Here is a 112898-nt window from a genome sequence, read left to right as displayed (position 1 = left end):
GTGGTGCACGTCTCGGCGAGCATGTTCGCCGAGACCGGGGTGCGCGAGTGGCGCTACCCGACGGAGGAGGTCGCGAAGCTGGAGGACCCGGCGATCAAGCTGGCCTGCATCGTCAACCCCTCCAACCCGCCCTCGCTGGCGATGAGTCAGCGCGTGATCGACCAGATCAAGGACATCGTCGCGACGAAGAACCCGAACCTGCTGTTCGTCACCGACGACGTCTACGGCACCTTCGTCGAGGGCTTCCGCTCCATCGCGGCGGACCTCGCCCGCAACACGCTGCTCGTGTACTCGTACTCGAAGCACTACGGCTGCACCGGCTGGCGGCTCGGCGTGATCGGGCTGCACGACGACAACGTGATCGACGAGATGATCGCGCAGCTGCCGGCGGAGGAGAAGACGCGGCTGGCGAAGCGGTACGGGACGCTCACGCTGGAACCCGAGAAGATCAAGTTCATCGACCGGCTGGTGGCGGACTCGCGTCAGGTGGCCCTCAACCACACCGCGGGCCTGTCGCTTCCGCAGCAGGTGCAGATGGTGCTGTTCTCGCTCTTCGACATGCTGGAGGAGGGACAGGCGTACAAGCACAAGGTCCGCTCCATCGTGCAGCAGCGCCTGGACCTGCTGCTCGAGGGCGCCCAGATGAAGATCAGCGACGACCCGCAGCGCGCCGGCTACTACATCGAACTCGACCTGCTCGCGGAGGCGGAGCGCACGCACGGCAAGGAGTTCGCGGACTTCCTGGAGAAGAACTACGAGCCGGTGGATCCCCTGTTCCGGCTGGCCGAGCAGACGCATGTCGTGCTGCTCAACGGGGGCGGGTTCGACGGGCCGCAGTGGTCGGTGCGGGTTTCGCTCGCGAATCTGGATGACCTGGACTACCTGAAGATCGGGCATCATCTTCGGGCGATTTTTGATGATTATGTGGGGGAGTGGCGGGGGGGTTCTGGGGTTTAGGGGTGGGGGGCTCTCTTTGGAGGGGCCTCTCTGTGGGGGCAGTCCCTTTCCTTCCTGGGGACAGTCCCCTCCCTCCCGGGGGCCGAGCCCTTCTCCAACCTATCGACCCCGACTGACAATTCCGCCCGGCCTGTGGATAACCTGCCGCGCCCGTCGACGAGGCCGTGCCGTCCGTGCCGGCCTCGTCGACGTCAGCGGTCAGCGGTCAGCTCTCTGCCGTCTGCCGTCTGCCGTCTGCGGTCTGCGGTCTGCGGTCCGCAGACGGCGGTCCGCGGAGTTATCCACAGGCTCTGACGGGCTCCGGCGCGAGGGCGTACGGTCTGTGCAGTCGGAGTCCGCGCGGGGCGGACCCAGGGGCTCGCGTACGGCGGGCCCGGTCGTCCGCGTCCGGCGGACCGGGGAGAGCGGGGAGGCGGTCCGTCATGGCCGAGACCAAGACGATCGTGCAGCAGCGGGGGACGAGGGTTCCGGCGCAGGATGGTCCTGTGGATCAGCGGATTCCGAGAGTGCCGGGCTTCGCGCAGTGGCCGGCCGAGGAGTCGCCCAAGCGCCGGGGCAAGGCGCTGCGCGAGCAGATAGCCCGCTCCGCGCATGCCGATTTCACCGCGGACCCGGCGCGGCCGGACGCAGTCACGGCGGTCGCGGAGTCCAGCAGGGGCCGGATCCCCGAGCTCACACCCCTGCGGGTGGGCCGCATGTCCGCGAACCCCTTCGCGTTCCTGCGCGGCTCCGCCGGACTCATGGCGTACGACCTGGCGCGCACCCCGGTGACCGGAATCGGCGCGCAGATCTGCGGAGACGCCCACGCGGGGAACTTCGGGTTGTACGGGGACGCGCGCGGCGGACTCGTCATCGACCTCAACGACTTCGACGAGACGGTCGTGGGCCCCTGGGAGTGGGATCTCAAGCGGCTGGTCACCTCGCTCGTGGTGGCCGGGCGCGTGGCGGGCGTGAGTGAGGCGACCTGCCGGGAGGCGGCCGCCGACGCGGCGGGGGCGTACCGGCGCACGATGCGGCTGATGGCCCGGATGCCGGCCCTGGAGGCCTGGCACGCGATCGCGAACGAGGAGCTCGTCTCGCACTCGGACGCCCACGACCTGATCGGCACGCTGGAGCGGGTGGCGGAGAAGGCCCGGCGCAACACGAGCGGTCGGTTCGCGGCCAAGTCCACCGAGACCCTGGAGGACGGCAGCCTGCGCTTCGTGGACGCGCCGCCGGTGCTGCGCCGGGTGTCGGACGCGGAGGCCGTGGCGGTGGCGGCCTCGCTGGAGGAGTACGTGTCCACGCTCGGCGAGGACCGGCTGCCGCTGCTCGCCCGGCACGCGATCCAGGATGTGGCCTTCCGCGTGGTCGGCACGGGCTCGGTCGGGACGCGGTCGTACGTCGTGCTGCTCCAGGACCACCGGGGCGCACCGTTCGTCCTGCAAGTGAAGGAGGCCAGGCCTTCGGCGCTCGCCCCGCATCTGCCGGTGGCCGGCTTCAAGGCGCCCGAAACGGAGCACGAGGGCCGCCGTGTGGTCCTCGGACAGAAGCGGATGCAGGTCGTCAGCGACATCCTGCTGGGCTGGACGACGGTCGAGGGACGCCCGTTCCAGGTAAGGCAGTTCAGGAACCGCAAGGGCAGCGTGGACCCGGCCGAGCTCACCGCCGACCAGCTGGACGACTACGGCCGCATGACGGGTGCGCTCCTGGCCCGTGCCCACGCGCACGGCGCCGACCCCCGTCTCATATCGGGTTACTGCGGGAAGACGGAGGAGCTGGACGAGGCGATGGCCGCCTTCGCGGTGGCCTACGCGGACCGTACGGAGGCGGACCACGCGGTGCTGGAGGCTGCGGTGCGCGAAGGGCGGATCGAGGCCGAGGTCGGGGTGTAAGGGGTGCAGTGGGTGTAGGGGGTCGGCGGAGGGCGTGAGGTGGGTGCGGGCGGGGCTGGTTGCCGGGTGAGGCTGCTGTGGGCGGGGTCGCTTGCCGGGTGAGGCCGCTGTGGTCGGTGTCGGCGGCTGCGGGGTGAGGCCGGCTGCAGGCTGAGGTCGTAGCGGGTGCTGGAGCAGGTGCCGGGGCGGTGGGCCGGAACGGGGGAGGTGCGGAAAGGGTGGCCTAGGCTGGACGGGTGACGACCCCGGAAGCTGCCGAGCCCATCCCGCCGCAAGAGCCCCAGCCGGCCGAGGCCCCGTCGGCCGAGGCCGAGCAGGCCGAGGCCCAGCAGGCCGAGGCCGAGCGGCCCGAGGCGCGGCTCGAGCGGGCCGTGCGGGCGGCTGAGCAGGCCCTGATCGAGTACGAGATCGCCGTCGAGACCTTCCGGGTCGAGGTGGAGAACTTCTCGCGGCTTCACCACCAGAAGCTCGGCCCGATGTACGCGCGGCTCGAAGAGCTCGACGCCCTGATCGCGGAGGCCAAGGCCGCGCGCACCGGCGACCCCGAGGACCTGCGGCTCGCACAGGAGCTGCGGGCCAGGGTGCTGCCGATGCCGGATGTGTCCGAGCTGTTCAACGAGTGGATCGACTCCGACGGCCTCTCCCCCGAGGCCGCCGCGATGCTCAACGAGCAGCCGGTCCGTGCGCCCGAGCGCGTGCGGCCCAGCGACGAGGCCCGCAAGCTCTACCGCGACCTCGTACGGCAGGCGCATCCGGATCTCGCTCAGGACGACAAGGAGCGGACCCGGCGCGACGAGTTCATCGTGCGGGTCAACGCCGCCTACGCGCGCGGTGACGAGACGCTGCTTCGCGAGCTCGCCGAGGAGTGGGCGGCCGGTCCCGTGCCGGCGGAGCAGCGGCCGAGCGAGAGCGAGGAGCTGTACGCACGCCTGGAGTGGCTCGCGCGGCGCAAGGAGCTGCTGTCGGTGGTCGCCCGGGACCTCGAGGAGGGGCCGATCGGCTCCATGCTGCGGATGGCGCCGGACGATCCGGACCGGCTGCTGGAGCAGATCGCCGAGCAGTTGCTCGCGCAGGTCGGCGAGCGCGAGGCGGAGCTGGCCTCGCTCACGCAGTAGCGGGCTCCCGAGTGCGTTCGGGCGGGCGCCGGGGCGGGCCGGGGTGCGGGGTCGGGTAGCGTCGGGGCATGGTTTTCGGTTCTGGTGTGCCCACGGTCGGCGTCGACGCGCTCTCTGACAGCGACTTCCTTCTGGACGTCCGTGAGGACGACGAGTGGCAGGCGGGTCATGCCGAGCATGCGCTGCACATTCCGATCAGTGATTTCGTCGCCCGTTACGGGGAGTTGACCGAGGCGGCGCCGCAGGACGGCAGGGTCAACGTCATCTGCCGTTCCGGCGGTCGCTCCGCCCAGGTCACGATGTACCTCGTGCAGCAGGGCATCGACGCGGTGAACGTGGCGGGCGGCATGGAGGCCTGGCACGCGGCCGGCCGCCCCGTCGTGGACGACAAGGGGCAGCCGGGCTTCGTGCTCTGACGCGAGCGGCGGGTCGGTCAGGGAGCGACCCGCGCGTCCGGGCTCAGGGCCGGGTCCCCCGGCTCGGAGCCGAGCCCCGCCCGAGCTCAGGCCAGCGTGTGGGTGGCGAGGAGTTCGCCGAGTGCCTCCTCGTGTGCGGCCGCCGGGCCGAGCGACAGCTCCAACTGCTTGGCCCAGGCGTGGTAGCGGTGCAGCGGGTAGTCCGTGTCCGCGCCGAAGCCGCCGTGCAGGTGCTGGGCGGTCTGTACGACCCTGCGGACGCCCTCCGAGGCCCAGATCTTCGCCACCGCGATGTCGCCCGCGGCCGGCAGCGCACCGCTAGCCCCCGAGGAGATGCGCCAAGCCGCCTGCCACAGCGTGACCTCCATGGCGCGCAGGTCGATGTAGCGGTCCGCGGCCTGTACGGCCACGGCCTGGAACGTGGCCACCGGGTACCCGAACTGCTCGCGCTTGCTGGTGTATTCGCTGGTCATGCCGAGCACGCCCTCGCCGAGGCCGAGCGCGAGCGCACACGTGCCGGTGGCGAGCAGGTGGTGCAGGGACTCCCAGGCGCCGTCGGCGTCGATCAGGTCGGAGGCGGCAATGCGGACGGATTCCAGGCGGAGTTCGGCATAGCGCTCGCCCGAGGTGGAGTACTGGTCGGCGTACGTGAGGCCGTCCCGTACCCGAGGCACGAGCGCCAGCACGGCGGCGCCCGCGGCGGTGTGCGCGGGGACGACCGTGTAGTCCGCGGTCTGCGCCCACGGCACCCCGGTCTGCACCCCGTCGAGCACCCAGTCCTCGCCGTCGCGGCGTGCGGTGACGGCGAGTTCGGCCCCGTCGTGGCCCGTGCGGCCGTTGCTGGCGACCGTCAGGACCGTGGTGCCGCGGGCGATGCCCGGCAGGATCCTGGCCTTCGCCTCGGAACTGCCGTACGTCTGGAGGGTCTTGGCGGCCGCGCTGTTCTCCAGGAGCGGGACGCGGGCGAGCACCTTCGCGGACTCGCGCAGCACGAGGCAGAGGGCGATGGCGTCCAAGCCGGCCCCGTCGTACTCCTCGGAGAGCAGCAGACTCAGCAGGTCCGCGTCCGCCAGCCTGGCCCACAGCGCACGGTCGAAGTCGTCGGACACGGCCTGGGGGCTGAGGGCCGGGCTCGGCACCGCGTCCGGTTCCACCCCGGCGAAGACCGCCTTGGCCGCCTCGACGGCCGCCTGCTGCTCTTCGGTGAAGTCGAAGTCCACTGCCTGTCCTCCCGTGCGCGCCGGCTGTGTCCGGCGGCGCCCGGTCACGCGGGCACCGCCATCTGACGGAGCGTCAAGATAGAACAGGTTCTAGAGGATTGGAATGGCGGCGCCGGAGTGCGTTGCCGTGCCCGGCGCCGCGCCGCTCAGCGGTCGAAGTCCAACTCCACCCGTTCCGTGGCCGGATGGGACTGGCAGGCGAGCACATAGCCGGCCTCCGTCTCCTCGGGCTCCAGCGCATAGTTGCGGTCCATGCGCACCTCGCCGTCGACGAGGAAGGCCCGGCAGGTGCCGCACACCCCGCCCTTGCAGGCGTACGGGGCATCCGGACGGTTGCGCAGCACGGTCTCCAGGAGCGACTCGCCCTCCCGCACCGGCCAGCTCCCCGAGCGTCCGTCGAGCTGGGCGGTCACGGTGCTGTGCGTGGGGGCGGAGGCCGGAGCCGGGGCCGCCGGTGCGGCGTCCACGTAGAAGATCTCCTCGTGGATCCGGGCCCGCCGCACGCCGAGGCCGCGCAGCGCGCGCTCGGCGCCCTGCACCAGACCGAGCGGCCCGCACAGGAACCATCCGTCGATCTCCCCGACCGGCAGCAGCGCGGGCAGCAGCCCGCTGAGCCGCTCCTCGTCGAGCCGCCCCGAGGGCAGACCCGCCTGCTGCTCCTCGCGGGACAGCACGGTGACCAGCTGGAATCGCTGCGGATAACGGTCCTTGAGGTCGGCCACCTCCTCCAGGAACATCGTCGAGGCCGCGGTGCGGTCGCTGCGTATGAGGCAGAAACGGGCCTCGGGCTGCCGCGCGAGCAGCGTCGAGACGATGGAGAGCACCGGTGTGATCCCGCTGCCGCCGACGATCGCCGCGAAGTGCCCGGGGCGCGGCTCCAGCGTGAAGCGGCCCGCGGGAGTCATCACGTCGAGCAGGTCGCCGACGGCGATCTCCTTGTTGGCATACGTGGAGAACTCGCCGCCCTCGACCAGGCGCACCCCCACCCGCACTTCGGCGGGACCGTCCGCCCCGAGCACGGGCGAGCACACCGAGTACGTGCGCCGGATCTCACCGCCGCCTGCCGCGCCTGCCGGGGTTGCTCCGGCCGCCGCGCCTTCCGCACCTTCCGCGCCCGATGCGCGGCGCCGTATCGCCAAGTGCTGGCCCGGCGCATAGCGGTACTCCGCGCGCAGCTCCGGCGGCACGGCGAAGGTCAGGGCCACGGAGTCGTCGGTGAGCCGGTCGACCGCGGACACCCGGAGCCCGTGGAAACGGGACTTGCCGGCCGTCATCACAACTCCTTGAAGTGGTCGAAGGGTTCACGGCAGCTCACGCACCGCCGCAGCGCCTTGCAGGCGGTGGACGAGAAGCGGCTGAGCAGCTCCGTCTCGGTGGAGCCGCAGTGCGGGCAGCGCACGGCGAGGGTCAGGGGTATCGGGCCGTCGGCCGGCTGCGGCCGGGGCGGGGCGATCCCGGACTCGGCCAGCTTGCGCCGGCCCTCCGCGGTGATGTCGTCGGTGGACCAGGCCGGGGCGAGCACCGTGCGCACGGTCACCTCGGCCACGCCCTCGGCGTGCAGCAGCTCCTCTATGTCCGAGGACATCGCCTCCACGGCCGGGCAGCCCGTGTACGTGGGGGTGATCTCGACCTGGACACGGCCGGGTGCGGACATCCGTACATCGCGCACGATGCCCAGCTCGCGCAACGTGACCATGGGCAGCTCCGGGTCGGGCACGGTGCCCGCGAGCTCGAGCAGCCGCTCCTCCAGCGGGGTGCGCGCGGCGGTCACCACGACGCCCCCGGGTGGCTGCGGTGCAGGTGCTGCATCTCGGCGAGCATCCGCCCGAACGGCTCGGTGTGCAGGCCCTGGCGCCCCGCGCCCGCGGCCCAGGCGCCATGGCGCGGGCCTTCGGGGACGGTGAGGGTGGCGCGCTCGATCACGGCGTTGACCGAGGCCAGCCAACGGGCTTCCAGCTCCTGCCAGTTGACCGCCTCCAGGCCGGCCACCGGCCGGAACATCTCGCCGCTGTAGCGCCACAGCGCGTCGAGCCCGCGCTGCATCCGGCGGTGGCTCTCGTCCGTGCCGTCGCCCAGGCGCAGCGTCCACTGCTCGGCGTGGTCCTGGTGGTACGCCACCTCCTTGACCGCCTTGGCCGCGAGCGGACCGAAGACCGGGTCGCCGGCCAACGCCTCGTACAGGAAGCGCTGATAGGTGGAGAAGAGGAGCTGGCGGGCGATGGTGTGGGCGAAGTCGCCGTTGGGCTGTTCGACCAGCTGGAGGTTGGTGAAGGCGCGCTCCTCGCGGAGGTACGCCAGCTCGTCCTCGTCGCGCGCCATCGAGAGCAGCACGCGGGCCTGGCCGAGCAGGTCGAGGGCGATGTTGGCGAGGGCCACCTCCTCCTCGAGCACCGGCGCGTGGCCGGCCCACTCGGCGAGGCGGTGCGAGAGCACCAGGGCGTCGTCGCCGAGGGCCAGGGCGGCGGTGGTTGCGGTGGCCGGTGCTCCGGCGGCGGCGGCGGTGGCGGTGGCCGGTGCGCCGGTGGTGGTCTCGGGGGTCGGGGTCACAGGTGCTTCACCCCGTCCGGGATCTCGTAGAACGTCGGGTGCCGGTACGGCTTGTCGGCGGCCGGCTCGAAGAACGGGTCCTTCTCGTCCGGCGACGAAGCGGTGATCGCGCTGGACGGGACCACCCAGATCGAGACGCCCTCGCTGCGCCGCGTGTACAGATCACGCGCATTGCGCAGGGCCAGCTCCGCGTCCGGTGCGTGCAGGCTGCCGGCGTGGGTGTGCGAGAGCCCGCGGCGCGAGCGCACGAACACCTCCCACAAGGGCCAGTCGCCGCTCATGCCGTTGCCTCCGTCGTCGTCTTCGTGCGAGTGGTGTGCTTCGCGGCGTGGGCGGCCGCCGCCTCCCGTACCCAGGCGCCCTCGTCGTGGGCCCGGCGGCGCTGGGTGATCCGCTGCTCGTTGCACGGCCCATTGCCCTTGAGGACGTCCCAGAACTCGGTCCAGTCGATGGCGCCGAAGTCGTGCTGCCCCCGCTCCTCGTTCCACCTCAGGTCCGGGTCGGGGAGGGTGAGGCCGAGCGCCTCGGCCTGCGGGACGCAGATGTCCACGAAGCGCTGGCGCAGCTCGTCGTTGGAGTGCCGCTTGATCTTCCAGGCCATGGACTGCGCCGAGTGCGAGGACTCGTCGTCCGGCGGGCCGAACATCATCAGCGAGGGCCACCACCAGCGGTTCACCGCGTCCTGCGCCATCGCGTGCTGCGCCTCGGTGCCGCGGCTGAGGGTGAGCAGCAGCTCGTACCCCTGGCGCTGGTGGAAGGACTCCTCCTTGCAGATCCGCACCATCGCGCGGGCATACGGCCCGTACGAACAGCGGCACAGCGGCACCTGGTTGGTGATCGCGGCCCCGTCCACGAGCCAGCCGATCGCGCCGACGTCGGCCCAGGTCAAGGTGGGGTAGTTGAAGATCGAGGAGTACTTCTGGCGGCCCGCGTGCAGCTTGTCGAGGAGCTCCTCGCGGCTGGTGCCGAGGGTCTCGGCCGCGCTGTAGAGGTACAGCCCGTGCCCCGCCTCGTCCTGCACCTTGGCCATGAGGATCGCCTTGCGGCGCAGCGAGGGCGCGCGCGTGATCCAGTTGGCCTCCGGCTGCATGCCGATGATCTCCGAGTGCGCGTGCTGCGCGATCTGGCGCACCAGCGTCGCGCGGTACGCCTCGGGCATCCAGTCCCGCGGCTCGATGCGCTCGTCGGCGGCCACGGCGGCGTCGAACGCCTCCGCATGGACGGCGTCCACTGCCGCCCGGTCCGCGTCTGTCACCGTCGCCATGCCCGGCCCCCTTGCCTCGGCGCTCGATCCTGCGTCGTCCGCTTCGGTGCGGCCGCCTGATCAATCTACCGACCGATCGTTCGGTCCGCTCGGTTTCCATGGTGGGACCGGCGGCCGTAGGGTGTCAAGCCTGTGGATAACGTCACGAGAGCTGTCCGTGGCGAGCGTCGCTGAGTACCGTTCCGGTCCGTAGCGGCAGCAGGCGGATGGGGATCGGGGCGGAATGGACGCGTACGACAAGGGCACGGGTGCGGGCCCGGGCACCTCACCTGCACCTGGCGCGGGGGAACCCGGCGCGGCCCCCGCCCCCGACGCCGACGGCACTTCCGAAGCCCCCGGCACCCCCCGCACCCCGGGCGACCTGACCGCCCTCACCCTCCCCTACCAGCTGGCCGCCGCCCTGGTCCTCGCCCTCATCGTGGTCGTCGGAGCGGTGCACATCGGGATGGTGTTCCTGCACGTGGCCCCGTCCAACACCGCCTCCAAGCAGTACGACAAGGCGGTGGACGGCTGGATCTACCCGGAGTTCGAGCAGAACTGGAAGCTGTTCGCCCCCAACCCGCTCCAGCAGAACATCGCCGTCCACGCCCGCGCCCAGGTGCGCACCGAGGACGGGCAGCGGCGCGAGACGGGCTGGATCAACCTCTCGGCACAGGACGGCGCCGCGATCGACGCCAACCTCGTGCCCAGCCACACCCAGCAGAACGAACTGCGCCGGGCCTGGGACTTCTACGTCGGCTCCCACACCAGCGACAACGTCTCCAACGGCCTGCGCGGCGACCTCTCCGAGCGCTACCTGCGCCGGATCGCCCTGCTCCGCTTCGACCGCGAGCCCCTCGGCGGCACCGTGGAGCGCATCCAGCTGCGCTCGACCACGACCAATGTGCAGCCGCCGGAGTGGAGCGGCGAGAAGCTCGACACGCGGCCTTCCGTCCGTGAACTGCCCTGGTGGACGGTCACGTCCCGCGACCGTGAGGTGAGCGACCGATGAGCGGCAACCAGCAGTCCGTGGCGGCCGGGCGCGGCCTCGGCCGGTCCGTCGCCGACGGCGTTCTCCGCGTGACGGGTGCGGCCCTCGGCCCGTACCAGAGCGCGATCATCCGGATCGGTTTCTCGCTGACCTGGCTGCTCTTCCTGCTGCGCGAGTTCCCGCACCGCCATGAGCTCTACGGCCCCGACGGGCCCTGGAGCTGGGACATGGCGCAGCAGCTGATCGCGGACAACCGCGCCTTCACCGTGCTGATGTGGGACGACGGGCGCGGCTGGTTCGAGCTCGTCTATCTGCTCGCCGTGCTCTCCAGCGCGCTGCTGCTGCTCGGCTGGCGGACCCGGACGATGTCCGTGCTCTTCATGGTCGGCGTGCTCTCGCTGCAGAACCGCAGCGTGTTCATGGGGGACGGCGGCGACAACGTCATCCACCTGATGTCGATCTACCTGATCTTCACCCAGTGCGGCCGGGTCTGGTCCCTCGACGCCCGCCGCGCGGCCCGCCGGCCGGACGCCGCCGACCGCGTGGGCCCCGTCCTGTGGTGCGTGCTCGGCGCGGTGCTGCTCTTCGCCACGCTCACGGGCAAGTTCGACTGGGAGACGGAGCTCCCCTGGAACCTGCCGGTCGTCCCGTATCTGCTCTGGGGCGTGTGGCTGGGGACGGCGCTGAGCGCGTGCATCCGCCGGTACGGAGGCGAGCAGCCGCGGATCCTCGCCGACGTCACCCGCAACCTGCTGCACAACACCGCACTCGTCGTGATCATGGCCGAGGCCTGCCTCATCTACGCGACGGCGGGCTGGTACAAGATCCAGGGCAGCCGATGGCAGGACGGCACCGCCGTGCACTACCCGCTGCACCTCGACTACTTCTCGCCCTGGCCGGCCCTGTCCGAGCTGCTCTCCTCGTACGGCCTGCCGCTGATGCTGATCACCTACGGCACGGTCGCGGTCCAGGTCGCCTTCCCCTTCACGCTGTTCAACCGGCGTGTGAAGAACGTGCTGCTCGCCGCGATGATCACCGAGCACGCGGTGATCGCGGTCATCCTCGGTCTGCCGTTCTTCTCGCTCGCGATGATCGCGGCGGACGCGGTCTTCCTGCCGACGGGCTTCCTGCGCCGCCTCGGCCGCTTCTCCTCCCGAGTCCTGTACGAAGGTCTGCTGCCGCGCCGCTTCGCGAAGCTGCCGGAGCAGCGCGACGGCGGCGCGGACGGCGAGGATCGCGACGGAAGGACGGAGCGGGAACCGGACAGCCGGGGCAGCGCGGGCAGCCCGGACAGCGTGGAGCACGCGCGCGCGTAGGCTCCTCGGTATGAGCGAGAGCACGGCGGAAGGCAGCACGCACGGCCCATCCGAAGAAGCCGTCACCGATGCCGTCACCGATGCCGTACGGACCTGGCGCACCCGCGCCGACGCGTGCGTCCTCCTCGACGGCTTCCACGCCCTCAAGCACGCCCTGCGCTTCGGCGCCGAGATCCCGCTCGTCCTCACCTCGGACCGGCAGGGCGCATTCGACCTCGCGGCCGAGCTCGCCCCTGACGTGACCGGGGAGCTGGCCGCACGGGCCGTCGCCGTCCCCGACGAGGTGCTGCGCACGCTCGTGCCCCGCCTGCACCCGACGCGGATCGCGGCCCTCGCGGTACGGCCCTCGCGTAGCGCCCAACTCGCCGCCTTGGCGGCCCCGTCCCGCACCGCACCGGTCGTCGTCCTCGACCAGCCGCGCAACCTCGGCAACGCGGGCGCGGTGATCCGCCTCGCGGCCGGCTTCGGTGCGACCGGAGTGGTCACCACGGGCACGCTCGACCCCTGGCACTCCACCGTCGTACGAGGGGCGGCGGGCCTGCACTTCGCCACGGCCGTGGAGCACCTGGACGTGGCCGAGCTGCCCGCCGGACCGCTGTTCGCCCTCGACCCGGAGGGCAAGGACATCCGCTCGTACGAGATCCCCGACGACGCGCTGCTCGCCTTCGGCTCGGAGCGCAGCGGGATCTCACCCGAACTCCGCGCCCGCGCCGACCACTTGGTGTCCCTGCCGATGCGGTCCCAGGTCTCCAGCTACAACCTGGCGACCAGCGTCGGCATGGCCCTGTTCCACTGGTCGGCGGGGCACGAGTTCAGCTGACACCAACCGGGCGGCTCACGCCTCCCGGCGCACCTCCACCACACGGAACCGGTTCGAGACGAACGCCCCGTCGCACAGCGCCGCATTGGCCGCCGGGTTGCCGCCCGAGCCGTGGAAGTCCGAGAAGGCCGCGGTCTGATTGACATAGACCCCGCCCGTCAGGTTCAGCGAGAGCTGGGCGCACTCCTCCAGGCAGGCCTCCTCCACGGCACGCTCCACCTCCTCCGAGGTGGTGTACGCGCCCACCGTCATCGCGCCCTTGTCGCGCACCGTGCGCCGAAGGAGTTCCACCGCGTCCGCCGAGGAGTCGACGGCGACGGCGAACGAGACCGGGCCGAAGCATTCGCTGAGGTACGCGGCCTCGGCGTCGGGCTTGGCGCCGTCCAGCTTGACGATGACGGGCGTACGCACGACCGCGTCCGGGAAGTCCGGGTTCGCCACTTCCCTTGTGGGCAGGGCGACTTCACCCAGGCCGGGAGCGGCCTCCAGGCGGGCCTTCACGTCCGGGTTGACCAGGGCGCCAAGGAGCGCATTGGCCCGGGCGTCGTCGCCGAGCAGGCCGGAGACCGCGCCCGCGAGGTCGGTGACGACCTCGTCGTAGGACTTCGGGCCCGCGTCGGTGGTGATGCCGTCGCGGGGGATCAGCAGGTTCTGCGGGGTGGTGCACATCTGGCCGCTGTAGAGCGAGAGCGAGAAGGCCAGGTTGGACAGCATGCCCTTGTAGTCGGCGGTGGAGTCGATCACCACCGTGTTGACGCCGGCCTTCTCCGTGTAGACCTGTGCCTGGCGCGCGTTGGCCTCCAGCCAGTCGCCGAAGGAGGTCGAGCCCGTGTAGTCGATGATCCGGATCTCGGGGCGCAGAGCGAGGGTCTTCGCGACGCCCTCGCCGGGCCGCTCGGCCGCCAGGCACACGAGGTCGGGGTCGAACCCGGCCTCGGCGAGCACCTCGCGCGCCACCTGCACGGTGAGCGCGAGCGGCAGCACCGCGCGCGGGTGCGGCTTGACCACCACGGGGTTGCCGGTGGCGAGGGAGGCGAAGAGGCCCGGATACCCGTTCCACGTCGGGAAGGTGTTGCAGCCGATCATCAGCGCGATGCCGCGCGGCACGGCCGTGAACTGCTTGCGCAGGTTCAGCGGATCGCGCTTGCCCTGGGGCTTGCTCCAGTCCGCCGCGCCGGGCGTGCGGGTCTGCTCGGCGTACGCGTACGCCACCGCCTCCATACCGCGGTCCTGCGCGTGCGGGCCGCCGGCCTGGAACGCCATCATGAACGCCTGGCCGCTGGTGTGCATGACCGCGTGCGCGAACTCATGGGTGCGGGCGCTGATCCGCGCCAGGATCTCCAGGCACACATGGGCGCGCGCCTCCGGTCCGGCGTCGCGCCAGGCCGGGATCGCGGCGCGCATCGCGGGCAGCAGCACGTCGAGATCGGCGTGCGGATACGAGACGCCCAACTCGATCCCGTACGGCGAGACTTCACCGCCGTCGGCCGCGGAACCGCCCACCCAGCCGTCGGTGCCGGGCTGGCCCAGGTCCATCCGCGTGCCGAGCAGCGCGTCGAAGGCCGCCTTGCCCTCGGCGGCGCCCAGGCTGCCGTCGACGGCGGAGCCCTCGCCGTACGCCTTCGGGTGCTCGGGGTGGGGCGACCAGTACGCACGCGTGGCGATCGCTTCGAGCGCCTTGAAGAGCGTGGGGCTGTGCTTCTCGGTCAGCTGGTGTGCGGTGAGCTGGGCGGCCATGGAGACCAACTCCTCCTCCTGCCGGTTCGACGCTGAACCGGTGAGCTGGGCGGGGACATACGGGCTGGGCTGCGACTTACAGGCTGCCGCTGGGCAGAGAGGTGCGACGAGAGCTAGAGTAACCGAACGATCGGTCGGGACAAGGGGGTCCGGGCAACCTGTGGAAAACCCGTACGGGAGGATCGCGGACATGACATCGAGCGACCGCGCAGCCTCGGAGCCGCAGGACCGCATCCCCTCGGGAGCCGCGGCCACCCAGGGGCCGGCGACCCCCTCGGAATCCGCGCAGCCGCAGGACCGCACACCCGGGCCCGCGTTCTCCGTGGCCGTCGTCGGCACCGGCACCATGGGCCAGGGCATCGCCCAGGTCGCCCTGCTCGCCGGTCATCACGTGTACCTGCACGACGTGGCCGAGGGCCGGGCCAAGGCGGCCGTCGGCGAGATCACCGCGCGCCTGGACCGCTTGGTGGAGAAGGGCCGCATCACCTCGGGCGCCCGGCATCAGGCGCGTGCGCGGCTCGTTCCCGTGACGACACCCGGCGCCCTGTTCGGCTGCGGTCTGGTCATCGAGGCGGTGACCGAACAACTGGCCGTGAAGCAGGAGCTGTTCAAGGAGCTCGAGAAGATCGTCGAGGACGACTGCATCCTCGCCACGAACACCTCCTCCCTCTCCGTCACGGCCATCGCCGGCGCCCTGCGCGTCCCCGGCCGCTTCGTGGGCCTGCACTTCTTCAACCCCGCGCCGCTGCTCCCCCTCGTCGAGGTGGTCAGCGGCTCCGCGACCGACGAGGCCGTCACCACGCGTGCGTACGAACTCATGAAGAGCTGGGGCAAGACCCCCGTGCGCAGCGCCGACACCCCGGGCTTCATCGTCAACCGGATCGCCCGCCCCTTCTACGCGGAAGCGTTCCGCCTGTACGAGGAGCGGGCCGCCGACCCTGCCACGATCGACGCGGTCCTGCGCGAGTGCGGCGGCTTCAAGATGGGCCCCTTCGAACTCACCGACCTGATCGGCCAGGACGTCAACGAGGCCGTGACACGCTCGGTCTGGGAGTCCTTCTTCCAGGACCCCAAGTTCACGCCCTCGCTCGCCCAGCAGCGCCTGGTCCAGTCGGGACGGCTCGGCCGCAAGTCAGGCCAGGGCTGGTTCTCGTACGAGGAAGGCGCCTCGAAGCCCGAGCCGCCCGCCGAGCCGCCCGCCGACGCGCCCCGCACCGTCACCGTGCACGGCGACCTGGGCCAGGCGAAGACCCTGGTGCGGCTCGCCCAGGAGGCAGGGCTCCAGGTCGAGTTCGAGGACGACCCTGAGCCGTACATCGAACTGCCCGGCGGCGGGCTGCTGTTCGCGACCGACGGCCTGCCCGCGGGTGCCTATCCGGGCGAGGACGTTGTCGTCTTCGACTGGTCCTTCGACTACGCGAAGGCCACCCGCATCGCCCTGGCCGCGGGACCGCGCACCGGGGAGCGGGCCCGCAGCGAAGCGGCCGGGTTCTTCCAGGCGCTGGGCAAGAAGGTCACGCATATCCGCGACGTCCCCGGCATGATCGTGGCGCGCACCGTCGCGATGCTCGTGGACCTGGCCGCCGACGCCGTCGCGCGCGAGGTCACGAGCGAGCAGGACGCCGACACCGCGATGCGCCTGGGCGTCAACTACCCGGTCGGGCTGCTCGAATGGGCCGCCGGGACGGGCGAGCTCGCCGTCGCGCTCGTCCTGCGCAACCTGCACGAGTACCACCCCACCGGCCGCTACGGACCCACCCCGGGCCTGCTCGGCCGCATCGATCCACTGGAGTACGGGGACCTGCGATGACCACCGCCAAACGCGACACCTACACCCCCGAGTCCCTCCTCGCCGTGGCCGTCCAGGTCTTCAACGAGCGCGGCTACGACGGCACTTCCATGGAGCACCTCTCCAAGGCGGCGGGCATCTCGAAGTCCTCGATCTACCACCACGTGGCCGGCAAGGAGGAGCTGCTGCGCCGCGCCGTGAGCCGCGCCCTCGACGGGCTCTTCGCGATCCTCGACGAGGAGCAGGCACGCGAGGGACGGGCCGTGGACCGCCTCGAACACGTCACGCGCCGCATGGTGGGCGTCCTGACGAGCGAACTCCCTTACGTGACCCTCCTCCTGCGCGTCCGCGGCAACACCGAGACCGAGCGCTGGGCGATGGACCGCCGCCGCGACTTCGACCACCGCGTCGCCGACCTCCTGAAGGCGGCGATCGCGGAGGGCGACCTGCGCGAGGACGTGGAGGCCCGCCTCGCCACGCGCCTCCTCTTCGGCATGATCAACTCCCTGGTGGAGTGGTTCCGCCCGGACGCCCGCGGCGCGGACGGCGCGGAGATCGCGGATGCGGTGGTGCAGTTGGCGTTCCGAGGGCTCCGTATCGAGGACTGATCGGCCGGCCCCGACACCGGCCGGAGGCACGACCGACCCGCCCCGGACACCGACCGGCGTCCCGACCGACCGAAAGCCGCAATCCGACGTGAGGGGACGGGGTGGGGGTGTGATGTCACACGGGCACTCCCCACCCGGACGTACACGCTCGCAGACCTGCGGCGCCATTGCCCGTGTGAGCAGAACACCCCCACCCCGGCCCCGCCCCACGACGAAACCGCATGCGCGGAAGCCGCATGCGCGGAAGCCGCATGCGCGGAAGCCGCATGCGCGGAAGCCGCACGCGCGGAACCCGCACGCGCCGTACGACAGCCGCCGAACCAGGACCCCTCGCCGGGCCGTCGCCGCGTCGCTAGCATCCGGGGCATGACCGAGATCGACCCCGTCACCCACAACCGCCAGGCCTGGGACCGCGAGGTCGAGCGGGAGAACGAGTGGTCACGGCCCGTTTCGCCCGAGGTCGTCGCCAAGGCGCGGGACGGCCAGTGGTCGATCGTGCTCATCGGGTACGAGACCGTGGACCCCGCCTGGTTCCCGCCGGACCTCACCGACTGCGACGTCCTCTGCCTCGCCTCCGGCGGCGGACAGCAGGGCCCGGTGCTCGCCGCGGCCGGAGCCCGCGTGACCGTGTTCGACAACTCGCCGCGCCAGCTGGCGCAGGACGAGATGGTCGCCGAACGCGAGGGGCTCGATCTGCGCACGGTGCTCGGCGACGCCCGCGACCTCAGCGCGTTCCCGGACGCCTCGTTCGACCTGGTGGTGCACCCGGTCTCCAACCTCTTCATCCCCGAACTGGCCCCGGTGTGGCGGGAATGCCACCGCGTGCTGCGCCCCGGCGGCACGCTGCTGTCCGGCTTCGTCAACCCGGACGTCTACCTCTTCGACGCGGAGGCACTCGACACACGCGGAGAGCTCGTCGTGCGCCACCGGCTGCCGTACAGCGATCTCACGCACCTGGAGCCCGGCGAGCGGGAGCGGCTGTGGGGCGCACAGGCGCCGCTGGAGTACAGCCACACGCTCACCGAGCAGATCGGCGGCCAGATCGCCGCCGGTTTCGCCATCACCGGCTGGGCGGAGGCACCCCACCACTCGGACGCGACGGCCGGCTGGCTGCCGGGCTACTTCGCCACGAAGGCGGTCAAACCCTCTGCCTAGAAAGGAAATTCGACCAGGGCGCCGCCGCCTTCCCCCTCAAGCCTCCGGATCCAGATCCGTCTCCTCGAACACCAGCAGCGTCCGCGTACTCAGAATCTCCGGCATCGACTGCAACCGCGTAAGGACCAGCTCCCGCAGCGTGCGGTTGTCCGGCGTGTGCACCAGGAGCAGAACGTCGAAGTCGCCGCTCACCAGGGCGATATGGGCCGCCCCCGGGAGCGCGCGCAACTGTTCGCGGACCGTGCGCCACGAGTTCTGCACGATCTTCAGGGTGATGTACGCGGACGCCCCCTGCCCCGCCCGCTCGTGATTCACCCGCGCCCCGAAGCCGCGGATCACCCCGTCCTCGATCAACCGGTTGATGCGTGCGTACGCATTCGCGCGCGAGACATGGACGTGCTCGGCCACGGAGCGTATCGAGGCGCGACCGTCCGTCTGCAGCATCCGCAGGATCGAGCGGTCGATGGAGTCGAGCGGGCGCGGCGGCATCTCGGCGGCCTCCGGCACCGGGGCGCCGGACTCGGGCGCCCGCTCGGAACCGTCCTCGGCCATTCGTTCAGATGCCATGTCCCCCCGCCTCCCTACCATGGACGTAATGCATCTATCCCAGGCTGTGGAGAACCGTTTGTCCACAGCCTGGAGGGGCCTGTAGCCAAAATGTGCCGGCGACCGAACAATCGGTTGGTGAGGCGCGTCACAGCCGCGCCGCCGAGGCACTCCTGCGAAGGAGCCGCCGAGCCGCTCCCACAAGGAGGTGCAAGTGGTGTCTACGCGCACAGGACGCAGCACACCGGTGATGGAGCAGCGGGGGACCCACCAGCCCACCCCGCCGCCCGCCTGGAAGCCCCGCACGGATCCCGCCCCGCTGTTGCCGGACCCCGAGCCCTACCGGGTCCTGGGCACGAGCCGGGCGGCCGAGGCCGACTCCACGCTGCTGCTCAAGCTGTACGGGGAGCTGGTGCGCGGGCGCCGGTACAACGCGCAGGCGACCGCCCTCACCAAGCAGGGCCGCCTCGCGGTCTACCCGTCGACCACCGGCCAGGAGGCCGCCGAGGTCGCCGCGGCGATGGTCCTCCAGGAGCAGGACTGGCTCTTCCCCAGCTACCGGGACACCCTCGCCGCCGTCGCCCGCGGGCTCGACCCCGTGCAGGCCCTCGGACTGCTTCGCGGCGACTGGCACACCGGCTACGACCCGTACGAGCACCGCATAGCCCCGCTCAGCACCCCCCTCGCCACCCAGCTGCCGCACGCCGTGGGCCTCGCGCACGCCGCCCGCCTCAAGGGCGACGACGTCGTGGCGCTCGCCATGGTCGGCGACGGCGGCACCAGCGAGGGCGACTTCCACGAGGCGCTGAACTTCGCGGCCGTGTGGCAGGCCCCCGTGGTCTTCCTCGTGCAGAACAACGGCTTCGCGATCTCCGTGCCGCTCGCCAAGCAGACCGCCGCCCCGTCGCTGGCCCACAAGGCCGTCGGCTACGGGATGCCGGGCCGCCTGGTCGACGGCAACGACGCGGCGGCGATGCACGAGGTCCTGAGCGAGGCCGTACGCAACGCACGGGCGGGGCGCGGCCCGACGCTGGTCGAGGCCGTCACGTACCGGATGGACGCGCACACCAACGCCGACGACGCCACGCGCTACCGCAGCGACGCCGAGGTCGAGACCTGGCGCGCGCACGACCCGGTCGCGCTGATGGAGCGCGAGCTGACCGGCCGCGGGCTGCTCGACGAGCAGCGGATCGAGGCCGTACGGCAGGACGCGGAGGAGTTCGCGGCCCGCCTGCGCCAGGGGATGAACGCGGATCCGGTGCTCGACCCCATGGACCTGTTCACCCATGTCTACGCGGAGCAGACCAGCCAACTGCGCGAGCAGGCCGCCCAGTTGCGGGCCGAGCTCGACGCCGAGGCCGAGGCCGAGGCCGCGTCCGGAGCGGAGCAGGAGCGATGAGCACCGCCACCAGCACAGCCGCCGGCCGTACGGGCACCAAGCCGGCCACCATGGCGCAGGCCCTCCAGCGGGCCCTGCGCGACTCCCTGGCCGAGGACCCGGCGGTCCATGTGATGGGTGAGGACGTCGGCACGCTCGGCGGCGTCTTCCGCATCACCGACGGGCTCGCCAAGGAGTTCGGCGAGGACCGCGTCACCGACACCCCGCTCGCCGAGGCGGGCATCCTCGGCACCGCGGTCGGCATGGCCATGTACGGGCTGCGGCCCGTCGTGGAGATGCAGTTCGACGCCTTCGCCTACCCGGCGTTCGAGCAGCTGATCTCGCACGTGGCGAAGATGCGCAACCGCACCAAGGGCGCCATGCCCCTGCCCCTGACCATCCGTGTGCCGTACGGTGGCGGCATCGGCGGAGTCGAGCACCACTGCGACTCCAGCGAGGCGTACTACATAGCGACCCCCGGACTGCACGTCGTCACGCCGGCCACCGTCGAGGACGCGTACGGACTCCTGCGTGCCTCGATCGCCTCCGACGACCCGGTGATCTTCCTGGAGCCCAAGCGGCTCTACTGGTCGAAGGGCTCCTGGAACCCCGAGGCGCCCACGGCCGTGGAGCCGATCGGCAAGGCGGTGGTCCGCCGGACCGGCCGCAGCGCCACCCTCATCACGTACGGGCCCTCGGTCCCGGTCTGCATGGAGGCCGCCGAGGCCGCGCAGGCCGAGGGCTGGGACCTCGAAGTGGTCGATCTGCGCTCGCTGGTGCCCTTCGACGACGAGACGGTCTGCGCATCCGTGCGGCGCACGGGCCGTGCGGTGGTCGTGCACGAGTCGGGCGGCTTCGGCGGCCCCGGCGGCGAGATCGCCGCGCGCGTCACCGAGCGCTGCTTCCACCACCTGGAGGCGCCGGTGCTGCGCGTCGCCGGGTTCGACATCCCGTATCCGCCGCCGATGCTGGAGCGCCACCACCTGCCCGGGGTCGACCGGATCCTGGACGCGGTGGCCCGGTTGCAGTGGGAGTCCGAGGGCGGGCTCGAAGGGGGGAGCGTCTGATGGCGCAGGTCCTCGAGTTCAAGCTGCCCGACCTCGGTGAGGGCCTGACGGAGGCGGAGGTCGTCCGCTGGCTGGTCTCCGTGGGCGACGTGGTCGCCGTGGACCAGCCGGTGGTCGAGGTGGAGACGGCCAAGGCGATGGTCGAGGTCCCCTGCCCCTACGCGGGCGTGGTGACGGCCCGCTTCGGCGAGGAGGGCACCGAACTCCCGGTCGGTGCACCACTGTTGACGGTGGCGGTGGGCGCCTCGCCCGACGCCGTCCATGAAGGCGCCGCGAAGAGCACCGAATCCGAGGGTTCGGGCAATGTCCTTGTCGGCTACGGCACCGGCGCCGCGCCCGCGCGGCGGCGCAGGGTGCGGGCCGGACTGACGGGCGCGCCCGGTTCCACGGCCGGGGCTGCTGCCGCGCCCTCGCCTTCTCCGCAGGCTGCGCCTGCTTCGCGTGACGGCGCCCCGGAGTTCGCCCAGGCGCCGGTGTCGGGGCACGTGGCGGCACCGGCCCCCGCCGCTCCCCCCGCCGAGGGCCCCGTCCCGGTGATCTCCCCGCTCGTGCGCCGACTGGCCCGCGAACACGGTCTCAATCTGCGGGAGTTGACGGGCTCGGGTCCGGACGGGCTCATCCTGCGCGCCGATGTCGAGTACGCCATACGGGCAGGGGCGGTCGAGCAGGCCCCCGGCGCGACTCCCGCTCCCAAGGCACCCGCCGGGCCGACCGCGGCATCCGTGCCGTCCGGCGAGGGCACCCGTATCCCGCTGCGCGGGGTCCGCGGCGCCGTGGCCGACAAGCTCTCCCGCAGCCGGCGCGAGATCCCCGAGGTCACCGTCTGGGTGGACGCGGACGCCACGGAACTGATGCACGCACGCACGGCGATGAACGCCTCGGGCGGACCGAAGATCTCGCTGCTCGCGCTCTTCGCCCGGATCTGCACGGCCGCGCTCACGCGCTACCCGGAGCTCAACTCCACGGTGGACACGGCCGCCCGCGAGATCGTCCAGCTGGACCGCGTCCATCTGGGCTTCGCCGCGCAGACCGAGCGCGGACTGGTGGTCCCGGTGGTGAAGGACGCGCACGCCAAGGGCGCGGAGGCGCTCACGGCCGAGTTCGCGCGGCTCACCGAAGTGGCGCGCGAAGGGCGGCTGACCCCGGCCGAGCTGACGGGCGGCACGTTCACGCTGAACAACTACGGGGTGTTCGGCGTGGACGGCTCGACGCCGATCATCAACCACCCCGAGGCGGCGATGCTCGGCATCGGCCGGATCGTGGCCAAGCCCTGGGTGCACCAGGGCGAGTTGGCGGTACGCCAGGTGGTGCAGCTCTCGCTCACCTTCGACCACCGTGTGTGCGACGGCGGCACGGCGGGCGGGTTCCTGCGCTACGTCGCTGACTGCGTGGAACAGCCCGCGGTGCTGCTGCGCACGGTGTGAGCCCACGGGGCGCGGCCGGACGACGACCGCCCGCGCCCCGGCCGCGTCCGCCACTCCGCCGGGCCCCGCGTACGGGAGGTGTGACGGAAGTCCCCCCGCACCCGGGCCGTTCGAAGGGGTAGCAAAGATCCAACGCGCGGCCATACTCGTCGGGTGACCACGTATGACGCCGTAGTGCTCGCCGGGGGCGCGGCCAAGCGCCTGGGGGGAGTGGACAAGCCCGCCGTGCAGGTGGGCGGGCGTGCGCTGCTCGACCGGGTGCTCGGCGCGTGTGCGGCGGCGGGCACCACGGTGGTCGTCGCACCGCCGCGGCCGACGGTGCGTCCCGTCGTATGGGCCCGTGAAGAGCCCGCGGGCGGCGGCCCGCTCGCCGCGCTGGCGGCGGGAGTCGACGCGCTGGAGCGCGCCCGCGAGCACCGGGAGCCGGAGCCTGCCGACGCAGACCAGGCCCCCGCAGACCGGCCCCTGGAGCGCGCCGACGCAGACCGGGCCCCCACATATCGGCCCCCGGAGCACAACTCCGCAGACTCGTCCTCCGAGCCCGCCCCCGACCTCCTCCTCGTCCTCTCCGCGGACCTCCCCTTCCTCGCCGACGAGACCGTCGGCCTGTTGCTCGGCGCCCTCGACGCGGCGGAGCAGGCGGCCGAGGCGCCGCTCGACGGGGCGCTGTTCACCGATTCCGGCGGCCGCGACCAGCCCCTCGTCGCCGTGTACCGCCGCTCCGCGCTGCGCCACGGACTCGACCGGCTGCGCGCCGAACACGGCGGCCTGACCGGGCTGCCCCTCAGACTGCTCACCACCGGACTCGCGCTCACCCGGGTGACCGAGCCGGAAGGCTCCCGTGCCGCGTTCGACTGCGACACCTGGGAGGACATCGCCGAAGCCCGGGCACGTATCAGGGAGCATGAACGCGTGCTGGATGAATGGATCACCGCAGTCAAGGACGAACTGGGTCTCGACCTGGACGTCGACACCGCCCTGCTCCTCGACCTCGCCCGCGACGCCGCCCACGGGGTGGCGCGGCCCGCGGCGCCGCTGACGACCTTCCTCGTCGGCTATGCGGCGGCGCGCGCGGGCGGCGGGCCTGAAGCGGTAGCCGAGGCCACCCGCAAGGCCGTGGCGCTCGCGGCCCGCTGGGCCGACGAGGACCGCCCCGACACGAAGCCCGACGCCGAGTGACCGCGCACCCCGCGCCCCGCCCGGGCCGCCGCGCGCCGCAGGCCGCACCGGCCCGGCGCTACTCCGCGCAGACCGGCCCCGGTCACCTCGCGTCCGACGACGGCGATCTCGACGTCGACGAGGCGCTCGCCCTCGTCAACGAGGCCGCGGGCAGGCCCGGTTCGGCGCCGGGTGGCCCGCACCCCCACGCGGGCGGCCCGAACCCGGGACGGCCCGACTCCCACCCGGGCGCAGCCGCCGGTGCGGACCAGGTCCCCGGCGGCCGCGCCCCCGAGCACCCGCACCCTTCGGTTCCCTCCGCCGCCGGCGGAACGGCGGCGCAGACCGGACACAAGAAGCACGACCACCCCCGTGCGACCCCGTGGCCGGAGGCCCGTGCCCGCGCGGCCCAGGCGGCCCGCCGCGCCCCCCGGCGCGAAGCGGTCGCCGTTCCGCTCGACGCAGCGCTCGGCCGGATCCTCGCCACTCCGCTCACCGCCCTCACCGACCTGCCCTCCTTCGACACCTCCGCCATGGACGGCTGGGCGGTCGCGGGCCCCGGCCCCTGGGACGTACGGCCGGACGCGATCCTGGCCGGGCACGCCCGGCCGGCTTCGCTCGCGGACGGCGAGGCGGTACGGATCGCCACCGGCGCCCGCGTGCCGCAGGAGGCCACCGCCGTGCTGCGCAGCGAGCACGGGGCGCTCGACGACCACGGCGGGCTGCACCCGCAGCGCGAGGTGGTGCACGGCCAGGACATCCGGCCGCGCGGCCAGGAGTGCCGCAGCGGCGACCAGTTGCTGCCCGCCGGCTCCGAGGTCACGCCCGCCGTGCTCGGACTCGCCGCGGCCGCGGGCTACGACGAACTGCGGGTGATCGCCCGGCCCCGGGCCGAAGTGCTGATCCTGGGCGACGAGTTGCTCACCGAAGGGCTCCCGCAGGAGGGCCTGATCCGGGACGCGCTCGGCCCGATGCTGCCGCCCTGGCTGCGCAGCCTCGGCGCCGAGGTCATCGCCGTACGCAGGATCGGTGACGACGCGCAGGACCTGCTCAAGGCGGTCGGGGAGTCCCCCGCGGACGTCGTCGTGACCACCGGCGGCACCGCCTTCGGACCGGTCGACCACGTCCACCCCACGCTGCGCGCCCTCGGCGCCGACCTGCTCGTGGACGGGGTGCAGGTGCGGCCCGGCCACCCGATGCTGCTTGCCCAACTGCCCGGCGGGCGCCACCTCGTGGGCCTGCCCGGCAATCCGCTGGCCACCGTCTCCGGCCTGCTCACGCTCGCCGAGCCGCTGCTCCGCAGGCTCGCGGGACGCCCGGCCGTGGAGCCGTATCACGCCCCCACGCGCGAGGAGATCCACGGCCACCCGTACGACACCCGTCTCGTGCCCGTGGTGCTGCGCGGCGAGCGGTCCGAGGAGGCCGTGCCGCTGCACTACAACGGGCCCGCGATGCTGCGCGGGATCGCCGCGTCCGACGGGCTCGCGGTGGTGCCGCCGGGCGGTGCCAAGCCGGGACAAGAGCTGGAGATCCTCGATCTGCCGTGGGCGTTGTCGACGCTCTCGTCGCCCGCGGCATATTCGGCAGGGGGATGTTTCACGTGAAACAGCACGGCAGCGATGTGATGGCGCGCAAGGCCGATGAGCGCTTCACCAACGGCCGGATCCATCTGCCCCGGCGGGTCGTGGAACGCCCGATGCGCCAGGTCGCCAAGCGCCTCATCATGGCGCTGACCGTCCTGGTCGCCACCGGCCTGATCGTCTACTTCGACCGCGACGGCTACCACGACAACACCGACAACGGCGTCGACTTCCTCGACTCCTTCTACTACGCGACCGTCACGCTCTCGACCACCGGCTACGGCGACATCGTCCCGGCCAGCGACGCGGCGCGGCTCGTCAACATCTTCGTCATCACACCCCTGCGTGTGCTCTTCCTGATCATCCTGGTCGGCACCACTCTCGAGGTCCTCACCGAACGCACCCGGGAGGAGTGGCGGCTGAACCGCTGGAGGTCTGCCTTGCGTGACCACACCGTCGTCGTCGGCTTCGGCACCAAGGGCCGTTCGGCGATCCAGACCCTGTGCGCCACTGGTCTGAAGAAGATGCAGATCGTGGTGGTCGACCCCAGCAACAAGGTGATCGAGGCCGCCACGGCCGAGGGCTTCGTGGGCGTGGTCGGCGACGCCACCCGCAGCGATGTGCTGCTCCGCGCCGAGCTGCAGAAGGCCCGCCAGGTCGTCATCGCCACCCAGCGCGACGACACCGCGGTCCTGGTGGCCCTCACCGCACGGCAGTTGAACCGCTCGGCGAAGATCGTGGCTGCCGTACGCGAGGAGGAGAACGCCCCCCTTCTGCGGCAGTCGGGCGCCGACGCCGTCATCACCAGCGCCAGCGCGGCCGGCCGGCTGCTCGGCCTCTCGGTGCTCAGCCCCAGCGCGGGCACCGTCATGGAGGACCTGATCCAGCAGGGCTCCGGGCTCGATCTCGTGGAGCGGCCGGTGATAAAGGCCGAGGTGGGCAAGAGCGTGCGCGAGACCGAGGACCTCGTGGTCAGTGTGCTCCGTGGTCACCGGCTGCTCGCGTACGACGACCCGGCGGCCTCTCCGCTCCAGCTCACGGACCGGCTGATCACCATCGTGCGGGCCACGCCGTCCGCCCCGCCGCCCCCGGACACGCGCCCGCTGCCGCAGCAGTGAGGCGTCGGGCCCAACCGCCCTGCGGGCCGGGCGAGTAGCCTCGCCCGCATGTATGCGATCACGATCCCCGAACCCGGCGGACCCGAGGCGCTCCAGTGGGCCGAGGTCCCCGATCCCGTACCCGGCGACGGCGAGGTGCTCGTCGAGGTGGCCGCGAGCGCGGTCAACCGCGCCGACCTGTTGCAGCGCCAGGGCTTCTACAACCCGCCGCCCGGGGCGTCCCCGTATCCGGGTCTGGAGTGTTCCGGGCGGATCACGGCGCTCGGTCCCGGTGTGAGCGGCTGGGCCGTGGGCGACGAGGTGTGCGCGCTGCTCGCCGGCGGCGGCTACGCCGAGCAAGTGGCCGTACCGGCCGGGCAGTTGCTGCCGGTGCCCGAGGGCGTGGACCTGGTGGCCGCGGCCGCGCTGCCGGAGGTCGTCTGCACGGTCTGGTCCAACGTGTTCATGGTCGCCCACCTGCGCCCGGGCGAGACGCTGCTCGTGCACGGCGGCGCCAGCGGCATCGGCACGATGGCGGTCCAGCTGGCCAAGGCGATCGGCGCCAAGGTCGCGGTCACGGCCGGCGGCAAGGAGAAGCTGGAGCGCTGTGCCGAACTCGGCGCGGACATCCTGATCGACTACCGCGAGCAGGACTTCGTCGAGGAGATCAAGGCCGCCACCGACGGCGCGGGTGCGGACGTGATCCTGGACATCATGGGCGCCAAGTACCTGGACCGGAACGTCAACGCCCTGGCCGTCAACGGCCGGCTCGCGATCATCGGCCTCCAAGGCGGGGTCAAGGGCGAGCTGAATCTCAACACGCTCCTGGGCAAGCGGGCCGCCATCACCGCGACCTCGCTGCGGGCCCGCCCGCTCGGCGAGAAGGCGGCGATCGTCGCGGCCGTACGCGAACACGTCTGGCCGCTGATCGGCGCGGGCCGCATCAAGCCGGTGGTCGACCGCACCCTGCCGATGAGCGAGGCGGCGGCGGCCCACCGGGTCCTGGAGGAGAGCGGGCACGTGGGGAAGGTGCTCCTCACGCGCTAGCCCCGCCCGCACGTCGGCCACCACCCGTTCCGGGTAGCCGGGAATCGGCCGGGATGCCGGATCTGTCACCCCGTGTGACGCTGGCAGCACGGCTTCTTGGCGACTCTTGGCGACTCGGACGGGGAGGGGCCGATCCCATGGCTCCACGGTTTCCACGGCGACGGCCCTCATCGGCGAGGGCCCGCGGCAGGATCGTTCGCGGGCTCGTTCAGGCCGGCTCCCGGTGGCTCGCTCAGGGCGGCTCCCGGTCCGGCCTCCTGACCGCGGTGCTCGTGGCGGCCCTGACCTGCGTACCGCTGACTCCCGCGTACGCATACGGGACGCCGCCCTCCGCACCGGCTGTGTCCGCGGGACCGCGGGCCGAGCCCGACCCGGCACCCTCCCGCGCGGGCAGCCGCCCGGGCGAGGGCCGCGAGCGCCCGGGCCGCGCGGAGCCGGACCCCACCCCCACCGCACCGGCCGCCCCGGACCCTTCCGCAGTCGCGTCGCGCCCCGACGAGGGGACACCGTCGGCCCCCGACAGCCCTGCCGACTCCCCTGACACGGGAGCCGGCACAGGCACTGCCACCGCCCCCGGCACCGGGACCACCACCCCTTCACCCCCCGCCCAGGACTCGTCCCGCCCGCCGTCCCCCGCCGAGCCCTCGGCCTCCTCCCCCTCCGAGTCCTCGGCCTCCTCGCCCCCCGAGGCCGCGTCCCGACCCCCGGCCCCGCCGACGGCCACCGCCTCCCCCCACCAATCCGAGTCCCGCTCCCACACCGCAGCCGACCCGCAGCAGCACTCCGCGGGCCAGGCCCCCCGGGACACGGCGGCCCGCGAGGTCGCCGCGGACGCCGAGGGGAGCGCGCAGGCCGCACCGGGCGTTGTGCCCACGGACCCCGCCCTGGTCGTGCTGCCGCTGGGCATGGGGCTGCTCTTCATCGGCCTGGGGCTGGCCTTCTTCGCCCTGCGGCTGCGCCGGGGCTGAGCCGGAACCCGAAGCCGGACCTCCCGCAGCTCCCTGCTGCTCCCCGCGGCTCGACACGGACCAGCCCGCCGTACACGGTGGATCACCGCGGAACGGGGGCACCACCGTGATGTGAGTCGTGTGTGCGAGAGAATGGCGGCATGGAGATGCCGAGGAACGACAGGTCACCGGAGAACCCCCAGATCCTGGTCGTGGGCCAGGACGGAATGGCTCTCGGCGGAGGCGACGGCGACGACGAGTCCCGGGAGGTCCCGGTGACGGAAATGGTCGAGCAGCCCGCCAAGGTCATGCGCATCGGCAGCATGATCAAGCAGCTTCTCGAAGAAGTACGGGCGGCACCTCTGGACGAGGCGAGCCGGGCCCGCCTCAAGGAGATCCACACCAGCTCGGTCAAGGAGCTGGAGGACGGGCTCGCCCCGGAGCTGGTCGAGGAACTGGAGCGCCTGAGTCTCCCGTTCACCGACGAGGCCACCCCGACGGATGCCGAACTGCGCATCGCGCAGGCCCAGTTGGTGGGCTGGCTGGAGGGCCTGTTCCACGGCATCCAGACCACGCTCTTCGCCCAGCAGATGGCGGCCCGCGCCCAGCTGGAACAGATGCGTCGCGCACTCCCCCCGGGAGCGGGCGGCCACGACGACGAGGACGGCCCGGCCGCGGGCCGCTCGGGGGGCCCGTACCTCTAGGCCCGACCGGTACGCGGCACCGCACCCGGCACGACGAAGCCCCGGCCCGCCGAAACGGCGGCCGGGGCTTTCGGCTTGCAGCGTCCGGGACGGGGCCGCGCGAGGCCCGCGTCCGTACCGGCTACTGCGCCGGGTTGCCCGTCGAGACCTCCAGCTTGAGGTCGAGCTCGTCCTCACGGACTTCGGTGTCCGGCTCGGGCCACTGCTCCATCACCGTGTCCTTGCCGTAGGTGTTCTCGTCGACGTTCTGCTGGTTGTACGTCCAGCCGGCCGCCTGGAGGCAGGCCTTCACCGAGTCGAGGTTCTTGTACCGGAAGTTCGGGACGCGGATCTTCTCCGGGTCGCTGCTGCCCTCCCGCGGCTCCTTGCACTCTTCCTCGTCGATCTTCTTCGTCGTGTCCGGGCCCTTGTGCCCCGTACCCACCGACTCCGTCGGCTTGGTCTCCGGGTCCTTGTCGCCGCCGTTCATCGACAGCGCCGTGATGAGGCCGCCGATCGCGAGCAGGGCGACCACGATCGCGCCGATGATCACCGACTTGTTGTTCCGGCCGCCGCCCGAGCCGTTCGCGCCCGCGGACATCGAGGAGGTCTGCTGCGGCGTGAGGTTGTACGGCGGCGGGGTCGAGGACGCCTGCTGCGGGCTGTACGCCGCCGGGGCCGGGGTCTGGTAACCGGCCTGCTGCGGGTAGCCGTAGCCCGGGGTGGGCGCGGGGGTGGCCGGGCCGTACGGGTTCGGCGTGTAGGGCTGCTGGACGCTGCCCGGGCCCGGGGCAGGGGTGCCCGTGCCGACCGGCGGGAAGACCGCCGAGCCGACGCCCGCGCCGGAGGCGGTCTGCGCGCCGGGCACGATCGAGGGCGCCGCGGCCTGGAAGGACTGGGCCACGCGCAGGCACTCGTCGCGCATCGCCTCGGCGGTGGGGAAGCGCTCGTTCGGGTTCTTCTTCAGGGCGCGGGCCACCAGCGCGTCCACGGCCGGCGGCAGCGAGCGGTTGATCGAGGACGGAGCGACCGGCTCCTCTTGGACGTGTGCATACGCTATGGCCAGCGGCGAGTCCGCCTCGAACGGCAGACGGCCCGTGACCAGCTGGAACAGCATGATGCCGACCGAGTAGAGGTCGGAGCGGGCGTCCACACCGCGGCCGAGCGCCTGCTCCGGCGAGAGGTACTGCGGGGTGCCGACGACCATGCCGGTCTGGGTCATGGAGGTCACGCCGGACTGCATGGCCCGCGCGATGCCGAAGTCCATGACCTTGACCACATTGCGCTTGGTCATCATCACGTTGCCGGGCTTGATGTCGCGGTGGACCAGACCCATCTCGTGGCTGATCTCGAGCGCGGCCAGCACATCGGCGGTGATCTTCAGCGCCTTGTCGGTGGGCATCGCGCCGAACTGCGCGACGTCCTGGTCGAGCACCGAGCCCAGCGGGCGGCCCTCGATGTACTCCATGACGATGTACGGCATGGTCGCGCCGTCGATGTCGTCCTCGCCCGTGTCGAAGACCGAGACGATGTTCGTGTGGGTGAGCTTGGCCACGGCCTGGGCCTCGCGGCGGAAGCGCTCGCGGAAGGACTGCTCACGGCCGAGCTCGGTGTGCAGGGTCTTGATCGCCACCTGCCGGTCGAGCGTCGCGTCGTACGCCAGGTGCACGGAGGCCATGCCGCCCTCGCCGAGGAGGTCCCTCAGCTGGTAGCGGCCGCCCGCCAGGGAGCGCCCCGTGTACCGGCCGCCGTGTGCGCCGTCCTGGCTCATGTCCGTCCGTCCCCCATCGGCGCCGACAGCGGCACCAAGTGCGCGAAGATCCCTTGTATTTCCGGGCCAAGTCTGCCGTAGGCCCCTGACACGTCAAGCCGGGTGCCCGTTCCGTGACCGTACGCGCAAGAACCGTCCTGTAAGCGTTACGGAGTCCGCACAGGATTTGCCCAGCGGCCCCTGCTGCGGGTTTGATGTCCGGTCCATCTCAACCGACGTGCTGCGCAAAGGCTGTAGCGTGGCTCGACGGAGACCGTGGGACCGTAGGCACAAACCCGTCGCAATTCGTTCACCGTGGCGGACGCATGGCGGATGAAGGCAGCTGCCTGCGGATGATTACGGCCAAGGCGAGCACCAACGACAGGAAACGACGGCGAGGACTGATGGACCAGCAGCGCGCTCAGGGCCCGTCCGACCCCGAGGCGACTGGCGGCGGCGGAATGTCGGAAACGCCTGAGTTGTGGGGTAACGGAGGGCTGGTCGGCGACGGCCGCTACCGCCTGACCCACCGACTCGGCCGCGGCGGCATGGCCGAAGTCTTCGGCGCCGAGGATGTCCGGCTCGGCCGCACCGTGGCGGTGAAGCTGCTGCGCTCCGACCTCGCCGAGGACCCGGTGTCCAAGGCCCGCTTCACGCGCGAGGCGCAGTCGGTGGCCGGCCTCAACCACCATGCGGTGGTGGCGGTTTACGACTCCGGCGAGGAGTTCATCGGCGGCAACACCATCCCGTACATCGTGATGGAGCTCGTCGAGGGCCGCACCATCCGCGATCTGCTGCTCAACGCCGAAGCCCCGGGCCCCGACCAGGCGTTGATCATCGTCTCCGGTGTCCTTGAGGCGCTCGCGTACTCGCACCAGCACGGCATCGTGCACCGCGACATCAAGCCCGCGAACGTGATCATCACCAACACCGGCGCGGTCAAGGTGATGGACTTCGGTATCGCGCGTGCCCTGCACGGCGCGTCCAACACCATGACGCAGACCGGCATGGTCATGGGCACGCCTCAGTACCTCTCCCCGGAGCAGGCGCTCGGCAAGGCCGTCGACCACCGATCCGACCTGTACGCCACGGGCTGTCTGCTCTACGAACTGCTCGCGCTGCGGCCCCCGTTCATGGGCGAGACCCCGCTGTCGGTGGTCTACCAGCACGTGCAGGACCAGCCGATCCCGCCGTCCGAGATGTCGGACGGGGTGCCGCCGGAGCTCGACGGGCTCGCGATGCGCGCGCTTGCCAAGGAGCCGGACGACCGCTTCCAGAGCGCCGAGGAGATGCGCGGCCTGGTCCAGTACGCGCTCCAGATGCTCCAGGAGCAGGGCGGCCACACGGGCACCTGGAACACCGGCCCGGTGATCATGCACGAGAGCGCCGGCACCCCGGCGATGGGCACCCCGGGCCTGCCGCACCCCGACAGCGGCACCTCGCAGATCCCGCAGCCGATGATCCCGCGCACCGGCGGCGACGGCTACGACGACGGCGGCTACGACGGCAACGGCCACCAGGGCTCCGGCCGCGGCAAGACGTGGATCCTCGTCGCGCTCGCGGTGATCGCGGTCATCGCCGGTGTCGCGTACGCGCTGTCGCAGGCCAACGGCGACGACAAGGACAAGAGCCCGTCGAACCCCACGTCGGTCACGCAGTCCGAGGACACCGACTCCAAGGAGCCGACGAAGGACGAGACGACGCAGGAGGAGACGGAGCCGGGCGGCGGGACCGACGGGGGCCAGGGCACCGGCGGGCAGAGCTCCGCGCCGCCCACCTCCGAGGCGCCCTCCACTGACCCGGCGACGAGCGAGCCGCCGACGAAGGACCCGACGAGCGAGCCGCCGACGGAGGAGCCGACGACCGACGATCCGGACCCGACTCCCACCGAGGAGTCGCCGCCCCCGGGCGGCACGGAAGGTGGCACCGAGGGCGCGGACGGCGGCGCGGACGGCGGTGGCACGGGCTGATCCGCCCTGGTACCCGCAGCACGCAGACGAAGAGGGCCGGACCCACAGATCGTGGGTCCGGCCCTCTCGCGTACGCGAAGAACGGTTCCGCGCCTCAGAGCACCCGCTGCAGCTGCCGCGTGTACGCCCCGTTCATGCTGTGCACGGTGACGAACTGCGGCTCGATGCGCATGTAGACGGGCTCGAAGAGCACACCGTCCACGAAGTGCGGGGCGGGACCGAAGAGTTCGAGCTCATCGACGCTCGGCTCGATGGCCTCGCACAGGCCGACGAGCTGGACGGACCACAGGCCGTCCGCGCCGGAGCCCAGGTTGTCGGCGCCGTACGCGACGACGCTGCCGACACAGGCCTGGTGGTAGCCGAAGCCCTTGTGCATCCGCAGCAGGAGCTTGCCGTCCACGACGATGTGCCGGGCGAGGGCGAGGAAGGGCAGCGCTCGCATGCTCGTGGCCACACGCCCGTGCGGGACGTGGGACAGCAGGTCGAGTGCGCGGTTCTCATCGGTGGACATGTCTCCACTTTCCGCCACAGACAAGCTGTCGGGAAAGGGGCACCCGCCCCTGGCGCCGGGGACGTAAGTCCCGAATAAAGGCCGTGTGAAATTGCCCTGTGAGGGGCCTCGGGCCCCTCACCGAAAGCGGGCGTCAGTGCTTCTCGGCCTGCATACGGGCGACATACGCGGCGGCCTGCGAACGGCGCTCCATGCCCAGCTTGGAGAGCAGGCTGGAGACGTAATTCTTGATCGTCTTCTCCGCCAGGTGCAGACGCTCGCCGATCGCACGGTTCGTCAGGCCCTCGCCGATCAGGTCGAGGATCTTGCGCTCCTGCTCGGTGAGGTTCGCGAGCCGGTCGTCGCCCTTGGCGTTGTTGCCGTCGCGCAGCCGCTCCAGGACGCGGGCCGTGGCGACCGGGTCGAGCAGCGACTTGCCGGCGGCCACGTCGCGGACCGCCGTGAGCAGCTCATTGCCCCGGATGGCCTTCAGGACATAGCCGGAGGCGCCGGCCATGATCGCGTCGAAGAGGGCCTCGTCGTCCGCGAACGAGGTGAGCATCAGGCATTTGATGTCCTCGTTCTGCGAGCGGATCTCGCGGCAGACCTCGACCCCGCTGCCGTCGGGCAGCCGCACGTCCAGGACCGCCACGTCAGGCCGGGTGGCGGGGATCCGGACCAGGGCGTCGGCGGCCGTACCGGCCTCGCCGACCACCTCGATGTCCGCCTCGACGGACAGAAGCTCATGGACTCCGCGACGGACCACTTCATGGTCGTCGAGAAGAAATACGGTGATTTTTCCATCTTCGCGCACGGAGCCAGTGTCACACACCGTCTCTTCCGCCGCTTCGGCCGCATCCCTGCAAGCGGTCCATCCGGGAAAAATCAACTCTTCCAAAGGCGAGGGTGACCGGGATAACGTGCCCGTGTTCCGGCCCCTTGCAAGGCGCTGACCAGCAACAGTTCCGGTTATCCGGGATTTACTTGGAAATCCAAGCAAAATCGCAGGTCAGACGGGGTTTCGCAGATATGCGGTCCCCTGGGTAACGTGCTTTGTACAGGGCGCTCGCCGGGGCACCTGTCCGCCTGTTTCCCCCTACCCCGAGCGCACCCACCCCGTGCGCGGGTACGGATACAGGTGAGCCGCACTGGTTCCCGGCCGATCCCGGGGGCCGGACCGACGGAGGAGTACACGTGACCGTGGAAAGCACCGCCGCGCGCACACCGCGCCGCACCAGCGGTGGCAAGCGCGCCGCGAGCAGCAAAGCCGGCACCAAGACCGCGAAGACTGCCGCCGCCAAGCCCGCGAAGGCCGGGGCCGCCGAGCCCGAGCTCGTCCAGCTCCTGACCCCCGAGGGTCAGCGCGTCGAGCACCCCGACTACAGCATCGACCTGAGCGCCGACGAGCTCCGCGGCCTGTACAAGGACATGGTCCTGACCCGGCAGTTCGACGCCGAGGCCATCGCGCTGCAGCGCCAGGGCGAGCTGGGCCTGTGGCCCTCGCTGCTCGGCCAGGAGGCCGCCCAGATCGGCTCCGGCCGCGCCACCCGGGAGGACGACTACGTCTTCCCGACCTACCGCGAGCACGGCGTCGCCTGGTGCCGCGGGGTCGAGCCGAAGAAGCTGCTCGGCATGTTCCGCGGTGTGAACAACGGCGGCTGGGACCCGAACACCAACAACTTCCACCTGTACACGATCGTCATCGGCTCGCAGGCCCTGCACGCCACCGGGTACGCCATGGGCGTCACCAAGGACGGCGCGGACTCGGCCGTGGTCGCGTACTTCGGTGACGGCGCCTCCAGCCAGGGCGATGTGATGGAGGGCTTCAACTTCGCCGCCGTCTACAACGCACCGGTCGTGTTCTTCTGCCAGAACAACCAGTGGGCGATCTCGGAGAGCAACGAGAAGCAGTTCCGCGTCCCGCTCTTCCAGCGCGCCCAGGGCTTCGGCTTCCCCGGCGTCCGCGTGGACGGCAACGACGTGCTCGCGGTGCTCGCCGTCACCCGTGCGGCCCTGGACCGCGCCCGCCGCGGCGAGGGCCCGATGCTGATCGAGGCCTTCACGTACCGCATGGGCGCCCACACCACGTCCGACGACCCGACGAAGTACCGCAGGGACGAGGAGCGCGAGGCGTGGGAGGCCAAGGACCCGATCCTGCGCCTGCGCACCTACCTGCTCGCCGAGGGCATGGCCGACGAGGCCTTCTTCGCGGACCTGGAGAAGGAGTCCGAGGACTTCGGCAAGCAGGTCCGCGAGGCCGTGCGCTCCATGCCGGACCCGGACATGATGGCGATCTTCGAGAATGTCTACGCGGACGGGAGCGCCCTCGTCGACGAGGAGCGCGCGCAGTTCGCCGCCTACCAGGCATCCTTCGCGGACGCCGGGCACGGGGAGGGCAAGTAACCATGGCCGTACAGAAGTTGCCCCTCGCCAAGGCGATCAACGAATCGCTGCGCACCGCCCTGGAGAACGACCCGAAGGTCGTGCTCATGGGCGAGGACATCGGCAAGCTCGGCGGTGTCTTCCGTGTCACCGACGGTCTGCAGAAGGACTTCGGCGAGGACCGTGTCATCGACACCCCGCTCGCCGAGTCCGGCATCGTCGGCACCGCGATCGGTCTGGCCCTGCGCGGCTACCGGCCCGTGGTGGAGATCCAGTTCGACGGCTTCGTCTTCCCCGCGTACGACCAGATCGTCACGCAGCTCGCCAAGATGCACGCCCGCTCGCTCGGCAAGGTCAAGCTGCCGGTCGTCATCCGTATCCCGTACGGCGGCGGCATCGGCGCGGTCGAGCACCACTCCGAGTCGCCCGAGGCCCTGTTCGCGCACGTCGCGGGCCTGAAGGTGATCTCCCCGTCGAACTCGCAGGACGCCTACTGGATGCTCCAGCAGGCCATCCAGAGCGACGACCCGGTGATCTACTTCGAGCCGAAGCGCCGCTACTGGGACAAGTCCGAGGTGGACACGGAGACGATTCCGGCCCCGCTGCACTCCGCCCGTACGGTCCGCGAGGGCTCCGACCTGACCTTGGTGGCGTACGGCCCGATGGTGAAGGTCTGTCTCGAAGCCGCCGCGGCCGCCGAGGAGGAGGGCAAGTCCCTCGAGGTCCTCGACCTGCGCTCGATGTCCCCGATCGACTTCGACGCGATCCAGGCCTCCGTCGAGAAGACCGGCCGCCTTGTGGTGGTCCACGAGGCTCCCGTCTTCTACGGTGCGGGTGCGGAGATCGCCGCGCGGATCACCGAGCGGTCCTTCTACCACCTCGAGTCCCCCGTGCTCCGGGTCGGCGGTTTCCACGCGCCGTATCCGCCGGCGCGGCTCGAGGAGGAGTACCTGCCGGGCCTCGACCGGGTGCTCGACGCCGTCGACCGCTCGCTGGCGTACTGAGGAGAGGGTCGTGACTGTCATGACTGAGACGCTTCCCCAAGCTCTCGGCTCCGCTCGAGCAGGGGATACCCCAATCCGCGAGTTCAAGATGCCGGACGTCGGCGAGGGACTCACCGAGGCCGAGATCCTCAAGTGGTACGTCCAGCCCGGTGACACCGTCACCGACGGGCAGGTCGTGTGCGAGGTCGAGACCGCCAAGGCCGCGGTCGAACTGCCCATCCCGTACGACGGTGTGGTGCACGAGCTGCGCTTCCCCGAGGGCACCACGGTCGATGTCGGCCAGGTGATCATCTCGGTGGACGTGGCGCCTGGATCAGGTCCCGCTCCCGCTTCCGGGGAGACCGAGGCCGCTGCTCCGGCCGCCCCTGCTGCTCCGGCCGCTCCCGCCGAGGGCGGTGAGCCTGAGGGGCGCCAGCCGGTTCTCGTCGGCTACGGGGTCTCCCAGAGCTCGACGAAGCGGCGGGCCCGCAAGGGTGCCGAGGCTGCCTCGGTGCCGTCGCAGGAGAGCGCCCCCGAGGGCACGTACTACTCCTCGCCCGCCGCGGCCGCGGTCCAGGCGGAGCTGAACGGGCACAGCGCCCCGGCTGCTCCCGCTGCTCCCGCTGCTCCGGCCGCTCCCGCTGCTCCGGCCGCTCCGGCCGGTGCGCGTCCGCTGGCCAAGCCGCCGGTGCGCAAGCTGGCCAAGGACCTGGGCGTGGACCTCGCCACGGTCACGCCGAGCGGTCCGGACGGGGTCATCACGCGCGAGGACGTGCACGCGGCCGTGGCTGCGGTGTCGGCTCCGGCCACCGAGGCGCCCGCCGCCCCCGTTTCACGTGAAACAACTCCCGCCGCGCAGGCTCCCGTTCAGGAGCTGGCTGTGGCTTCGGGGGCACGCGAGACCCGTATCCCCGTCAAGGGCGTCCGCAAGGCCACCGCCGCCGCGATGGTCGACTCGGCCTTCACCGCGCCGCACGTCACGGAGTTCGTGACCGTGGACGTGACGCGGACGATGAAGCTGGTCGAGGAGCTGAAGTCTGACAAGGACATGCAGGGCCTCAGGGTCAATCCGCTGCTCCTGATCGCGAAGGCGCTGCTCGTCGCGATCAAGCGGAACCCGGACGTCAACGCGTCCTGGGACGATGCGGCCCAGGAGATCGTGCTCAAGCACTACGTGAACCTGGGTATCGCGGCCGCGACACCGCGCGGTCTGATCGTGCCGAACATCAAGGACGCGCACGACAAGACCCTGCCGGAACTGGCTTCCGCGCTCGGCGAGTTGGTGTCCACCGCGCGCGAGGGCAAGACCACGCCGGCGGCCATGCAGGGCGGCACCGTCACGATCACCAATGTGGGCGTCTTCGGCGTCGACACCGGTACGCCGATCCTCAACCCCGGTGAGTCGGCGATCCTCGCGGTCGGCGCCATCAAGCTCCAGCCGTGGGTGCACAAGGGCAAGGTCAAGCCGCGTCAGGTGATGACCCTGGCGCTGTCCTTCGACCACCGCCTGGTTGACGGCGAACTCGGCTCGAAGGTGCTCGCGGACATCGCGGCGATCCTGGAGCAGCCGAAGCGGTTGATCACCTGGGCGTAGGGCGTAGGAGCGGGGCGGGGCCGGGGCGGATTTCCTCCCGGCCCCGCCCCCTTCCCGTGTACGGGGGCTCCGCCCCGGGGCCGGAGCAGGTTGATTTTCTGCCGACTGCGCCCGCAAGCTCCCAGCGGGGCTCCGCCCCTGCACCCCGGCGGGGGCTGCGCCCCCTGCACCCCTGCGGGGCTTCGCCCCTGCACCCCTGCGGGGCTTCGCCCCTGCACCCCTGCGGGGCTTCGCCCCTGCACCCCAGCGGGGCTTCGCCCCTGCACCCCTGCGGGGCTGCGCCCCCTGCACCCCGGGGACGGAGCGGATTGTTTTTTGCCGACTGCGCCCGCAAGCTCCCAGCGGGGCTTCGCCCCTGCACCCCAGCGGGGCTCCGCCCCTGCACCCCAGCGGGGCTCCGCCCCTGCACCCCGGCGGGGCTGCCCCCGGGGCCGGAGCGGGTTGATTTTTTGCCGACTGCGGCCGCAAGCTCCCTGCGGGGCTCCGCACCTCAGCGGGGCTCCGCACCTCAGCGGGGCTCCGCGCCCCCAGCGGGGGCTCCGCCCCCTGTACCCGTCAGCACAAGGACCCGTCATGCGTCTCAGCACCGCCCCATGGGTGGGGCTTGCCATCTTTTCCGGCGCCCTCATAGCACTCCAGTCCCGGATCAACGGGGAGCTGGCTGCCGGGCTCGGCGGGGACGGGTTTGCGGGGGCGGTGATCTCGTTCGGGTCCGGGCTCGTGGTGCTCGCGCTCGGGCTGCTCCTGGTGCGGGAGCCGCGGCGCGGGGTGCGGCGCGTGTTCGACGCCGTACGGGCGGGGCGGCTCAAGTGGTGGCAGGTGCTCGGGGGCTGCGGCGGTGCCACCTTCGTCCTCGCCCAGGGCCTCACCGTCACCGCGCTGGGCGTGGCCCTCTTCACGGTCGCCGTGGTCGCCGGGCAGGTCGGCGGCGGCCTCGTCTTCGACCGGATGGGGCTCGGGCCCGCCGGACCGCAGCGGCCCACCCGCCGAAGGGTCGTCGGCGCTGTGCTCGTGCTCGTCGCGGTGGGCATCTCCATGGCCGACAAGGTCGGCGGCGGATTTCCGTACGCGCTGCTCGCTCTGCCCCTCGTCGCGGGCGTCTTCGTCAGCTGGCAGCAGGCCGTCAACGGCCATGTGAAGAACACCGCCGGCTCCGCCTACACGGGCACGTTCTTCAACTTCGCGACGGGTGCGACGGCCCTCTTCCTGGTCTTCCTCGTGCACGCCGCCTTCCGCGGCATCCCCGCCGGCCTGCCGTCCGAGCCGTATCTCTACCTCGGCGGCGTCGTCGGGATCGCCTTCATCTCCATCGCCGTGGCCACCGTGCAGAAGCTGGGCGTCCTGGTGCTCGGGCTGTGCACCATCACCGGCCAGCTGCTCGGCTCGCTGCTGCTCGACGGACTGCTGCCGCACGGCGACGCGGAGATCACCGCCGCGACCTTCGCGGGCGCCGCGCTCGCCCTGGCGGCCGTGGTCCTCGCGGCCCTCGCCGGAACGCGGACGGGCCGGGTGGTCGCCTCGTCGGAAGCGACCACCCGGCCCGCCGAGGAGTCCGCGCCTACTTCTTGAACGCCTACTTCTTGAACGCGTAGTCCATCAGCTTCTTCGCATCGGACGCGCGCGCGTTCGCCGAGGTGGACTTCAGGACGGTGCCGATGACCGTCTTGCCGTTGCGCGTGGCCGCGAACACCAGGCAGTAGCCGGCCTCCGGGCCCGAACCCGTCTTGACGCCGATGGCGCCCTTGTACGTGCCCAGCAGGGTGTTCGTGTTGGACCAGGACATGTAGCGGTAGCCGCCGGACTTGGTCGTGACCTTCTGCTTCGTGGACTTCGTCTTCACGATGGAGCGGAACGTGGAGCTCTTCATCGCGGACGAGGCGATCTTCGTCAGGTCGCGGGGCGTCGAGTAGTTCGAGCCCTTGCCGATGCCGTCGAAGGAGTCGAAGTGGGTGTTCTTCAGACCCATGTCCTTGGCGGTCTTGTTCATCTTGCCGATGAAGGACTTCACGCGGGCCGCGCGCGTGGACCCCGTGCCGAACTTGTCGGCCAGCGCGTACGCGGCATCGCACCCGGAGGGGAGCATCAGCCCGTACAGGAGCTGGCGGACGGTCACCTTGTCGCCGACGATCAGCCGGGCCGACGAGGCGTTGTTCTTGACGATGTAGTCGCTGTACGCCTTCTGGATCGTGACCTTGGAGTCCAGGTTCAGATTCTTCTGGGACAGCACCACCTTGGCCGTCATGATCTTGGTGGTCGAGCCGGTGGACCGGCGGGTGTCCGCGCCCTTGGTGTACAGGGTCTTGCCCGTCCCGTTGTTCATCACGAAGCCGCCCTTGGCGGCGATGGACGGGGTGGCCAGCGTGGCGGCCTGTGCGGAGGTGGTCAGGGCTCCGCCGGTGAGCATGGTTCCCGCGACGAGAACAGCAGTGCCCGCAATGCGCATCTTCAAGGTGAAAGCTCCAAATGCCCCTAAGGCGCCGCCTCTTGAGCGAGGTGCGCACTGGTGAGACAGCTGAAACGGCCGAGAGGTTGCGCCGGGCATAGAGGGGTTTTTCCGCATCCTTTGGCGTCCCGCATCGTGGACGGGATTCGGCTTGCGTACGTGTTGTATCTATGCTGTGCGCATGCCTGCCGCCGCCGCTCCCGCCCTCAAGCCCCTGAAGCAGCCCCCCGCCGCCGAACGCGTCTACCAGCACGTCAAGCAGGCCGTCCTGGAACGCCGTTACGAGGGCGGCACCCTCCTCACCGAAGGCGAGCTCGCCGCCGATGTCGGGGTCTCGCGCACCCCCGTACGAGAGGCGCTGCTCAAGCTGGAGGTCGAAGGGCTCCTGAAGCTGTACCCGAAGAAGGGCGCCCTCGTGCTGCCCGTATCGGCGCAGGAGATCGCCGACGTGGTCGAGACGCGGCTGCTCGTCGAGGAGCACGCGGTGCGCAAGGCCGTGCCCGCGCCGCCGCAGCTGATCGCCCGGCTCGAGGAACTTCTGGAGCAACAGCGTGAGCAGGCCGCCGCCGGCGACTACGCGGGCGCGGCCCAGTCCGACCGGTGCTTCCACGCCGAGATCGTGCGCAGCGGCGGCAACGAGATCCTCTCGAAGCTCTACGACCAGCTGCGCGACCGGCAGTTGCGGATGGGCATCGCCGTGATGCACTCGCACCCCGACCGCACCGCCAAGACCCTCGCCGAGCACGCCGAGATCCTTCAGGCGCTGCGCGCGGGCGAGGCGGACGCGGCGGTCGCCGTGATCCACCGGCACATCGGCTGGTTCCACACCCTCGCGCGCGGTGAAGCCCGATGAGTGCTGCCGCCGTCCGTCTGCCCGGTGATCCGCCCGGCGGCAGGAAGGCCGTCCTGGTCTGGTCGGTCGGGGTCGCCGTCTACTTCGTCGCGGTCATCTTCCGCACCTCGCTCGGGGTCGCGGGTCTCGACGCCGCGGAACGCTTCGACGTGGGCGCCTCCGCCCTGTCGACCTTCTCGATCCTCCAACTGCTCGTGTACGCGGGCATGCAGATACCCGTCGGCCTGCTCGTCGACCGGCTCGGCACCAAGAAGGTGCTGACCCTCGGGGCCGTGCTCTTCACGCTCGGCCAGCTGTCCTTCGCGCTCGCCCCTTCGTACGGGATGGCGCTCGCCGCCCGCGCGCTGCTCGGCTGCGGTGACGCGATGACCTTCATCAGCGTGCTGCGCCTGGGCACCCGCTGGTTCCCCGCTCGCCGCGGCCCGCTGGTCGCCCAGCTCGCCGGCCTGATCGGCATGGGCGGCAACCTCGTCTCGACCCTGCTCCTGGCCCGCCTCCTGCACGGGGTGGGCTGGACCGCCGCCTTCGTCGGCAGCTCGCTCGCCGGTGTGGTGGTCCTCGTCCTGATGCTGCTCTTCCTCAAGGATCACCCCGAGGGCCACGCTCCCGAGCCGGTGCGGACCCCGGGACAGCAGGGCTTCGCCTTCGTACGGGGTCAGATCGCCGCGGCCTGGCGCGAGCCCGGCACCCGGCTCGGCCTGTGGGTGCACTTCACCACGCAGTTCCCGATGATGGTGTTCACGCTCCTGTGGGGCCTGCCGTTCCTCGTCGAGGCGCAGGGACTCAGCCGCGGGGCCGCCGGTGAACTGCTCACGGTCACCGTCCTGTCGACCATGGCGATCGGCCTGGTCTACGGCCAGATCATCTCCCGCCACCAAGGGGCCCGTACGCCGATCGCGCTCGGCACGATCGCCCTCACCGCGCTCCTGTGGGGCCTGACGCTCGGCCCGTTCGGCGACGGCACCCCGCTGTGGCTGCTCGTGCTGCTCTGCGTCGGGCTCGGCACCTGCGGCCCCGCCTCGATGATCGGCTTCGACTTCGCCCGCCCGGCCAACCCGCCCGAGCGGCAGGGCACGGCGAGCGGCATCGTCAACATGGGCGGCTTCGTCGCCTCCATGACCACCCTGCTCGCGGTCGGCGTCCTGCTGGACGCGACCGGGGACAACTACCGGATCGCCTTCTGCTCGATCTTCGTCCTGGAGGCGCTCGGCGTCACACAGATCCTGCGCCTGCGCCGGCACGCGGCCCGCCGGGAGCGCGAACGGCTCGTGGCCAGCCGCGTGGAGGCCGTGCACGTACCGGCGTGACGCGACCGCCTGTGCGTCATCGCGTCACGGCGTGACCCGACCGCCCCCGCGGCACCGCCTCACGGCGTGACAGCGAAGTGGTCGAGGATCGCCTGGGCCAGGTCCTGGTCGCCCTCGACCTTGATGCGGTCGGCGACGGCGGCCGGCTTCGTGCGCCCGCAGGCCAGCTTGTAGAAGGTCTCCCAGTCGAGCGCGAGCGTCACGGCGGGGCCGAGCGAGGGCGCACCGTCCACGGTGCCGCGGCCGTCCGCGTCGATCCGTACCGTCCGCAGGAAGTCCACCGGGCCGTGCACATCGAAGACGACGGCCGAACTGGCGGGCGCACCGGCCTTCTTGGCCACCACCTTCGGCAGCGCGGAGAGCAGCACGTCGCGGGCGACGAGGGCGCCCGGGGAGTCCAGGTTGCCCGGCTTCTTCAGGGAGGTCCGCAGGTCCTGCTCGTGCACCCAGATGTCGAACGCCCGCCTGCGCATGGCCTCTTCGAGGGTCTCCTCGCTGCCGAGCGGGCCGCGCACCTTCGCCCCGGGGTCCCGCGACTCGTTCCGCAGCTGCCGCGAGCGGCGGATGATCGTGTACTCGAGCTCCGCGGTCATCTCGGGCGCGGTGTGGTGCCGGCGCACGTCGACCTGCATCTCCATGTACCGCTGGGACTCGGTCTGTACGTGGTACAGGTCGCGCGGCAGCGTGTGGATGGGCCGGGGGTCGCCGAGCATCTCGCAGTCCACGCCGATGACATGGGAGACGACATCGCGCACCGACCAGCCGGGGCAGGGCGTCGCCCAGTTCCACTCGCCTTCCGCGAGCGGCTGCACCAGCTCGGATATCGCTTCCACGGAGTGGGTCCAGGCGTCGGCGTAGGACTGAAGGCTGGGATGGAGACTCACAGGACGGGACCCCTCGGGCGGTTCGGGTGCGCGGGCTCGGCGACGGCAGGGTGGGGGAGGCTCTCGCGGCCCTAAGTTACGCTGCCACGAGGGCCCCTTGCAGTGCTTTCGAGTGACGATCGTAGGCGTTGTTGACGGCCGGCCCGCCGGTTCGAATGCCAGGACGGTGGTAGTGTGCGCGCCTCGCTCATCCAGATCGCGGTAAACCCTGAGGAATCGGTCAATTCCCGCCGGGAGCGCGTGGCTTCGCTCGTCCGCGCGGAGGCCGGTGCCGATCTGGTGGTGCTGCCCGAGCTGTGGCCGACGGGGGCCTTCGGGTACGAACTCTTCGCCGCGGAAGCGGAATCCCTCCACGGGCCCACGTACGAGGCCATGTCGAAGGCCGCGCGCGACGCCGGAATCTGGCTGCACGCGGGCTCGGTCGTGGAGCGCGCCGCGGACGGCACCCTCTACAACACGGCCCTCGTCTTCGCCCCGGACGGCCAACTGGCCGCCACGTACCGGAAGATCCACCGCTTCGGCTTCGACAAGGGCGAGGCCGTGCTGATGGGCGCGGGCACCGAGCCCGTGACGGTCGCGCTGCCCGACACCACCCTCGGCGTGACCACCTGCTACGACCTGCGCTTCCCCGAGCTCTACCGCACCCTCGTCGACCGCGGCGCCGAGACCCTGGTCGTCTCCGCCGGCTGGCCGGAGCGCCGCCGCGCCCACTGGACCCTGCTCGCGCAGGCCCGAGCGGTGGAGAACCAGTGCTTCGTCCTCGCCGTCGGCACGGCCGGCACCCACGCCGGCGTGGAGCAGGCCGGCCACTCGATCGCCGTGGACCCGTGGGGCGAGGTGCTCGGCGAGGCGGGCGCGGACGAGGAGATCCTGCGCGTGGAGTTCGACCCGGCACGGGTCGCGGCCACGCGGGAGCAGTTCCCGGCCCTGAAGGACCGCGTCCTGGGGCTGGAGGCTCCGGGCGGGAAGGGCTGAGGGCGACCCGAGGCGCTCTCGCACCGCAGGGGTGAGGGACGGCCCGGGGCGCGGTCGCACCACCCAGACGCTCCGTCACGGCCGCTGCTGACGCACAGTGACGGAAGGGGTCCTCCCCAAGTGCCGCACGGGCACTCGCTCTCCGGCGCGAACACCCCGTCACCCGCATGGGCTTCGCCGTTCGCGGGGTCTGCGGCCCGGTGTTCTGATGATCGAAAATCGGTCACTGTACGCAATCAAATGCGTACGTGGCGTCACTCATCAGGACCCGTGCAGGGCGTGGTGCGCCCGAGGAGGCACCCCTTATGACGGATATCGGACACCGGCGCGGCCGGAAGGCGGGCCCGCTGAGGGGCCGTCTCGCGGCCCCGCTCTCACTGGCCACGGCCGTGGCCCTCGGGCTGTCGCTCGCAGCTCCGTTCTCCGCTTCGGCGGAGGAGATCGCCAGCGAGAAGTTCACCGGTACGACCGTGGACGAGTCCAAGTGGTACGGCGGGCCGTACGACCCCAAGGACCCGACCGGATACGCCTGCCTGACCGCGGCGACCGGTGAGCAAGGCCCGCTGAAGGCCTGTGGCAAGGCCGTCGGAGACAAGCCCGGTGAGGGCGTGCTGCGCCTGACCACCAACGAGCGGGCCCAGAACGGCTACGTGATCTCGCGCAAGCCCGTGGGCTCCCGGTCCGGCATCAAGTTCTCCGCGGACTTCTCCATCTACAAGGGCGGACTGCGCAACCAGCTCGCGGACGGCATGGCGCTGATGCTGCTCGACGGCAGCGCCCCGATGCCCACCAAGTCGGGTATCAACGGCTGGGGTCTGGGCTACGCCAAGATCGAGGGCGGTTACCTCGGCATCGGTCTCGACGTGTGGGGCAACTTCACCTCCGGCGGCTTCGGCGCGTCCGGCGGTCTGAAGGAGCGCACGCCCAACTCGATCACGGTCCGCGGCGCGTCCTCCATCAACAATCCGCTGGTCGCCACGTACCAGTCGAACCGCAAGCTGGCCCCGCCGGAGGCGCAGAACCGCGATCAGGCCCGGCGTACGGCCATCATCGAGCTGTCCCACGAGGGCGTGCTCAAGGTCTCCATCGACTTCCACGACGGCGCGCCGCTGCGCGAGGTCATCGAGCCCGTCGACCTCGACGAGATCAAGGGCCAGCCGAAGGTGCCGGACACCTTCCGCATCGGCATCGCCGCCAGCACCGGCGACTACAGCAGCATCCACGAGATCGCGAACGTCAAGCTCGAGACCCTCGCGCCGAAGCTGTCGACGAGCGTCACGCCGAAGGGCCCGGTCAACGGCGGCGCCCCGGCCGAGTTCGAGATGACCACGCACAACGACAAGCTGGCCGGTCCGACCACCGGTGAGGTCACGACCACCCAGACCTTCCCCGAGGGCGTCAAGCCCGTCGCCGCCTCCGGTGACGGCTGGAAGTGCACCATCGCGGGCCAGACCGTCACCTGCAAGCGCCCCGGCAGCGGTGCCGACGCGCTGAAGCCGGGCGACTCCTACCCGCCGGTCCTCGTGAAGACCCAGGTCGCGGCCGACGCCAAGGGTGACAAGGAAGTCACCTCGCAGGCCACGACGCCGGGTTCGGCCCCGTCGAAGCCCGACACCAGCACGTTCACCGTCACGCCCGCCAAGGACCCGGCGCTCGTCGTCACCACCAAGCCGGTGGGCGACGTGACCGGCGGCGGCCCCGCCGTGTACGAGATCGACGTGGCCAACAAGCCCGACGCCGGCGCCACCAACGGTGAGGTGAAGGTCGTCCGCACCTTCCCGAAGGGCATCACGCCCGTCACCGCGGTCGGCGAGGGCTGGACCTGCAAGATCGACGGCCAGACCGTCACCTGCACCCGTCCGGGCACCGGCACCGACGTCCTGAACCCGGGCGAGAGCTACCCGCCGATCTCCATCGGCACCCAGGTCGACGACGGCGCCAAGGGCCCGCTGGAGGGCACCACCGAGGCGACCACCGGCGGCAAGGGCTCCGGCCCGGTCAAGGACACCACCGACGTCAAGCCGGCGCCCGTCAAGGACCCGAACCTGAGCGTCGTGACCAAGCCCAAGGGCGACGTGGTCGCGGGCAAGCCCGCGCAGTTCACCGTGGACGTCTCCAACGCCGCGGACGCGGGCCCGACCACCGGCACCACGGTCGTCTCGCGCACCTTCCCGGAGGGCGTCACGCCGGTGAAGGCCGCGGGCGAGGGCTGGAACTGCAAGATCGTCGGCCGTACGGTGACCTGCGTCCGTGACGCGGTGATCCAGCCGGGCAAGCAGGCCCCGACGATCACCATCGACACGACCGTCGACGCCGGCGCCTCCGGTCAGCTCGAGGGCTGGACGGACCTGTCCACGCCGGGCGACCCGAACGGCGGCAACCGCGTCTTCGACACCTTCGTGGTGAAGGCGGACGCGTCGCAGGACATCAACTGCGGTGGCTGGATCACGTCGGGCGGCACGCGTGCCGCCCAGTGCGAGTGACCACCCCGCAGCGGTGATCCGCTGAAACACACCGCGGCCCCGGAGGACATCCGCCTCCGGGGCCGCGGTGCTGTGCCGTGCGGCCGGTTCGGACCGCGGTGCGCCCATTCCGTATCCACAGCCTGTGGATACGGAAACGGCAGGACTCCGCTCAGCGGCGCCGCGTATCGATCACATCCAGTACGTACGCGGCCGCCGTGTCCTTCGGCATCCCCAACGCCCCCTTGGTGTGCGTGAATCCGGGTCGTGCGTCGTCCGGCACGGCGACCAGGAGGCGGCTGCCCACCCGCTTGCCGTCCAGCGCCTCGAACCAGCCGGGCAGCATGGCCGCGTCCTTCATCACGAAGCCGTTGGGGCCGTTGCGCAGATACGTCGAGTTGAACGGCGTCTTCTTGCCCCACTCCACGCCCGTGTACTGGAGCACCACCGTGCTCCCGGGCTTGACCACCGGGCCCTTGCCCTCGGCCAGCGTCCGCACGCGGGTCTTCTCCGGCTTCGCGCCGAAGTCCGCAAGCACCGGCTCGGCTCCCGCCGCCTTCACGCGCACCGAAGGGAACCCGTCACCCGCGGGCCACGTGCCGGGCCCCGCGGCCTGCGCCTTGGGGTCGTAACCGCCGATCACGTCGAAGACGAGCACCATGTGGTCGGTGGGGGTGACCTGCGCGGGCGCCATCCCGTGCGGACCGAAGCCGTGCGTCGCCGGCGAGACGAGCAGCACGCGGCTGCCCGCCTTGCGGCCGAGCAGCGCCTGGTCCCACGTACGCGAGACGTGCTGGCCGTCGAGCACGGCGGTGGTGGGCTGTTCGAGGCGGTACGTGTCCATCAGCGGGCGGCCGCTCTCCCAGATCCGCATGTCTACGTCGGTGACGATGACCTGGCCCTTGCGGGTCACGGGGCCGTCGCCCTCCGACAGGACCTTCATCCGGGCCTGCTCCGGCGGCGGGAAGCTGGGCATCGCCACCTGGGGCCGGCTGCCGAACTCCCCGGTGACCTTCGGGATGTTCTGCGGCTTCTCGCTGCATCCGGCGGTCGGCAGAACAAGCGCCGCGAGCACGGCGAGTGCGGCGGTACGGCGTAGGCGGTGGGGTCGTGCGGCCACCGTGGTCTCCTTCGGCAGGCGGGGGATCCGATATCCGCCCAGCCTTGCCCCGGGTGCTCGTCCGGGGCCGCACCGCACGCGAGAAGCCGCCTGCCGTACGCTCTTTCGGCGTACGGCAGGCGGCTTCGAGCTGCCCGGTCGGTCCGGAGACCCTGTCAGGTCGGAGTCCCTGTCAGGTCGGAGTCCCCTGTCAGCCGGTGCGGGGCGCACCCCCACCGGCCGTGCGGACTACCAGCAGGAGGACACGTCCCGCATGCCCGCGGCCGCGGCCCCGGGCGGGGCGAACGGCGCGCAGGACTTGTTCTCGGGCAGGCCCGGGACGGCGGCACGGTCCGAACCGGCGCGCTGGCCGGTCGGCGCGGGCGCCTTCACCGCGAACTTGTCGGTGATCGCCGGGTCGCGCAGCACCGCCGCGTGGGCGACCGTCACGTCCGCGACATCAGTGCCGAGCACGCTCGCGTGGATGCCGTTGACGTAGCCGCTCGTGGACTTCGGGTCGTACTTGTACGCCCCGTTGGGACCCTTGGTCGGGTTGCCCTTGATGTCCGTCGTGACCTGCTCGTTCGTGGTCGCGAGGGCGAGCGGGGCCTGGGTGTAGTCCTCGGGGATGCGGACGCCGAGGTTGACCGCCCAGATCGGCGGGATGTCGATGATGCGGGCGCCCGCCACCGAGATGTAGCCGCGTGCGGCGCCGCCCGTGAAGGAGACGGGCTTGCCCGGCTGCGAGTAGGCGGACACCGAGATGCCCTCGACGTGCACGCCGAACGGGGACAGCTGCGTGCCGCCGGTCGGGTTCTGGATGTAGGGCAGGCCGATGTCGACGGCCGCGCCGCCGGCGTCCGCGTAGACCTCGCCGCGTGCCGGGACGTCGCTGCCGCCGGACGTGGACGCCGGGTGGGCGTGGCCCATCGCGCGGGAGTAGAGCGCCGAGACCTTGCCGAGGCCGATGCCCTTGGGGGCGAGGTTCACGAGCTCCTTGCCGCCCGCGTGCTGCTTCGGTGCCTGCGGGGTGATCGGGTAGTGCGACTGGAAGAGCTTGGCGTCGATGATCTTGCCGAGGCCCTTCACCCGGACCACCCAGGCGTCGGCCTGGACACAGTCCGTGGTGTCGACGACGGTGCCCCAGTCGTCGACCCCGCCGGGTGCGTGGGCGGCCTGCGCCGGGAATGTGGCGGCCGCCACCGCGGTCAGGGCGACGCCCGCTGTCAGCAGGGCGCGCGACCCGGAAATGCGCCATGAGGCCATGGCCGACCCTCTCTTTCGGTGATTCTCCCGGGAGTTGGGTCCCGGGTGGGTTCTTCGGGAGCTGAAGGAGGTGTTGCGAGGGAGCGGCCGAGAGGAGTGGATTCGGCCACCGATAGTTAGAGGCTCGCTACGCAGTGCGATAACCGCATGCCGGAGGGGCCATCTGGGGGGCGTGACCGTCACTGTGCGTGAGGGCCGGCGGCCGGGGTGCCCTTGGCCGGCGCGGTGGTCGCCTGGTCCGGGGCCGGGGTGCCCTTGTGGAGTACGGCCGCGTGTCCGGCGGTCATGTCGAGCGCCTCGGGGAACAGCAGCGTGAGGTGCGCCGCGTTCGCATAGCCGCTGGTGGCCTGCGGGTCCGGGGCGTAACCGCCGTGCTTGCCGGTGGTCGGGTGCCCTTGCGCGTCCGTGGTGATCTGCTCGTTGAGCGTGAGCAGACCCCAGGCCGGCAGCTTGCTGTCGGCGGGCAGGCGCAGACCGGTGTTGGGCTTCAACGGGCCGTCGAACCGGTGCAGTTCACGCCCGAACGAGACCACGCTGCCGCCGCCGACCTCGGTGCGGAACTCGGGCGCGCGGTCCGCCCGGCCGGTGGCCGTGGTCACCGCGTCGCGCAGCTCGAGCCGCACCGGCAGCCGCTTCTCCGGTACGGGTTTGCCCGCAGCCTTCAGATACGGGACCCCCAGCTCGGCCCGGCCGATGCGGGCCTCCGCGTGCACCGCGCCGTTCTGCAGGAAGGTGCGGGCGGAGAGGTGGTGCAGGGTGCCGAAGGAGTACTTCTTGCCGAGCTCCAGCGGCTTGGTGACGTTCGCGGCGGCCGGGGCGTGCGGCAGGGCCGGCAGATGCGCCTCGACGAGCCGCGCGTCCGCGCCGCCGCCCGCGCCGAGGGCGCGCAGGGCCCACGCGTTGGCCTGCGCCGGCTCGTCGGTGCTGACGACGGTGCCCCAGTTGGTGGCGGTCGGCGGCAGCGGGGCCGTCGCGGCACCACGCGCGCTCTTCGGGCGGAACATGTCCAGCCACGGGTCCACGGCCCCGTGCACGAGGTCGGCCACGCCCGAGAACGGGTTCCAGGACTGCGCGTCCTTCGGGAGCTGCGGCAGCTCGGGCAGACCGGGGACGGCGGGCTCCTCGGGTTCGATGACGGGCGGGGCCACCGGCGCCACGGGCTGGGTCTTGTTCCCCTCGCCCTGCGGCTCGCCCTTCTCGTTCACCTCGATGCCGCCGGGCGGCGGGAACGGGGGCGGCTGAAGACCGTCGGCATGGGCGCCGGAGGCGAGGGCCGTCAGGGAGAGGGCGACCGCGGCCGCCGCGGCGAAGGCGGCGCGCGGCAGACGGCGGCGGTCGGGCTGGGAGGGCGTGGACGTCGTGTCCGGCATGAGGACCCCCTGGTCCGGGAGTGGGAAAGGGTGAGGTGGGTGAAGTGGGTGAGGCGGGCGTGTGAGGCCTTGGGGCGAACGCGGCTCCTGGCGAAGGCAGTTGAGTCGGAGCAGGTCCGAGTCCCCGTACTGGAGAGGCCGTTGACCATCGCGAGCCGTCCGAGCCGTCCGAGCCGTCCGAGCCGTCAAGCCGTCAAGCCGTTCAAGCCGTCCGGCCGCCGCACCGCCGTACGACTCGGCGGGCGGCGGCCGGAGACGGCCGCTCGGGAGGCCCGGACGGACGGGTCGGCCGGATGTGCCGACCGTCCGTGCCGTGCCGCACCGGCGGTGCGGCCGGGGTCACAGCACCCCGGCCCCGGGTGTCACTGCGCCGGGGCCACCGCGGGGGCCTCGACGGAGGGCATCTGCGGCTTGACGGCCAGGTCCTCGCCGGTCGGCAGCTTGGTGCCGTCCGTCGTGACCATGTCCAGGAGGCTCGGGAGCTTCTTCGGGAGCTTGTCCTTGAGCATGTCCGTCTTGGCGGGGTCGCGGATCACGGCGGCGTGGCCGATCGTCACGTCGGCGACGTTCGGACCGAGCACGCTCGCGTGGATCGCGTTGACGTAACCGCTGGTCGCGCGCGGGTCGTACTGGTACGAGCCGTTCTTGCCCTTGGTGGGCACGCCCTTGTTGTCGGTGGTGATCTGCTCGTTGGTCTGCGCGATGATCGGGGCCGCGTCGTCACCGGTGGCCGGGATCGTCGCGCCCAGGTTCACGGCCCAGATCGGCGGGATCTCGACGACCGTCGTGCCGAAGAGCGTGATCTTGCCGCTGGCGGCACCGCCCTGGAACTCCACGGGGCGGCCCGGCAGCGAGCGCGCGTGCACGTCGATCGCGTCGACGTGGACACCGAAGCCGGTCAGCGCGGTGCCCGCGAAGACGTTGCTCTCGACGTACGGGAGGCCGATGTCCACCGAGCCGCCGCCGGCGTTCGCGTACGCGGCGCCCGGGACCGGCATGGTCGTCTTGCTCGACTTGCTGACCGGCAGCTTGTTGGTGAGCGCCTTGGCGTAGAGGGCCGACACCTTGCCGAGGCCGACCTTGCCGACCGGGGTGGGCGCGGTGAGGTTGACCAGCTCGTTGCCGCCCTCCATCTCACGAGGGGCCTTCGGGGTGCCCGGCGACGCGGCCTCGAACAGGCGGGCGTTGACGATCCTGCCCACGCCCGTGACACCGGCGACCCAGGCGTTGGCCTGGACGCCGTCCGGGGTCTCGACGACCGTGCCCCAGTCGTACGAGGGGTCCTTCACGTCGGCGGTCGCGGTACCCGCGACGCCGACCGCCACGCTGAGAGCGAGCCCGGCCGCGGTCGCGGCGCGCAGGCCCGTGGTGTGCCATGCAGACATAGCCACCCAATTCCTTCCTTACGGATGAAGGTCGACAAATCGACCACTGTCCGTAAGCGCACCATCGCTCTCGGTGACCCGCACGTCATGCGAAGGCATCCGGGTGCCGCCCCGCGGCCTGGACCGCTCACCGGCCCGGCCTCCCCTCAGTCCCCGGGCCCGGTCTCCCTCAGTCCCCGGGCCCGACCTCCCGCTCCTTCTCGGCCAGCCGGATCACGCACACCGCGACCGCGATCATCAGCGAGGGATCGGCCTCCTCCCGTACGACGTCGACGCCGTAGGTGTCCCGTACGCGCAGCCAGCGCCGTGAGATGTGCGCGAGCATCTCGCCCTCGTACTCGACGACGAACTCGCGGTCCAGGATCTTGCCGCTGACATCGAGCTCGGTGCCGTCCACGAGCTGCACGCGGTAGTGGTTGCGAAGCAGCGAGAAGCGCTTCTTCTTCACGGTGGCGAGCGCCTCGCCGTCCCGCTCGATGGTCATCGCGTCCCGCAGGCTGAACATCTTGGCCCGGATGTCGATGAGCACCCGCCCCTGCGGGTCCTTGAGCTCGAAGGTCTCCCTGAGCCGCATCGCCTTGCCGTCGACGAAGAAGGCCTTGCGGCCCTGCTCGTCCTCGATCCAGTAGTCGTCACCGATGCCGAGCAGTCGGTCGCGTACGAGATATTTCATGCGGCCATCCGTACCCCGGGCGGCGGGCGCCCGCCCCGGGAGCGCGGGTGACCGGCGTCTGTATGGGGGTGACAGGGCACACGTACGGGGTGACAGGGCACACGTACGGGGGTGGCAAGCTTGAAGCATGAACGATGCCGCTTCCGCCCCCCGCCGTGCCCGAGTCCGCGCCCCCGAGCTGATCGGCAAGGGCGGCTGGCTGAACACCGGAGGCGAGCAGCTCAGCCTCGCCGATCTGCGCGGCCGGATCACGATCCTCGACTTCTGGACCTTCTGCTGCATCAACTGCCTGCACGTCCTCGACGAGCTGCGCGAGCTGGAGGAGCGGCACAAGGACACCGTCGTGATCGTCGGGGTGCACTCGCCGAAGTTCGTGCACGAGGCCGAGCACGCGGCCGTGGTCGACGCCGTCGAGCGGTACGAGGTGCACCACCCCGTGCTCGACGACCCCGAGCTCGCCACCTGGAAGCAGTACGCGGTACGGGCCTGGCCCACGCTCGTCGTCATCGACCCCGAGGGCTATGTCGTCGCGCAGCACGCGGGCGAGGGCCACGCGCACGCGATCGAGAAGCTGGTCGAGGAGCTGGAGGCCGAGCACGAGGCGAAGGGCACGCTGCGGCGCGGCGACGGTCCGTACGTGGCGCCCGAGCCGGTCGCGACCGATCTGCGCTTCCCCGGAAAGGCGCTGCTGCTGCCGGGCGGGACCTTCCTGGTCTCCGACTCGACCCGGCACCAGCTGGTCGAGCTGGCGGCGGACGGCGAGACGGTCGTACGGCGGATCGGCAGCGGTGAACGCGGGCTGCGGGACGGGCAGTCGAGCGAGGCGCAGTTCAGTGAGCCGCAGGGCCTCGCGCTGCTGCCCGACGGGCGCGTGATCGTCGCCGACACGGTCAACCACGCGCTGCGCACGTTCGATCCGGCCACCGGCGCGGTGGAGACCGTGGCCGGCACCGGGCGCCAGTGGTGGCAGGGCTCGCCCGCCTCGGGGCCGGCGCGCGAGGTCGACCTCTCCTCGCCGTGGGACGTGGCGTGGTTCGACGGTCTGGTGTGGATCGCGATGGCCGGGGTGCACCAGCTGTGGACGTACGACCCGGAGAGCGCGACGGTGCAGGTCGCGGCGGGTACGACCAATGAGGGCCTGGTCGACGGGCCGGCCGCCGAGGCCTGGTTCGCGCAGCCCTCCGGGCTCGCGGCCGCCGGGGACCGGCTGTGGATCGCCGACTCCGAGACCAGCGCCCTGCGCTGGATCGGCACGGACCGCGTCGTGCACACGGCGGTGGGCACCGGGCTCTTCGACTTCGGGCACCGCGACGGGGCCGCCGAACAGGCCCTGCTCCAGCACCCGTTGGGCGTCACCGCGCTCCCCGACGGCTCGGTCGCGGTCTGCGACACGTACAACCACGCGCTGCGCCGCTTCGACCCCGCGAGCGGCGAGGTCACGACCCTGGCCACCGATCTGCGCGAGCCGTCCGACGCCGTGCTCGTGGACGAGGACATCGTGGTGGTCGAGTCGGCCCGGCACCGGCTGACCCGGCTGCGGCTGCCCGAGGAGGCCGTACGCGTGGAGGCGGTGGCGCACCGCACCCAGCGCGCCGCCACCGAAGTCGCCCCGGGCAAGCTCACGTTGGACGTGGTCTTCCAGGCGCCGAGCGGCCAGAAGCTGGACACCCGCTACGGCCCCTCGACCCGCCTGCTCGTCTCCGCCACCCCGCCGGAGCTGCTGCTCGCGGGCGAGGGCGCGGGCACGGACCTGAACCGCGCACTGGAGCTCGACCCCGCGGTGGCGGAGGGCGTGCTGCACGTCTCGGCGATGGCGGCCTCGTGCGACGACGACCCGGCCAACGAGTACCCGGCCTGCCACGTCCACCAGCAGGACTGGGGCGTCCCGGTCCGTCTCACCGAAGGCGCGACGGACCGGCTGGCGCTGGTGCTCGCGGGGATGGACGCGTAGGGAGTGCGGGACGTGTAGGGAGTGCGGGGCGGGCCCGCGGTGCATCCGCGCGCCCGCCCGCGACCACCCCGGCTGCTAGCTCAGCGCCACGTCCAGCTCCTGCTGCCAGTACGTCACCGTCGGCTCGTAGATGAACAGGTCGTTCACCTTGAAGCTCTCCGGCCGGCCGAACTGGAGTGTGGAGCCGTCGCCGCCGACCTTCTTGATCAGGTCCACGGACAGGGACTTGGCGTGCGGCTTGCTGCCGTCGTCCGCCTGGTCGGCCGGGCTGGTGTTGAGTCCGGCGTACGCGGAGGCGCCGGGCTTGAGCGTGACGACGGCCTGCGGCTTGGTGTCCTCGCGGCCCTCGGCCGTGCCGTCGAGATCGGGGCCGAAGCTCACCACCGGGTAGGACAGCACCGTGCAGGTGCGCTTCGAGGTGTTGGTGAGCGTGATCAGCTGGTAGTTGACCGGGCGCGGGGCCGCGGTGACGGTCGTCTTCGTCTCCGCGTCGGTGCACGGCCCGGTGCCGCCACCGCCGCCCGTGGCCGGCTTGGAGGGCTTGCCCGCCGGGACGGTCTTTCCGCCGCCGCCCTTGGAGGGGGTGTCGGTGGGCTGCGTCTTGCCGGACCCGGACCCGTTCCCGGTCCCCTTTCCGGAGTCCTTCGACGAACCCTTCGAGGACGAGCTGCCCCCGGACGACCCCGACGACTTGCGCCCGGAACCGGAGTCCGAGCAGCCGGTCAGGACCATGCCGACAGCGGCCGTCCCTGCGATGACGAGCGCGGCGCGGCGACGCAACGTACCCATGAATCTGTCCCCCGTGACGTGAAGTGCGGTCGGTGGGAACGGAGTTGGGGCCGCCTGCGCGCGTGCCGCGGCAGCTCCCGTACCGTCCCGAGCACCAAGACGAGGAACGTCCGGTCTCAGTTCCCTCGCGTCACTCGTAACGCCGCGTCTGCTGCTCGTCGACCACCGTGGCGCCCGGAGCGATGACCCGCCTGCGCCGCGCGGCCGAGCTGAAGGCCACGACGCCGATGATCCCGACCAGCATCAGGATGATGCCGACGACGTCGAGATTGACTCCCTGCATCTCCCAGTTGGTCGCGAACGTGAGGATGGCGCCGGCTGCGATCAAGATGATGCATCCGCCCATGCCCATGACTTCCGCCTCCCTGTACATGGCTGTTCCGGCACACCGGGTACCCGGAGCCGGAACAGCCATGCGAAAGCCGGGAGTTCACCTCACGGCCCTGGGGTCAGCCCTCCAGGAACGCCGTCAGCGCGCTCGCGAGGAGGTGCGGGTCGTCCGAGCCGCACAGCTCGCGCGCGCTGTGCATCGACAGGATGGCGACACCGATGTCCACGGTCTTGATGCCGTGCCGCGCGGCCGTGATCGGGCCGATCGTGGTGCCGCAGGGCATCGCGTTGTTCGAGACGAAGTGCTGGTACGGAACGCCGGCGCGCTCGCACGCGTCCACGAACACCGCACGGCCCGAACCGTCCGTCGCATAGCGGTTGTTGACGTTGACCTTGAGGATCGGGCCGCCGTTGGCGCGCGGGTGGTGCGTCGGGTCGTGCCGCTCCGCGTAGTTGGGGTGCACGGCGTGGCCGGTGTCCGAGGAGAGGCAGACGGTGCCGGCGAAGGCGCGTGCCTTGTCCTCGTACGAACCGCCGCGCGCGAACACCGAACGCTCCAGGACGGAGCCGAGCAGCGGGCCGTCGGCGCCGGTGTCGGACTGCGACCCGTTCTCCTCGTGGTCGAAGGCGGCGAGGACCGGGATGTACGAGAGGTCCCCGGCGTGCGCGGCGGCGGCGAGCGCGGCCGTCGCGGCGTGCACGGAGAGCAGGTTGTCCATGCGCGGGCCCGCGAGCAGCTCCTCGTCGCGGCCGAGGTAGGCGGGCGGCTCGATGGAGTGCACCATCAGGTCCCAGCCGGTCACCTCGCCGGCCGCGATCCCGTTCTCCTCCTCCAGGAAGGAGATCAGGTCGCCCTCGCGGGCGTCGCCCAGGCCCCAGATGGGCTGCATGTGCTTCTGCTTGTCGAGCTGGAGGCCCTTCTCGTAGATGGACCGGTCCATGTGGATCGCGAGCTGCGGGACGCGAAGCAGCGGGCGGCTGACGTTGACCAGGCGGGTCGTGCCGTCGCGCAGCGAGAGCCGGCCGGCGAGGCCGAGGTCGCGGTCGAGCCAGGAGTTGAGCAGCGGCCCGCCGTAGATCTCCACGGCGACCTGCCGCCAGCCGTACGCGCCGGTGTCGGGCAGCGGCTTCACGCGCAGGTTGGGGGAGTCGGTGTGGGCGCCGACGATACGGAACGGGGTGTGCGCGCCCGCGCCCTCCGGCACGTACCAGGCGATGATCGCGCCGCCGCGCAGGACGTACTTGCCGCCGTTCGTGCCGTCCCACTCGGCGCCCTCGTCCACCTGCCGGAACCCGGCCTTCTCGAGCCGCTCCGCCGCGCTCGCGACCGCGTGGTACGGCGTGGGGCTCGCGGCGAGGAAGGAGATCAGGTCGTCGGTGTGGCTTCTGTCGAAGCGGGGAGAGCTGCTCATGGGTTCACTGTAACGACGGGCTCCCCGTGGGCTTCCGGGGAGCCGCGGCGTCAGAGCCGGTGGTACTCGGTGAGGTCGATGTCGATCGGGACCTGCGCGACGACGGACGGCCCGTCCCCCGACCGGGACGGGCCGTCACGCGCAGCGGACGAGCGGGATCAGCTCACCGGGCTCAGAAGGCCGCCTCATCCAGGTCCATCAGGTCCAGGTCCACGCCCTCGGCGAGCTTGCGTGCGCCCGTGACGCCCGGCAGGACGTTGGCGGCGAAGAACTTCGCGGCCGCGATCTTGCCGGTGTAGAAGGCCTTGTCCTTGGCGGAGGCGTTCGGCAGCTTCTCGGCGGCCACCGCGGCGGCCTTGAGGAGCAGGTAGCCGACGACCACGTCACCGGAGGCGAGCAGCAGGCGGGTGGTGTTGAGGCCGACCTTGTAGATCGAGCGGACGTCCTGCTCGGTGGCCGCGAGGTCCGTGAGCATGAGGCCGACGATGGCCTCCAGCTCGACGGCCGCCTTGGCGAGCTGGTCGCGGGCGGTGGCGAGCTCCTCGCCGCCGGTGCCGACCGCGAGGAACTTCTTGATCTCCTCGGCGAGGCCGTTCAGGGCGGCGCCCTGGTTGCGGACGATCTTCCGGAAGAAGTAGTCCTGGCCCTGGATGGCGGTGGTGCCCTCGTAGAGGGTGTCGATCTTCGCGTCGCGGATGTACTGCTCGATCGGGTACTCCTGCAGGAAGCCGGAGCCGCCGAAGGTCTGGAGCGACTGCGCGAGCTGCTCGTAGCCCTTCTCGGAGCCGTAGCCCTTCACGATCGGCAGGAGCAGGTCGTTGAGCGCCTCCAGCTGCGAGGCGTCCTCGCCGGCCGTCTCCTTGACGAGGATCTCGTCCTGGATCGACGCGGTGTACAGGACGAGCGCGCGCATGCCCTCCGCGTACGCCTTCTGCGTCATCAGGGAGCGGCGCACGTCGGGGTGGTGCGTGATGGTGACCTTCGGCGCGGTCTTGTCCATGAAGTTGGCCAGGTCCGGACCCTGCACGCGCTCCTTGGCGTACTCAAGGGCGTTGAGGTAACCGGTGGAGAGCGTGGAGATCGCCTTCGTGCCGACCATCATGCGGGCGAACTCGATGATGCGGAACATCTGGCGGATGCCGTCGTGCTTGTCGCCGATCAGCCAGCCCTTGGCGGGGTGCTGGTCGCCGAAGGTCATCTCGCAGGTGTTGGAGGCCTTGAGGCCCATCTTGTGCTCGACGTTGGTGGCGTACACGCCGTTGCGCTCGCCCAGCTCGCCGGTCTCGAAGTCGAAGAGGTACTTCGGGACGAGGAAGAGGGACAGGCCCTTGGTGCCGGGGCCGGCACCCTCGGGACGGGCGAGGACGTAGTGGAGGATGTTCTCCTCCATGTCGTGCTCACCGGACGTGATGAAGCGCTTGACGCCCTCGATGTGCCAGGAGCCGTCCTCCTGCTGCACGGCCTTGGTGCGGCCCGCGCCCACGTCCGAGCCGGCGTCCGGCTCGGTGAGGACCATCGTCGAGCCCCAGAGCTTGTCGACGGCGATCTTCGCCCACTTCTTCTGCTCCTCGGTGCCCTCCTCGAAGAGGATCCGGGCGAACGCCGGGCCGGAGGAGTACATCCAGATCGCCGGGTTCGCACCGAGGATCAGCTCCGCGTAGGACCAGATCAGGGACGGCGGGGCGGTGGTGCCGCCGATCTCCTCGGGCAGGCCCAGACGCCAGTACTCGGAGTCCATGAAGGCCTTGTACGACTTCTTGAAGGACGCCGGGACCGGGGCCGTGTGGGTCTCCGGGTCGAAGACCGGCGGGTTGCGGTCGGCGTCGGCGAAGGACTCGGCCAGCTCGTTCTCCGCGAGGCGGGTCAGCTCGGCGAGTACGTCCTTGGCGGTCTCGGTGTCCATCTCCGCGAACGGGCCGGTGCCGTACAGCTTGTCGCGGCCGAGCACCTCGAAGAGGTTGAACTCGATGTCGCGGAGATTCGACTTGTAGTGCCCCATGGCGACGGCTCCGTATAAGTCCGGGGAGGAGTGGATCAGGCCGATGATCCGGCAGGATCCTCGTATGCGTACCAGCTAGTAGCCACGATGATGCTACCCGTCGGTAATAAGATGCAACCCCAAACCGGCCATCTGTGACACCCGCCATTTATGGCCCGGTACTCTCGGTGCCATGTACGGCTACGACCAGAGCCCCGGCGGGCAGCAGTACGCGCCGCCCATGCCGCCGCAGGGACAGATGCCGGGCGGCATGCAGGGTGGCATGCAGGGCGGCTACGCCCAGCAGCCCCCGCTCTACCCCGAGCCGTCCCCGCCTTCCCTCGCGGACGCGGTGCGCGCGTTCACGACCGGCTCGATGTCGGCCGAGGACTTCCAGCAGATCTTCGCGACCTCCAAGGTCTACTGCCCGCGCGGGGACAACCCCGGCTTCCTGGCCCTGCACAACACGCAGCACCCCGTGATCCCGATGTTCACCTCCCTCAAGGAGCTGCGCCGGTACGCGGGCAAGGAGTCCAAGTACTTCGTGATCACCGGCGCCGAGGTCATCGACCTGCTGCCGACGGGGTACGGCTTCGTGCTCGACATGGAGGGTGAGCACCGGATGGTCTTCGACGCGAAGGCCGTGGAGCAGATGGTCGACTTCGCGATGCGGCGGATGTACGGCTGACCGCGTACGCGGTGATCGTGTAGGTGATGGGCGGGCCCCGGAGGAATTACTCCGGGGCCTTTCGCGTTCCGGGTAGCAGAAAGTTCGAGATTCAACTATTCTCGGATCACGAAGGAGGTACCGACCATGCCTGCTGTAACCGTCGAGAACCCGCTGACCCTGCCCAAGGTGACCGCCCCCGCCGATGCGGTGGCGCGCAAGGTCCTGGCCGTGACGACCGCGCCGTCCGGCTTCGAGGGGGAGGGCTTCCCGGTGCGCCGCGCGTTCGCGGGCATCAACTACAAGTACCTCGACCCGTTCATCATGATGGACCAGATGGGCGAGGTGGAGTACGCGCCGGGCGAGCCCAAGGGCACCCCCTGGCACCCCCACCGCGGCTTCGAGACGGTCACGTACCTGATCGACGGCACCTTCATCCACCAGGACTCCAACGGGGGCGGCGGCACCATCCAGAACGGGGACACCCAGTGGATGACCGCCGGCTCGGGCCTGTTGCACATCGAGGCGCCGCCGGAGGACCTGGTGATGTCCGGGGGGCTGTTCCACGGGCTCCAGCTGTGGGTGAACCTGCCCGCGAAGGACAAGATGATGGACCCTCGCTACCAGGACATCCGCGGTGGTCAGGTGCAGCTGCTCAGCTCCCCCGACGGCGGCGCGCTGATGCGTGTCATCGCCGGTGAGCTGGACGGACACGAGGGTCCGGGCATCACGCACACGCCGATCACGATGATCCACGCGACCGTGCGCCCCGGCGCCTCGGTCACGCTGCCGTGGCGCTCCGACTTCAACGGTCTCGCGTACGTCCTGGCCGGACGCGGCACCGTCGGCGAGGAGCGGCGGCCGATCCACATGGGCCAGACGGCGGTCTTCGGCGACGGCGGTTCGCTCACGGTCCGCGCGGACGAGAAGCAGGACGGGAACACCCCCGACCTCGAGGTCGTCCTGCTCGGCGGGCAGCCCATCCGCGAACCCATGGCGCACTACGGCCCGTTCGTGATGAACACGAAGGCCGAACTCCAGCAGGCCTTCGAGGACTTCCAGAAGGGCCGGCTCGGGACGGTGCCCGCCGTCCACGGCATGTGAGGCTGCTCGGTGCATGAGTGACGGCCCGTCGGTCTGACGGGCCGTCACTCATGCGGTCCCGCCCGCCGTGCGCGCGGCGGGCCCCGGTGGTCGTCTGGGACCGTGCTGACCCTGCTGCCCGAACCCGCCCGCAAGCTCGGTGCCTGGTGTGTGCTCGCGCTGCTGCTCGCCGCGCTGGCCGCCGTGGGCATCTGGCTGTGCGTCTACCTCAAGACCGCGGTCACGCCCGTGCTGCTCGCGCTGCTCGGCACCGCGCTGCTCGGCCCGATGTACCGGCGCCTGCTGAGGATGAAGGTGCAGAAGTCCCTCGCGGCCGGGCTGACCTGCGCGGCCGTCGTGCTGGTGGTCGGCGGTGCCACGTACATCGTCGTGAGCGCGCTGATCGAGACCGGCGACCAGATCATCGCCTCGCTTCGGCAGGCGGCCAAGTCGCTCACCGAGCACCTCGGGGCGGCCGGCACCTCGCTCGACGATCTCGCCGCCAACTCCAAGGATCTGCTCTCGAAGTTCGGCAGCACCGCGGCCTCCGGTGTGATCAGCGGGGTCAGCGTCGTCGGCGGGATGATCGCGATGGCGGTGCTCGCGCTGCTCCTCGTCTTCTTCTTCCTGCGCGACTCCGACCGCGCCGTGGCCGCGATGCACTCCCTCGCGCCCCGGGGCCGCGGCGAGGCCGTCGAGGCGATGGCGCGCCGGGCCTTCGAGGCCATCGAGGGCTTCATGCGCGGGACGACGCTGATCGCCCTCATCGACGCGCTCTGCATCACGGTCGGCCTGCTGATCCTCCAGGTGCCGGGGGCCGTCGGGCTCGGGGCGCTGGTGTTCGTGGGCGCGTACATCCCGTATCTCGGCGCCTTCATCTCCGGCGCCGTCGCCGTGCTCGTCGCGATCGCCGACCGCGGCTGGATCATCGGGCTCTGGGCGCTCGGGGTGGTACTGGCGGTGCAGGTCCTGGAGGGCCACGTCCTGCAACCGATGATCCAGAGCCGCACGGTCCAGATGCACCCGGCGATCGTGATGATCGCGATCACCGCGGGCGCCTCGGTCGCGGGCATCCTCGGCATGCTCCTCGCGGTCCCGCTGACGGCGGCGGCATTCGGCATCTATTCGGAGCTGCGGGTGCAGTACGGGCGGGGCAAGGGTACGGAGGCACCGGAGGCCGGGTAAGGATCGCCCGCCGCCCGGCCTGCGTACGGGGCGTGCGTCAGCGGTCGTCGGACCGGAAGACCTGCTCCGCACCGTCCGGGCTCTCGTATTCGGCCGTCCACGGTGAGCCCAGGCCGGCGAGCGCCGTCAGGAACGTGTCGAGTCGTGCGGGGTCGCGAAACCGTTGTAAGTGACGGGCGAGACCGGCAGCACTTCGAGCCGTGCGGAGGCGCACTCGGCCTCGTACTCGGTCCAGCTGGACGCCCGTACGCTCCAGCCCTTGGCGGTGAAGAGACGCGCCGCGTGCTCGGCGTCCACGGCCCAGTGGAGGAAACCGCAGATGTTGGTCCCTGACCGGTCCTCGGCATCCTGAGCCTGCTGGTCGAGGCCCATCTCAGAGCTTCACCGTCTCGTACAGCTCGAACCAGATCGACTTGCCCTGGCCCTGGGGGTCCACGCCCCAGGCGTCGGCGAGGAGTTCCATCAGGACCAGGCCGCGGCCCGATGAGGCGAGTTCGCCGGGGCGGCGTTTGTGGGGGAGGTCGTCGGAGGCGTCCGAGACGTCCACGCGCAGGCGGCGTTCGCCGATCTCGCCGCGGGCCTCCGCGGTGAGCAGGGCGTCGCCGTCGGTGTGGACCAGGACGTTGGTGACCATCTCCGAGACCAGGAGCACCGCCGAGTCGACCTGCTCCGGGTCCGCCCAGTCGTGCAGCAGGGCGCGCAGCTGCTGGCGGCACTCCGCGATGCGCTCGGGCTCGGCCTGCGCTACCGACAGCTGGATGCGGCGGACGGCCGGATGCGCCGGCTCGCCCGTGTCGCAGCCGCAGCCGGGGCCCGGGCGGCAGAGCAGCACGACGGCGATGTCGTCCTCGCGGCGGTCGGCGAGATGGCCCGTCGAGTGGTGCGAGGACGGGCCGTGCACGCCCTGGACCAGCGCGTCCGCGAGCTCCTCGATGTCCGCGTCGAGGTGCTCCTCGAGGATGGGCTTCAGGCGCGTGAAGCCCGTGTACAGATCGTGGCCGCCGGTCTCGATCAGGCCGTCGGTGCAGAGCATCATCAGCTCGCCGGGTTCGAGCGTGATCGAGGTGGTGGGGTAGTCCGCGTCGGGGTCGATGCCGAGCGGCAGGCCGCCCGCGGTCTGGCGGATCAGCGCGGTGCCGTCGCTGGTGCGCACCACCGGGTCCGGGTGACCCGCGCGGGCGATCTCCAGCCGGCCGGTGACCGGGTCGGCCTCCACGTACAGGCAGGTGGCGAAGCGCGGGTCGGCGGTGCCGCCGGCGTCGGGGCCGCCGGTGGAGCCGTACGTGATGGAGTCGGTGATCCCGTTGAGGAAGCGGGAGGCGCGGGAGAGGACCGCGTCGGGGCGGTGGCCCTCGGAGGCGTACGCCCGCAGCGCGATGCGCAGCTGGCCCATGAGGCCGGCGGCCCGTACGTCGTGGCCCTGGACGTCGCCGATGACGATCGCGATCCGGCCGCTGGGCAGCGGGATCATGTCGTACCAGTCGCCGCCGACCTGGAGCCCGCCGCCGGTGGGCACATAGCGGGCCGCGATGGACAGACCCGGTATTTCGGGCCCGAGGGTCGGCAGCATCGAGCGCTGGAGGCCCTCGGTGAGCTCCCGCTCGCTCTCGGCAGCGCCCGCGCGCGACAGGGCCTGCGCGAGCATCCGGGCCACGGTCGTCAGGACCGAGCGCTCGTCCGGGGTGAAGGAGACGGGGTGCGCGAACCCCGCCATCCACGCGCCCATCGTGCGGCCCTGCACGGTCAGCGGCAGGAAGGCCCAGGACTGGCGGCCGAAGCCGCGGACGAAGGGCCAGGCCGCCGGGTAGCGGGCGGCGTACTCCTCCGGGCTGGACAGGTAGATCGCGCGGCCCGTGCGCACCACGTCGGCCGCCGGGTAGTCCGCGTCCAGCTTGAAGTTGCGGAAGGGCTTCTCGTCGTCCCGGGTGTGGCCGTGGTGGCCGATGACCTTGAGGTGGTCGCCCTCGACGCCGAAGACGGCCAGCCCGTTCGGCTCGAAGCCCGGCATGGACAGGCCCGCGGCCACCCGGAGCACCTCGGAGGTGGAGCGGGCCTCGGCGAGCGCGCGTCCCGCGTCAAGCAGGAAGGCCTCGCGCGAGCGGCGCCAGTCGCCGGTGACGGGGGTACGGGCGGAGGCGCCCGGCGGCGGTTCGCCGACCTCCTGGAGCGTGCCGATCAGCTCGAACTGGTCGCCCTTGACCAGCGGCTTCGTACGGGTGCGCACGGTACGGATGACATGGCCGCGCTCGTCCATGATGCGCAGCCTGGCCTCGGCGAGGGTGCCTTCGAGGACGGCGAGCTGCACGATCCCGTTGATCTCGTTCCAGTCCACCGGGTGGAAACGGGAGCGGATCCCGGCCTCCGTCAGGGCGACCTGGCCCTCGATCGGGGCCTCGGGGGTGCCGAGCCCGAGCAGGCGCGCGGCCTCGGCGTCGAGGGTCACGACGCCCGTGGCGTTGTCCCACCGCCAGAGCCCTGTGGCGACCGCTTCGAGCACCTCCCCGACGGGAGGCAGGCAGGCGGCCCGCTCGCCGTCGGGGTCCGTTCGCATTGCCCCAGGTTACGTAGGAGTAGGGGAAAGCCGCACGTCGCGGGGGCCTGGCCGGGGTGCGGTGAGCGTACGGGCTCCGCGGGGCGGCTGCGGTCCCCGGGCGCGGGGTGCCAGGCCCCCGGGAAACCCGGACGGGCCGCCGGGCGGTGACGGGTAACCTTGAGCACGTTGATTCCCGCCTGTCTCGCGACGAACGACGCGAACAAATCCCCGCGGCACGGCCCACGAGACACCGTGCCCGCGAAGAACTGGATGAAGAACATGCACCGGTACCGGTCCCATTCCTGCGGCCAGCTCCGTTCCAGCGACGTCGGCCAGGACGTCCGGCTCAGCGGCTGGCTGCACAATCGGCGTGACCTCGGCGGCATCCTCTTCATCGATCTGCGCGACCACTACGGCATCACCCAGCTCGTCGCCCGCCCCGGCACCGCCGCGTACGAGGCCCTCGACAAGCAGACCAAGGAATCGGTCGTACGGATCGACGGCAAGGTCGTCTCCCGCGGCGCCGAGAACGTGAACCCGGAGCTGCCCACCGGCGAGGTCGAGGTCGAGGTCGCCGAGGTCGAGGTGCTCGGCGCCTCGCAGCAGCTGCCGTTCCAGGTCAACGCGGACGACGGCGTGGGCGAGGAGCGCCGCCTGGAGTACCGCTTCCTGGACCTGCGCCGTGAGCGCATGCACCGCAACATCATGCTGCGCACCCAGGTCATCGCCGCGATCCGCGCCAAGATGGTCGCGCTCGGCTTCAACGAGATGGCGACGCCGATCCTCACCGCCACCTCCCCCGAGGGCGCGCGTGACTTCGTCGTCCCGTCCCGTCTGAATCCCGGCAAGTTCTACGCGCTGCCGCAGGCCCCGCAGCAGTTCAAGCAGCTGCTGATGATCTCGGGCTTCGACCGCTACTTCCAGATCGCGCCCTGCTTCCGCGACGAGGACGCCCGCGCCGACCGCTCGCCGGGCGAGTTCTACCAGCTCGACGTCGAGATGAGCTTCGTCGAGCAGGAGGACGTCTTCCAGCCGATCGAGAAGCTGATGACGGAGATCTTCACCGAGTTCGGCGGCGGTCGCGAGGTCACCTCCCCCTTCCCGCGGATCCCGTTCCGCGAGTCGATGCTGAAGTACGGCAACGACAAGCCGGACCTGCGCGCCAAGCTCGAACTGGTCGACATCTCCGACGTGTTCGCCGACTCGGAGTTCAAGGCCTTCGCCGGCAAGCACGTCCGTGCGCTGCCCGTCCCGGACACCGCGGGCCAGACCCGCAAGTTCTTCGACTCCCTCGGCGACTACGCCGTGGAGCAGGGCGCGAAGGGCCTCGCCTGGATCCGCGTCGGCGAGGACGGCTCCTTCCAGGGCCCGATCGCCAAGTTCCTCACCGAGGAGAACAACAAGGTCCTCACCGAGCGCCTGGGCCTGACCGCCGGTCACGCGGTGTTCTTCGGCGCGGGCGAGTTCGACGAGGTCTCGAAGATCATGGGCGCGGTCCGCGTCGAGGCCGCCAAGCGCGCCGGCCACTTCGAGGAGAACGTCTTCCGGTTCTGCTGGATCGTGGACTTCCCGATGTACGAGAAGGACGAGGAGACCGGCAAGATCGACTTCTCGCACAACCCCTTCTCGATGCCCCAGGGCGGCATGAAGGACCTGGAGGAGAAGGACCCGCTGGACATCCTGGCCTGGCAGTACGACATCGTCTGCAACGGCATCGAGCTGTCCTCGGGCGCCATCCGTAACCACGAGCCCGACATCATGCTCAAGGCCTTCGAGATCGCGGGCTACGACCGGGACACCGTCGAGCACGAGTTCGCGGGCATGCTGCGCGCCTTCCGCTTCGGCGCCCCGCCGCACGGCGGCATCGCCCCGGGCGTGGACCGCATGGTCATGCTCCTCGCGGACGAGCCCAACATCCGCGAGACCATCGCGTTCCCGCTGAACCAGAACGCGCAGGACCTGATGATGGGCGCCCCGACGGAGCTCGACGAGTCCCGTCTGCGCGAGCTGAACATCTCGCTGCGCAAGCCGGTGGAGAAGAAGGAGAAGCCGGCCGAGTAAGGCGTACGTGCGCGCAGGCGCAGGCATACGCAAGGGGCCCGGAACCGTGGTGGTTCCGGGCCCTTCGCGCGCCGGTAGCCGGTAGCCGGTCGCCGCTCGCCGAGGCCGCTCGCTACCCGCTGATCGCTACCCGCTGATCGCTACCCGCTGATCGCTAGCCGCCGATCGCGGCCGAGTACGAAGCCAGCGCGTAGAGCGTGACCACACTGGCCGCCGCCACCGCCACCACCCAGGTCACGGCCTTGCGCCCGCGCGAGCGCCCGGGGCGCGAACCCTTCGGTGCCTTGGGCGGCTTGGGTGCGCGTGGCCGGCGCGACGACCCGCGCACCGGTTCGTAGACGGTCGGGGGCTCGGCGGCCGAGGTCAGGTCGGCCAGCAACCGGCGGCAGGCCGCGGCCAGTTCGGCCGTGCCGGCGGCCAGCGGAACCACCGTCTCCGTACGCGCGGGCGCCGTGGTCCCGCCGTCGAGAATGAGCCCCGCGCGGATACGGACATCCCCCCGGGTGCCCGCGACGCCGAGGCTGATCCACCGCTGTACGTGCTCACCGCGGATGACCATCCCGCCGTCGCGTTCGCGGTAGAGCGTGTGGTGCTGCCAGAGAACCTTCGCCAGGTCCTTGGCAGCCGGGTACAACTGCGCGCTCAAGGTCCCCCCTTGGGCCTGTCGTGCGATAACTGCCGCAATGTTCAGGAATCTTGCGGCATGTGCCGCATGTGTAGTGCACATGCCGAGTATGGAAACGCCGCACTCTAGCAGCGCGTCCGCGACGGATCCGAGCGGCCGGGCAAGGCGCAGACCGCTGAGGCGCCGAAATGCCCACCGTGCGGCTGAAGTTGGGGCGGATCCGGCCGGGTGCCGGAGCGGAACGCAGTAGCATCCGGCCGGGGGTGGATGGATGAACGTGGTCCTCGCGCTCGCGGCGTTCAGCCGGGCGCACTCTGCGTCGGCCTCGGTACGGGAGGCGGGCCTCTTCGCGCTGGAGTTCTCCGAGCAGGAACTGGGTCAACGGGCCACTCCCGTCTGGCTGTTCGACGCGGAGCCGGTCAGGATCCCGCCCCCGCGCGGGGAGACCCCGGAGCAGTGGGCGGACCGGTGGCCGGCCCCCGACGGGGGTGCGCAGGGGCGGCACGAAGGGCTGTTCCAGGACCGCAGGCAGCTCGCTCCGGTGCTGCGCGCGGTGGCGGAGGTCTGCGCCGCTTCGGACGACCGTCCCACCGTGGCCCTCGTGGTGCTCACCGGGGGCCCGCGGGACGAGCAGGCTGCCCTGGAGGTGCTGCGCGAGACCGCCGGGCGTCCCGTCCTGTTCGTGTTCCTCACCGACGACCAGGGCCACCTCGGCTTCCTCGACGGCCTGGACCGGCAGCCCGGTGAGCCGGCGGACGTGGTGGTGATCCGCGGTGGCGTCTGGTCCTCCGCCTGGGCCCGGCTGCGCCGGACGCGTGGCATCCGCCGGGCGGTGAGCCACTGGCTGCGCGGCCTGCCGCTCGCCCTGGTCGAACCGCCGGAGGCCGCCGCGGAGACGGCCGACGTCTGACCGAGGACGGGAGCTGACCCAGGACAGGAGCTGCCCGCGTACGGCGAAGGGCCCCGGAGCGTGCTGCTCCGGGGCCCTTCGATGTGCCGGTGGGCGGGCGGTGTTACGCCGGCTCGCCGCCGAAGCGCTCCTTGTACGCTGCCAGGTCCTCGTCCTGGATCTTCGCGAAGAGGACCGGCGGGACCGTGAACGGGGTGCCCGCGGGGACCGAGTTCAGCGCCTTGGCCTCGTCGGCCGAGACCCACGTAGCCGTGTCGTCCGGCAGGGCGAACGCCGCGCGCATCGCCGCCGACGACGCCGGGATGAAGGGCTCCGAGACCACCGAGTAGAGGTGGATCAGGTTCATCGCCGTGCGCAGGGTGAGGGCCGCGCCCTCGGGGTCGGTCTTGATCTCCAGCCAGGGGGCCTTCTCCTCCAGGTAGGAGTTGCCCGCCGACCACAGCGCGCGCAGCGCGGCCGCGGCCTTGCGGAACTGGAGGGCCTCCATCTGCTCCTCGTACTCCGCGAGCAGGCGGGCGATCTCCTCGCCCAGCTTCGCCTCGGCCTCACCGGCCTCGGCGCCCGCGGGCACCTCCTCGCCGAAGCGCTTCTTCGAGAAGGACAGGACGCGGTTGACGAAGTTGCCGAGGGTGTCGGCCAGGTCCTTGTTCACCGTGGCGGTGAAGTGCTCCCAGGTGAAGGAGGAGTCGTCCGACTCCGGCGCGTTGGCCATCATGAAGTAGCGCCAGTAGTCGGCCGGGAGGATTTCCAGGGCCTGGTCGGTGAAGACGCCGCGCTTCTGCGAGGTGGAGAACTTTCCGCCGTAGTAGTTCAGCCAGTTGAAGCCCTTGAGCTGGTCCACCATGGTCCACGGCTCGCGCACGCCCAGCTGTGTTGCAGGGAACATCACGGCGTGGAACGGGACGTTGTCCTTGCCCATGAACTGCGTGTAATGCACGTCGTCGGCCTCGTACCACCAGGACTTCCAGTCCCCGCCGGTCGCGTCCGCCCACTCCTTCGTCGCGCCGATGTACTCGATCGGGGCGTCGAACCAGACGTAGAAGACCTTGCCCTCGGCGGCCAGGTCCGGCCAGGTGTCGGCCGGGACCGGGACGCCCCAGTCGAGGTCGCGGGTGATGGCGCGGTCGTGCAGGCCCTCGGTCAGCCACTTGCGGGCGATGGAGGAGGCGAGCTGCGGCCACTCCTCCTCGTGCGCGGCCACCCAGCGCTCGACCTCGCCCTGCAGCTTCGACTGGAGGAGGAAGAGGTGCTTGGTCTCGCGGACCTCCAGGTCCGTGGAGCCCGAGATGGCGCTGCGCGGGTTGATCAGGTCGGTCGGGTCCAGGACACGCGTGCAGTTCTCGCACTGGTCGCCGCGGGCCTTGTCGTAACCGCAGTGCGGGCAGGTGCCCTCCACGTAGCGGTCCGGCAGGAAGCGGCCGTCGGCCGGCGAGTACACCTGGCGGATCGCGCGCTCCTCGATGAACCCGTTCTCGTGGAGCTTGCGCGCGAAGTGCTGGGTCAGCTCGGCGTTCTGCGCGCTGGAGCTGCGGCCGAAGTAGTCGAAGGCCAGCTGGAAGCCGTCGTAGACCGCCTTCTGGGCGTCGTGCGCCTGCGCGCAGAACTCGGAGACGGGCAGGCCCCGCTCCTTGGCGGCGAGCTCGGCGGGGGTGCCGTGCTCGTCGGTCGCGCAGATGTAGAGGACCTCGTGGCCGCGCTGGCGGAGGTACCGGGCGTAGACGTCCGCCGGGAGCATGGACCCCACCATGTTGCCCAGGTGCTTGATCCCGTTGATATACGGAAGGGCGCTGGTGATGAGGTGTCGAGCCATTGCGGGCTGCTCCCGGTTCGCTACGTGCGGTGACGAGTTCGGTGATCCGCGGGGAACGCGGCTCGTCGGCGGAATCCACAAATCGTAGCCGACACGCGGGGGCCGCCCGCTCCCGGTTTTCCGGGGGCGGGCGGCCCGAGTGCGCTATGGGGTCCGGCGCGGTGCGCGGCGGGTGCGACGGGCGCGCTACGGGCGCCAGGTGGCGAGCAGGCCCTTGAAGAGCTCGGCGTCGGTGAGCTCGTTCGGGACCGGGCCCGCGTGGAAGAAGCCGGTGTTGTCGAGGTCCAGCTTGCGCAGGTAGTCGAAGGCCTTGTGGTCCGTCTCGCCGAAGGCGACGAACTGCCAGAAGATCTTGTGCTCGGCCGCGTCCTTGAGCGCCTGGGTGGCGGCGGTCTTCGACTCGGGGGCGCCGTCCGTCTGGAAGATCACCAGGGCGGAGCGGTTGGGGTCGTCGGCCTTCTCGTGCAGGGCCACGATCTCGGCGATGGCCCGGTCGTAGTTGGTACGGCCCATGCGGCCCAGGCCCGCGTGCAGCTCGTCGATCCGGCCCTCGTGCTCGTCGAGCGTGAGGGTGCCGGTGCCGTCGAGCTCCGTGGAGAAGAAGACGACCTGGACGGTGGCGTTCTCGTCGGTGTGGGCGGCGAGGGCGAGGACCTGGTCGGCGAGGTTCTGTGCGCTGCCGTCCTTGTAGTACGGGCGCATCGAGCCGGAGCGGTCGAGGACGAGGTAGACGGTGGCGCGGGCGCCGGTGAGGTCGCGCTTCTTGAGGGCGGCGCCTGCGGCCCTGTAGGCGGTGGCCAGTTCGGGGGCCTTTGCCTTCAGCCTGGCGAGGCTGAGGGCGGGCTTGCCCTTGACGGTGAGTTCGAGTTCGAGCGCGGGCTCCGGTTGAGCTTGCGGCTCGGGCACTGTGTCCGTTGCCTCGGAGGGCTCCGTAGCGGTGGGGGCGGTGTCCGTGGCTTCACCCTGGGCCGGTTCCGCCGGGTGCTCCGACTCGGGGGCTGTGCCCACCCGTCCCGCCGTGCGGGACGCCTGCCCACAGCGGGAAGGGTCGGTGTCCGCCTCCGCGGCCGTCTCGGGCGTCACCTCGACCACAGGCTCAGCCGCGCGCTCAGCCACGGGCTCCGGCGTCGGGGCGGCTGCGGGCTCGGCCTCCGCAAGCGGCTCGGGGGTCACCTCGGCTGCGGGCTCGGCCAGCGGCTTCGGCTCCGTCGGCGGGGCGGGGGACGGGACCGTGCCCAAAGACGGGTTGTCGAAGGCGGCTGCGACCAGGTCGTCCACCACGGACGGGGTCGGCTCCGGGGCGGGGGACGGGACCGGGGCGGCGGTAGGCGCCGGTTCCGGGGTCTGCTCCGTGGCGGGTACCGAGGGCTGTTCCGCCGCAGGGGCCGGGACCTTCGGCTCCGCGGCGGGCGTCTCCTCGGCACGGGGCGCCGGCGCCGGTTCCTCGGCCCGCGCCGCAGGCACCGCACGCCCTCGGCCGAAAACGTTCCGCAGGCGATCCAGAATGCCCATGTGCGCAACCCTTCAACGTGAGTTGTTCCCGGTTGTCCGGGTAATCCGTCACCCCTGGCCAGGGCGGACACGTAAGGTTAGCGGCCGCCCCGGGCGATCATGGGGAGCCCCTCGTGAAGCTCACCCTCCCGCCGGGCGCCCGGACTCAACTGCACGCCGGACAACGGCGGTTCACCCGCCGTTCACGTCATGGCCGCCGCATTGCTGGCATACGCCCCTAACGTCGCGGCCGACAAGCATTCCGACACCTTGTCGGCGATGCCGGGGATCCAGCGCGGAGGGAAACGTGCGCAAACTGCTGCCGCTCATCACGAAGGACGGTTCGCACCCGGGTGGACGGTCGGCCATGACGTGCCGTTTCCGCTGTGGTGACGCCTGCTTCCACGAGGTGCCGAACACCAGCGACAACGAGTACGTCGGCGATGTCATAGCCGGTGCGCTGTCGAGAAGGTCGATGATGCGCGCCGCCGCGGTCGTCACCGTCGCGGGCGCCGCCGGTGCCGCCGTCGTGGGCTCGGCCCCGCGCGCCACCGCGGCCGCCACCGGCGGACACGGCTGGGGTCACGGCCGCGACAAGGCCGCCCGCGGTCTGCGCTTCACGCCCGTCGCGCCCAACACCGCCGACCAGGTCACCATCCCCGAGGGCTACGCGCAGAACGTGGTCGTCAAGTGGGGCGACCCGATCCTGCGCGGCGCCCCGGACTTCGACCCGGAGAACCAGACCGCCAAGGCGCAGGCCGGGCAGTTCGGCTACAACAACGACTACCTGGCGCTGCTCCCGTACGGCCACGGCCGCCAGATCCTCGTCGCGAACCACGAGTACACCGACGAGATCCTGATGTTCCGCGACTACGACGCCGCGAACCCGACCCGCGAGCAGGTGGAGATCGCCTGGGCCGCGCACGGCCTCGGGGTCGTCGTGGTCGAGGAGGACCGGAAGACCGGCAAGCTCACGTATGTGCCGCGGCACCACCTCAACCGCCGCATCACGGCCACGACGGAGTTCCGCGTGCAGGGCCCGGCGGCCGGCAGCGACCTGCTGAAGACCTCGGCCGACCCGACCGGCCGCAAGGTGCTCGGCACGCTCAACAACTGCGCGGGCGGCCAGACCCCGTGGGGCACGACGCTGCACGGCGAGGAGAACTTCAACCAGTACTTCGCCAACTCCTCGCGCGCGACGGACAAGCGCTACGGGATCGGCACGGGGGCCTCGGAGCGCAAGTGGGAGCGGTTCGACAAGCGCTTCGACGTGGCCCAGGAGCCGAACGAGGTGCACCGCTTCGGCTACATCGTCGAACTCGACCCGTACGACCCGGACTCGACCCCGGTCAAGCACACGGCGATCGGCCGCTTCAAGCACGAGGGCGCGACCGTCCGCCTCACGCGCGACGGCCGCCCGGTGGTCTACAGCGGTGACGACGAGCGCTTCGACTACTTCTACAAGTTCGTCTCCTCGAAGCGGATGCGGCGCGGCAGTTCGCGTGCGGACCGTGCGTACAACATGACGCTGCTCGACGAGGGCACGCTCTACGTCGCGAAGCTCACCGGCGACTCCCCGGCGATCGAGATCGACGGCACCGGGAAGCTCCCGAAGGACGGCGAGTTCGACGGCAGCGGCGAGTGGATCCCGCTGGCCACCGCGACCGCGAAGGGCGCGGTCTCGCACGTCGAGGGCATGAGCGCCGAGGAGGTGTTCGTCTTCACGCGCCTGGCCGGTGACAAGGTCGGCGCCACGAAGATGGACCGTCCCGAGGACGTGGAGCCCTCGCCGCGCACCGGCAAGGTCTACATCGCGCTCACCAACAACACCAACCGCGGCAAGACCGGTTACGCGGCGGCGGACGAGGCGAACCCGCGCAACAGCAACAAGCACGGCCAGGTCCTGGAGCTCACCGAGCGCTGGAACGACCCGACGCAGACGAAGTTCGCCTGGTCGCTGTTCCTCGTCGCGGGCGACCCGAACGACCCGGCGACCTACTTCGCGGGCTTCCCGAAGGACAAGGTCTCGCCGATCTCCTGCCCCGACAACGTGGCCTTCGACGCCCACGGCAACCTGTGGATCTCCACGGACGGCGCCCAACTCGGCTCGCACGACGGCCTGTTCGGCGTCGCCACGGCCGGCGAGCGGCGCGGTGAGCTCAAGCAGTTCCTGACGGTCCCGAAGGGCGCGGAGACCTGCGGCCCGGTGATCCAGGACCGCCGCGTCCTGGTCGCGGTCCAGCACCCGGGCGAGCTCGACGGCGCGACGGTGGACAACCCGCTGTCCTCGTGGCCCGACGGCCCGGGCACGTACGTCCGCCCGTCGGTCGTCGCGGTCTGGCGCAAGGACGGGCGGGACATCGGGGTGTAACTCCCCCCTGTCACCCGCCATTTGGGCAGACGAGAACGGGGCACCCTCCTGCCAGGGGTGCCCCGTTCTCAGCTCACCGGGGTGGCTCAGCCCTGCTGGTCGCCACGGCGGCGCAGCATCGCGAAGCCCAGGCCCGCCGCGCCGGCCGCGGCCATGCCGCCGCCCGCCGCGAGGAGCGCGGTGTCGTCACCGGCCCCGGCACCCTCGGCACCGGCCTTGACGCCGCCCTTCGGGGTGACCTTCTTCTGGTCCTGCTTCTGGTCCTTCTTGGCGTCGTTCTTCTTGCCCTCGGTCCAGCCCTTCATGGTGCCGTCGGGGTTGAGCACGAAGTGGGCGCCGTTGTGCTGGCCGTACGCGGCCTTGTTGCCGCGCTGCTGGAGGGTGTCGAACTTGATGTACTTGCCGGAGGCCGGGTCCTTGGCCCACATGTCGGCGTCGAAGCCGCCCTTGACCTTGTAGACCTTGGCGTCGAAGCCGGAGCCGCCGATGTTCTTGTACTCGCGCACGAAGGTGCGCTCGTCGGGCTTCGGGGTGTCCTTCTTCGACTTGGTGATCGTGCCGTCGGACGTCAGCGTGAAGGTGTAGCCGTCGATCTTCGTGGACGCGGTCCGGTTCTCGGCCTTGAGCGAGCCCTTGACGGCCTTGTTCAGGTAGATCTCGGCCTTGGCGGAGCGGGCCGAGGCGTTGACGTCGACCTTGGCGCTCCAGCCGTCGCCGAGCTGCTTGACGCCCTTGGACTCCCAGCCGCCGACGACCGGGTCCTTCTTGCCGCCCTCGACATACGACGTGATCTTGCCGTCGGGGGAGAGCGCCACGTGCAGCCCGTTGTTCTGGCCGTGGGCGGCCGAACCCTTGGCCACGAGGGTGTCGAGCTTGGCGCCGTTCGCGAAGATGTCGGCCTCGTAGTGGTTCTGGCCCACCTTGTAGACCTTGGCGGTGGAGACATTGTCGGCGAGCTTGACCGTGTTGACCAGCTTGCGCTGACCGGTCGCGTCCTCCTTCTTGGTCTCCTCCTTCTTCTTCTCGTCCTTCTTCGGCTCCTTGGAGAGGTCGTCGCCGCCGGGCACCCCCTCGTTGCCCGGCAGGACCTGCTCCTGGCCGGTGCCCGGCACGGTGGGCGAGTCGGCGAAGGCGGCCGAGGCCGGCACGGCGAGGGCGGCGATGACGCCGGTGGCGATGGCGGCGGTACGGACGGTACGGCGGGTGGCGCGCATGATGATGTCTTCCTCGTAGCTGCGATGTCCCTGTTTGTGCCCCTTTGCGGTGGCGACACCAAGAAAGCTACGGAGGTCATGTTTGGGTAATACGTAGGCAATGTAACGGTTCGCGGCAAACCGCGAAACACCTGTGTAAACGCCCTCTGACCTGCACTAATCCGAGGGAAGCCGCAGCACGGTGCGGGCGCCGCCGTCCTTTGCCGTCCCGAACTCGACGCCGATCCCCAGCACCCCGGCCTGCCCCATCACGATCGTGAGGCCGAGACCGTGGCCGCGCCCGCGCCCCGGGTCCCCCGTGCGGAAGCGCTGCGGCCCCTCCTCCACCAACTCCCGCGGGTAGCCGCCCCCTTGGTCGCACACCTCGATCACCGGGCCGTCCACGGTGAGCGTGACCGGCGGGCGGCCGTGCTTGTGGGAGTTGACGATCAGGTTGGCCAGGATGCGGTCGAGGCGGCGCCGGTCGGTGCGCACCGTGACGTCCCGTACGACCTCGACCTCGGCCTCCAGGCCCGTGCCGCGCACCGCGTGCTCGACGAGGGTGCCGAGCCGGTGCTCGGACAGCTCCGCCTTCTCGGCGCCCGCGTCCAGGCGCGAGATCTCCAGGAGGTCCTCGGTCAGGCCGCGCAGGGCCTGGAGCCGGTCGTTGATCATCTCCTTGGGGCGGCCCTCCGGCAGGAGCCCTGCCGCGGCGACCATCCCGGTCAGCGGGGTGCGCAGTTCGTGGGCCACGTCGGCCGTGAACCGCTTCTCCGATTCCAGCCGCCGTTGCAGCGCGTCCGCCATGGTGTCCAGGGCGATCGCCACGTCCTGCACCTCGTCGCGCCCGCCCTTGTCGCGGCCGCGCAGACCCCGGCGCGGGCGCATGCCCACCCGCGCGTCCAGATCACCGTCGGTGATCCGCCGCGCGACCGCGGCCGTCGCGGAGAGCCGGCGGCTGATCCGGGCCGCGAGGAAGAACCCGGCCAGGGTGACGAGGCCGGCCGCGAGCAGCGAGGAGCCGAGGATCGCGGTGTCGATGGTCTCCAGGCGCGAACGCGTCGCCCCGTACGGCAGCCAGGTCGCAAGCGCCTTGCCGTCCGCGGGCGCGGCACTCCAGATCACCGCCTCGCCGCCGCGCTCACCGACGACCGTGCCGCGCTGTCCGTCCGCGACCAACTCGCGCAGCCGCTGCGGGAGTTCGGCCGGGTCGAGGGCCGCGTGCTCGGGCATCGTCGTGCCGTACTCGTACGCGCTCAGCGCGTAGTCGAGCTCGTCGCGCACCTCCTTGCGCATCTCGCCGACGACCTGGCGCGTGACCACGTTGTGCACGAGCACGCCGAGCACGGCCGCGACGGCGCAGCTCACCGCGGTGATCGTGAGGGCGATCCGCCAGCGCAGACTCATCCGCCCGCCTCGGGGCAGGGCCGGCCGGGGCGCTCGGGCGCCCGGCAGGTGTCGAGGCTGAGCTGCTGAAGGAACATCCCGCCGCGCTCGTCGTCCCACACGTAGTCCGAGACGGAGACGTACGTGGGATTGCTGGTCGGCTCGCGGACCGCCAGATGCCCGGCCGCCACCTCCACGCCTTCGAGCACGGCCCGGCGCGAGAGCACGCGGATCACCTTCCTGTCCTTCACCGTGTAGACCCGCAGCTCGCTGAAGCGGCCGTCGATGTCCACGGCCGTGATCAGCTCGTCCTTGCCGTCGCCGGTGAGGTCGTGCAGGACGGGCTCCCGTACGGCGCAGTCCTTGCCCTTGCAGGCGGCGAGCTTCTTCGCGGCGATCGGGTTCACGAGGCGGGCGGAGCCGCCGTCCTTGCGCAGGTCCTCGGCCACGTCGGCCTTGACCACGTCCAGCGCCACCGCCTGACCCATGTCCCCGCTCGCGATCTCCGGCAGGCCCGGCACCGCGGTGGGCTGGCCGGCGCTCTGGCCGGGGGCGGCCGGCTTCGGGTGGGTGTCCTGCCACAGCGCGAGCGGCGCGCTGACCTCGGCGGAGTCGCCCTCGGTGTGCAGACCCTCGGCGTCGGTGCACCCGGCGCTCAGGAACAGCGCACCGCCGAGCGCCAGAGCCGCGGCCGCGCGACGGGCGGCGGCCGTGCGGGAGCCGGTGACCGTGCCGAGGGGGAAGGTCATGGGCCCATCCTCGCCATGGGGCCCGCGGTGTACCCGGTGGCGGGGACCGTACGGGTGCGGTGCGGGCGGTGCGGGGTGATCCTGGCGGGAGAGGTGTCCGTCCTGCGACGTATGCCCCTGTGTGCCCGGTGCCCGGCAGTGCGAGGAGACCGTCATGACCCAGCCGACCGACGACAAGGCGGGCGCGCCCGCCGCCGACACCCACCCGGGGTGGGCCTCCGCCTCCGGCGGTCCCGCTTCCTCGCCGTCCGGCGCGGGCAAGGCGCCCGGGTCCGGTGACGGGGCCCGCTCCGACTGGGCGGTGGGCGGCACCATGTTCGCCGGCGTCCTGATGGGGGTGGCCGGCATCGTCGGCGCCCTCCAGGGGATCGCCGCCATCGCCGAGGACGACGTGTACACCCGGATCGGTGACTACGTCTTCTCCTTCGACCTCACCACCTGGGGCTGGATCCACCTGCTGTTCGGCATCGTGGTCGCGATCGCCGGCTTCGGGATCCTCAAGGGCCAGGACTGGGCGCGCGGTGCGGGCATCGGGCTCGCGGCGCTGTACGTGGTCGAGTACTTCCTCTTCCTGCCGTACGCGCCGGTGTGGTCGGTGATCGCCATCGCGCTCGGAGTGTTCGTGATCTGGGCGCTGGCCACGGACAGTTGAGGTGGTGCGGGTGCCGGTGCTGGTACTGGTTGCGGCCGGCTGAGCGGGGGGCTTCCGAGTCGGGGTACGCGGCAACGGACGGGTGAGCCGTAGCGTCTTCCTCACGGAGGGCCACTCGGCGGAAGGGGCGGGACGTGGAGGGCCAGGCGCCGGACCGGCTGCCGCTCGGGCGGCGGCTCGCGGTGTGGGGTGCGGGGCTGGTGCTCGGCGGGATCAGCGTGATCGTGGGCTGCCGCGCGCTGGACGTGGACGCCACCACGCCCGTGCCGCAGCTGCTCGCCTTCCTGCCGTGGCTGCTCGTGCCGGGGGCGGCGGCCCTGCTGTGCGCGGCGCTGCTGCGCTGGCGCCTCGGCGTGGTCTGGGCGGTGGCGGTGCTCGCCGTCACGTCCTGGTTCCTCCAGCCGTACGACCCCGGCGGTGCGCAGGCCTCGGCGCGCGCCGGTGAGGGGCGCGAGGTCGCCCGGATCACCGTCCTCACCTCCAACGTCCTGTTCGGCAGGGCGACTTCGGGCCTGGTGGACGTGGTGCGCAGGGAGCGGCCCGACCTGGTGTTCGTGCAGGAGTGCGATGCGGCGTGTCTGGGCGCGCTGCGGGCCGGGCTCTCGTATCCGTACGAGTCCGCCGTGCCCTCGCCGGGCTCGCGCGGGTCGGCGATCCTCAGCCGGTACCCGCTGGAGACCGCCGCCGGGATCCCGGGGCGGCTTGAGATGCCGGGCGGTGTGGTGACGGTCGCGGGGCAGCGGGTGCGGGTGCAGCTGGCGCATCCGGTGCCGCCGGTGCCGGGGGGTGTGGGGGCGTGGCGGCAGGAGCTGGGGGCGGTGCGGGACTGGGTGGTGCGGCACCGTGCGTCCGGGCCGCTGCTCGTGGCCGGGGACTTCAACGCGTCCCAGGACCATGCGGCGTTCCGCGCGCTCCTGGACGCGGGGCTGCGGGATGCGGCCGCGGTGGCCGGCCAGTCCCGTACGCCCTCGTGGCCCGCCACGGTCGGGCGGCCCTTCGGGACGCAGATCGACCATGTGCTGGGGTCGGGGGCGTTTGTGCCGCGGGGGGTGCGGTTCCTCGATCTGGCGGGGACCGATCATCGGGTGCTGGTGGTGGAGTTGGGGTTGTTGGGCGGGTGAGGTCTCGTCGTCGGGTGCGGGGCGGTGGGTGGGTGCCTGCGGCGGGCGGTTTTCCCCTACCCGCCCCTTCCCGAAACCAGGGGCTCCGCCCCCGGGCCCCGTGGTGGGCACCCGCGCGGGGCTTCGCCCCCCTGTACCCCCCTTGGGGCTTCGCCCCTTGCCCCCGTATCGCGCCTGGACGGCGCTCGTCCTCAAACGCCGGACGGGCTGACGGTTGCCCCGGTCCTCAAACGCCGGACGGGCTGACAGTTGCCCCAGCCCTCCAACGCCGGCGGGGCTGATCCCGCCCATAATGACCCCATGCCCCGTCATCCCACCCCAGCCTTCACCCCTCCCGAATGGCTGGTCAGGACGTTGGGGACGCTCAAGCCGAATCCTGCGCCCGTTCCGTGGCCCGCCGTCGTGCGGGCGGCCGTGGCGATGAGTCTGCCGCTGGCCCTCGGGCTCGCGGGCGGGCATGTCGCGTACGGGGCCATCGCCTCCATGGGGGCGCTCTCCGGGGTCATCGGTGACACCGCCTCCGCGTACCGGATGCGGGTCATCAACATCGCCGTGCCGCAGCTCGTCGGCGCCGTGGGGGTCACGCTCGGCACGCTCGTGTACGGGCAGGGCTGGCTCGCCGTGGCCGTGGTGACGCTGATCGCGCTGGTCTCCGGGATGATCTCGACGATCGGGGCGGTGGCCTCCGTATCGGGGCTGCTCCTGCTGCTCAACGCGATCGTCGGGGCCGGGCTCCCGATGCCCGGCCCGTGGTGGCTGGCGCCGCTGCTCATGACCGGCGGCGGCCTGCTCGTGCTCGCGCTCGCCCTGCTCGCCTGGCCGCTCAGACAGGGGCGGGCCGAGCGGTTCGAGGTGGCCGGGGCCTACCGGCAGGCGGCCGCGCTCCTCGAGGCGGCGGCGGGGGATCCGGCCGCGTACGAGGACGCGCGCCAGGCCGTCACGCAGTCCCTCAACCAGAGCTACGATCTCGTCCTCGCCCGCCGCACCCGCGACCACGGCCGCAACCAGGATCTGGTGCGGCTCGTCACCCAGCTCAACGCGCTCACGCTCATCGTCGAGGCGGCCCCCGCCGCCCACCTGAGCGGGCTGCCGCTGCCGCCCGAGGTGCCCGCCACCGTGCGCCGGCTCGCCGGCGCGGTCGAGCGCGGGGAGCCCGAGCGGATCGAACTGGCGCTGCCGCCCGCCGAGTCCCCCGCGGGCCGCGCCGTCGAGCACGCCGTGCAGCACGCCGCCGAGGCCCTCGCGGACGAGGATCCGCACAATGTCGACGACCGCCTCGGCACCCCGGGCGCCCTCACCCAGCGCGCCCGTCGCGCTGCCCGCAACGTGCTGATCTCCGCGGAGTCCTGGCGCTACGGACTGCGGCTCGCGCTCTGCATCGGCATCGCGCAGGCCCTGGTCTCGCTGATCGAGGTGCCGCGCTCGTACTGGGTCGCGCTGACGATCACCTTTGTGATGAAGCCCGACTTCGGGTCGGTGTTCTCGCGGGCCGTGATGCGCGCGGTCGGCACCGCGGCCGGGCTGCTCGTCGCCGCCGCCGTGCTCGCCGAGGTGCCGCGCGGCTGGTGGGACGTGCTCGTCCTGGTGGTGCTCGCGCCGCTCATCCCGGCGCTGACGCCGCGCGGGTACGGGTACCAGACGGCCGCCATCACCCCGGTGATCCTGCTCCTGTCCGACACCATGAACCAGCAGGGCTTCGCCCTGGTCATGCCCCGGCTCTACGACAGCCTCATCGGCTGCGGCATCGCGCTCGTGGCCGGTTATCTGCTGTGGCCCGAGAGCTGGTCCACGCGGATCGGGGACCGGCTCGCGGACGCCGTGGCCGACACCGCCCGCTATGTCGAGATGGCCTTCCTCGACCCGGCCACCCCGGGGGTCCCGGACGCGGCGGCCCGGGCGCGGATGCGGCGCCGGCTCTTCCGGGATCTGTCCACCGTACGCTCGGAGTTCCAGCGCGCCCTGACCGAGCCGCCGCCCACCGGACCCCGGGCCGCCGCGTGGTGGCCGCTGGTCGTCGCGGTCGAGCGGGTCGTGGACGCGACCACGGCCGCGCGCGTCCGCATCCGGCACGGCGCGGACCGCCCGGATCCCGAGGAGCCGGCCGAACTCTGCCGTCACCTGGAGGAGTTGGCCGACGGGCTGCGCGACACCGACACCCTTGAGGCCGTCTGCGTCCCGATGCCGGAGGGCGACGACGACAGTGTGCTCGCGCCGCTGCGCCGCGAGATCCAGGCCGCCCGGGCCATCGCCTCGCCCCCGACCGCCACGAAGGGCAGGGCGGGGAACTAGCCGGGCGGGGACGGGATCGTGCCGGCCGGGGATCTGACCGCGCGGGGATCTGGCCGCGCGGGGCGCCTGGATCCTGCCGGCAGGGTCCTAGCCGAGCGAGGCCAGGAACGTGCGCAGGGCCGCGTTGAACTCCGCCGGCTTCTCCAGGTTCGGCATATGGGCCGCGCCCTCCACCACGCACAGCGTCGACTGCGGCAGCGCGGCGTGCATGGCCTCCGCGTCCGCGACCGGGGTGTACTCGTCCTCGCGGCCGACCACGACCAGCGCCGGGCACTCCACCTGCGTCAACAGCGCGCGGTAGTCCGGACGTTCGGCCCGTCCGCGCAGCGCGGCCGCCGCACCCTCGGGGTCGGTCCCGGTCATCATCCGCAGCACGTGGTCGGCGACCGCCGGGTCCGCGTGCGGCGCGACCATCTTGTACAGGACTTCCTCGGCGTACGGCTTCAGGCCCTCCCGTACGAGCCGGTCGGCCGTCGCGCGCCGCCCCGCCCTGCCCTCCTCGGTCTCGGCGGCCGGGAAGGTGTCCGCGAGGACCAGGCCCCGGATGCGCGGCCCGTACTGCCGGTAGCCGTCCATCACGATCTGCCCGCCCATGGAGAGCCCGCCGAGCACGAACTCCTCGATGCCCAGGTGGTCCACGAGCGCGAGCACGTCGGCGGCGAAGACGTCCAGGGGAGTCCTGCCGGGGACGACGGAGGACTCCCCGTAGCCGCGCAGGTCGGCGGCGATCACGCGGAAGTCCCGCGAGAACTCCGCCCGTTGGGGCTCCCACATGGAGCGGTCGAAGGGGTGGCCGTGGACGAGCACGAGCGCGGGCCCGGTGCCTTCGTCCTCGTAGCCGATCCGGATGCCGTTGAGCTCTGCGTACGCCATGTCCCGGAGGCTAGGGCAGCCGCCGGGCACGCCCAACGGGATATCTCGCCCTGCGGACGCGAGCCGCCCGGGCCGGCGACTTCCCGTCAGCCGGGCCGCCTCATACCCAGCCGGGCCGCGTCCAGCCGCGCCCCGTCATATCCAGCCGCGCCGCGTCGCGATCACGCCGGCCTGGAAGCGGTTGGCCGCGCCCAGCTTGTCGTTGAGCGCGCTGATCCGGCGGCGCATGGTGCGCACCGACCAGCCGAGCTGCCGTGCGATCGCCTCGTCCTTGAGGCCGGCCACGAGCAGGGTCAGCATCCGCCGGTCGTCCTCGCCCAGCGGATCCTCGGCCGGGGCGTCCAGCGGGGTGGCGAGCCGCCAGCACAGCTCCCAGTAGTCGACCAGGCCGTCGAGCAGCGCCGACGGGCGGAGCACCACGGCCCGTACCTCCCCCTCGAAGTCCAGCGACAGCGGAAGCAGCGCGAGGCGGCGGTCGGCGATCGCCATCTTCACGCGCAGGCCGGGCAGCACCCGGGCCTCCTCGCCCCGGCCCACCAACTCCCGGATGTCCCCGAGCACTCCGGGCCACTCCAGGGCCTCGGGCGCGTAGACGGCCCGGTAGCGCACGCCGCGCGTGAGGGCCGTGGCCTCCACGGGGTTCGAGGTCGTCAGTGCGTACGGGGGCCGGTCGAGCGTGATGACCTCCTCGCGCGCCTCCTGCTGGAGCCGTACGAACCAGCGTCCCAACGCCTCGCTGCCGACGACGACTTCGACCTCCTCGGTGCCGCCGGCCTGGGCCGCGTCGAACAGCCGGGACAGCTCGCCCGCGGCCTCGCGCACCGAGTCCAGCTCGGCGGTACGGGACCGGACAAGTGCCTCGATCGCGGCACCCGGCTCGATCGCCGCATACCGCCGCCTACTGCCCGAAAGCCGCCCCACCAGGCCGAGTTCGCGCAGCCGGTCGAGCGCGCGGGCCGCGCGGTCGGCGGAGCAGTCGAGGGGCTCGGCGAGTTCGGCGGGCGCGGCGGTGTGACGGGCCAGGACCGCGCGGTAGACGCGCTCGTCGAAGGGGTCGACACCGGCCGCCGTGAGCTGGAGACGGGAGGTGTCGGGTGGTTCGTGGGACATGCGGGGATGGTGGCCCGTGTGTGCCAGGGTCCGCAATGGGCCAGGCCGAATCGTTGTCTGGACCACGTGTCGCGGCGTAGGACGGTGGGGAGCGCGCCGCGCGGGGCCTGTGGGGGGTTCCGCGCGGCGCGACCCACACCGGATGCCGTGGGGAAGGGGCTCAGTCCTCGGTCGTGTAGAAGCGGTAGAACGCCGCGCACGCCACGGCCGCCGCGAACAGCCCGGACATCCCGACGCTGCGCAGCACGCTGGCGTCGGTCTGGCTGTAGAGCCAGCCGAAGGCGACGCCCGCGAAGGCGCCCCAGGCGAAGGCGCGCGCCTCGCGCGGCAGGCGCGGGGCCAGCTTCAGGACGCCCAGGTAGAGCGCGCCGAACACGACGGTGGAGATGATGCCGAGCCACACGTTGCCGGCCGTGATCGGTCCGCCCGAGCGCTCGATCGCCGCGGCCCAGTAGCCGTAGACGAGGGCGAGGACCGGGGCGAGCTTGACGGCGGCCGAGCCGCCGAGGCCGCCGGCGCTGATCCCGGTGGGCCGGGGTGCCGCATGTGCCATGAGGTCGTCCTCTCTGGGATCCCCTCTTCCAGGGCACCACCGCGGACCCGGCCCCGGCAACTCGTACGGGGACGTCACCGGCTGCGGGGCGACTCTCCCCGTACCGCCACCGCGTCGATCTCGAAGAGCATCCCGGGCAGGGCGAGCGAGGCCACGCCCACCAGCGTCTGGGCCGGCAGGTCCGTGCCCCAGGTGGCGTGCAGGTGCTTCAGGAGGGTGTGCAGCTTCGCCTCGTCGTGGCCGACGATGTACGTGCCGATCCGGACCACGTCCGCGAAGCCGAGCCCGGCCGCCGCGAGCGCCGTGCCGAGGTTCGCCAGGGACTGCGCGACCTGGGCGTCGAAGTCCTCCGCGACGACCGCGCCGGACGGGTCGGAGCCGTACTGCCCGGCGATGTACACCGGCTGCCCGGGCGCGGTGGCCACGTGCGTGTAGCCGTAGCCCGAAGGGTCGTGCAGGGCGGGCGGGTTGACGAGGGTGCGGGTCATGGTCGTGGTTCCTCTCAGTGGTGTGTGGGGGATGGACGGTCAGGACGGGGACGAGGGGGTACGGGCGGCGCGGACGGCCACCGCGCAGGCGGCCAGGGCTAGGGCGGCCGCGGCCATCGGGACCGCGCCCTCGCCGAACGCGTCCACCAGCCGGCCGCCGAGCAGCGCGCCGAGGGCGATGGACAGACAGAAGACGCAGACGTTCAGGGCGGTGACGGCCTCCGCGGAGCCGGGCGCGGCCGCCAGGAACCAGCTCTGGAGCGCCACGGACACCCCGCCGTACACCAGCCCCCAGCCGAGCAGCAGCACCGCGCCGGTCACGCGCCCGGCGGGCAGGACGGCCAGCGCGGCGAGCACCGCGGTGAGACCGGCCGCGATGACCGGCAGCAGGCGCCCGCCGCCCCGGGAGCCGGCGAGGAAGTTGCCGGCGAGGCCGAGCACCCCGTAGCCGAGCAGCAGCCAGCCCACCGCGCCGCCCGGGACGCCGAACCGCTCGGTGAGCAGGGGGCGTACGAAGGTGTACGCGAGGAAGTGGGCCGTCACCAGCAGGGCGGTCAGGGCCAGGCCGGCGCGGACCCGGGGGTTGCCGCGGACGAGCGCGGTCAGGTCGCCGGGTGTGATGCCGCGGTGTGCGGGCAGCGGCGGCAGCAGCAGGAGCAGCGCGCCGAGCACCACCAGGGCGAGCACGGCGACACCGGCGAACGGGAGCCGCCAGCCGCCGAGTTCACCGGCGAGGGTGCCCGCGGGCACGCCGAGGACGGAGGCCGCCGAGACCCCGCCGAAGATCACGGCCGTCGCCCGTCCCGTCTGTGCGGCGGGCACGAGGCGCGGCGCGAGACCGCCCGCGAAGGCCCAGAACCCGCCGATGCTCACGCCGAGCAGCACCCGCGCCCCGAGCACGTACGCGAAGTGCCCGGACAGGGCCGAGACGGCGTGCGCGGCGGCGACCAGACCGATCAGGCCCGCGAGCACCAGCCGCCGGTCGAGGCGCCCCGAGGCCACGGCGAGCAGCGGCGCGGCGACCGCGGCCACCAGGCCCGGCACGGTGACGAGCAGGCCCGCCGTGCCGTCCGAGACGCCGAGGTCCGCACTGATGGGCGTGAGCAGGCCGACCGGCAGGAGCTCGGCGGTCAGCACGGTGAAGATGCCGAGCGTCACGGCGGCGACGGCCGCGTGTCCTCGCCGTACGACCTGGACATCCAACATCCAGAATCTCCCCCTGAGAAGGCCCTCCGTGCAGGGAGGGCTGGTGATCAGCTGTTCTCGAACCACCGGCGGATCGCACCGGGCGCGTTCGGCGCCCGCCGCTCCGCGCGCTCGCGCACCTGGGCGAGCGTGGTGCCGGCCAGCTCCTTGCGCCAGGCCAGCTCGGCGGCGGCCATCGACTCGGCGATGGCGCACGGCAGCCGGTAGGCCGCCTCGGGCTGTGCGCCCGGGCCCTGCTTGCGGATCTCCGCGCAGCGGAAGGCCTCGTCGGGGCCCTCGATCGCCGTCACGACATCCATCAGCGTGATCCGCTCCAGCGGTTTCGCCAGCCGGAAGCCGCCCTTCGGACCCGGCGTCGAGGTGACGAGGCCGGCCCGGGCGAGGGCCTGGAGCTGCTTGTTGAGGTACGCGGTGGGCAGCGCGTGGTACGCCGCGAGGCGGGCCGCGGTGACCGCCCGGTCCGCGCCGATCCAGGCGAGGTTGAGGCAGCTGTGCAGGGCCCACTCCACGCCCTCGTTCATCTTCATAATCTGGATGTTAGATGTCCAGGATTGACGGCGCAACCGAAACGGCCCGGGCCACCCGCCCGCACCACCGGGCTCGCGCTCCGCACCCCGCTCACCGAGCGTGGGAAGGGTGCACAGGACACGGAGTCTCCTCGCGGCGGTGCTGCTGGTGCTCGCCTGTGTCCTGACACCGCTCGGCGAGCTCTCGACCTGGGCGAAGTACCAGATCGGTGACACCGACAACTACGTGGCCGCGATGGCTCCCCTCGCCTCGGACCCCGATGTCCAGGAGGCGGTCGCCGCGGCCGTCGCGGGCGAGATCTCCCAGCACGTCGACGCGGGACCGCTCCAGGGGACGCTGACCGCGTTCGTACAGGAGGCGGTGGTGTCGTTCACCGGCACCGAGGCGTACCGCACCGCCTGGAACGCGGCGATCCGGGCCGCGCACGAAGCCGTGCAGGAGGCGCTGCGGACCGGGGACGACGGCAGCGTCGTGATCGACCTCGCGCCGATCACGCAGGAGGTCAAGGACCAGCTGGTGGCGGACGGGGTGCCCTTCGCGCGGCGCATCCCGGTCCAGCACACCGAGGTCGAGGTCATGAAGTCGAAGGACCTGGTGAATCTGCGGAAGGGGCTGCACATGCTTCAGGTCGCGGGGATCTGGCTGCCCGTCGCCGCCGTCGTGTGCGCGGTGGCGGGCATCGTCCTTGCGGTACGCCGGCGAAGGGCCGTGATCGCCACGGCGCTCGGGGTCGCCCTGGCCTCGGCGCTGCTCGGCGCGGGCCTGTGGATCTCGCGCCGGCTCACGCTCTCGGATCTGCCGCCGGACGTCTCGCGCGGCGCGGCGGGCGCGGTCTTCGACGCCCTGACGTCGAGCCTGCGGACGGCGGTCTGGGTGATCGCGGCGGTGGCGCTCGCGGTGGCCCTGGTGGTGTACCTGAGCCGACGGCTGCCCGGGCTGCGGGTGCCGGGGGTGCGGCGGCGGGCTTGAGGGGGGCGCGCCCGCGGGGCGATCCCCCGCGGGGCGGTCCCCCGCGGGGCGATCCCCCTCACGCGGACTCAGGCTGTACGCGTCACCTCAGGTGCCGTACGAAGAACCGCGCCGCCGCCTCCGCCGCGTACGGCGGGACGCCCGTGTGGCCGCCCATGTTGGCGTGCAGGGTCTTCTCCTTCGACCCGAAGGCGTCGAAGAGGTCGAGGGAGGCCCGGCGGTCGTTGCCCTCGTCGTCCCACTGGAGCAGCACGTGCAGCGGCACGGAGACCCGGCGGGCCTCCTCGGCGATGGCGCGCGGGACGAAACTTCCCGCGAACAGGACGGCCGCCGCGAGCCGCGGTTCGACCGCCGCGAGCCGGACGCCGATCGAGATCACCCCGCCCGAGTAGCCCACGGGACCGCCGATCCCGGGCAGGGCGAGCAGGGCGTCCAGAGCGGCCCGCAGCTCTGGGACCGCGCGGTCGACGAGCGGCAGCACGAGCGCGTCGACCGTCTCGTCGGCGACCGGTTCCCCGGCCTCGACGGCCCGGCGCAGCTCGGCCCGCGCCCGGTCGGCGCCGGGCAGCGGGGGACGGCCGCCGCTGCCGGGGAGTTCGAGTGCGGCCGCGGCGAAGCCGTCCGCGGCGGCCTGCCGGGCCCGCTCCACGAGCCGCGGATACATCCGGTCGAGGCCGAGCGGCGGGTGGCCGAGCAGGATCAGCGGGGCGGGTGCGGTGGGTTCGGGTGCGGTGGGCGATCCGGTTCCGGCCGGCGTCCAGAGGATGCCGGGGACGGGGGGCTCTTCGTCGCCGAGGGCGAGGGTGAAGGGGCGTTCGAGGACGTCGCCGTCGAGCCGCTGGTGTTCCGTGGAGAAAGTGAGGCGCATGGTCGTGCCTTTCGGGAGTGCGCGGGAATACGGCGCTCCCGGGCGCGACCTATCGCCCGACCGTGACCTCTGAGGAGAGCACCCACGTGAAAACGTTCACGGGTACCACCTCCTCGGTCTCTCGCACGGCCTCCGCGAAGGTAGCAGCGGCGACAGCCAGGGGCCAACGGGATCTCGGAAGGCAGCCTGGTCGCGGGCGGCTAACGCCACTGGTTCCGGCAGGCATCGCACCAGTCGTCCTTCCAGCACGGGTTGTTGTGGTCGTGCCGGTGGTTGTCGTTGTGGTGATTGCCCGAATTGTTCGCGTGCGGGCGCCAGTTGCCGCAGTCGGGGACGCCGCGGCTCGTGGACATGTACGCACCGCTCGCCCACGCCTGCTCGCCGCTGAGCCAGAACCACGAAGAGTTGCCGTTGATGTTCTGGCCGTAGACCCCGCACTGGATGCGGTCGCTCGCGCCGCGGGACAGCTTTCCGACGACCGCGGACCAGGTGTTGGGCTCCGCCCGCAGGTTCAGGGTGCCCGAGACGACCGTGCCCCAGATCGGGCCGTCCTCCCAAGCGGGAGCGGCGGCGGGGGAGACACTCGCGGGGACCTGTACCTGAGCCGGTTCCTGGACCTGGGCCTGGGACGGGCCGGCGGCCGAGACGGTCAGGGCGGCGGCCGTGAGAACCGAGGCCGCCAGGGTGCGCAGGGCCGGGGAAGTGCGCATGATCGCCCTCCTTCATCCCCTCCGGGACCCCCTCCTCAAGGAAATCCCCCATTCGGCTCAGCTGCCACCCGAGCCGTCCGTCACAGGCGTCGGAGCCGCAGGTCAGCGGCCCGCCAGGTCCGCCCGAGCCCGCCAGATCCGATCTGGCGGGCTGCCTGGCGCCGTCGCGCGCCTCCTGGGTGAGAGGCGATACGAGGAAGGAGGGAGCCGTGATGCGGGACCGGAACGGGAACGGTGCGCAGGCCCCCGACCGCCCCCTCGACGTGGCCGTGATCATCGGCTCCACCCGCGAGGGCCGGATCGGCGCGGACGTGGCGCGCTGGTTCACCGAGCGGGCGGCCAAGCGCGAGGACCTCGTCCTCGACGTGATCGACCTCGCCGACTACCCGGACTTCCCGGGCAGTTACCCCGCGACGCCCACCGGCGCGATGACCCGCTTCACCGCGCGCATCGCCCGCGCGGACGGCTTCGTGGTCGTCACGCCCGAGTACAACCGCAGCTTCCCCGCCTCGCTCAAGCAGGCCATCGACTTCGCGTACGACGAATGGCACGCCAAGCCCGTCGGCTATGTCGCCTACGGCTTCGACAGCCGGGGACTGTACGCGGTCGAGCACTTGCGCTGCGTGTTCACCGAGCTGCATGCGATGAGTTTGCGCGACTGGGTCGGTCTGCATCTCGTCGGGGAGAGCCCGGGGCCGCACGCGGAGCGGGACGAGCGGGCCGTCACCGCCCTGCTCGACCAGCTCGTGTGGTGGGGGCTCGCCCTCCGCGACGCCCGGGCCAGGCGCCCGTACACCTCCTGACCACGAACTTCGCAGCACGCAGAACAGCACACGCAGAGCACAGCGGACGCAGAGCACGCCGTACCGAACTCCCCCGGAAGGAACGGAAGATGAGCAAGAAGACAGCAGCGACGTCGTCGGGAGGACTGGCGATCGAGACCGCGGGTCTCGTGAAGACCTTCGGCGAGAACCGCGCCGTCGACGGCGTCGACCTGGCCGTTCCGGCCGGCACGGTCTACGGCGTCCTCGGTCCGAACGGCGCCGGCAAGACCACCACCGTGAAGATGCTGGCCACCCTCCTGAAGCCGGACGGCGGCGAGGCCCATGTGTTCGGCCACGACGTCGTACGGGAGGCGGACGCGGTCCGCAGCCGGGTCAGCCTGACCGGGCAGTACGCCTCGGTGGACGAGGACCTGACCGGCACGGAGAACCTGGTGCTGCTCGCCCGGCTGCTCGGCCACTCCAAGTCGGCCTCGTACGCCCGCAGCGCCCAGCTCCTGGAGGCCTTCGGTCTGACGGAGGCCGCCGGGCGGCAGGTGAAGAACTACTCGGGCGGTATGCGCCGCCGTATCGACATCGCCGCGTCCATCCTCAACACCCCCGACCTGCTCTTCCTCGACGAGCCGACCACCGGTCTCGACCCGCGCAGCCGCAACCAGGTCTGGGACATCGTGCGGGCCGTGGTCGCGCAGGGCACGACCGTGCTGCTCACCACCCAATACCTGGACGAGGCCGACCAGTTGGCCTCCCGGATCGCCGTGATCGACAAGGGCCGGGTGATCGCCGAGGGCACCAAGGGTGAGCTGAAGGCGTCGGTGGGCGCGGGCTCCGTGCACGTACGGCTGCGCGATGCGCACCAGCGGCCCGAGGCCGAGCAGCTGCTCAAGCTGACGCTGGACGCGGCCGTGACCCTGGAGCCCGACCCGGTGGCGCTGACCGCGCGCGTGGGCGGTGCGGGCAACGGTGAGGCGGCGGCCGAGCAGGCCTCGCGCGCCCTGGCGGAGCTGGCCCGGGCCGGCATCACCGTCGACAACTTCTCGCTCGGCCAGCCGAGCCTGGACGAGGTCTTCCTCGCCCTCACCGACAAGAAGCCGGAGTCCGGCACGCAGTCCGAGCTCGCCGAGGAGGCAGCAGCATGAGCACCGCGACCACGACCACCACCGCCGAATCCGCCGAACTCGCCCCGGTCTCCACCGAGTCGCTCGCCGAGTTGCTGATCGCCAAGGAGCGGCCGCCACGGCCCAGTGCGTGGTCCGCCTCCCTGGCCTTCGGGTGGCGGGCCATCCTGAAGATCAAGCACGTGCCCGAGCAGCTCTTCGACGTGACCGCGTTCCCGATCATGATGGTCGTGATGTACACGTACCTCTTCGGCGGTGCGATCGCGGGCTCGCCGAGCGCGTACATCCAGCAACTGCTGCCCGGCATCATGGTGATGAGCGTCGTGATGATCACGATGTACACCGGGATCGCGGTCAACACGGACATCGAGAAGGGCGTCTTCGACCGCTTCCGCACGCTGCCGATCTGGCGTCCCGCGCCGATGGTCGGCTACCTGCTCGGTGACGCCCTGCGCTACACGATCGCCTCGCTGGTAATGCTGGCGGTCGGCCTGATCATGGGGTACCGGCCGGACGGGAACGTCATCGGTGTGGTGCTCGGCATCGGCCTGCTCATCCTCTTCTCCTTCGCGTTCTCCTGGATCTGGACCATGTTCGGTCTGCTTCTGCGCAGCGAGAAGTCGGTGATGGGCGTCAGCATGATGGTGCTGTTCCCGCTGACCTTCCTCAGCAACATCTTCGTCTCGCCGACGACGATGCCGGGCTGGCTCCAGGCCTTCGTGAACAACAGCCCGATCACCCATCTCGCCACCGCGGTCCGCGGGTTGATGGCCGGTGACTGGCCGGCGGCGGACATCGCCTGGTCGCTCGGGTGGGCCGGTCTGCTGCTGCTGGTCTTCGGTCCGATCACGATGCGGCTGTACGCGAAGAAGTAGCGCGCCCCGCACGCGCGAGGGTCCCGGAGCCGGGGGGCTCCGGGACCCTCGTGCGTGGGTGGGGGTCTACAGCCGCCACGCAGGCGTATCGCCATGCGGCCGATACGCACAAGTGGCCCCCGTACTCACCGACTCCCGCAGATGCGCGGCCAGCGCAGGATGCCGCGAGTCGAGCCGCCGCAGCGTGTCCCGGATCCGCGCCGTCACCGCCTTGCGCGCACGCTCCGCCTCGTCCCCCAGGCGCCGCGTGCGGCCCCCGAGCCCGGCCGCCCGGCGCAACTCGTCGAGCAGCGCGGCCCGTTCGCGCTCCAGCGCCTCCCGCCGGGCCTGCGGCGCGCGGTCGATCTCCTCGTCGAGGCGCTCCAGATGCTCCCGGTAGCGCCGCTTGGCCTCGTCGTCGAGCACCGGGTCGCCGCCGAGCGAGCCGGCCGCCACCACCTCCGCCCCGCCCTCGGGCGCGAGCAGATGCGTGGCCGGGACGTCCGTGCCGGGGCGGCTCAGGAGCAGCCGCAGATCGCGCAGACCCTTCGCGTCCGGCATCGCGGCGGTCCGGCCCTCGTACGTGAGCTGCCAGACCGCTCCGTCGAAGCGGAACTCGTAGGCGGACGGCGCCCGTTGAGAGCCGGTGTGCGCCACTTCCCGTACGCGCGCGACGACCTGGCGCATGCCGAGCTCGTCCGCATCGCGGGCCACCTGCGCCGCCAGCGCCGCCGCGCCCGGGCGGCCGCGCGCCGCCTCGACCTGCGCGAGCCGGGAGCGCGCCTCCAGGGCCCAGGGCCTGGCCTGCATCAGGTCGGCCGAGCGGGCGGCCGCCGCGAACCCTTCGGCGGCCTCGTCGGGCCGGCCGAGCGCCTGGTCGCACAGCGCGATCCAGTGCGTGCCCGGACCGCTGATGTCCCAGCCGAACATCGACACCGACCACTGCTCCGCGTACGGCAGGAGTGCCGCGCGGGCCCGCTCGCACAGCTCACGGTCCCCGGAGGCCGCCGCGGCCTGTGCCTGGAAGCGCAGCCGCAGCGGCAGGAAGCCCCGGTCCGCCTCGGAACCGCGGTCGAGCAGCTCGCGCGCGTACGCGACGGCGGCGTCGAGCTCGGAGCCGCCCCGGTCGCCTTCCGCCGCCCGCAGTTCGGCCCGCTCCACCGCGGTGATCCCCGAGAGGATCCGTGGGCAGGGGTGCTTCGCCTCGATGTGGGGCAGCAGCTCGCCCGCCGTGTCGTGCTGGCCCTGGAGCATGCGCAGGATCCAGCGGTGGTGGTCGAGCAGCGGGAGCATGTACTCGCCGCCGGGCAGGTCCCGCTCGGCCAGGCCGGTCGCCTCGGTGATGTGGCCCTCGGACTCGGCGAAGCGCCCGGCGAGCGCAGTGATGATGGCCTGGTCCACGGCCGCGCCGATGTCGAGCTGCGGCAGGGCGGCCTGCTCGGCCATCGAGACATACGTGTGGAACGCGTCGAGATAGCGCGGGTCGCCCAGCTCCAGGAGCCCCACCCACATCAGCGAGCGCGCGAAGTGCTCGCCCTGGACATCGCCCGCGCGGCGGGTCAGGCCGGTCAACTCCTCGACCAGCGCGACCCGTTCGGCCGCGGAGTCCGGGCCCCAGATCGCGTGGTGGCGGGCCCACAGGCTGAACCCGAGCGCCTCCTCGTCCCCGTGCCGCCGCGCGAGCACGGCCGTGCGGATGCTGAGCTCCTGGGCGAGCTGTTCCCCGGTGAGCTCCAGGGAGCGGCGGCCGCCCAGCGCCTCGTGCGCCTCGCGCAGCAGGTCCTCGGTGCTGCCCTGGCGCAGCGGCGGCAGCGGGTGGAAGTGCCCGTGCAGCGAAAGCGCCACGCGCGCGAGCAGCTCCGGGCAGTCGAGCGCGCGGGCCTCGTCCACGGCCGTCTCGAACGCGCGCCGCGCCTCGTGCGGCGCGCCCTGGTGGCGCAGCGCGTCGGCGAGCGCGAGCCGCGCGATCAGCTGCGCGCCCCGGTCGGACAGGTCGCCGGCGCGCTCCACCGCGCGGCGCAGGAAGCCGAGCTGCTCCTCGCCCGACAGGCGGGTCTCGGCGTCCTGCGCGGCCTCCTGGAGCAGCTTCACGGTGGTGGCGGCGGGCACCGCGTCGCCCGCGGCATACGCGTGCCGCGCCAGCTCGCCGATGAGCAGCCGGCCGGCCACGGCGGGCACCTGCTCGCGGGCCCGGACGACCGCCGAGTGCCGCTGCTTCAACTCGCCCTCGTCCAGGGCCTCGTAGAGCGTCTCGCGCACCAGGTCGTGCACGAAGCCGAAACGTCCGCCGCCGTGCGCGACCACGAGCCGGGCCGTCACCGCCTGGTCGAGCAGCCGGTCCACGTGCGCGGCGGGCGCGCCCGCGACCGCGGCGAGCACCTGCCGGTGGAACTCGCGGCCGAGCACCGCCCCGACGGACAGCAGCTGGGACACCGCGTCCGGAAGGAGCCCGAGCCGGCGCCGCACCATCTCGCGCACGCCCGGCGCGATGGAGTCCACCGAACCGCCGCTCGCCCACAGGCGCGCGGTCTGCTCGACGAAGAAGGGATTGCCGCCGGTGCGCCGGTGCACCTCGGCGACCAGCTCGGCGGAGGGCTCGCGCCCGGCCGTGCGCGCCATCAGCGCGCCCGTGTCGGCCCGGTCGAACCCGGTCAGCGTGACGGTGGTGCCCTTGGCGACCAGCGGCAGCATCAGCTCGCGCAGCGGATGCCCGTCGGCCTCCACCTCCGCGTCCCGGTACGTGCCCACGAGCAGCAGCCGCTCGAACCAGGCGTGCCCCGCGGCGAATTCGAGCAGCTTGAGGGAGGCCGGGTCGGCCCAGTGCAGATCGTCGAGCACGAGCATCACCGGCCGCCGCTGCGAGACGGCGACGAGGGCGCTGGTCACGGCGTCGTACAGCGCGAACGCGTCCGGGTCCTCCGGGCCCGCGGCCGCGCCCGCCCGCGCCCGCACCTCGCCGAGCAGCACCCCGAGCCCGCCGCCCGCGGCCTCCTCGGCGAGCGCGACTTCCTCGGGCGTGGCCCAGCGCTTCAGGGCGCGCACGATCTGCACCCACGGCCAGTACCCGGGGGCGCCCGCGGACTCCCAGCAGGATCCGGTCAGCACCAGCACCCCGAGCTCGCGCGCCTCCTGCGCGGCCTCGGTGACCAGCGTGGTCTTGCCGATGCCGGGCTCGCCCGTGACGAGCACCAGGCCGCCGTGGCTCTCGGCGGCCCGGCCGATCTCCGTGCGCAGCACGCGCGCGGGGTGCTCGCGCCCGATCAGTGCGGAGGTCATGCCCCGACGATAGGCGGACCCACTGACAACCGGCCTGTCGTTTCCGGGAGCGCCGTCCCGTACCGCGTACACAGGGACCATGTGCCACTACTGCGGTTGCCGGGACATCCCGCTGATCAAGGAGTTCATCGCCGAGCACGAGCGCGTCACGGACGCGGCGGGCGACGCGGTCCGCGCCCTGGAGCGTGGGGACGTGGCGCGGGCGCGCGAGCTGGTCGCCGTGATGGCCCGCGAGCTGGCCGCGCACTGGGCGGGCGAGGAGAACGGCCTGTTCGCGGTGATGCGGGACGACCCCGAGTACGCGGACTACATCGCCGGCCTCGAACGGGAGCACCGCGAGCTCGCCGCCCTGCTGCCCTCGCTCGACCTGACCGACCCGGCGGACGTGCGCACGCTGCTCGACGCGGTGGACGAACTGCACCGGCACATCGCCAAGGAGGAGGACGGCCTCTTCCCGGCCTCGCTCACCGCCCTGTCGGGGGACGACTGGGACCGGTCGATGGCTGCGTGGCGGGAGGCGCATCCGGGGGAGACGGGTCCGTGAGGCCCGCGTAGCGCGCGGCCAGGGCGCGGGCCCGGTCCCGCAGGGCCGTGCGCAGTCGGTCCGGCTCCAGGACCTCCGCGTCGGTGGCGAGCTGCCACAGCGCCCACTCCGCGTGCCGCGCGTCCTGGAAGCCGGCGTGCAGGGTCAACCAGCCGTCCGCGTCGGCGAGTTCGTCGTGGACGGCGAGCGCGGTGGCGTACAGCTCCTCGCGCCGCGCCGCCCGGACCCGCACCCGGACGGTGACCTGGTCGCCGCCGGTACGGAAGCGGGTGCTGCGCTCCTGCCACAGCCGCTCCAGATCCACCCGTTCCGGGCGCTCGGCGGGCTCGGGCAGCTGCTCGGCGGCCAGGATGCGGGCGAGACGGTACGTGCGGTCCGCGCCGGACCGGGTGGCGAGCAGGTAGCCGCGGTCGCGCACGGTGACGAGCCCGACCGGGTCGACGGTCCGCCAGCGCGCGGGCCCGTCCCCGGCCGCGTACCGGATGCGGAGCCGGTGCCCGGTCAGCACCGCGCCCCTGACCGCGGTCAGGACGCCTTCCGGCACCTCGTCCACGGCGGGCCGGCGCGCGAGCAGGTCGGTGTCGGGGTCGATGAGCAGCCGCTCGGCCGCACCGGCCGCCCGGTCCCGGTAGCCCTCCGGCAGCGCGTCCACCACCTTCAGGAGCGCCGAGGCGAGGGCCGAGCCCAGTCCGAACGCCTGGGTGCCGCGCCGCGACCCGGCGACGAGCAGGGCGAGCGCCTCGTCCGGGGTGAGCCCCGTCAGCTCCGTACGGAACCCGGGGAGCAGCGCGAACCCGCCGTGCCGCCCGCGCTCGGCATAGACCGGCACACCGGCCGCGGACAGCGCCTCGATGTCGCGCAGGACGGTGCGCGTGGAGACCTCGAGCTCGCGGGCGAGGGCCGCAGCGGACATCCGGCCGTGCTGCCGCAGGAGCAGGACGAGGGAGACCAGCCGGTCGGCGCGCATACGGCAGACCTTAATCGCCCCTCGAATACGTGACAGAAGGTGTCGTGATGTCCAGGGAGGCTGCTCGCGGAACGTTCGGAACAGAGGAGTTGAACAGACATGGCACTGGAGCGCACCGCGATCGACCCGTGGCAGTGGTCCGTCGAACTGGGCTATCGCCAGGGGGAGTTGGTCTCCGGGCAGACCCGGACCCTCTTCCTCTCGGGACAGGCCGCGATGAGCGGCGAGGGCAAACCGCAGCACGCCGGGGACATGGCGGCCCAGCTGGCGCTGAGCCTCGACAACCTGGAGGCCGTGCTGGCCGGGGCGGGCATGACCCTCGCCCACCTGGTCCGGCTGAACGTGCACACCACGGACGTCGACCTGCTCTTCGCCCACTACGGCGTCCTGGCGGCGCGGCTGGGCGCCGCCGGGGCCGCACCGGCCACCACGATGCTCGGCGTGAGCCGGCTCGCGCTGCCGGACCTGATGGTGGAGCTGGAGGGGACGGCGGTGGCGTGATCAGCGCAGGGCCGCTCTGCTCCGCAGGAGTCTGAGCAGCCGCAGCAGCAGCCCCGGCCGGACGGGCGCGGGCACCGTGACGGGCGTCGGCTGAGTCACGGGCGCGGGGTCGGGGGCGCCGGGATAGGGCGCCCGGATCTCGGGGGACGGGCGGCGGGGCCGCTGCGGCGGGACGGTGTGGGACTGGGCGCGGAGGTAGGCCGCGAGGGCGCGGTGGGGGTCCACGGGCATGGCGGGGCCGCCTTTGCTTCGAAGCGTCGGGAAGGAGATGCGGGGAGGCGGTGGCGGGTGGGCAGACCGGATGCACCGGATGTATTCCACGTACGGGACGTACCGGCTCCAAGGCGACGAAAGCCTATGGATCAACGGTAAGTTGACCGTCACCCTTCGCGCATTCCTTCGTGCGAGTGAGGTCGACCCGACGGGTGGGGCCGGTGGGACGGGAGCGGCCGAAGGGCCTGCTGGTGACCTGCCTATGCTCGGCGCAGCGCACGAAATGGGGGGCTGGGGTGGGCGTGTACCGGCAGACCGTGGTGGATCTGGACGCCACGGAGGAGCAGGCCGAGGAGTGGGGCGGGCGCGGGTGGCGCTGGCTCCTCGATGAGGGATTCATCCGGGCCGAGCCTTGGCGCGGGGACGTGGTGCACCTGGGCGGTCCGAACTGGCGCGAGGCCGTCGACCTGGCCGCCTGGGACTGGCGCGCCCGCGCCGAGGGCTTCGACCCGGAGCCGTGCGGTGCGGTCGAGCTGATCACGGGCCGGACGGTGTTCCTGGCCGGTCCGTACGACCCGCCGTCGGCGATCTGCCCGCACTGCGGGAACGCCACGGCCGACTGGCCCATGGCGGCGGTCGACGCGTGGCACTCCACCGGTGCGGCGGCCTTCTCCTGCCGGACCTGTGCCCGCGAGGTCCCGCTCCCCGACTGGACCTGGACCGACGACTACTTCGCCTTCGCCCACGTGGGCTTCCAGTTCGAGGACTGGCCCCGCCTGAGCCCCGCCTTCACGACCGCCTTCGCCGAGGCGCTGGGGCACAGGGTGCGGTTCCTGCACGGGACGTGGTGAGCGGGGGCGGGCAGTTCAGCCCCGGAGCCGCCCGCACGCGGCCGCCTCGACGAAGCGGGCGAAGGCGTCGGGGGTGAGGGTGAGGACGGGTCCGTCGGGGTTCTTGCTGTCGCGGATGGCGATACGGGGGGTGAGGGGGGCGATCTCGATGCAGTCGCCGCCGGTGTCTCCGCTGTACGAGGACTTACGCCACTGCGCGCTCGTCAGGTCCTGATGACGGTCCATAACGCTCCTCCATTACGCGGGCGATGCGTGCCGCCGACTGCTCCACGGAGAGTGCCGCGGCCCGCAAGTGATCGTAACGGAGTGAACCCTCCCTGAAGGCTTGGGAGTTCGCGGTCATGTGCCCCTGCACGAAGTCCTCGGTGTAGACGAGATCCGGGTCGCTCTCGAAGCGCAGCAGGTTGAACGAACCCATCAGCCCGGTGTGCGCCCCCGCCTCGAACGGCAGCACCTGCACCTTCACCCAGTCCCGCTCCTGCGTATCCAACAAGTGGGCCAGTTGGTTTCGCATGACCTCCGGGCCGCCGATCTCCTGGTACAGCACCGCCTCGCTCAGGATGACCCACACCAACGGTGGCTCTTCCCGCTCCAGGATCCGCTGGCGTTCAAGGCGCGCGGCCACCTTGGCGTCGAGGTTGCCGTCCTCCCGCACCCCGAGCACCGCCCGCGCATACGCCTCCGTCTGGAGCAGTCCGTGCACCAACTGCGCCTGGTACGTGGAGATGTACGCGGCCCGTGCCTCCAGCGCCGCGTACGCCTGGAACCACGTCGGCAGCTGGCTGCGCAGGACCAGACCCACGAGCCGCGTGAAGTGCCCGTCCGATCCGAGGGCCGCGTCCAGCCGCTCCGACAGCTCGCGCGTGGGCACCTTGTGGGCCGTCTCGATCTGCCCGATCAGCGATCCGGAGCAGAAGACGACCGCACCCAGCTGGCCCTGCTTGAGCCCGGCCTCCTCGCGCAGGCGCCGCAGCTCCGAGCCGTAGTAGTCCAGCGGCGAAGCGCCCGGATCGAGATCGCGGACATTGACCATGGCCGGCCACCCCCAAGCCCACAGAACGCGCCGTTGCGTTCAGCCCGTAGCTCAGCGTAACCACGTCACCCCACGCTGAAACCGTGAATCCCGCAACTCCCCTGCGTACAGCGCCACTTGGCACCGGCTACCGGATGACCCTCACCGTGGGTGCCCACTCCGCCCGCCCGCTGCGGCACATCCTGCGCCTGCATCTACGGGCCTGGGAGCAGGACGGGCTCGCCGACGCCGCCGAACTCGCCCTCACCGAGCTGGTGTCCAACGTCGTGCGGCACGTGCCGGGCGCGCACTGCACGATCCGGATCCTGTGTCGCGAGCACGGGGTGCGGGTGGAGGTGGAGGACGGCCTCGCAGCGCTGCCCGCCGCACCCGGCGGGGAGGGCGATGGGACGGCCGAACTCGCGGAGGACAGCCGCGGCTTGCTGCTCATCGACGCCGTCACCGACCGCTGGGGCGCCGACCCCCTCCCCGGCGGCCGGGGCAAGACGGTCTGGTTCGAGTGCGGGCTGCCCCAGTCCTGAACCGACCGCTACCGCAGCCCCGAGATCCGGAACAGCACATGTGCCGTCTCGCTGTCGATCCGCCGCGACAGCTGCCGCAGCGCGGTCGCCCCGCAGCGCAGCAGGCCGCGTTCGACGGAGGTCCGCGCGTCCGCGTCGACGCGGGCCCACAGCTCCGGGTTGCGGGTCAGGACGTGCGGGTCCAGTTCGATGCGGACGCCGTACGTGTCGCGCAGCAGCAGGCGCTGGGAGACCCCGTCCAGCCAGCGCACGGACACGAGCAGATCGGTGTGCACCCGCTTGGTGCCGCACAGGCCGCGCTGTTCCAGCCAGCCCTCCCCGGCCCGTACGCGCGGGGGCACGAGGACCGCGAGCAGCAGCGCCCCGAGCGCCGTCCACAGCAGGGCGCGGGGCGGGCTGATCAGGCCGGCGGCCGTGTCGATCAGGCAGAGCAGCGCGACCAGGAGGCCCGCGCACAGCAGGGCGTCGCGCAGCTCGTGGTGCCAATGGCGGTCCTCGGCGGGTGCGTTCATGCTCCGACGCTAGGACGCGGTGGCGCGTGCGCGCCGTATGAGGAGCGTCAACACCTCCCCGTACGGCGACAAGAGTCCGCAAGGAGCACGGGGAGGAGGCCGGGGTCGGACCGAACCTGAGCGGGCCCGAACACCCCCGGACCTGCGAGGAGTTCCGCAGATGACCGTCACGCGCACCGACGCGAGCACCGGCCCCGGCACCGGACCGAGCACCGGGCCCGGCACTGGCCCGAGCACCGGACCCGGCACTGGCCCGAGCACCGGGCCCGGCACTGGCCCGAGCACCGGGCCCGGCACTGGCCCGAGCACCGGGCCCGGCACCGGACCCGACGCCGCTCCGAGCCCGCCGACCGCCCCTTCCGAGGAGCCCCCTGATCCGGACGCCGAACGCCACCGCCTCACCGCGCTCACCGGCCTCGCGGCCCTGTCCCTCGACGCCCTGGCCTCCGTCGCGTACGGGCCCGAGGCCATCGTGCTCGTGCTCGCGGCGGCCGGCGGGTACGGGCTCGGGTTCACGCTGCCCGTGACGCTCGCGATCGCCGTGCTGCTCGCCGTACTCGTCGCCTCGTACCGGCAGGTCATCGCCGCGTTCCCGGACGGCGGCGGCTCGTACGCGGTGGCGCGGCGGCACCTCGGGCGGCGCGCGGGCCTGGTGGCGGCCGCCTCGCTCGTCCTCGACTACGTCCTGAACGTGGCCGTCGCCGTCACCGCCGGTGTCGCGGCGCTGACCTCCGCCTTCCCCGGCCTGTACGGGGAGCGGCTGCCGATCGCCCTGGGCGTGCTCGCCCTGATCACGCTGGTGAACCTGCGCGGCATCGTGGACTCGGCGCGGGTGTTCCTCGCCCCGGCCGCCGTGTTCGTGCTCGCGGTCCTCGCGCTGATCGCCGTGGGCCTCTTCCGCGACGGGCCCGTGTCGACGGCCACCGCCGAGGGCCACGCCTCCGTGCTGGCCGAGGACGCGACCACCGTCGGCGCCCTGCTCCTCCTCAAGGCCTTCGCGTCCGGCTGCTCCGCGCTCACCGGGGTCGAGGCGATCGCCAACGCGGTGCCGTCCTTCCGCGCTCCGCGGGCCCGGCGCGCCCAGCACGCGGAGCTCGCGCTCGGCGGGCTGCTCGGCCTGATGCTGATCGGTCTGGCCGTGCTGATCTCGCGCTTCGGGCTCCAGCCCGTCGAGGGCGTCACGGTCCTGGCCCAGCTCGCGGACGCCTCGCTCGGCCACAACTGGGCTTTCTACGTGGTCCAGTTCGCGACGATGCTGCTGCTCGCCCTGTCCGCGAACACCTCCTTCGGCGGGCTGCCGGTGCTGCTCAAGCTACTGGCGCGGGACAACTATCTGCCGCATGTGTTCGCCCTGAAGGCCGACCGCCAGGTGCACCGGCACGGCGTCCTCGCGCTCGCCCTCGTGGCGGCCGCGCTGCTCCTCTTCTCCGGCGGCGACACCAACACCCTCGTGCCGCTCTTCGCGATCGGCGTCTTCGTCGGCTTCACGCTCGCGCAGGCGGGCATGGTGCGGCACTGGCGCGCGGCGGGACAGGGCGCGAAGGCCCTGCTCAACGGGTTCGGCGCGCTGCTCACCGGCGTGAGTGCGGTGGTCGTGACCGCGACCAAGTTCCACGACGGCGCCTGGCTGATCGTGCTCGCCCTGCCGCTCTTGGTCACGGCCTTCGAAGCGGTCCACCGCGCGTACGCGAGGATCGGCGAGCGGCTCGCGCTCGGCCGGGTCCCCGCGCCCCCGCACCGCGACCGGTCCCTGGTGGTCGTCCCGGTCGGCAGCCTGTCGGAGCTGACCGGCGAGGCCCTGAACGCGGCCGTCTCGCTCGGCGACGAGGTCCGCGCCGTCACCGTCACGCACCCCGACCCCGAGGACCGCGAGGCGGCCGCGGGCCTGCGCCGGGACTGGGAGCTGTGGAACCCGGGCGTGGAGCTGGTCGAGCTGCTCTCGGAGCACCGCACGGTGGGCCGCCCCGTCGCCGCGTACGTGGCGAAGATCCACGCGTACCACCCGGGCACCCGCGTCACCGTGCTCATCCCCGAGGTGGAGCCCGAGAGGTACTGGCAGCGGCTGCTCCAGAACCAGCGGGGAGCGGTCATCGCGCATGCCGTGCGCCGGGAGACGGACGCGGTGGTGTGCCGGCTCCGGCTGCGCTGTCAACGACGCGTCAAGGCCTGTTAGCGAGCTGTCAAGGCCGCGGCCGGGCGCGTATGGGAGCCGTCAACGCGATCGGGAACGGCCGGAAACGCAGCTTTCCTCGAAGAGTCCGATCACTGATCTCACCGGAGTCCGGTCACCGGCCCACTCCTGGAGATCACTACTGAACCTGGAGCTTGCGATGGCCGATGTGGCCTTCGTCGTCACCACGCTCGCGGTCTTCGCGCTGGTGGCCCTCATCGCCAAGGGGGTGGCGAAGCTGTGAGCGCCGAGAACATCGTCGGTCTGATCGTGGCCGTCGCCCTCCTCGGATACCTGGTCCTCGCCCTGATCAAGCCGGAGAGGTTCTAGGTCACCGATATGAGTTCCGAACTCGCCGGTCTGCTCCAGCTGCTCGCGCTCATAGCGGCACTGGCGCTCGCCTACCGGCCCCTCGGCGACTACATGGCCCGGGTCTACTCCTCGGACAAGCACCTGCGCGTCGAGAAGTGGATCTACAAGGGCATAGGCGCCGACCCCGACGCGGAGATGCGCTGGACCGCCTATCTGCGGGGCGTCCTCGCCTTCTCCGCCGTCGGTGTCCTCTTCCTCTACCTGCTCCAGCGCGCCCAGGGCGTCCTGCCCGGCTCGCTCGGCTTCGTGGCGATCGACCCGGACCAGGCCTTCAACACGGCCGCCTCCTTCGTCGCCAACACCAACTGGCAGTCGTACTACGGCGAACAGGCCATGGGCCACGTGGTGCAGACCGGCGGCCTCGCGGTGCAGAACTTCGTCTCGGCGGCCGTGGGGATCGCCGTGGCGGTGGCGCTCGTACGGGGCTTCGCCCGCTCGCGGACCGGTGAACTGGGCAACTTCTGGGCCGACTTGGTGCGCGGTGTCGTACGGATCCTGCTCCCGCTCTCCGTCATCGGCGCGGTCGCCCTGGTGGCCTGCGGCGCGATCCAGAACTTCGCCGGGATCCACGAAGTCGGTCAGTTCATGGGCGGCTCGCAGCAGTGGAACGGCGGCGCGGTGGCCTCCCAGGAGGTCATCAAGGAGCTGGGCACGAACGGCGGCGGCTACTTCAACGCCAACTCCGCCCACCCCTTCGAGAACCCCAATGCCCTCTCGAACCTCTTCGAGATCTTCCTGATCCTGCTGATCCCGTTCGCGCTGACCCGCACCTTCGGCCGCATGGTCGGCTCCCTCAAGCAGGGGTACGCGATCCTCGGCACGATGGCCGGCATCTGGCTGCTGTTCACCGGTCTGATGCTGTGGACCGAATTCGCGGGCCACGGACCGGCGTTCGAGCTCGCCGGCGGGGCGATGGAAGGCAAGGAGACCCGTTTCGGCATCGCGGGCTCGGCCCTGTTCTCGGTGGCCACCACGCTCACCTCGACCGGCGCGGTCAACTCCTTCCACTCCTCCAACACCGGCTTCGGCGGCGGCATCGACCTCCTGGGCATGCAGCTCGGCGAGATCGCGCCCGGCGGTGTGGGCTCAGGGCTCTACGGCATGCTGATCATGGCGGTCATCGCGGTGTTCCTCGCGGGTCTCATGGTCGGCCGCACCCCGGAGTACCTGGGCAAGAAGATCGGCACCCGCGAGATCAAGTTCGCGGCCTGCTACATCCTGGTCACCCCGGCGCTCGTCCTCGGCTTCACCGCCGTCGCGATGGCCCTGCCCACGCCCGGCAACTCGATGACGAACGCGGGCGCGCACGGCTTCTCCGAGATCCTCTACGCGTACACCTCGGGCGCCAACAACAACGGCTCGGCCTTCGCCGGCCTGAACGCCGACACCCAGTGGTTCAACAGCACCATCGGCATCGCGATGCTGCTCGGCCGCTTCCTGCCCATGGTGTTCGTGCTCGCGCTCGCCGGATCGCTGGCCGAGCAGCAGCCCGTACCGGCCTCGGCAGGCACGCTCCGTACCGAAAAGCCCCTGTTCACCGGCCTGTTGATCGGCACGATCGTGATCATCACGGGTCTCACCTACTTCCCGGCCCTGGCCCTTGGCCCGCTCGCCGAAGGACTGGCGTCATGACGCTCCACGACACACACAAGGAAGCGCGGCCCACCCGCGCGCCCCACCAGGACACCCCGCCCGCTCCGAAGGAGCCCGGGAAGGTCGGCGGCGGCCTCTTCGACCCGAAGCAGCTGGTGAAGTCGCTGCCGGACGCGCTCCGCAAGCTGCACCCGCGGATCATGGTCAAGTCCCCGGTGATGTTCGTGGTGCTGATCGGCTCGGTGGTCACCACCGGGCTCGCGGTCACGGACCCCGGCGACTGGTTCGGCTGGGTCATCACGGCCTGGCTGTGGCTGACCGTGGTCTTCGCCAACCTGGCGGAGGCGGTCGCGGAGGGCCGCGGCAAGGCGCAGGCGGACACCTTGCGCAGGGCCAAGACGGACACGGTGGCGCGGCGGCTCACGACGGACGGCCGCTCGCGGGAGCGGCTCGCCGGGGCCACGGAGGAGCGCGTCCCGGGCACGGATCTGCGCGTCGGCGACCTCGTGGTCTGCGAGGCCGGCGATGTGATCCCCGGCGACGGTGACGTGGTCGAGGGCGTGGCCTCCGTGGACGAGTCCGCGATCACCGGCGAATCGGCCCCGGTCATCCGGGAGTCGGGCGGCGACCGGTCCGCGGTCACCGGCGGCACCAAGGTGCTCTCCGACCGCATCGTCATCAGGATCACCACGAAGCCCGGTGAGACCTTCATCGACCGGATGATCAACCTGGTCGAGGGCGCGGCCCGGCAGAAGACCCCCAACGAGATCGCCCTCAACATCCTCCTGGCGTCCCTCACGATCGTCTTCCTGCTGGCCGTGGTCACGCTCAAGCCCTTCGCGATCTACGCGGGCGCCGACGAGCAGACGTCGATGATCGTCCTGGCCGCGCTCCTGGTCTGCCTGATCCCGACCACGATCGGCGCGCTGCTCTCGGCGATCGGCATCGCGGGCATGGACCGGCTCGTGCAGCGCAACGTCCTCGCGATGTCCGGCCGGGCGGTCGAGGCGGCGGGCGATGTCTCCACCCTGCTGCTCGACAAGACGGGCACCATCACGCTCGGCAACCGGCAGGCCGCGGAGTTCGTGCCGGTGCGCGGCACCACGGCCGCCGAGGTGGCGGACGCGGCCCAGCTGTCCTCGCTCGCCGACGAGACCCCCGAGGGCCGCTCGGTCGTGGTCCTCGCCAAGGAGAAGTACGGCCTGCGGGAGCGGCACCAGGGCGAGCTGACCGGCGCCGAGTGGGTGCCGTTCACCGCGCAGACCCGCATGTCCGGTGTGGACGTGGACGGGCGCAAGGTCCGCAAGGGCGCGACCGGTTCGGTGATCGCCTGGGTCACCGAGCGCGGCGGCACGGTGGCCGAGGACGCCGCCGAGCTCTCGTACGCGATCTCGGAATCCGGCGGTACGCCGCTGCTCGTCGCGGTCGAGGACGGCGGGGGCGCCCGGGTGGTCGGCGTCATCCACCTCAAGGACGTGGTGAAGGAGGGCATGCGCGAGCGCTTCGACGAGCTGCGCCGGATGGGCATCAGGACGGTCATGATCACGGGCGACAACCCGCTGACCGCCAAGGCCATCGCCGAGGAGGCGGGCGTGGACGACTTCCTCGCCGAGGCCACCCCCGAGGACAAGATGGCGCTCATCAAGCGCGAGCAGGCCGGCGGCAAGCTGGTCGCGATGACCGGCGACGGCACCAACGACGCGCCCGCGCTCGCGCAGGCCGACGTGGGCGTGGCGATGAACACCGGCACCTCGGCGGCCAAGGAAGCCGGGAACATGGTCGACCTCGACTCCAACCCGACGAAGCTCATCGAGATCGTGGAGATCGGCAAGCAACTGCTCATCACACGCGGGGCGTTGACCACCTTCTCCATCGCCAACGACGTCGCGAAGTACTTCGCGATCATCCCCGCGATGTTCGCCGTGGCCTATCCGCAGCTCGATGCGCTCAACGTCATGCGGCTCAGCTCGCCCGAGTCCGCGATCCTGTCGGCGGTCGTCTTCAATGCGCTGATCATCGTCGCGCTCGTGCCCCTCGCCCTCAAGGGCGTGCGGTACAAGCCGACCAGCGCGGACCGGATGCTCCGCCGCAACCTCGGGATCTACGGGCTCGGCGGCCTGATCGCGCCGTTCATCGGCATCAAGCTCATCGACGTACTCCTCTCACTTCTCCCCGGGATCGGTGGCTGACCGCCATGCACAACTCCGTAGGAAACACAGCCCGGTTGCTCGGCGCCGCCCTGCGCGCCCTGCTCGTCCTGACCGTGGTCACCGGCGTGCTCTACCCGCTCGCCGTCACGGGCGTGGCCCAGGGGCTCTTCCCCGGCAAGGCGAACGGCTCCGAGATCGAGGACGCGAGCGGCAGGGTCGTCGGCTCCTCGCTGATCGGGCAGCGCTACGACCTGCCCCTGAAGAAGGGCGAGGAGACCCCGGCGCCCGACCTCAAGTGGTTCCAGCCGCGCCCCGCGAACGGCCTCGGCACCAACTCGGTGAACACGCAGTACGCGCTGATCCTGTCCGGCGCGACCAACCGCTCCGGCGAGGACGGCGCGCTCCACAACCCGAGGACGGGCAAGGCGTACTGCCCCGAGAAGCCGGCCGAGGGCACGCTCTGCGCGCAGGTCCTGGACGCGCGCGCGGCCGTGATCAAGGACAACTCCGTCCCCGGACACGAGGTGAAGCCGGCCGACATCCCCGCGGACGCCGTCACCTCCTCGGGCTCGGGCCTCGACCCGCACATCTCGCCCGCGTACGCGGAGCTCCAGGTGCGCCGGGTCGCCGAGAAGAACGGGCTTCCCGTGGCCCGCGTGGAGCGCCTTGTGCAAGAGCACACGGACGGGCGGATCCTCGGGTTCCTGGGGGAGCCGAGGGTCAACGTGCTCGAACTCAACGTGGCGCTGAGGGAGTTGGTGGCCGGGAAGTAGGGGCCGCGGGCTTCGGGGCTGCTTGGACGGCCCTCGTCGAGAAGTAGATCTACCCCTTGCGGAACATACCCGCAGGGGGTATATCTATGTCCGTCGCCAGGTACCCCAGGGGGGTATCTACCGCTCAGGCTTCGAGGAGGCTCCCATGTCCGCTTGCCACACCACCCCCGCCGCTTCCGCTGCCACCGCACCGGCCGCTGTCTCTGTTGAGGGCGCGACCGTCGTCTACAAGGTCGAGGGTGTCGGCAGCGCCCACTGCCAGGGCATCGTGCGCCAGGCCGTGGGGGCGCTGCCCCAAGTGGCCGCCGTATCCGTGGAGATCGGTACCGGCCTGGTCACCGTGACCCCGGCCGCCGTACCGGGCCGCGACCCCGCCGACCCTGCCGCCCTCACCGCCCTCGACGCACTCGTCGCCGAGGCCGTCGACGAGGCCGGCTACGAGTTCGCGGGCCGCGTGCCCGCCTGAGTCGCCCCCTCCCCTCTCCCTCAAGCGAGGCCAGCCATGTCAACCGTCCAACCCCGCCGCTGGTGGGCCCTAGCGGTCCTCGCGGCCGCCCAGTTCATGGTCATCATGGACACCTCGATCATCGGCGTCGCCCTGCCCGAGATGCAGCGCGACCTGGGCTTCTCGCCCGGTGATCTGCAATGGGTGTTCAACGCGTACGTCATCGCCTTCGGCGGACTGCTGCTGCTCGGCGGACGCCTCTCCGATCTCCTGGGCGCCCGGCGGGTGTTCACCGCGGGATGGGTGGTCCTGATCGCGGGCTCCGTGGTCGCGGCCGCCGCGCAGAGCGCCTGGGTCGAGGTCCTCGGGCGCGCGGTCCAGGGCGCGGGCGGAGCGCTCATCGCCCCCGCCTCCATGACCCTGCTCATGATCCTGTTCGCGCACGACCCGAAGGAGCTCGGCAAGGCCATGGCCCTGTACGGGGCCGCCGCCCCCGCGGGCGGCACGGCGGGTGTCTTCCTCGGCGGTGTGTTCACCGAGTGGCTGAGCTGGCCCTGGGTGTTCATCATCTACGTGCCGATCGGCCTCGCCACCCTCGCCGCCACCGGCCTGCTCCCGGCCGTCGCACCCCGCCGCGGAGGCGTGGACGTTCTCGGCGCGGTCACCGTCACCGCCGGTCTCGCCCTCGCCGTCTTCGCGGTCGTACGGGCCCCGGAGACCGGTTGGGGATCCGCCGAGACGCTGCTCGAACTGGCCGCCGCAGCAGTCCTGTTGGCGCTCTTCCTCGTCATCCAGAAGAAGTCCCGCGAGCCCCTGATGCCGCTCGGCATCTGGCGGGTCCCGCGCCTGGGCTCGGCCAACCTGGCGATGACGCTGCTCGGCGCCGCGTGGATCCCGATGTGGTACTTCCTCAACCTCTACCTCCAGCAGGTCCTCGGCTACGGTGCCTTCGCCTCCGGCGCGGCCCTGCTGCCCATGACCGGTCTGCTCATGGTCTTCATGACCGCCATCACCTCCCGGCTGCTCGGCCGCTTCGGCGCCAAGCCACTGATCGGCGGCGGACTGCTGGTCCTCGCGGCCGGACTGCTGTGGCTCTCGGCGGTGGAGCCCACCGGCACCTTCCTCGTCGACGTGCTGCCGGCCTCGCTGGTCGCGGCGCTCGGCATGTCCCTCGCGTACATCCCGGCGATGATGGCCGCCCTGTCCGGCGCCCCGCAGGAGCAGGCGGGCCTGGCCTCCGGCATCGTCAACACCACCTACCAGGTGGGCTCCGCGCTCGGCCTCGCCGCCCTCACGGCCCTGGCCACCACGCAGGGCGCCGACCGCCTCGGCGACCTGCCCGCCCTGACCGACGGCTTCAGCGCCGCCTTCCTCGCCGCCGCGGGCATCGCGGCCGCGGGCGCCCTGGCCACGTTCCTGTGGATGCGCGGCGAGCCGCGGGCCGCGGGCGCGGACGGTGCGCGGGAGGAGGTGACGGAGAAGACCGCCGCCTGAGCCCTGTACCGACGGCCGAGGGCCTGATCCGCACGCGGATCAGGCCCTCGGGTGCGTCTCGGCCGGGCTCACCCCAGCCGCTGGTCCATCCACTTCATCACCGGGCCGACCGCGAACAGCACGGTGGTCGCGTGCGTGCCGAGCGGCACCTTGCGGAAGGTGACCTGGGAGTTCTTGCGCGACCAGGTCTTGTGCAGCCGTACGACGTCCTCGTACGGGATCAACTCGTCGGCCGTGCCCTGGAACAGCAGCACCGGATGGTCCGGCACGGTCCGCCCCGGGTCGGAGGCCTCCAGGCGGGCCCGCCAGTCCGCGCGGTCGAAGAGCCGGCCGCCCGGGGCCGCCTTCGGGTCGACGAGGGTGTGCATCCGCCGCCCCTTCATCTCCTTCAGGATCTCGCCGGAGCAGCTGCCGCGGGCCAGGTCCGCCAGCCGCCGGCCCTCCGGGGTGAGGCTGCGGCCGAGGCCCAGCTGCGGATACGCGGCGTCGTGCCCGACGGCGGCCATCATCGCGAACCCGGCGCCGCCCTTGCCGTCGTTGTACGCGAAGGCCCGCTCCAGATCGGCCGGCACCCCGCCCGCAGCCGTGCCGCGCACCTTGAGCTCCGGCGCGTACGCGCGGTGCCGCTCGGCGGCCCAGGAGGCGGCGTGGCCGCCCTGCGAGTAGCCGACGATCCCGACGCCGGACCGCCCGGAGATGCCCAACTTCTGTGCCTGGGGCAGGCGTTGGGCGGCGCGTGCGGCGTCGAGCACCGCGTTCCCCTCGGCGGCCCCGACGAGATACGTGTGGTCGCCCGGGGTGCCGAGCCCCTCGTAATCCGTCAGCACGAAGCCCCAGCCGCGCCGCAGCCCCTTGTCGAACAGGAGCGACACCGCGGACAGGCGGCCCTTCGACGAGGCGCACTTGTCGGCGAGGCCCACCGTGCCCGGCGCGAACACGACCAGCGGGCGCGTCCCCGTGCGGCCGTCGTCCGGCACGATCACCGCGCCCGAGACCACGTTCGCCTTGCCGGTCGCGCCCGTGGAGCGGTACGTGATCCGCCAGGCCCGGGTCTTCTGCGTGAGCAGGCCCGGCAGCAGCCCGTACTGCGCGGGCTCGGCGCTCACCACGTCCCCGGGCCGCGCCGCAGGGCGCTCCTCGGCCCCGCCCGCCGGCGCGGCGCCGAGGGCGAGCACCCCGGCCAGCACCATCGCCCCGCACGCCCTTGCCCGGCGCACCCGCCATGCCTTGCGCATCCACGCTCCCTGAGTCCCGGACCCGCCCGGTGCGGACCTCCGACGGCGCTCATCCTGGCGGGAGGACACGTGCGTATCCGGGCAATGGGTGCGTGTCGTACCGAGTCGAACCTGAAGGAACTTTCAGGTCGTTTCAGCTTCTCTTCAGGCTCCCCGCGGCACCTTTGAGTCATCGCAACGAACGACACAGCAACGGAGGATCCGAGTCCATGAAGCGCAGCAACCTCGTCATCGCAGGCGTCGCCGTGGCCACCCTGGTCGCCGGCGGGAGCGCGTACGCCTTCGCCACGGGCACGGACACGAGCACGAACTCGGCCTCCTCGGCCGCCCGCGACGACAGCCGGGACGACGACCGCCGGGGTGCGCAGACCACCGTCAACTCGGCCGCGCAGGGCTCCGGCCCCTCGGCCGCGTCGGACTCCCGGCTCACCGCCGCCCAGGCGATAGACGCGGCCCTGAAGGCCCAGTCCGGCACCGTGGTCTCCGCCGACCTGGACGACGACTCCGACGACTCCCGGCACTCCCGCGACTGGACGGTCGAGGTGCTCGGCTCGGGCTCCACCTGGTACGAGATCGACGTCGACGCCAAGACCGGCAAGATCCTCTCCAAGGAGACCGAGCGCGACGACGATGACGACGTCCGCGAGGCCCGTGCGGCCCTGAAGGGCTCCACCGTCTCCGCCAAGCAGGCCGCCGAGATCGCCTCGGCCAAGGGCTTCGTCACCTCGGTCGACCTCGACGGCGACGACGACCGCGGTGCGCAGGCCTGGGACGTGGAGACCACGGACGACAAGGGCCAGGAGCGCGACTGGAACGTCGACCTCAAGTCCTCCCGTATCACCGAGGACCTGGACGACCGCGACGACCGGAACGGGCGTGATGACGCCGACGACCGGGACGACCGCGCGGACGACCGCGATGACAAGGACGACGCGGACGACCGTCACGACGACTGATCTCCGCTGCGGGCGCCTCTGCTGAACCCCGGGACGCCCCCCGTCCCTGCCCCCGTCCCCGCCCACCGCGCCGGGCTCCTTTCCCCCAGGAGCCCGGCGCGGTCGTGTGCCGTTTCCGGCCGGGATCGCAGGGAACCCGGCGGCGGGCAAGGAGAAAGCCCGAACGCCGGGAGGAACGCCGCCATGCCGCATCCGGAACCGACCAACACTCGGACCGTGGCGCCCACACAGCCCGACCACCCGATCCCGCACGACCCGCAAACCCCCGGACCGCACGACCCGCAAACCCCCGGACCGCCCGCCCCCGAACCGCCCGCCCCCGCATCCTCCGCAACCCCCGACACCGGCGAACCCACCCCCGACTTCCCCGCCCACAAGCAGCGCCCGCCCGGCCTGGAGCGGGACATGGACCCGCGCCCGCGCTTCCGTGCCAAGTCGTACAAGCCGGCCGGCAAGCTGCTCGGCAAGGCCGCGCTGATCACCGGCGGCGACTCCGGGATCGGCCGCGCGGTCGCGCTCATGTACGCGCGCGAGGGCGCGGACGTCGCGATCGTGCACCTGCCCGAGGAGCACCCCGACGCGGACGAGACCCGGCAGGCGATCGAGGAGACCGGCCGCAGCTGCCTGCTGTTGCCCGGCGACCTGTGCGACCCGGACTTCTGCCGGGACGCGGTGGCCCGTACGGTCGCGGAGTTCGGCAAGCTGAACATCCTCGTGAGCAACGCGGCGTATCTGAACAGCAAACTCGAGCTGGAGCAGTTGACGGCCGAGGAGTGGGACCGCACGTTCAAGACGAACGCGTACGCGTACTTCCACCTGTTCATGGCCGCGCTGCCGCACCTGAACAAGGGCGACGCGGTGATCGCCACGGCCACCGAGGAGGCCCTGAAGGGCTCCACCACGATGATGGACTACGCGGCCTCCAAGGCCGCGGTGATCACCTTCACCAAGTCCATCGCCCCGCACCTGGCGGCCCGCGGCATCCGCGCCAACGTCGTTGCGCCGGGCCCGACGTGGACGGTCCTGAACAACTCCGATCCGCACATGCCGAAGGAGGGCCTGGCCCACCTCGGCAGCGAGACCCCGCTGGGACGTCCCGCGCAGCCCGAGGAGATCGCGCCCGCGTACGTGTACCTCGCCTCGGAGGCGGACTCCGGCTTCACCGTCGGCGAGGTCATCGCCGTGACCGGAGGCGAGACGGACACCAGGTGAACGGCCCGTCCCACGGGCGACGGCCCCCGTGCCCGCGGGCGACGCCCCCCGTGCCCGCGGGCGACGCCCCCCGTGCCCGCGGGCGCGTCCCCATGCTCGCGGGTGCCGGTGTGAGCGGGCCGAGGGAAGGTACCCGCCCGGCATGTGCTCCGACCACACGGCCGGTCACCGCACCGGCCCGCCGCCCGGAACCGGAACCGACCCCACGCCCGGAACCGACCACCCACCCGGGATCGACCACACGCAGACGCCGGTCCTCGACGCCCTCGTCGCCTACCGCGACCGGCGCGAGTTCGGCTTCACCCCGCCGGGCCACAAGCGGGCCCGCGGGGTGGACCCGGATGTGCGGGCGGTCCTGGGCGACGCGGTCTTCTACGGGGACGTCCTCGCCTCGGGCGGCCTGGACGACCGCCGTACGCGATGGCGGGTCCTGGAGCGCGCCGAGCAGCTGATGGCCGACGCCGTGCACGCCGAGCACACCTACTTCTCCACCTGCGGCAGCTCCTTGTCGGTCAAGGCCGCCATGCTGACCGTCGCATCGCCCGGGGAGTCCCTGCTGATCAGCCGGGACGCCCACAAGTCGGTGGTGGCGGGCCTGATCCTGTCCGGCATCGAACCGGTCTGGCTGGAACCGCAGTGGGACGAGGAGCGGCATCTGGCCCACCCGCCCTCGGCCGACACGGTCGCCCGCGCCTTCGCCGCCCGCCCCGACGCCCGCGGCGTCCTGATCACCAGCCCCACCCCGTACGGAGCCGCCGCCGACCTGAACACCATCGCCGGGATCTGCCACCACCACGGCCGCCCGCTCATCGTGGACGAGGCCTGGGGCGCCCA

The 112898-nt window shown here is 71.9% G+C and carries 101 protein-coding genes (2 of these 101 cut by a window edge); 56 read left to right on the top strand and 45 right to left on the bottom strand.

Annotated features, from left to right (window positions below):
• The 4 genes from BLT97_RS21430 to BLT97_RS21415 form a co-directional block, all read left to right on the top strand.
• Positions 1-957: the 3' portion of a bifunctional aspartate transaminase/aspartate 4-decarboxylase gene (locus BLT97_RS21430; RefSeq protein ID WP_093612688.1), read on the top strand. It extends 699 nt beyond the left edge of the window; the window shows 957 of its 1656 coding nt (coding positions 700-1656); its start codon lies off the left edge, out of view; the stop codon is at positions 955-957.
• A gap of 422 nt (positions 958-1379) precedes the next feature.
• Positions 1380-2831 (top strand): DUF2252 domain-containing protein, encoded by a 1452-nt coding sequence (locus tag BLT97_RS21425; RefSeq protein ID WP_093612686.1) that lies wholly within the window; start codon positions 1380-1382, stop codon positions 2829-2831.
• A 236-nt stretch (positions 2832-3067) separates the two neighbouring features.
• Positions 3068-3946, top strand: coding sequence for a J domain-containing protein (locus tag BLT97_RS21420; RefSeq protein WP_093612684.1), 879 nt, complete (start codon positions 3068-3070; stop codon positions 3944-3946).
• A 68-nt stretch (positions 3947-4014) separates the two neighbouring features.
• Positions 4015-4362, top strand: coding sequence for a rhodanese-like domain-containing protein (locus BLT97_RS21415; protein WP_093612682.1), 348 nt, complete (start codon positions 4015-4017; stop codon positions 4360-4362).
• A gap of 86 nt (positions 4363-4448) precedes the next feature.
• Here the strand turns inward: BLT97_RS21415 and BLT97_RS21410 are convergent, their stop codons facing one another.
• The 6 genes from BLT97_RS21410 to paaA form a co-directional block, all read right to left on the bottom strand.
• Positions 4449-5582, bottom strand: a complete 1134-nt coding sequence (locus BLT97_RS21410) for an acyl-CoA dehydrogenase family protein (protein ID WP_093612680.1) — start codon at positions 5580-5582, stop codon at positions 4449-4451.
• Between the two features lie 146 nt (positions 5583-5728).
• Entirely contained in the window at positions 5729-6856 is a 1128-nt protein-coding gene (locus tag BLT97_RS21405) for a 2Fe-2S iron-sulfur cluster-binding protein (RefSeq protein WP_093612679.1), read from the bottom strand.
• Positions 6856-7356, bottom strand: a complete 501-nt coding sequence (gene paaD / locus BLT97_RS21400; RefSeq protein ID WP_425442744.1) for a 1,2-phenylacetyl-CoA epoxidase subunit PaaD — start codon at positions 7354-7356, stop codon at positions 6856-6858. The genes BLT97_RS21405 and paaD overlap by 1 nt, the downstream gene beginning before the upstream one ends.
• Positions 7350-8129, bottom strand: coding sequence for a 1,2-phenylacetyl-CoA epoxidase subunit PaaC (paaC, locus tag BLT97_RS21395; protein ID WP_093612677.1), 780 nt, complete (start codon positions 8127-8129; stop codon positions 7350-7352). The genes paaD and paaC overlap by 7 nt, the downstream gene beginning before the upstream one ends.
• Complete coding sequence (gene paaB / locus BLT97_RS21390; RefSeq protein ID WP_093612675.1) at positions 8126-8410, bottom strand: 1,2-phenylacetyl-CoA epoxidase subunit PaaB; 285 nt, start codon at positions 8408-8410, stop codon at positions 8126-8128. Before paaB ends, paaC begins: the two co-directional genes overlap by 4 nt.
• A complete protein-coding gene (gene paaA / locus BLT97_RS21385; RefSeq protein ID WP_093612673.1) occupies positions 8407-9393 on the bottom strand; it encodes a 1,2-phenylacetyl-CoA epoxidase subunit PaaA in 987 nt (328 codons plus the stop codon). The genes paaB and paaA overlap by 4 nt, the downstream gene beginning before the upstream one ends.
• 223 nt (positions 9394-9616) lie before the next feature.
• Here paaA and BLT97_RS21380 point away from each other — a divergent pair, with 223 nt between their 5' ends.
• From BLT97_RS21380 to BLT97_RS21370, 3 genes are read left to right on the top strand one after another with little or no spacing between them, the layout of a single operon-like run.
• On the top strand, positions 9617-10384 hold the full coding sequence (locus BLT97_RS21380) for a DUF5819 family protein (protein WP_093612671.1): 768 nt from the start codon (positions 9617-9619) through the stop codon (positions 10382-10384).
• The gene (locus BLT97_RS21375; RefSeq protein WP_093612669.1) at positions 10381-11679 is read left to right on the top strand and encodes an HTTM domain-containing protein; all 1299 of its coding nucleotides are present in this window, start codon (positions 10381-10383) and stop codon (positions 11677-11679) included. The genes BLT97_RS21380 and BLT97_RS21375 overlap by 4 nt, the downstream gene beginning before the upstream one ends.
• Before the next feature lie 10 nt (positions 11680-11689).
• On the top strand, positions 11690-12499 hold the full coding sequence (locus BLT97_RS21370; protein WP_093612667.1) for a TrmH family RNA methyltransferase: 810 nt from the start codon (positions 11690-11692) through the stop codon (positions 12497-12499).
• A 15-nt stretch (positions 12500-12514) separates the two neighbouring features.
• Here BLT97_RS21370 and paaN read toward each other — a convergent pair whose 3' ends face one another.
• Positions 12515-14236 (bottom strand): phenylacetic acid degradation protein PaaN, encoded by a 1722-nt coding sequence (paaN, locus tag BLT97_RS21365; RefSeq protein ID WP_093612665.1) that lies wholly within the window; start codon positions 14234-14236, stop codon positions 12515-12517.
• Between the two features lie 190 nt (positions 14237-14426).
• On the opposite strand from paaN, the gene BLT97_RS21360 reads away from it, so the two are divergent.
• The 3 genes from BLT97_RS21360 (at position 14427) to BLT97_RS21350 (ending at position 17788) form a co-directional block, all read left to right on the top strand.
• Positions 14427-16046, top strand: coding sequence for a 3-hydroxyacyl-CoA dehydrogenase (locus tag BLT97_RS21360; RefSeq protein ID WP_093612663.1), 1620 nt, complete (start codon positions 14427-14429; stop codon positions 16044-16046).
• The gene (locus tag BLT97_RS21355) at positions 16043-16633 is read left to right on the top strand and encodes a TetR/AcrR family transcriptional regulator (RefSeq protein WP_093612661.1); all 591 of its coding nucleotides are present in this window, start codon (positions 16043-16045) and stop codon (positions 16631-16633) included. Before BLT97_RS21360 ends, BLT97_RS21355 begins: the two co-directional genes overlap by 4 nt.
• 366 nt (positions 16634-16999) lie before the next feature.
• Positions 17000-17788, top strand: coding sequence for a class I SAM-dependent methyltransferase (locus tag BLT97_RS21350; protein WP_093612659.1), 789 nt, complete (start codon positions 17000-17002; stop codon positions 17786-17788).
• 36 nt (positions 17789-17824) lie between these two features.
• Here the strand turns inward: BLT97_RS21350 and BLT97_RS21345 are convergent, their stop codons facing one another.
• Positions 17825-18340: an Lrp/AsnC family transcriptional regulator gene (locus tag BLT97_RS21345; protein WP_093612657.1), complete on the bottom strand. Its 516-nt coding sequence runs from the start codon at positions 18338-18340 to the stop codon at positions 17825-17827.
• A gap of 244 nt (positions 18341-18584) precedes the next feature.
• On the opposite strand from BLT97_RS21345, the gene pdhA (BLT97_RS21340) reads away from it, so the two are divergent.
• The 9 genes from pdhA (BLT97_RS21340) to BLT97_RS21300 all read left to right on the top strand — a co-directional run bounded on the left by pdhA (BLT97_RS21340) (position 18585) and on the right by BLT97_RS21300 (position 28736).
• Complete coding sequence (pdhA, locus tag BLT97_RS21340) at positions 18585-19733, top strand: pyruvate dehydrogenase (acetyl-transferring) E1 component subunit alpha (RefSeq protein ID WP_093612655.1); 1149 nt, start codon at positions 18585-18587, stop codon at positions 19731-19733.
• Positions 19730-20779 carry an alpha-ketoacid dehydrogenase subunit beta gene (locus tag BLT97_RS21335; RefSeq protein WP_093612653.1) on the top strand — a complete coding sequence of 350 codons (1050 nt, stop codon included), beginning with the start codon at positions 19730-19732 and terminating at the stop codon, positions 20777-20779. Before pdhA (BLT97_RS21340) ends, BLT97_RS21335 begins: the two co-directional genes overlap by 4 nt.
• Positions 20779-22203, top strand: a complete 1425-nt coding sequence (locus BLT97_RS21330; RefSeq protein ID WP_093612651.1) for a dihydrolipoamide acetyltransferase family protein — start codon at positions 20779-20781, stop codon at positions 22201-22203. Before BLT97_RS21335 ends, BLT97_RS21330 begins: the two co-directional genes overlap by 1 nt.
• A gap of 153 nt (positions 22204-22356) precedes the next feature.
• Complete coding sequence (locus BLT97_RS21325) at positions 22357-23382, top strand: DUF6457 domain-containing protein (RefSeq protein ID WP_093612649.1); 1026 nt, start codon at positions 22357-22359, stop codon at positions 23380-23382.
• Positions 23379-24965, top strand: coding sequence for a molybdopterin molybdotransferase MoeA (locus tag BLT97_RS21320; RefSeq protein WP_093612647.1), 1587 nt, complete (start codon positions 23379-23381; stop codon positions 24963-24965). The genes BLT97_RS21325 and BLT97_RS21320 overlap by 4 nt, the downstream gene beginning before the upstream one ends.
• On the top strand, positions 24953-26059 hold the full coding sequence (locus BLT97_RS21315; RefSeq protein WP_093612645.1) for a potassium channel family protein: 1107 nt from the start codon (positions 24953-24955) through the stop codon (positions 26057-26059). The genes BLT97_RS21320 and BLT97_RS21315 overlap by 13 nt, the downstream gene beginning before the upstream one ends.
• Before the next feature lie 48 nt (positions 26060-26107).
• On the top strand, positions 26108-27085 hold the full coding sequence (locus BLT97_RS21310; protein ID WP_093612643.1) for an NAD(P)H-quinone oxidoreductase: 978 nt from the start codon (positions 26108-26110) through the stop codon (positions 27083-27085).
• 272 nt (positions 27086-27357) lie between these two features.
• Positions 27358-28053, top strand: coding sequence for a hypothetical protein (locus tag BLT97_RS38920; protein ID WP_143041363.1), 696 nt, complete (start codon positions 27358-27360; stop codon positions 28051-28053).
• Between the two features lie 140 nt (positions 28054-28193).
• Entirely contained in the window at positions 28194-28736 is a 543-nt protein-coding gene (locus BLT97_RS21300; protein ID WP_093612639.1) for a bacterial proteasome activator family protein, read from the top strand.
• Between the two features lie 121 nt (positions 28737-28857).
• Here BLT97_RS21300 and BLT97_RS21295 read toward each other — a convergent pair whose 3' ends face one another.
• Positions 28858-30486, bottom strand: coding sequence for a protein kinase domain-containing protein (locus BLT97_RS21295; protein ID WP_093612637.1), 1629 nt, complete (start codon positions 30484-30486; stop codon positions 28858-28860).
• A gap of 380 nt (positions 30487-30866) precedes the next feature.
• On the opposite strand from BLT97_RS21295, the gene BLT97_RS21290 reads away from it, so the two are divergent.
• Complete coding sequence (locus BLT97_RS21290; protein WP_093612779.1) at positions 30867-32435, top strand: protein kinase domain-containing protein; 1569 nt, start codon at positions 30867-30869, stop codon at positions 32433-32435.
• A 94-nt stretch (positions 32436-32529) separates the two neighbouring features.
• Here the strand turns inward: BLT97_RS21290 and BLT97_RS21285 are convergent, their stop codons facing one another.
• Complete coding sequence (locus tag BLT97_RS21285) at positions 32530-32946, bottom strand: pyridoxamine 5'-phosphate oxidase family protein (protein ID WP_093612635.1); 417 nt, start codon at positions 32944-32946, stop codon at positions 32530-32532.
• A gap of 133 nt (positions 32947-33079) precedes the next feature.
• Positions 33080-33739, bottom strand: coding sequence for a response regulator (locus BLT97_RS21280; RefSeq protein WP_093612633.1), 660 nt, complete (start codon positions 33737-33739; stop codon positions 33080-33082).
• 380 nt (positions 33740-34119) lie between these two features.
• Between BLT97_RS21280 and pdhA (BLT97_RS21275) the strand changes: the two genes are divergently transcribed.
• From pdhA (BLT97_RS21275) to BLT97_RS21260, 4 genes are all read left to right on the top strand, one after another.
• Positions 34120-35328 (top strand): pyruvate dehydrogenase (acetyl-transferring) E1 component subunit alpha, encoded by a 1209-nt coding sequence (pdhA, locus tag BLT97_RS21275; protein WP_093612631.1) that lies wholly within the window; start codon positions 34120-34122, stop codon positions 35326-35328.
• 2 nt (positions 35329-35330) lie between these two features.
• Entirely contained in the window at positions 35331-36311 is a 981-nt protein-coding gene (locus tag BLT97_RS21270) for an alpha-ketoacid dehydrogenase subunit beta (RefSeq protein WP_093612629.1), read from the top strand.
• Positions 36312-36330: 19 nt separating this feature from the next.
• A complete protein-coding gene (locus BLT97_RS21265; RefSeq protein ID WP_093612627.1) occupies positions 36331-37884 on the top strand; it encodes a dihydrolipoamide acetyltransferase family protein in 1554 nt (517 codons plus the stop codon).
• Between the two features lie 573 nt (positions 37885-38457).
• Positions 38458-39453: a DMT family transporter gene (locus tag BLT97_RS21260; protein WP_093612625.1), complete on the top strand. Its 996-nt coding sequence runs from the start codon at positions 38458-38460 to the stop codon at positions 39451-39453.
• Positions 39454-39457: 4 nt separating this feature from the next.
• Here BLT97_RS21260 and BLT97_RS21255 read toward each other — a convergent pair whose 3' ends face one another.
• Positions 39458-40327, bottom strand: coding sequence for a D-alanyl-D-alanine carboxypeptidase family protein (locus tag BLT97_RS21255; protein ID WP_093612777.1), 870 nt, complete (start codon positions 40325-40327; stop codon positions 39458-39460).
• A 181-nt stretch (positions 40328-40508) separates the two neighbouring features.
• Between BLT97_RS21255 and BLT97_RS21250 the strand changes: the two genes are divergently transcribed.
• Both BLT97_RS21250 and BLT97_RS21245 read left to right on the top strand, forming a co-directional pair.
• Positions 40509-41180, top strand: coding sequence for a GntR family transcriptional regulator (locus BLT97_RS21250; RefSeq protein WP_093612775.1), 672 nt, complete (start codon positions 40509-40511; stop codon positions 41178-41180).
• Positions 41177-42487 (top strand): MFS transporter, encoded by a 1311-nt coding sequence (locus tag BLT97_RS21245; RefSeq protein ID WP_093612623.1) that lies wholly within the window; start codon positions 41177-41179, stop codon positions 42485-42487. Before BLT97_RS21250 ends, BLT97_RS21245 begins: the two co-directional genes overlap by 4 nt.
• Positions 42488-42546: 59 nt before the next feature.
• Here BLT97_RS21245 and BLT97_RS21240 read toward each other — a convergent pair whose 3' ends face one another.
• Positions 42547-43371 carry a maleylpyruvate isomerase family mycothiol-dependent enzyme gene (locus BLT97_RS21240; RefSeq protein WP_093612621.1) on the bottom strand — a complete coding sequence of 275 codons (825 nt, stop codon included), beginning with the start codon at positions 43369-43371 and terminating at the stop codon, positions 42547-42549.
• Positions 43372-43545: 174 nt separating this feature from the next.
• Between BLT97_RS21240 and BLT97_RS21235 the strand changes: the two genes are divergently transcribed.
• Both BLT97_RS21235 and BLT97_RS21230 read left to right on the top strand, forming a co-directional pair.
• Positions 43546-44346, top strand: coding sequence for a carbon-nitrogen family hydrolase (locus BLT97_RS21235; RefSeq protein WP_093612619.1), 801 nt, complete (start codon positions 43546-43548; stop codon positions 44344-44346).
• Positions 44347-44651: 305 nt separating this feature from the next.
• Positions 44652-46829, top strand: a complete 2178-nt coding sequence (locus BLT97_RS21230; RefSeq protein WP_093612617.1) for an L-type lectin family protein — start codon at positions 44652-44654, stop codon at positions 46827-46829.
• Positions 46830-46980: 151 nt separating this feature from the next.
• Here the strand turns inward: BLT97_RS21230 and BLT97_RS21225 are convergent, their stop codons facing one another.
• The 5 genes from BLT97_RS21225 to BLT97_RS21205 form a co-directional block, all read right to left on the bottom strand.
• Positions 46981-47928 carry an FKBP-type peptidyl-prolyl cis-trans isomerase gene (locus tag BLT97_RS21225; RefSeq protein WP_093612615.1) on the bottom strand — a complete coding sequence of 316 codons (948 nt, stop codon included), beginning with the start codon at positions 47926-47928 and terminating at the stop codon, positions 46981-46983.
• Positions 47929-48156: 228 nt separating this feature from the next.
• Complete coding sequence (locus BLT97_RS21220) at positions 48157-49173, bottom strand: hypothetical protein (protein WP_093612613.1); 1017 nt, start codon at positions 49171-49173, stop codon at positions 48157-48159.
• A gap of 179 nt (positions 49174-49352) precedes the next feature.
• Positions 49353-50543 carry a hypothetical protein gene (locus tag BLT97_RS21215; protein WP_093612611.1) on the bottom strand — a complete coding sequence of 397 codons (1191 nt, stop codon included), beginning with the start codon at positions 50541-50543 and terminating at the stop codon, positions 49353-49355.
• Positions 50544-50905: 362 nt separating this feature from the next.
• Complete coding sequence (locus BLT97_RS21210) at positions 50906-51928, bottom strand: hypothetical protein (RefSeq protein ID WP_093612609.1); 1023 nt, start codon at positions 51926-51928, stop codon at positions 50906-50908.
• A 169-nt stretch (positions 51929-52097) separates the two neighbouring features.
• Positions 52098-52601, bottom strand: a complete 504-nt coding sequence (locus BLT97_RS21205; RefSeq protein WP_093612607.1) for an LURP-one-related/scramblase family protein — start codon at positions 52599-52601, stop codon at positions 52098-52100.
• Positions 52602-52728: 127 nt separating this feature from the next.
• On the opposite strand from BLT97_RS21205, the gene BLT97_RS21200 reads away from it, so the two are divergent.
• Entirely contained in the window at positions 52729-54552 is a 1824-nt protein-coding gene (locus tag BLT97_RS21200; protein WP_093612605.1) for an NHL domain-containing thioredoxin family protein, read from the top strand.
• Positions 54553-54627: 75 nt separating this feature from the next.
• Here the strand turns inward: BLT97_RS21200 and BLT97_RS21195 are convergent, their stop codons facing one another.
• The 4 genes from BLT97_RS21195 to BLT97_RS21180 all read right to left on the bottom strand — a co-directional run bounded on the left by BLT97_RS21195 (position 54628) and on the right by BLT97_RS21180 (position 59082).
• Positions 54628-55341 carry a DUF4232 domain-containing protein gene (locus tag BLT97_RS21195; RefSeq protein WP_093612603.1) on the bottom strand — a complete coding sequence of 238 codons (714 nt, stop codon included), beginning with the start codon at positions 55339-55341 and terminating at the stop codon, positions 54628-54630.
• Positions 55342-55471: 130 nt separating this feature from the next.
• The gene (locus tag BLT97_RS21190) at positions 55472-55693 is read right to left on the bottom strand and encodes a DUF6458 family protein (protein WP_093612773.1); all 222 of its coding nucleotides are present in this window, start codon (positions 55691-55693) and stop codon (positions 55472-55474) included.
• 97 nt (positions 55694-55790) lie between these two features.
• A complete protein-coding gene (locus tag BLT97_RS21185) occupies positions 55791-57083 on the bottom strand; it encodes a M18 family aminopeptidase (RefSeq protein WP_093612601.1) in 1293 nt (430 codons plus the stop codon).
• A gap of 172 nt (positions 57084-57255) precedes the next feature.
• A complete protein-coding gene (locus BLT97_RS21180; RefSeq protein ID WP_093612599.1) occupies positions 57256-59082 on the bottom strand; it encodes an acyl-CoA dehydrogenase in 1827 nt (608 codons plus the stop codon).
• Positions 59083-59254: 172 nt separating this feature from the next.
• Here BLT97_RS21180 and BLT97_RS21175 point away from each other — a divergent pair, with 172 nt between their 5' ends.
• From BLT97_RS21175 to BLT97_RS21165, 3 genes are all read left to right on the top strand, one after another.
• Complete coding sequence (locus tag BLT97_RS21175; RefSeq protein WP_093612597.1) at positions 59255-59749, top strand: SseB family protein; 495 nt, start codon at positions 59255-59257, stop codon at positions 59747-59749.
• A gap of 126 nt (positions 59750-59875) precedes the next feature.
• Positions 59876-60832 carry a pirin family protein gene (locus BLT97_RS21170; RefSeq protein ID WP_093612595.1) on the top strand — a complete coding sequence of 319 codons (957 nt, stop codon included), beginning with the start codon at positions 59876-59878 and terminating at the stop codon, positions 60830-60832.
• Positions 60833-60937: 105 nt separating this feature from the next.
• Positions 60938-61996, top strand: a complete 1059-nt coding sequence (locus BLT97_RS21165; protein ID WP_093612771.1) for an AI-2E family transporter — start codon at positions 60938-60940, stop codon at positions 61994-61996.
• Positions 61997-62122: 126 nt separating this feature from the next.
• On the opposite strand, the gene BLT97_RS21160 is transcribed toward BLT97_RS21165, so the two are convergent.
• Positions 62123-62368 (bottom strand): hypothetical protein, encoded by a 246-nt coding sequence (locus BLT97_RS21160; RefSeq protein WP_093612593.1) that lies wholly within the window; start codon positions 62366-62368, stop codon positions 62123-62125.
• Between the two features lies 1 nt (position 62369).
• Complete coding sequence (locus BLT97_RS21155; RefSeq protein ID WP_093612591.1) at positions 62370-64547, bottom strand: ATP-binding SpoIIE family protein phosphatase; 2178 nt, start codon at positions 64545-64547, stop codon at positions 62370-62372.
• A 261-nt stretch (positions 64548-64808) separates the two neighbouring features.
• On the opposite strand from BLT97_RS21155, the gene aspS reads away from it, so the two are divergent.
• A complete protein-coding gene (gene aspS, locus BLT97_RS21150; protein ID WP_093612769.1) occupies positions 64809-66590 on the top strand; it encodes an aspartate--tRNA ligase in 1782 nt (593 codons plus the stop codon).
• A 154-nt stretch (positions 66591-66744) separates the two neighbouring features.
• Here aspS and BLT97_RS21145 read toward each other — a convergent pair whose 3' ends face one another.
• The gene (locus BLT97_RS21145) at positions 66745-67236 is read right to left on the bottom strand and encodes a hypothetical protein (protein ID WP_245769446.1); all 492 of its coding nucleotides are present in this window, start codon (positions 67234-67236) and stop codon (positions 66745-66747) included.
• A gap of 250 nt (positions 67237-67486) precedes the next feature.
• Here BLT97_RS21145 and BLT97_RS21140 point away from each other — a divergent pair, with 250 nt between their 5' ends.
• Positions 67487-68125: a vWA domain-containing protein gene (locus BLT97_RS21140; protein WP_093612589.1), complete on the top strand. Its 639-nt coding sequence runs from the start codon at positions 67487-67489 to the stop codon at positions 68123-68125.
• Positions 68126-68228: 103 nt separating this feature from the next.
• On the opposite strand, the gene metG is transcribed toward BLT97_RS21140, so the two are convergent.
• Both metG and BLT97_RS21130 read right to left on the bottom strand, forming a co-directional pair.
• On the bottom strand, positions 68229-69935 hold the full coding sequence (gene metG, locus BLT97_RS21135; RefSeq protein ID WP_093612587.1) for a methionine--tRNA ligase: 1707 nt from the start codon (positions 69933-69935) through the stop codon (positions 68229-68231).
• 186 nt (positions 69936-70121) lie between these two features.
• Complete coding sequence (locus tag BLT97_RS21130; protein ID WP_093612585.1) at positions 70122-71447, bottom strand: VWA domain-containing protein; 1326 nt, start codon at positions 71445-71447, stop codon at positions 70122-70124.
• Between the two features lie 286 nt (positions 71448-71733).
• On the opposite strand from BLT97_RS21130, the gene BLT97_RS21125 reads away from it, so the two are divergent.
• Positions 71734-73797: a PhoX family protein gene (locus BLT97_RS21125; protein ID WP_093612583.1), complete on the top strand. Its 2064-nt coding sequence runs from the start codon at positions 71734-71736 to the stop codon at positions 73795-73797.
• An 86-nt stretch (positions 73798-73883) separates the two neighbouring features.
• Here BLT97_RS21125 and BLT97_RS21120 read toward each other — a convergent pair whose 3' ends face one another.
• From BLT97_RS21120 to BLT97_RS21110, 3 genes are all read right to left on the bottom strand, one after another.
• Entirely contained in the window at positions 73884-75011 is a 1128-nt protein-coding gene (locus BLT97_RS21120; protein ID WP_093612581.1) for a hypothetical protein, read from the bottom strand.
• A gap of 156 nt (positions 75012-75167) precedes the next feature.
• Entirely contained in the window at positions 75168-76397 is a 1230-nt protein-coding gene (locus BLT97_RS21115) for a sensor histidine kinase (protein WP_093612579.1), read from the bottom strand.
• Entirely contained in the window at positions 76394-77125 is a 732-nt protein-coding gene (locus tag BLT97_RS21110) for a hypothetical protein (RefSeq protein ID WP_245769445.1), read from the bottom strand. The genes BLT97_RS21115 and BLT97_RS21110 overlap by 4 nt, the downstream gene beginning before the upstream one ends.
• A gap of 154 nt (positions 77126-77279) precedes the next feature.
• Here BLT97_RS21110 and BLT97_RS21105 point away from each other — a divergent pair, with 154 nt between their 5' ends.
• The 3 genes from BLT97_RS21105 (at position 77280) to BLT97_RS21095 (ending at position 81187) form a co-directional block, all read left to right on the top strand.
• Positions 77280-77777 (top strand): DUF7144 family membrane protein, encoded by a 498-nt coding sequence (locus BLT97_RS21105; RefSeq protein ID WP_093612577.1) that lies wholly within the window; start codon positions 77280-77282, stop codon positions 77775-77777.
• 134 nt (positions 77778-77911) lie between these two features.
• Positions 77912-78898 carry an endonuclease/exonuclease/phosphatase family protein gene (locus BLT97_RS21100; RefSeq protein WP_093612575.1) on the top strand — a complete coding sequence of 329 codons (987 nt, stop codon included), beginning with the start codon at positions 77912-77914 and terminating at the stop codon, positions 78896-78898.
• Positions 78899-79198: 300 nt separating this feature from the next.
• The gene (locus tag BLT97_RS21095; protein ID WP_093612573.1) at positions 79199-81187 is read left to right on the top strand and encodes an FUSC family protein; all 1989 of its coding nucleotides are present in this window, start codon (positions 79199-79201) and stop codon (positions 81185-81187) included.
• 87 nt (positions 81188-81274) lie between these two features.
• On the opposite strand, the gene BLT97_RS21090 is transcribed toward BLT97_RS21095, so the two are convergent.
• The 6 genes from BLT97_RS21090 to BLT97_RS21065 form a co-directional block, all read right to left on the bottom strand.
• A complete protein-coding gene (locus BLT97_RS21090) occupies positions 81275-82060 on the bottom strand; it encodes an alpha/beta fold hydrolase (RefSeq protein ID WP_093612571.1) in 786 nt (261 codons plus the stop codon).
• Between the two features lie 135 nt (positions 82061-82195).
• The gene (locus tag BLT97_RS21085; RefSeq protein ID WP_093612569.1) at positions 82196-83170 is read right to left on the bottom strand and encodes a helix-turn-helix domain-containing protein; all 975 of its coding nucleotides are present in this window, start codon (positions 83168-83170) and stop codon (positions 82196-82198) included.
• Positions 83171-83330: 160 nt separating this feature from the next.
• Positions 83331-83723: a hypothetical protein gene (locus BLT97_RS21080; protein ID WP_093612567.1), complete on the bottom strand. Its 393-nt coding sequence runs from the start codon at positions 83721-83723 to the stop codon at positions 83331-83333.
• A gap of 74 nt (positions 83724-83797) precedes the next feature.
• Positions 83798-84211, bottom strand: coding sequence for a RidA family protein (locus tag BLT97_RS21075; RefSeq protein ID WP_093612565.1), 414 nt, complete (start codon positions 84209-84211; stop codon positions 83798-83800).
• Positions 84212-84250: 39 nt separating this feature from the next.
• Positions 84251-85417, bottom strand: coding sequence for an MFS transporter (locus BLT97_RS21070; protein WP_093612563.1), 1167 nt, complete (start codon positions 85415-85417; stop codon positions 84251-84253).
• A gap of 47 nt (positions 85418-85464) precedes the next feature.
• Positions 85465-85938, bottom strand: a complete 474-nt coding sequence (locus BLT97_RS21065) for an RrF2 family transcriptional regulator (RefSeq protein WP_093612763.1) — start codon at positions 85936-85938, stop codon at positions 85465-85467.
• Positions 85939-86053: 115 nt separating this feature from the next.
• On the opposite strand from BLT97_RS21065, the gene BLT97_RS21060 reads away from it, so the two are divergent.
• A complete protein-coding gene (locus BLT97_RS21060; protein ID WP_245769444.1) occupies positions 86054-86914 on the top strand; it encodes a hypothetical protein in 861 nt (286 codons plus the stop codon).
• An 82-nt stretch (positions 86915-86996) separates the two neighbouring features.
• On the opposite strand, the gene BLT97_RS21055 is transcribed toward BLT97_RS21060, so the two are convergent.
• Together BLT97_RS21055 and BLT97_RS21045 are read right to left on the bottom strand one after the other, a co-directional pair.
• Complete coding sequence (locus tag BLT97_RS21055; RefSeq protein WP_093612561.1) at positions 86997-87782, bottom strand: dienelactone hydrolase family protein; 786 nt, start codon at positions 87780-87782, stop codon at positions 86997-86999.
• A gap of 200 nt (positions 87783-87982) precedes the next feature.
• Positions 87983-88492: an SH3 domain-containing protein gene (locus tag BLT97_RS21045; RefSeq protein ID WP_093612559.1), complete on the bottom strand. Its 510-nt coding sequence runs from the start codon at positions 88490-88492 to the stop codon at positions 87983-87985.
• 212 nt (positions 88493-88704) lie between these two features.
• Between BLT97_RS21045 and BLT97_RS21040 the strand changes: the two genes are divergently transcribed.
• The 3 genes from BLT97_RS21040 to BLT97_RS21030 all read left to right on the top strand — a co-directional run bounded on the left by BLT97_RS21040 (position 88705) and on the right by BLT97_RS21030 (position 91267).
• A complete protein-coding gene (locus BLT97_RS21040; protein ID WP_093612557.1) occupies positions 88705-89295 on the top strand; it encodes an NADPH-dependent FMN reductase in 591 nt (196 codons plus the stop codon).
• Positions 89296-89384: 89 nt separating this feature from the next.
• Entirely contained in the window at positions 89385-90413 is a 1029-nt protein-coding gene (locus BLT97_RS21035; RefSeq protein WP_093612555.1) for an ATP-binding cassette domain-containing protein, read from the top strand.
• A complete protein-coding gene (locus BLT97_RS21030) occupies positions 90410-91267 on the top strand; it encodes an ABC transporter permease (protein WP_093612553.1) in 858 nt (285 codons plus the stop codon). The genes BLT97_RS21035 and BLT97_RS21030 overlap by 4 nt, the downstream gene beginning before the upstream one ends.
• Positions 91268-91333: 66 nt before the next feature.
• Here BLT97_RS21030 and BLT97_RS21025 read toward each other — a convergent pair whose 3' ends face one another.
• Entirely contained in the window at positions 91334-94522 is a 3189-nt protein-coding gene (locus tag BLT97_RS21025) for an ATP-binding protein (RefSeq protein WP_093612551.1), read from the bottom strand.
• Positions 94523-94601: 79 nt separating this feature from the next.
• Between BLT97_RS21025 and BLT97_RS21020 the strand changes: the two genes are divergently transcribed.
• Positions 94602-95066, top strand: coding sequence for a hemerythrin domain-containing protein (locus BLT97_RS21020; RefSeq protein ID WP_093612549.1), 465 nt, complete (start codon positions 94602-94604; stop codon positions 95064-95066).
• Here BLT97_RS21020 and BLT97_RS21015 read toward each other — a convergent pair.
• Positions 94987-96033 carry a helix-turn-helix transcriptional regulator gene (locus BLT97_RS21015; protein WP_093612547.1) on the bottom strand — a complete coding sequence of 349 codons (1047 nt, stop codon included), beginning with the start codon at positions 96031-96033 and terminating at the stop codon, positions 94987-94989. The two genes, BLT97_RS21020 and BLT97_RS21015, sit on opposite strands and share 80 nt — an antisense overlap.
• 99 nt (positions 96034-96132) lie before the next feature.
• Here BLT97_RS21015 and BLT97_RS21010 point away from each other — a divergent pair, with 99 nt between their 5' ends.
• Positions 96133-96534 carry a RidA family protein gene (locus BLT97_RS21010; RefSeq protein ID WP_093612545.1) on the top strand — a complete coding sequence of 134 codons (402 nt, stop codon included), beginning with the start codon at positions 96133-96135 and terminating at the stop codon, positions 96532-96534.
• Here the strand turns inward: BLT97_RS21010 and BLT97_RS21005 are convergent, their stop codons facing one another.
• On the bottom strand, positions 96535-96765 hold the full coding sequence (locus BLT97_RS21005; RefSeq protein WP_093612543.1) for a hypothetical protein: 231 nt from the start codon (positions 96763-96765) through the stop codon (positions 96535-96537). It abuts the gene before it with no gap.
• A 284-nt stretch (positions 96766-97049) separates the two neighbouring features.
• Here BLT97_RS21005 and BLT97_RS21000 point away from each other — a divergent pair, with 284 nt between their 5' ends.
• Positions 97050-97598: a hypothetical protein gene (locus tag BLT97_RS21000; RefSeq protein WP_143041362.1), complete on the top strand. Its 549-nt coding sequence runs from the start codon at positions 97050-97052 to the stop codon at positions 97596-97598.
• A gap of 15 nt (positions 97599-97613) precedes the next feature.
• On the opposite strand, the gene BLT97_RS20995 is transcribed toward BLT97_RS21000, so the two are convergent.
• Positions 97614-97823, bottom strand: coding sequence for a DUF397 domain-containing protein (locus tag BLT97_RS20995; protein WP_093612761.1), 210 nt, complete (start codon positions 97821-97823; stop codon positions 97614-97616).
• A complete protein-coding gene (locus tag BLT97_RS20990; protein ID WP_093612539.1) occupies positions 97783-98631 on the bottom strand; it encodes a helix-turn-helix domain-containing protein in 849 nt (282 codons plus the stop codon). The genes BLT97_RS20995 and BLT97_RS20990 overlap by 41 nt, the downstream gene beginning before the upstream one ends.
• Before the next feature lie 134 nt (positions 98632-98765).
• Here BLT97_RS20990 and BLT97_RS20985 point away from each other — a divergent pair, with 134 nt between their 5' ends.
• Positions 98766-99152: an ATP-binding protein gene (locus BLT97_RS20985; protein WP_093612537.1), complete on the top strand. Its 387-nt coding sequence runs from the start codon at positions 98766-98768 to the stop codon at positions 99150-99152.
• Positions 99153-99160: 8 nt separating this feature from the next.
• Here BLT97_RS20985 and BLT97_RS20980 read toward each other — a convergent pair whose 3' ends face one another.
• Positions 99161-99664 carry a hypothetical protein gene (locus tag BLT97_RS20980; RefSeq protein WP_093612535.1) on the bottom strand — a complete coding sequence of 168 codons (504 nt, stop codon included), beginning with the start codon at positions 99662-99664 and terminating at the stop codon, positions 99161-99163.
• A gap of 160 nt (positions 99665-99824) precedes the next feature.
• Here BLT97_RS20980 and BLT97_RS20975 point away from each other — a divergent pair, with 160 nt between their 5' ends.
• The 7 genes from BLT97_RS20975 to BLT97_RS20940 all read left to right on the top strand — a co-directional run bounded on the left by BLT97_RS20975 (position 99825) and on the right by BLT97_RS20940 (position 108661).
• Positions 99825-101837 carry an APC family permease gene (locus tag BLT97_RS20975; RefSeq protein WP_093612533.1) on the top strand — a complete coding sequence of 671 codons (2013 nt, stop codon included), beginning with the start codon at positions 99825-99827 and terminating at the stop codon, positions 101835-101837.
• Positions 101838-102074: 237 nt separating this feature from the next.
• Positions 102075-102164: a K(+)-transporting ATPase subunit F gene (gene kdpF, locus BLT97_RS20965; protein WP_093612529.1), complete on the top strand. Its 90-nt coding sequence runs from the start codon at positions 102075-102077 to the stop codon at positions 102162-102164.
• Between the two features lie 9 nt (positions 102165-102173).
• Positions 102174-103838, top strand: coding sequence for a potassium-transporting ATPase subunit KdpA (gene kdpA / locus BLT97_RS20960; protein ID WP_093612527.1), 1665 nt, complete (start codon positions 102174-102176; stop codon positions 103836-103838).
• The gene (kdpB, locus tag BLT97_RS20955) at positions 103835-105988 is read left to right on the top strand and encodes a potassium-transporting ATPase subunit KdpB (RefSeq protein WP_093612525.1); all 2154 of its coding nucleotides are present in this window, start codon (positions 103835-103837) and stop codon (positions 105986-105988) included. The genes kdpA and kdpB overlap by 4 nt, the downstream gene beginning before the upstream one ends.
• Positions 105989-105993: 5 nt before the next feature.
• Positions 105994-106722 (top strand): potassium-transporting ATPase subunit C, encoded by a 729-nt coding sequence (locus BLT97_RS20950; protein ID WP_093612523.1) that lies wholly within the window; start codon positions 105994-105996, stop codon positions 106720-106722.
• A gap of 145 nt (positions 106723-106867) precedes the next feature.
• Entirely contained in the window at positions 106868-107188 is a 321-nt protein-coding gene (locus BLT97_RS20945; RefSeq protein WP_093612521.1) for a heavy-metal-associated domain-containing protein, read from the top strand.
• 36 nt (positions 107189-107224) lie between these two features.
• Positions 107225-108661 carry an MFS transporter gene (locus BLT97_RS20940; RefSeq protein ID WP_093612519.1) on the top strand — a complete coding sequence of 479 codons (1437 nt, stop codon included), beginning with the start codon at positions 107225-107227 and terminating at the stop codon, positions 108659-108661.
• 68 nt (positions 108662-108729) lie between these two features.
• Here BLT97_RS20940 and BLT97_RS20935 read toward each other — a convergent pair whose 3' ends face one another.
• On the bottom strand, positions 108730-109896 hold the full coding sequence (locus tag BLT97_RS20935; protein ID WP_093612759.1) for a lipase family protein: 1167 nt from the start codon (positions 109894-109896) through the stop codon (positions 108730-108732).
• A gap of 209 nt (positions 109897-110105) precedes the next feature.
• Between BLT97_RS20935 and BLT97_RS20930 the strand changes: the two genes are divergently transcribed.
• The 3 genes from BLT97_RS20930 to BLT97_RS20920 form a co-directional block, all read left to right on the top strand.
• Positions 110106-110852 carry a PepSY domain-containing protein gene (locus tag BLT97_RS20930; protein WP_176953850.1) on the top strand — a complete coding sequence of 249 codons (747 nt, stop codon included), beginning with the start codon at positions 110106-110108 and terminating at the stop codon, positions 110850-110852.
• Between the two features lie 393 nt (positions 110853-111245).
• Positions 111246-112064: an SDR family oxidoreductase gene (locus tag BLT97_RS20925; protein ID WP_245769457.1), complete on the top strand. Its 819-nt coding sequence runs from the start codon at positions 111246-111248 to the stop codon at positions 112062-112064.
• A 142-nt stretch (positions 112065-112206) separates the two neighbouring features.
• On the top strand, positions 112207-112898 hold the 5' end (the start) of the coding sequence (locus BLT97_RS20920) for an aminotransferase class I/II-fold pyridoxal phosphate-dependent enzyme (protein ID WP_093612515.1). 865 nt of this gene lie beyond the right edge of the window; only the first 692 of its 1557 coding nucleotides appear in the window; its start codon is at positions 112207-112209; its stop codon lies beyond the right edge, outside the window.

Source organism: Streptomyces indicus (genome assembly GCF_900100315.1).
Taxonomy (GTDB): Bacteria; Actinomycetota; Actinomycetes; order Streptomycetales; family Streptomycetaceae; genus Streptomyces; species Streptomyces indicus.
This window is presented reverse-complemented; position numbering and strand designations above follow the sequence as displayed.

Bases quoted from the DNA above. Each gene is read 5' to 3' on its own strand.
- BLT97_RS21415 (WP_093612682.1), top strand. From the start codon at position 4,015: ATGGTTTTCGGTTCTGGTGTGCCCACGGTCGGCGTCGACGCGCTCTCT.
- BLT97_RS20935 (WP_093612759.1), bottom strand. From the start codon at position 109,896: ATGCGCAAGGCATGGCGGGTGCGCCGGGCAAGGGCGTGCGGGGCGATG.
- BLT97_RS21210 (WP_093612609.1), bottom strand. From the start codon at position 51,928: ATGTCTGCATGGCACACCACGGGCCTGCGCGCCGCGACCGCGGCCGGG.
- BLT97_RS21120 (WP_093612581.1), bottom strand. From the start codon at position 75,011: ATGCGCGCCACCCGCCGTACCGTCCGTACCGCCGCCATCGCCACCGGC.
- BLT97_RS21375 (WP_093612669.1), top strand. From the start codon at position 10,381: ATGAGCGGCAACCAGCAGTCCGTGGCGGCCGGGCGCGGCCTCGGCCGG.
- BLT97_RS21020 (WP_093612549.1), top strand. From the start codon at position 94,602: ATGTGCCACTACTGCGGTTGCCGGGACATCCCGCTGATCAAGGAGTTC.
- BLT97_RS21245 (WP_093612623.1), top strand. From the start codon at position 41,177: ATGAGTGCTGCCGCCGTCCGTCTGCCCGGTGATCCGCCCGGCGGCAGG.
- BLT97_RS21070 (WP_093612563.1), bottom strand. From the start codon at position 85,417: ATGTTGGATGTCCAGGTCGTACGGCGAGGACACGCGGCCGTCGCCGCC.
- BLT97_RS21250 (WP_093612775.1), top strand. From the start codon at position 40,509: ATGCCTGCCGCCGCCGCTCCCGCCCTCAAGCCCCTGAAGCAGCCCCCC.
- BLT97_RS21405 (WP_093612679.1), bottom strand. From the start codon at position 6,856: ATGACGGCCGGCAAGTCCCGTTTCCACGGGCTCCGGGTGTCCGCGGTC.
- BLT97_RS21170 (WP_093612595.1), top strand. From the start codon at position 59,876: ATGCCTGCTGTAACCGTCGAGAACCCGCTGACCCTGCCCAAGGTGACC.
- BLT97_RS21155 (WP_093612591.1), bottom strand. From the start codon at position 64,547: ATGCGAACGGACCCCGACGGCGAGCGGGCCGCCTGCCTGCCTCCCGTC.
- BLT97_RS21175 (WP_093612597.1), top strand. From the start codon at position 59,255: ATGTACGGCTACGACCAGAGCCCCGGCGGGCAGCAGTACGCGCCGCCC.
- BLT97_RS21160 (WP_093612593.1), bottom strand. From the start codon at position 62,368: ATGGGCCTCGACCAGCAGGCTCAGGATGCCGAGGACCGGTCAGGGACC.
- BLT97_RS21205 (WP_093612607.1), bottom strand. From the start codon at position 52,601: ATGAAATATCTCGTACGCGACCGACTGCTCGGCATCGGTGACGACTAC.
- BLT97_RS21195 (WP_093612603.1), bottom strand. From the start codon at position 55,341: ATGGGTACGTTGCGTCGCCGCGCCGCGCTCGTCATCGCAGGGACGGCC.
- BLT97_RS21330 (WP_093612651.1), top strand. From the start codon at position 20,779: ATGGCGCAGGTCCTCGAGTTCAAGCTGCCCGACCTCGGTGAGGGCCTG.
- BLT97_RS21030 (WP_093612553.1), top strand. From the start codon at position 90,410: ATGAGCACCGCGACCACGACCACCACCGCCGAATCCGCCGAACTCGCC.
- BLT97_RS21215 (WP_093612611.1), bottom strand. From the start codon at position 50,543: ATGCCGGACACGACGTCCACGCCCTCCCAGCCCGACCGCCGCCGTCTG.
- BLT97_RS21130 (WP_093612585.1), bottom strand. From the start codon at position 71,447: ATGGGCATTCTGGATCGCCTGCGGAACGTTTTCGGCCGAGGGCGTGCG.
- BLT97_RS20930 (WP_176953850.1), top strand. From the start codon at position 110,106: ATGAAGCGCAGCAACCTCGTCATCGCAGGCGTCGCCGTGGCCACCCTG.
- BLT97_RS21380 (WP_093612671.1), top strand. From the start codon at position 9,617: ATGGACGCGTACGACAAGGGCACGGGTGCGGGCCCGGGCACCTCACCT.
- kdpA (WP_093612527.1), top strand. From the start codon at position 102,174: ATGAGTTCCGAACTCGCCGGTCTGCTCCAGCTGCTCGCGCTCATAGCG.
- BLT97_RS21095 (WP_093612573.1), top strand. From the start codon at position 79,199: ATGCCCCGTCATCCCACCCCAGCCTTCACCCCTCCCGAATGGCTGGTC.
- BLT97_RS20980 (WP_093612535.1), bottom strand. From the start codon at position 99,664: ATGAACGCACCCGCCGAGGACCGCCATTGGCACCACGAGCTGCGCGAC.
- paaN (WP_093612665.1), bottom strand. From the start codon at position 14,236: ATGGCCGCCCAGCTCACCGCACACCAGCTGACCGAGAAGCACAGCCCC.
- pdhA (WP_093612655.1), top strand. From the start codon at position 18,585: ATGGAGCAGCGGGGGACCCACCAGCCCACCCCGCCGCCCGCCTGGAAG.
- BLT97_RS21075 (WP_093612565.1), bottom strand. From the start codon at position 84,211: ATGACCCGCACCCTCGTCAACCCGCCCGCCCTGCACGACCCTTCGGGC.
- BLT97_RS21350 (WP_093612659.1), top strand. From the start codon at position 17,000: ATGACCGAGATCGACCCCGTCACCCACAACCGCCAGGCCTGGGACCGC.
- BLT97_RS21185 (WP_093612601.1), bottom strand. From the start codon at position 57,083: ATGAGCAGCTCTCCCCGCTTCGACAGAAGCCACACCGACGACCTGATC.
- BLT97_RS21300 (WP_093612639.1), top strand. From the start codon at position 28,194: ATGGAGATGCCGAGGAACGACAGGTCACCGGAGAACCCCCAGATCCTG.
- kdpB (WP_093612525.1), top strand. From the start codon at position 103,835: ATGACGCTCCACGACACACACAAGGAAGCGCGGCCCACCCGCGCGCCC.
- BLT97_RS21315 (WP_093612645.1), top strand. From the start codon at position 24,953: ATGTTTCACGTGAAACAGCACGGCAGCGATGTGATGGCGCGCAAGGCC.
- BLT97_RS21140 (WP_093612589.1), top strand. From the start codon at position 67,487: ATGAACGTGGTCCTCGCGCTCGCGGCGTTCAGCCGGGCGCACTCTGCG.
- BLT97_RS21360 (WP_093612663.1), top strand. From the start codon at position 14,427: ATGACATCGAGCGACCGCGCAGCCTCGGAGCCGCAGGACCGCATCCCC.
- BLT97_RS21295 (WP_093612637.1), bottom strand. From the start codon at position 30,486: ATGAGCCAGGACGGCGCACACGGCGGCCGGTACACGGGGCGCTCCCTG.
- BLT97_RS21220 (WP_093612613.1), bottom strand. From the start codon at position 49,173: ATGGCCTCATGGCGCATTTCCGGGTCGCGCGCCCTGCTGACAGCGGGC.
- BLT97_RS21345 (WP_093612657.1), bottom strand. From the start codon at position 18,340: ATGGCCGAGGACGGTTCCGAGCGGGCGCCCGAGTCCGGCGCCCCGGTG.
- BLT97_RS20975 (WP_093612533.1), top strand. From the start codon at position 99,825: ATGACCGTCACGCGCACCGACGCGAGCACCGGCCCCGGCACCGGACCG.
- BLT97_RS21355 (WP_093612661.1), top strand. From the start codon at position 16,043: ATGACCACCGCCAAACGCGACACCTACACCCCCGAGTCCCTCCTCGCC.
- BLT97_RS21025 (WP_093612551.1), bottom strand. From the start codon at position 94,522: ATGACCTCCGCACTGATCGGGCGCGAGCACCCCGCGCGCGTGCTGCGC.
- BLT97_RS21010 (WP_093612545.1), top strand. From the start codon at position 96,133: ATGGCACTGGAGCGCACCGCGATCGACCCGTGGCAGTGGTCCGTCGAA.
- BLT97_RS21425 (WP_093612686.1), top strand. From the start codon at position 1,380: ATGGCCGAGACCAAGACGATCGTGCAGCAGCGGGGGACGAGGGTTCCG.
- BLT97_RS21080 (WP_093612567.1), bottom strand. From the start codon at position 83,723: ATGGCACATGCGGCACCCCGGCCCACCGGGATCAGCGCCGGCGGCCTC.
- paaA (WP_093612673.1), bottom strand. From the start codon at position 9,393: ATGGCGACGGTGACAGACGCGGACCGGGCGGCAGTGGACGCCGTCCAT.
- BLT97_RS21055 (WP_093612561.1), bottom strand. From the start codon at position 87,782: ATGCGCCTCACTTTCTCCACGGAACACCAGCGGCTCGACGGCGACGTC.
- BLT97_RS21260 (WP_093612625.1), top strand. From the start codon at position 38,458: ATGCGTCTCAGCACCGCCCCATGGGTGGGGCTTGCCATCTTTTCCGGC.
- BLT97_RS21285 (WP_093612635.1), bottom strand. From the start codon at position 32,946: ATGTCCACCGATGAGAACCGCGCACTCGACCTGCTGTCCCACGTCCCG.
- BLT97_RS21085 (WP_093612569.1), bottom strand. From the start codon at position 83,170: ATGTCCCACGAACCACCCGACACCTCCCGTCTCCAGCTCACGGCGGCC.
- BLT97_RS21255 (WP_093612777.1), bottom strand. From the start codon at position 40,327: ATGCGCATTGCGGGCACTGCTGTTCTCGTCGCGGGAACCATGCTCACC.
- BLT97_RS20985 (WP_093612537.1), top strand. From the start codon at position 98,766: ATGACCCTCACCGTGGGTGCCCACTCCGCCCGCCCGCTGCGGCACATC.
- BLT97_RS21270 (WP_093612629.1), top strand. From the start codon at position 35,331: ATGGCCGTACAGAAGTTGCCCCTCGCCAAGGCGATCAACGAATCGCTG.
- BLT97_RS21335 (WP_093612653.1), top strand. From the start codon at position 19,730: ATGAGCACCGCCACCAGCACAGCCGCCGGCCGTACGGGCACCAAGCCG.
- BLT97_RS20940 (WP_093612519.1), top strand. From the start codon at position 107,225: ATGTCAACCGTCCAACCCCGCCGCTGGTGGGCCCTAGCGGTCCTCGCG.
- BLT97_RS21180 (WP_093612599.1), bottom strand. From the start codon at position 59,082: ATGGGGCACTACAAGTCGAATCTCCGCGACATCGAGTTCAACCTCTTC.
- aspS (WP_093612769.1), top strand. From the start codon at position 64,809: ATGCACCGGTACCGGTCCCATTCCTGCGGCCAGCTCCGTTCCAGCGAC.
- BLT97_RS21015 (WP_093612547.1), bottom strand. From the start codon at position 96,033: ATGCGCGCCGACCGGCTGGTCTCCCTCGTCCTGCTCCTGCGGCAGCAC.
- metG (WP_093612587.1), bottom strand. From the start codon at position 69,935: ATGGCTCGACACCTCATCACCAGCGCCCTTCCGTATATCAACGGGATC.
- BLT97_RS21200 (WP_093612605.1), top strand. From the start codon at position 52,729: ATGAACGATGCCGCTTCCGCCCCCCGCCGTGCCCGAGTCCGCGCCCCC.
- BLT97_RS21190 (WP_093612773.1), bottom strand. From the start codon at position 55,693: ATGGGCATGGGCGGATGCATCATCTTGATCGCAGCCGGCGCCATCCTC.
- BLT97_RS20990 (WP_093612539.1), bottom strand. From the start codon at position 98,631: ATGGTCAATGTCCGCGATCTCGATCCGGGCGCTTCGCCGCTGGACTAC.
- BLT97_RS21265 (WP_093612627.1), top strand. From the start codon at position 36,331: ATGACTGAGACGCTTCCCCAAGCTCTCGGCTCCGCTCGAGCAGGGGAT.
- BLT97_RS21035 (WP_093612555.1), top strand. From the start codon at position 89,385: ATGAGCAAGAAGACAGCAGCGACGTCGTCGGGAGGACTGGCGATCGAG.
- BLT97_RS20995 (WP_093612761.1), bottom strand. From the start codon at position 97,823: ATGGACCGTCATCAGGACCTGACGAGCGCGCAGTGGCGTAAGTCCTCG.
- BLT97_RS20950 (WP_093612523.1), top strand. From the start codon at position 105,994: ATGCACAACTCCGTAGGAAACACAGCCCGGTTGCTCGGCGCCGCCCTG.
- BLT97_RS21005 (WP_093612543.1), bottom strand. From the start codon at position 96,765: ATGCCCGTGGACCCCCACCGCGCCCTCGCGGCCTACCTCCGCGCCCAG.
- BLT97_RS21310 (WP_093612643.1), top strand. From the start codon at position 26,108: ATGTATGCGATCACGATCCCCGAACCCGGCGGACCCGAGGCGCTCCAG.
- BLT97_RS20945 (WP_093612521.1), top strand. From the start codon at position 106,868: ATGTCCGCTTGCCACACCACCCCCGCCGCTTCCGCTGCCACCGCACCG.
- BLT97_RS21110 (WP_245769445.1), bottom strand. From the start codon at position 77,125: ATGACCTTCCCCCTCGGCACGGTCACCGGCTCCCGCACGGCCGCCGCC.
- BLT97_RS21370 (WP_093612667.1), top strand. From the start codon at position 11,690: ATGAGCGAGAGCACGGCGGAAGGCAGCACGCACGGCCCATCCGAAGAA.
- BLT97_RS21105 (WP_093612577.1), top strand. From the start codon at position 77,280: ATGACCCAGCCGACCGACGACAAGGCGGGCGCGCCCGCCGCCGACACC.
- BLT97_RS21045 (WP_093612559.1), bottom strand. From the start codon at position 88,492: ATGCGCACTTCCCCGGCCCTGCGCACCCTGGCGGCCTCGGTTCTCACG.
- BLT97_RS21090 (WP_093612571.1), bottom strand. From the start codon at position 82,060: ATGGCGTACGCAGAGCTCAACGGCATCCGGATCGGCTACGAGGACGAA.
- BLT97_RS21040 (WP_093612557.1), top strand. From the start codon at position 88,705: ATGCGGGACCGGAACGGGAACGGTGCGCAGGCCCCCGACCGCCCCCTC.
- BLT97_RS21115 (WP_093612579.1), bottom strand. From the start codon at position 76,397: ATGAGTCTGCGCTGGCGGATCGCCCTCACGATCACCGCGGTGAGCTGC.
- BLT97_RS21230 (WP_093612617.1), top strand. From the start codon at position 44,652: ATGACGGATATCGGACACCGGCGCGGCCGGAAGGCGGGCCCGCTGAGG.
- paaB (WP_093612675.1), bottom strand. From the start codon at position 8,410: ATGAGCGGCGACTGGCCCTTGTGGGAGGTGTTCGTGCGCTCGCGCCGC.
- BLT97_RS21065 (WP_093612763.1), bottom strand. From the start codon at position 85,938: ATGAACGAGGGCGTGGAGTGGGCCCTGCACAGCTGCCTCAACCTCGCC.